101 protein-coding genes, 1 tRNA gene, 1 other RNA gene and 2 riboswitches (1 of these 105 only partly in view) are annotated in these 114,070 nt (G+C 70.7%); of the genes, 55 read left to right on the forward strand and 48 right to left on the reverse strand.

The annotated features are described in order from the left end of the window. Positions 1-52 precede the first annotated feature (52 nt). Entirely contained in the window at positions 53-2,272 is a 2,220-nt protein-coding gene (locus MWU75_RS00275; RefSeq protein ID WP_247087308.1) for a hypothetical protein, read from the forward strand. 62 nt (positions 2,273-2,334) lie between these two features. On the opposite strand, the gene MWU75_RS00280 is transcribed toward MWU75_RS00275, so the two are convergent. Continuing rightward, positions 2,335-3,612, reverse strand: a complete 1,278-nt coding sequence (locus MWU75_RS00280; RefSeq protein ID WP_247087310.1) for a threonine/serine exporter family protein — start codon at positions 3,610-3,612, stop codon at positions 2,335-2,337. A gap of 31 nt (positions 3,613-3,643) precedes the next feature. Between MWU75_RS00280 and MWU75_RS00285 the strand changes: the two genes are divergently transcribed. Then, positions 3,644-5,224 carry an HD domain-containing phosphohydrolase gene (locus MWU75_RS00285; protein WP_247087312.1) on the forward strand — a complete coding sequence of 527 codons (1,581 nt, stop codon included), beginning with the start codon at positions 3,644-3,646 and terminating at the stop codon, positions 5,222-5,224. A gap of 44 nt (positions 5,225-5,268) precedes the next feature. After that, entirely contained in the window at positions 5,269-6,507 is a 1,239-nt protein-coding gene (locus tag MWU75_RS00290; protein WP_247087314.1) for an MFS transporter, read from the forward strand. A gap of 8 nt (positions 6,508-6,515) precedes the next feature. On the opposite strand, the gene MWU75_RS00295 is transcribed toward MWU75_RS00290, so the two are convergent. Then, positions 6,516-7,070 (reverse strand): Uma2 family endonuclease, encoded by a 555-nt coding sequence (locus MWU75_RS00295; RefSeq protein ID WP_247087316.1) that lies wholly within the window; start codon positions 7,068-7,070, stop codon positions 6,516-6,518. A 349-nt stretch (positions 7,071-7,419) separates the two neighbouring features. On the opposite strand from MWU75_RS00295, the gene MWU75_RS00300 reads away from it, so the two are divergent. The 5 genes from MWU75_RS00300 (at position 7,420) to MWU75_RS00320 (ending at position 12,189) form a co-directional block, all read left to right on the forward strand. Further along, positions 7,420-7,707: a hypothetical protein gene (locus MWU75_RS00300; protein ID WP_247087318.1), complete on the forward strand. Its 288-nt coding sequence runs from the start codon at positions 7,420-7,422 to the stop codon at positions 7,705-7,707. A gap of 44 nt (positions 7,708-7,751) precedes the next feature. Further along, entirely contained in the window at positions 7,752-8,249 is a 498-nt protein-coding gene (locus MWU75_RS00305; protein WP_247087321.1) for a SigE family RNA polymerase sigma factor, read from the forward strand. Next, positions 8,246-9,334, forward strand: coding sequence for a hypothetical protein (locus tag MWU75_RS00310; RefSeq protein ID WP_247087323.1), 1,089 nt, complete (start codon positions 8,246-8,248; stop codon positions 9,332-9,334). The genes MWU75_RS00305 and MWU75_RS00310 overlap by 4 nt, the downstream gene beginning before the upstream one ends. A gap of 273 nt (positions 9,335-9,607) precedes the next feature. Next, complete coding sequence (locus MWU75_RS00315) at positions 9,608-10,330, forward strand: TetR/AcrR family transcriptional regulator (RefSeq protein WP_247087325.1); 723 nt, start codon at positions 9,608-9,610, stop codon at positions 10,328-10,330. 83 nt (positions 10,331-10,413) lie between these two features. Beyond that, the gene (locus tag MWU75_RS00320) at positions 10,414-12,189 is read left to right on the forward strand and encodes a GMC family oxidoreductase (RefSeq protein ID WP_247088105.1); all 1,776 of its coding nucleotides are present in this window, start codon (positions 10,414-10,416) and stop codon (positions 12,187-12,189) included. 419 nt (positions 12,190-12,608) lie between these two features. Here the strand turns inward: MWU75_RS00320 and MWU75_RS00325 are convergent, their stop codons facing one another. Further along, positions 12,609-14,153 carry a M20/M25/M40 family metallo-hydrolase gene (locus MWU75_RS00325; protein ID WP_247087327.1) on the reverse strand — a complete coding sequence of 515 codons (1,545 nt, stop codon included), beginning with the start codon at positions 14,151-14,153 and terminating at the stop codon, positions 12,609-12,611. A gap of 467 nt (positions 14,154-14,620) precedes the next feature. Here MWU75_RS00325 and MWU75_RS00330 point away from each other — a divergent pair, with 467 nt between their 5' ends. Continuing rightward, the gene (locus MWU75_RS00330; protein WP_247087329.1) at positions 14,621-15,088 is read left to right on the forward strand and encodes a hypothetical protein; all 468 of its coding nucleotides are present in this window, start codon (positions 14,621-14,623) and stop codon (positions 15,086-15,088) included. Positions 15,089-15,142: 54 nt separating this feature from the next. Here the strand turns inward: MWU75_RS00330 and MWU75_RS00335 are convergent, their stop codons facing one another. The 4 genes from MWU75_RS00335 to MWU75_RS00350 all read right to left on the reverse strand — a co-directional run bounded on the left by MWU75_RS00335 (position 15,143) and on the right by MWU75_RS00350 (position 18,430). After that, complete coding sequence (locus tag MWU75_RS00335) at positions 15,143-15,607, reverse strand: flavodoxin (protein WP_247087331.1); 465 nt, start codon at positions 15,605-15,607, stop codon at positions 15,143-15,145. Positions 15,608-15,611: 4 nt separating this feature from the next. Next, complete coding sequence (locus MWU75_RS00340) at positions 15,612-17,174, reverse strand: aldehyde dehydrogenase family protein (RefSeq protein ID WP_247087333.1); 1,563 nt, start codon at positions 17,172-17,174, stop codon at positions 15,612-15,614. Positions 17,175-17,577: 403 nt separating this feature from the next. Continuing rightward, positions 17,578-18,096, reverse strand: a complete 519-nt coding sequence (locus MWU75_RS00345) for a LytR C-terminal domain-containing protein (protein ID WP_247087334.1) — start codon at positions 18,094-18,096, stop codon at positions 17,578-17,580. Positions 18,097-18,127: 31 nt separating this feature from the next. Next, complete coding sequence (locus tag MWU75_RS00350) at positions 18,128-18,430, reverse strand: type II toxin-antitoxin system VapB family antitoxin (protein WP_247087335.1); 303 nt, start codon at positions 18,428-18,430, stop codon at positions 18,128-18,130. A 49-nt stretch (positions 18,431-18,479) separates the two neighbouring features. Here MWU75_RS00350 and MWU75_RS00355 point away from each other — a divergent pair, with 49 nt between their 5' ends. Beyond that, positions 18,480-20,084: a helicase HerA-like domain-containing protein gene (locus MWU75_RS00355; RefSeq protein WP_247087336.1), complete on the forward strand. Its 1,605-nt coding sequence runs from the start codon at positions 18,480-18,482 to the stop codon at positions 20,082-20,084. 197 nt (positions 20,085-20,281) lie between these two features. Here the strand turns inward: MWU75_RS00355 and MWU75_RS00360 are convergent, their stop codons facing one another. The 4 genes from MWU75_RS00360 to MWU75_RS00375 form a co-directional block, all read right to left on the reverse strand. Next, entirely contained in the window at positions 20,282-21,919 is a 1,638-nt protein-coding gene (locus MWU75_RS00360; protein ID WP_247087337.1) for a von Willebrand factor type A domain-containing protein, read from the reverse strand. Positions 21,920-21,982: 63 nt separating this feature from the next. Continuing rightward, an RNA gene (gene ffs, locus MWU75_RS00365) (signal recognition particle sRNA small type) lies at positions 21,983-22,079 on the reverse strand. A 212-nt stretch (positions 22,080-22,291) separates the two neighbouring features. Next, positions 22,292-22,379 (reverse strand) — tRNA-Ser (locus tag MWU75_RS00370). A gap of 117 nt (positions 22,380-22,496) precedes the next feature. Next, positions 22,497-23,543, reverse strand: a complete 1,047-nt coding sequence (locus MWU75_RS00375) for a zinc-dependent alcohol dehydrogenase family protein (RefSeq protein WP_247087338.1) — start codon at positions 23,541-23,543, stop codon at positions 22,497-22,499. A 149-nt stretch (positions 23,544-23,692) separates the two neighbouring features. Between MWU75_RS00375 and MWU75_RS00380 the strand changes: the two genes are divergently transcribed. Together MWU75_RS00380 and MWU75_RS00385 are read left to right on the forward strand one after the other, a co-directional pair. After that, the gene (locus MWU75_RS00380; protein WP_247087339.1) at positions 23,693-24,931 is read left to right on the forward strand and encodes an arginine deiminase; all 1,239 of its coding nucleotides are present in this window, start codon (positions 23,693-23,695) and stop codon (positions 24,929-24,931) included. Between the two features lie 50 nt (positions 24,932-24,981). Then, complete coding sequence (locus MWU75_RS00385; protein WP_247088106.1) at positions 24,982-25,320, forward strand: sterol carrier family protein; 339 nt, start codon at positions 24,982-24,984, stop codon at positions 25,318-25,320. Positions 25,321-25,717: 397 nt separating this feature from the next. Here the strand turns inward: MWU75_RS00385 and MWU75_RS00390 are convergent, their stop codons facing one another. From MWU75_RS00390 to MWU75_RS00405, 4 genes are all read right to left on the reverse strand, one after another. Beyond that, the gene (locus MWU75_RS00390; RefSeq protein ID WP_247087340.1) at positions 25,718-25,954 is read right to left on the reverse strand and encodes a hypothetical protein; all 237 of its coding nucleotides are present in this window, start codon (positions 25,952-25,954) and stop codon (positions 25,718-25,720) included. 55 nt (positions 25,955-26,009) lie between these two features. Continuing rightward, on the reverse strand, positions 26,010-27,410 hold the full coding sequence (locus MWU75_RS00395) for an adenylate/guanylate cyclase domain-containing protein (protein ID WP_247087341.1): 1,401 nt from the start codon (positions 27,408-27,410) through the stop codon (positions 26,010-26,012). Further along, positions 27,407-29,095 carry an FAD-dependent oxidoreductase gene (locus MWU75_RS00400; RefSeq protein ID WP_247087342.1) on the reverse strand — a complete coding sequence of 563 codons (1,689 nt, stop codon included), beginning with the start codon at positions 29,093-29,095 and terminating at the stop codon, positions 27,407-27,409. The genes MWU75_RS00395 and MWU75_RS00400 overlap by 4 nt, the downstream gene beginning before the upstream one ends. A 121-nt stretch (positions 29,096-29,216) precedes the next feature. Further along, positions 29,217-30,113, reverse strand: coding sequence for an LLM class flavin-dependent oxidoreductase (locus MWU75_RS00405; protein ID WP_247087343.1), 897 nt, complete (start codon positions 30,111-30,113; stop codon positions 29,217-29,219). A 128-nt stretch (positions 30,114-30,241) separates the two neighbouring features. Here MWU75_RS00405 and purF point away from each other — a divergent pair, with 128 nt between their 5' ends. Both purF and purM read left to right on the forward strand, forming a co-directional pair. Continuing rightward, positions 30,242-31,831, forward strand: coding sequence for an amidophosphoribosyltransferase (purF, locus tag MWU75_RS00410; protein WP_247087345.1), 1,590 nt, complete (start codon positions 30,242-30,244; stop codon positions 31,829-31,831). 25 nt (positions 31,832-31,856) lie between these two features. Beyond that, positions 31,857-32,966 (forward strand): phosphoribosylformylglycinamidine cyclo-ligase, encoded by a 1,110-nt coding sequence (purM, locus tag MWU75_RS00415; protein WP_247087347.1) that lies wholly within the window; start codon positions 31,857-31,859, stop codon positions 32,964-32,966. Between the two features lie 255 nt (positions 32,967-33,221). Here the strand turns inward: purM and MWU75_RS00420 are convergent, their stop codons facing one another. From MWU75_RS00420 to MWU75_RS00430, 3 genes are all read right to left on the reverse strand, one after another. After that, positions 33,222-33,749 carry a hypothetical protein gene (locus tag MWU75_RS00420; RefSeq protein ID WP_247087349.1) on the reverse strand — a complete coding sequence of 176 codons (528 nt, stop codon included), beginning with the start codon at positions 33,747-33,749 and terminating at the stop codon, positions 33,222-33,224. A 71-nt stretch (positions 33,750-33,820) separates the two neighbouring features. Next, on the reverse strand, positions 33,821-34,027 hold the full coding sequence (locus MWU75_RS00425) for a DUF3073 domain-containing protein (protein ID WP_247087351.1): 207 nt from the start codon (positions 34,025-34,027) through the stop codon (positions 33,821-33,823). 161 nt (positions 34,028-34,188) lie between these two features. After that, positions 34,189-34,860 (reverse strand): copper resistance CopC family protein, encoded by a 672-nt coding sequence (locus MWU75_RS00430; RefSeq protein ID WP_247087353.1) that lies wholly within the window; start codon positions 34,858-34,860, stop codon positions 34,189-34,191. Between the two features lie 44 nt (positions 34,861-34,904). Here MWU75_RS00430 and MWU75_RS00435 point away from each other — a divergent pair, with 44 nt between their 5' ends. Further along, positions 34,905-35,537, forward strand: coding sequence for a YigZ family protein (locus MWU75_RS00435; protein ID WP_247087355.1), 633 nt, complete (start codon positions 34,905-34,907; stop codon positions 35,535-35,537). A 71-nt stretch (positions 35,538-35,608) separates the two neighbouring features. Here the strand turns inward: MWU75_RS00435 and MWU75_RS00440 are convergent, their stop codons facing one another. Further along, complete coding sequence (locus MWU75_RS00440) at positions 35,609-36,856, reverse strand: ATP-grasp domain-containing protein (RefSeq protein WP_247087357.1); 1,248 nt, start codon at positions 36,854-36,856, stop codon at positions 35,609-35,611. A 151-nt stretch (positions 36,857-37,007) separates the two neighbouring features. On the opposite strand from MWU75_RS00440, the gene MWU75_RS00445 reads away from it, so the two are divergent. The 4 genes from MWU75_RS00445 (at position 37,008) to argG (ending at position 41,872) form a co-directional block, all read left to right on the forward strand. Then, a complete protein-coding gene (locus MWU75_RS00445) occupies positions 37,008-38,552 on the forward strand; it encodes a hypothetical protein (RefSeq protein ID WP_247087359.1) in 1,545 nt (514 codons plus the stop codon). Between the two features lie 36 nt (positions 38,553-38,588). Continuing rightward, positions 38,589-39,107, forward strand: a complete 519-nt coding sequence (locus MWU75_RS00450) for an NfeD family protein (RefSeq protein ID WP_247087361.1) — start codon at positions 38,589-38,591, stop codon at positions 39,105-39,107. 17 nt (positions 39,108-39,124) lie between these two features. Further along, the gene (locus tag MWU75_RS00455) at positions 39,125-40,288 is read left to right on the forward strand and encodes an SPFH domain-containing protein (RefSeq protein ID WP_247087363.1); all 1,164 of its coding nucleotides are present in this window, start codon (positions 39,125-39,127) and stop codon (positions 40,286-40,288) included. A 150-nt stretch (positions 40,289-40,438) separates the two neighbouring features. Further along, positions 40,439-41,872 carry an argininosuccinate synthase gene (gene argG / locus MWU75_RS00460; protein WP_247087365.1) on the forward strand — a complete coding sequence of 478 codons (1,434 nt, stop codon included), beginning with the start codon at positions 40,439-40,441 and terminating at the stop codon, positions 41,870-41,872. Here argG and MWU75_RS00465 read toward each other — a convergent pair. From MWU75_RS00465 to MWU75_RS00480, 4 genes are all read right to left on the reverse strand, one after another. Continuing rightward, the gene (locus MWU75_RS00465; RefSeq protein ID WP_247087367.1) at positions 41,869-42,198 is read right to left on the reverse strand and encodes a type II toxin-antitoxin system PemK/MazF family toxin; all 330 of its coding nucleotides are present in this window, start codon (positions 42,196-42,198) and stop codon (positions 41,869-41,871) included. The two genes, argG and MWU75_RS00465, sit on opposite strands and share 4 nt — an antisense overlap. Then, positions 42,182-42,412: a hypothetical protein gene (locus MWU75_RS00470; protein WP_247087369.1), complete on the reverse strand. Its 231-nt coding sequence runs from the start codon at positions 42,410-42,412 to the stop codon at positions 42,182-42,184. Before MWU75_RS00470 ends, MWU75_RS00465 begins: the two co-directional genes overlap by 17 nt. Before the next feature lie 99 nt (positions 42,413-42,511). Further along, complete coding sequence (locus MWU75_RS00475; RefSeq protein WP_247087371.1) at positions 42,512-43,801, reverse strand: homoserine O-acetyltransferase; 1,290 nt, start codon at positions 43,799-43,801, stop codon at positions 42,512-42,514. A gap of 5 nt (positions 43,802-43,806) precedes the next feature. Next, the gene (locus MWU75_RS00480) at positions 43,807-45,135 is read right to left on the reverse strand and encodes a bifunctional o-acetylhomoserine/o-acetylserine sulfhydrylase (protein ID WP_281496632.1); all 1,329 of its coding nucleotides are present in this window, start codon (positions 45,133-45,135) and stop codon (positions 43,807-43,809) included. A 196-nt stretch (positions 45,136-45,331) separates the two neighbouring features. Beyond that, positions 45,332-45,453: riboswitch (SAM riboswitch) on the reverse strand. Between the two features lie 216 nt (positions 45,454-45,669). Between MWU75_RS00480 and MWU75_RS00485 the strand changes: the two genes are divergently transcribed. Together MWU75_RS00485 and MWU75_RS00490 are read left to right on the forward strand one after the other, a co-directional pair. Then, complete coding sequence (locus tag MWU75_RS00485; RefSeq protein WP_247087375.1) at positions 45,670-46,353, forward strand: ABC transporter ATP-binding protein; 684 nt, start codon at positions 45,670-45,672, stop codon at positions 46,351-46,353. Beyond that, complete coding sequence (locus MWU75_RS00490; protein WP_247087377.1) at positions 46,350-48,494, forward strand: YhgE/Pip domain-containing protein; 2,145 nt, start codon at positions 46,350-46,352, stop codon at positions 48,492-48,494. Before MWU75_RS00485 ends, MWU75_RS00490 begins: the two co-directional genes overlap by 4 nt. Here MWU75_RS00490 and MWU75_RS00495 read toward each other — a convergent pair. Both MWU75_RS00495 and MWU75_RS00500 read right to left on the reverse strand, forming a co-directional pair. Beyond that, the gene (locus MWU75_RS00495; RefSeq protein WP_247087379.1) at positions 48,491-48,898 is read right to left on the reverse strand and encodes a hypothetical protein; all 408 of its coding nucleotides are present in this window, start codon (positions 48,896-48,898) and stop codon (positions 48,491-48,493) included. The two genes, MWU75_RS00490 and MWU75_RS00495, sit on opposite strands and share 4 nt — an antisense overlap. Beyond that, positions 48,898-50,379, reverse strand: a complete 1,482-nt coding sequence (locus MWU75_RS00500; RefSeq protein ID WP_247087381.1) for a PspC domain-containing protein — start codon at positions 50,377-50,379, stop codon at positions 48,898-48,900. The genes MWU75_RS00495 and MWU75_RS00500 overlap by 1 nt, the downstream gene beginning before the upstream one ends. A gap of 115 nt (positions 50,380-50,494) precedes the next feature. On the opposite strand from MWU75_RS00500, the gene MWU75_RS00505 reads away from it, so the two are divergent. Both MWU75_RS00505 and MWU75_RS00510 read left to right on the forward strand, forming a co-directional pair. Further along, entirely contained in the window at positions 50,495-51,742 is a 1,248-nt protein-coding gene (locus MWU75_RS00505) for an ATP-binding protein (protein WP_247087383.1), read from the forward strand. Continuing rightward, positions 51,739-52,434 (forward strand): response regulator transcription factor, encoded by a 696-nt coding sequence (locus MWU75_RS00510; protein WP_247087385.1) that lies wholly within the window; start codon positions 51,739-51,741, stop codon positions 52,432-52,434. Before MWU75_RS00505 ends, MWU75_RS00510 begins: the two co-directional genes overlap by 4 nt. 215 nt (positions 52,435-52,649) lie before the next feature. On the opposite strand, the gene MWU75_RS00515 is transcribed toward MWU75_RS00510, so the two are convergent. Further along, positions 52,650-53,867: a YbfB/YjiJ family MFS transporter gene (locus MWU75_RS00515; RefSeq protein WP_247087387.1), complete on the reverse strand. Its 1,218-nt coding sequence runs from the start codon at positions 53,865-53,867 to the stop codon at positions 52,650-52,652. Positions 53,868-53,939: 72 nt separating this feature from the next. On the opposite strand from MWU75_RS00515, the gene MWU75_RS00520 reads away from it, so the two are divergent. After that, entirely contained in the window at positions 53,940-55,046 is a 1,107-nt protein-coding gene (locus MWU75_RS00520) for a hypothetical protein (protein ID WP_247087389.1), read from the forward strand. A gap of 132 nt (positions 55,047-55,178) precedes the next feature. Here the strand turns inward: MWU75_RS00520 and MWU75_RS00525 are convergent, their stop codons facing one another. From MWU75_RS00525 to lpdA, 4 genes are all read right to left on the reverse strand, one after another. Further along, positions 55,179-57,203: a beta-propeller domain-containing protein gene (locus tag MWU75_RS00525; protein WP_247087391.1), complete on the reverse strand. Its 2,025-nt coding sequence runs from the start codon at positions 57,201-57,203 to the stop codon at positions 55,179-55,181. A 121-nt stretch (positions 57,204-57,324) separates the two neighbouring features. After that, positions 57,325-59,070: an NAD-dependent malic enzyme gene (locus tag MWU75_RS00530; protein WP_247087393.1), complete on the reverse strand. Its 1,746-nt coding sequence runs from the start codon at positions 59,068-59,070 to the stop codon at positions 57,325-57,327. A gap of 106 nt (positions 59,071-59,176) precedes the next feature. Beyond that, the gene (locus MWU75_RS00535; RefSeq protein WP_247087395.1) at positions 59,177-60,592 is read right to left on the reverse strand and encodes a DUF1254 domain-containing protein; all 1,416 of its coding nucleotides are present in this window, start codon (positions 60,590-60,592) and stop codon (positions 59,177-59,179) included. A gap of 88 nt (positions 60,593-60,680) precedes the next feature. Further along, entirely contained in the window at positions 60,681-62,081 is a 1,401-nt protein-coding gene (gene lpdA, locus MWU75_RS00540) for a dihydrolipoyl dehydrogenase (RefSeq protein ID WP_247087397.1), read from the reverse strand. 140 nt (positions 62,082-62,221) lie between these two features. On the opposite strand from lpdA, the gene MWU75_RS00545 reads away from it, so the two are divergent. Both MWU75_RS00545 and MWU75_RS00550 read left to right on the forward strand, forming a co-directional pair. Beyond that, positions 62,222-62,689 carry a Fur family transcriptional regulator gene (locus tag MWU75_RS00545; protein ID WP_247087399.1) on the forward strand — a complete coding sequence of 156 codons (468 nt, stop codon included), beginning with the start codon at positions 62,222-62,224 and terminating at the stop codon, positions 62,687-62,689. Then, positions 62,690-64,180: a catalase gene (locus tag MWU75_RS00550; RefSeq protein WP_247087401.1), complete on the forward strand. Its 1,491-nt coding sequence runs from the start codon at positions 62,690-62,692 to the stop codon at positions 64,178-64,180. Between the two features lie 114 nt (positions 64,181-64,294). Here MWU75_RS00550 and MWU75_RS00555 read toward each other — a convergent pair whose 3' ends face one another. Then, complete coding sequence (locus MWU75_RS00555; RefSeq protein ID WP_247087403.1) at positions 64,295-64,855, reverse strand: hypothetical protein; 561 nt, start codon at positions 64,853-64,855, stop codon at positions 64,295-64,297. Between the two features lie 379 nt (positions 64,856-65,234). Between MWU75_RS00555 and MWU75_RS00560 the strand changes: the two genes are divergently transcribed. The 8 genes from MWU75_RS00560 to nhaA all read left to right on the forward strand — a co-directional run bounded on the left by MWU75_RS00560 (position 65,235) and on the right by nhaA (position 74,973). Further along, entirely contained in the window at positions 65,235-67,049 is a 1,815-nt protein-coding gene (locus tag MWU75_RS00560) for an acetolactate synthase large subunit (protein WP_247087405.1), read from the forward strand. 110 nt (positions 67,050-67,159) lie between these two features. Further along, on the forward strand, positions 67,160-67,480 hold the full coding sequence (ilvN, locus tag MWU75_RS00565) for an acetolactate synthase small subunit (protein ID WP_247087407.1): 321 nt from the start codon (positions 67,160-67,162) through the stop codon (positions 67,478-67,480). 280 nt (positions 67,481-67,760) lie between these two features. Further along, a complete protein-coding gene (gene ilvC / locus MWU75_RS00570) occupies positions 67,761-68,789 on the forward strand; it encodes a ketol-acid reductoisomerase (protein ID WP_247087409.1) in 1,029 nt (342 codons plus the stop codon). Further along, positions 68,786-70,528, forward strand: a complete 1,743-nt coding sequence (ilvD, locus tag MWU75_RS00575; RefSeq protein ID WP_247087411.1) for a dihydroxy-acid dehydratase — start codon at positions 68,786-68,788, stop codon at positions 70,526-70,528. The genes ilvC and ilvD overlap by 4 nt, the downstream gene beginning before the upstream one ends. A gap of 186 nt (positions 70,529-70,714) precedes the next feature. Then, positions 70,715-71,725 (forward strand): TRAP transporter substrate-binding protein, encoded by a 1,011-nt coding sequence (locus MWU75_RS00580; protein ID WP_247087413.1) that lies wholly within the window; start codon positions 70,715-70,717, stop codon positions 71,723-71,725. Between the two features lies 1 nt (position 71,726). Next, positions 71,727-72,233 (forward strand): TRAP transporter small permease, encoded by a 507-nt coding sequence (locus MWU75_RS00585; RefSeq protein WP_247087415.1) that lies wholly within the window; start codon positions 71,727-71,729, stop codon positions 72,231-72,233. Between the two features lie 3 nt (positions 72,234-72,236). Next, positions 72,237-73,550 carry a TRAP transporter large permease gene (locus tag MWU75_RS00590; RefSeq protein WP_247087417.1) on the forward strand — a complete coding sequence of 438 codons (1,314 nt, stop codon included), beginning with the start codon at positions 72,237-72,239 and terminating at the stop codon, positions 73,548-73,550. Between the two features lie 79 nt (positions 73,551-73,629). Beyond that, a complete protein-coding gene (nhaA, locus tag MWU75_RS00595; RefSeq protein ID WP_247087419.1) occupies positions 73,630-74,973 on the forward strand; it encodes a Na+/H+ antiporter NhaA in 1,344 nt (447 codons plus the stop codon). 67 nt (positions 74,974-75,040) lie between these two features. Here the strand turns inward: nhaA and larB are convergent, their stop codons facing one another. Genes larB through gndA form a run of 3 tightly spaced genes read right to left on the reverse strand, consistent with a single transcriptional unit; the run spans position 75,041 to position 78,047 of the window. Next, complete coding sequence (larB, locus tag MWU75_RS00600) at positions 75,041-75,751, reverse strand: nickel pincer cofactor biosynthesis protein LarB (protein ID WP_247087421.1); 711 nt, start codon at positions 75,749-75,751, stop codon at positions 75,041-75,043. Continuing rightward, the gene (larE, locus tag MWU75_RS00605; RefSeq protein WP_348647715.1) at positions 75,744-76,613 is read right to left on the reverse strand and encodes an ATP-dependent sacrificial sulfur transferase LarE; all 870 of its coding nucleotides are present in this window, start codon (positions 76,611-76,613) and stop codon (positions 75,744-75,746) included. Before larE ends, larB begins: the two co-directional genes overlap by 8 nt. Beyond that, complete coding sequence (gene gndA / locus MWU75_RS00610) at positions 76,614-78,047, reverse strand: NADP-dependent phosphogluconate dehydrogenase (RefSeq protein ID WP_247087423.1); 1,434 nt, start codon at positions 78,045-78,047, stop codon at positions 76,614-76,616. It lies immediately after the preceding gene. A 166-nt stretch (positions 78,048-78,213) separates the two neighbouring features. Here gndA and uxaC point away from each other — a divergent pair, with 166 nt between their 5' ends. From uxaC to MWU75_RS00650, 8 genes are all read left to right on the forward strand, one after another. Continuing rightward, positions 78,214-79,638 carry a glucuronate isomerase gene (gene uxaC / locus MWU75_RS00615; RefSeq protein WP_247087425.1) on the forward strand — a complete coding sequence of 475 codons (1,425 nt, stop codon included), beginning with the start codon at positions 78,214-78,216 and terminating at the stop codon, positions 79,636-79,638. Further along, complete coding sequence (locus MWU75_RS00620) at positions 79,635-81,083, forward strand: mannitol dehydrogenase family protein (RefSeq protein WP_247087427.1); 1,449 nt, start codon at positions 79,635-79,637, stop codon at positions 81,081-81,083. The genes uxaC and MWU75_RS00620 overlap by 4 nt, the downstream gene beginning before the upstream one ends. Then, positions 81,080-81,604 carry a gluconokinase gene (locus MWU75_RS00625; protein ID WP_247087429.1) on the forward strand — a complete coding sequence of 175 codons (525 nt, stop codon included), beginning with the start codon at positions 81,080-81,082 and terminating at the stop codon, positions 81,602-81,604. Before MWU75_RS00620 ends, MWU75_RS00625 begins: the two co-directional genes overlap by 4 nt. 9 nt (positions 81,605-81,613) lie before the next feature. After that, positions 81,614-82,909 (forward strand): lactate racemase domain-containing protein, encoded by a 1,296-nt coding sequence (locus MWU75_RS00630; protein ID WP_247087431.1) that lies wholly within the window; start codon positions 81,614-81,616, stop codon positions 82,907-82,909. 70 nt (positions 82,910-82,979) lie between these two features. Further along, positions 82,980-83,205: riboswitch (cobalamin riboswitch) on the forward strand. Between the two features lie 176 nt (positions 83,206-83,381). Continuing rightward, positions 83,382-85,886 (forward strand): ribonucleoside-diphosphate reductase subunit alpha, encoded by a 2,505-nt coding sequence (locus tag MWU75_RS00635; RefSeq protein ID WP_247087433.1) that lies wholly within the window; start codon positions 83,382-83,384, stop codon positions 85,884-85,886. Between the two features lie 67 nt (positions 85,887-85,953). After that, on the forward strand, positions 85,954-86,955 hold the full coding sequence (locus MWU75_RS00640; RefSeq protein ID WP_247088108.1) for a ribonucleotide-diphosphate reductase subunit beta: 1,002 nt from the start codon (positions 85,954-85,956) through the stop codon (positions 86,953-86,955). 80 nt (positions 86,956-87,035) lie between these two features. Continuing rightward, positions 87,036-88,967 (forward strand): chorismate-binding protein, encoded by a 1,932-nt coding sequence (locus MWU75_RS00645; RefSeq protein WP_247087435.1) that lies wholly within the window; start codon positions 87,036-87,038, stop codon positions 88,965-88,967. A gap of 53 nt (positions 88,968-89,020) precedes the next feature. Continuing rightward, entirely contained in the window at positions 89,021-89,878 is an 858-nt protein-coding gene (locus tag MWU75_RS00650) for a CoA transferase (RefSeq protein WP_247087437.1), read from the forward strand. A 7-nt stretch (positions 89,879-89,885) separates the two neighbouring features. Here MWU75_RS00650 and MWU75_RS20135 read toward each other — a convergent pair whose 3' ends face one another. Beyond that, a complete protein-coding gene (locus MWU75_RS20135; protein ID WP_247087438.1) occupies positions 89,886-90,812 on the reverse strand; it encodes a LuxR C-terminal-related transcriptional regulator in 927 nt (308 codons plus the stop codon). A gap of 324 nt (positions 90,813-91,136) precedes the next feature. Between MWU75_RS20135 and MWU75_RS20140 the strand changes: the two genes are divergently transcribed. Further along, positions 91,137-93,263, forward strand: a complete 2,127-nt coding sequence (locus tag MWU75_RS20140; protein WP_247087440.1) for a cell wall-binding repeat-containing protein — start codon at positions 91,137-91,139, stop codon at positions 93,261-93,263. 258 nt (positions 93,264-93,521) lie between these two features. On the opposite strand, the gene MWU75_RS00665 is transcribed toward MWU75_RS20140, so the two are convergent. Continuing rightward, on the reverse strand, positions 93,522-93,863 hold the full coding sequence (locus MWU75_RS00665) for a metalloregulator ArsR/SmtB family transcription factor (protein WP_247087442.1): 342 nt from the start codon (positions 93,861-93,863) through the stop codon (positions 93,522-93,524). Positions 93,864-93,949: 86 nt separating this feature from the next. Between MWU75_RS00665 and arsM the strand changes: the two genes are divergently transcribed. From arsM to MWU75_RS00685, 4 genes are all read left to right on the forward strand, one after another. Next, positions 93,950-94,834 (forward strand): arsenite methyltransferase, encoded by an 885-nt coding sequence (gene arsM, locus MWU75_RS00670; RefSeq protein ID WP_247087444.1) that lies wholly within the window; start codon positions 93,950-93,952, stop codon positions 94,832-94,834. After that, a complete protein-coding gene (locus tag MWU75_RS00675) occupies positions 94,831-95,256 on the forward strand; it encodes an arsenate reductase ArsC (protein ID WP_247087446.1) in 426 nt (141 codons plus the stop codon). Before arsM ends, MWU75_RS00675 begins: the two co-directional genes overlap by 4 nt. A gap of 77 nt (positions 95,257-95,333) precedes the next feature. Next, entirely contained in the window at positions 95,334-96,890 is a 1,557-nt protein-coding gene (locus tag MWU75_RS00680; RefSeq protein WP_247087448.1) for a sodium-dependent transporter, read from the forward strand. Next, a complete protein-coding gene (locus MWU75_RS00685; RefSeq protein ID WP_247087450.1) occupies positions 96,887-97,042 on the forward strand; it encodes a MetS family NSS transporter small subunit in 156 nt (51 codons plus the stop codon). Before MWU75_RS00680 ends, MWU75_RS00685 begins: the two co-directional genes overlap by 4 nt. A 415-nt stretch (positions 97,043-97,457) precedes the next feature. On the opposite strand, the gene MWU75_RS00690 is transcribed toward MWU75_RS00685, so the two are convergent. From MWU75_RS00690 to MWU75_RS00700, 3 genes are read right to left on the reverse strand one after another with little or no spacing between them, the layout of a single operon-like run. Further along, entirely contained in the window at positions 97,458-97,730 is a 273-nt protein-coding gene (locus MWU75_RS00690) for a Uma2 family endonuclease (protein WP_348647726.1), read from the reverse strand. 6 nt (positions 97,731-97,736) lie between these two features. Continuing rightward, positions 97,737-98,006 (reverse strand): hypothetical protein, encoded by a 270-nt coding sequence (locus tag MWU75_RS00695; protein ID WP_247087454.1) that lies wholly within the window; start codon positions 98,004-98,006, stop codon positions 97,737-97,739. Continuing rightward, positions 97,988-98,443, reverse strand: coding sequence for a hypothetical protein (locus MWU75_RS00700; RefSeq protein WP_247087456.1), 456 nt, complete (start codon positions 98,441-98,443; stop codon positions 97,988-97,990). Before MWU75_RS00700 ends, MWU75_RS00695 begins: the two co-directional genes overlap by 19 nt. A 183-nt stretch (positions 98,444-98,626) precedes the next feature. Between MWU75_RS00700 and MWU75_RS00705 the strand changes: the two genes are divergently transcribed. Further along, entirely contained in the window at positions 98,627-98,839 is a 213-nt protein-coding gene (locus MWU75_RS00705; RefSeq protein WP_247087458.1) for a type II toxin-antitoxin system VapB family antitoxin, read from the forward strand. Beyond that, positions 98,836-99,249: a PIN domain nuclease gene (locus MWU75_RS00710; RefSeq protein ID WP_247087460.1), complete on the forward strand. Its 414-nt coding sequence runs from the start codon at positions 98,836-98,838 to the stop codon at positions 99,247-99,249. The genes MWU75_RS00705 and MWU75_RS00710 overlap by 4 nt, the downstream gene beginning before the upstream one ends. 7 nt (positions 99,250-99,256) lie before the next feature. Here MWU75_RS00710 and MWU75_RS00715 read toward each other — a convergent pair whose 3' ends face one another. Beyond that, the gene (locus MWU75_RS00715) at positions 99,257-99,514 is read right to left on the reverse strand and encodes a hypothetical protein (protein ID WP_247087462.1); all 258 of its coding nucleotides are present in this window, start codon (positions 99,512-99,514) and stop codon (positions 99,257-99,259) included. 154 nt (positions 99,515-99,668) lie between these two features. Between MWU75_RS00715 and MWU75_RS00720 the strand changes: the two genes are divergently transcribed. Beyond that, the gene (locus tag MWU75_RS00720; protein WP_247087464.1) at positions 99,669-100,487 is read left to right on the forward strand and encodes an MFS transporter; all 819 of its coding nucleotides are present in this window, start codon (positions 99,669-99,671) and stop codon (positions 100,485-100,487) included. A 31-nt stretch (positions 100,488-100,518) separates the two neighbouring features. Next, positions 100,519-102,009 (forward strand): MFS transporter, encoded by a 1,491-nt coding sequence (locus tag MWU75_RS00725; RefSeq protein ID WP_247087467.1) that lies wholly within the window; start codon positions 100,519-100,521, stop codon positions 102,007-102,009. Here MWU75_RS00725 and MWU75_RS00730 read toward each other — a convergent pair. The 4 genes from MWU75_RS00730 to MWU75_RS00745 form a co-directional block, all read right to left on the reverse strand. Further along, positions 101,975-102,640: an HAD family phosphatase gene (locus MWU75_RS00730; protein WP_247087469.1), complete on the reverse strand. Its 666-nt coding sequence runs from the start codon at positions 102,638-102,640 to the stop codon at positions 101,975-101,977. The genes MWU75_RS00725 and MWU75_RS00730 overlap by 35 nt on opposite strands. A 25-nt stretch (positions 102,641-102,665) precedes the next feature. After that, a complete protein-coding gene (locus tag MWU75_RS00735; RefSeq protein WP_247087471.1) occupies positions 102,666-103,691 on the reverse strand; it encodes a nitronate monooxygenase in 1,026 nt (341 codons plus the stop codon). Positions 103,692-103,743: 52 nt separating this feature from the next. Then, positions 103,744-104,985, reverse strand: coding sequence for a DUF4143 domain-containing protein (locus MWU75_RS00740; RefSeq protein ID WP_247087473.1), 1,242 nt, complete (start codon positions 104,983-104,985; stop codon positions 103,744-103,746). Positions 104,986-105,192: 207 nt separating this feature from the next. Then, positions 105,193-105,756 (reverse strand): Uma2 family endonuclease, encoded by a 564-nt coding sequence (locus MWU75_RS00745; RefSeq protein ID WP_247087475.1) that lies wholly within the window; start codon positions 105,754-105,756, stop codon positions 105,193-105,195. Between the two features lie 94 nt (positions 105,757-105,850). Between MWU75_RS00745 and fdhD the strand changes: the two genes are divergently transcribed. From fdhD to MWU75_RS00760, 3 genes are read left to right on the forward strand one after another with little or no spacing between them, the layout of a single operon-like run. Beyond that, positions 105,851-106,702, forward strand: a complete 852-nt coding sequence (gene fdhD, locus MWU75_RS00750; RefSeq protein ID WP_247087477.1) for a formate dehydrogenase accessory sulfurtransferase FdhD — start codon at positions 105,851-105,853, stop codon at positions 106,700-106,702. Next, on the forward strand, positions 106,695-107,399 hold the full coding sequence (locus MWU75_RS00755; RefSeq protein ID WP_247087479.1) for a Crp/Fnr family transcriptional regulator: 705 nt from the start codon (positions 106,695-106,697) through the stop codon (positions 107,397-107,399). Before fdhD ends, MWU75_RS00755 begins: the two co-directional genes overlap by 8 nt. Positions 107,400-107,449: 50 nt before the next feature. Then, positions 107,450-108,673, forward strand: a complete 1,224-nt coding sequence (locus MWU75_RS00760) for a hypothetical protein (protein WP_247087481.1) — start codon at positions 107,450-107,452, stop codon at positions 108,671-108,673. A gap of 50 nt (positions 108,674-108,723) precedes the next feature. Here MWU75_RS00760 and MWU75_RS00765 read toward each other — a convergent pair whose 3' ends face one another. The 4 genes from MWU75_RS00765 to MWU75_RS00780 form a co-directional block, all read right to left on the reverse strand. After that, on the reverse strand, positions 108,724-110,646 hold the full coding sequence (locus tag MWU75_RS00765) for a cation-translocating P-type ATPase (RefSeq protein ID WP_247087483.1): 1,923 nt from the start codon (positions 110,644-110,646) through the stop codon (positions 108,724-108,726). Between the two features lie 88 nt (positions 110,647-110,734). After that, the gene (locus tag MWU75_RS00770) at positions 110,735-110,980 is read right to left on the reverse strand and encodes a heavy-metal-associated domain-containing protein (protein WP_247087485.1); all 246 of its coding nucleotides are present in this window, start codon (positions 110,978-110,980) and stop codon (positions 110,735-110,737) included. Between the two features lie 148 nt (positions 110,981-111,128). Beyond that, the gene (locus MWU75_RS00775; protein WP_247087487.1) at positions 111,129-111,521 is read right to left on the reverse strand and encodes an SHOCT domain-containing protein; all 393 of its coding nucleotides are present in this window, start codon (positions 111,519-111,521) and stop codon (positions 111,129-111,131) included. A 129-nt stretch (positions 111,522-111,650) separates the two neighbouring features. Further along, positions 111,651-112,760: an ATP-binding protein gene (locus tag MWU75_RS00780; RefSeq protein ID WP_247087489.1), complete on the reverse strand. Its 1,110-nt coding sequence runs from the start codon at positions 112,758-112,760 to the stop codon at positions 111,651-111,653. Between the two features lie 156 nt (positions 112,761-112,916). Between MWU75_RS00780 and MWU75_RS00785 the strand changes: the two genes are divergently transcribed. Further along, on the forward strand, positions 112,917-114,070 hold the 5' portion of the coding sequence (locus MWU75_RS00785; protein ID WP_247087492.1) for an MDR family MFS transporter. 478 nt of this gene lie beyond the right edge of the window; 1,154 of the gene's 1,632 nt are visible here — the first part of the coding sequence; the start codon lies at positions 112,917-112,919; its stop codon lies beyond the right edge, outside the window.

The raw sequence follows: 114,070 nt of genomic DNA on the forward strand, positions 1-114,070 counted from the left end.
CGTGCCGTCGCTGCGTCGGCACCCGGTTTTGTGGGAGCCTGAGCCGCGCACCATGGCCGTCCAGCGGCGGCGACGACGCAACAGAGGGGACGGCGGCACGATGGACAGCGGCTCGGCAGAGGCACGGGGCGGGCGCCGGGTGCGCGGGTGGCTGCAGCGGCGCTGGTTGACCGGTCCCGGCTGGACCGGCGCGACGGTTGCGGTGGCCGTGACCGCGCTGGCCCTGTGGGGCTGGCGCGCGGCCGAGCAGATCCTCCCCGGCGCCGCGGCGGCGTCCTGGCGGATCCTGGTCAACGACCCGCTGCTGGCCTGCGGCGTGACGGTCGTGGTCGCCCTCCTGCTCACCGGTGTCGTTGCGGCGCTGCGCCGACACTGGCCGGTGCCCTTCCTGGCCGTGCTCGTCGGGGCGCTGCTGCTCCTGGTCACGATGGGCGCAGGAGCCTCCCGCACGGCCTGGCTGCTCCTCTGCGTGGTGGCCGTGACCACCGCCGCACTGATCGGCGGCGCCGTCGGCGGGCTCCTGGCCGGTGGCTCGGCACGTCCGGGCCGTGGCCGGGTAGTCGCAGCAGCCGTCAGCGCCGCCACAGTGGCCGTCGTTGCGGCGGGACTCGCCTGGCCCGGCCCCGGTGCCGACGCCCCCGACCTGCTGGCCGTCCGGGGAGGTGAGGCTCCGGCGGACCCCTCGGCACGCGGTCCGCACGAGGTGACGTCCACGTCATACGCCAGCGCTGTTCCCGGTCCGACCGACCACTACGCCTCCGCCGACGTGACCACCTCGCCGGTCGACGCGAGCGGGCTGATCAGCGGCTGGCGCAGCGGCGACACGCGCAGCCAGGTGTGGGGGTTCGACGCGTCAGCCCTGCCGGTGAACGGCGCGGTCTGGGCGCCGGCCGAGGGTGGACCGTTCCCGCTGGTGCTCATCGCGCACGGCAACTCCCCGCACGCGGACAGCGACCTGGGGTTCGCCTACCTGGCCGACGTGCTGGCCAGCCGGGGGTATGTCGTGGCCTCCCTGGACATGGGCTTTCTCAACACCAGCGTGCTGGACCGGGCGGGAGGCATCGTCGGTGCCGACCGGACCCGGGCCTGGCTCGTGCTGCAGCACCTGCGCCAGTGGGCGGCCTGGCAGGAGGGTGGCGGGCCCGTCGCGGCCCAGGTCGACCTCGGCCGCGTTGCCCTGGTCGGCCACTCCCGCGGCGGGGAGGCCGTCGCCGCCGCCACTGCCCTGGACGCACTCGGCTCCGACCCCGAGCTGCCGGGCCATGACCTGACCACCGGCGTCACCATCAGCAGCGTCGTGGCGCTGGCACCCAGTGACGGGCTCGTGCCGGTCGGGGGCGAGCCCGTGGTGCTGCAGGACGTCAACTACCTCACCCTGGCAGGGAGCCACGACGCGGACGTGGGGGCCTTCGCCGGCAGCAACCAGTACGCCCGTACCGCAACCTCGGATGACACGGTGAAGGCGGCGGTCCTGATCCACCGGGCCAACCACAGCCAGTTCAACGCCCGGTGGGGGCGCTACGACGTGGGGCTGGGGCTGAGCAAGCACGTGCTGGACACGGCGGCCCTGCTCGCACCGGAACAGCAGCGGCAGGTCGCCACCGTCCTCGTCTCGGCGTTCCTGGATCACACCCTGCGCGACGACCGGGCCGCGGGCACCCTGTTCGACGGGACGCTGCCCGAGGCAGGCTGGCTGCCCGACACCGGCTACCGGGTGGCGGCCGCCTCGGGGGAACGCGGTGGGGTGATCGGCTTCGACGACGCCGTGGTCGGTGCCGCGGGACTCGACACGTCGCTCGGCACGGTGCCGGTCGAGGGTGCCTCGGCCACGGTCGCCCCGCTGCCGCTGCGGGTCGGCACCTCGGACAACCCGGCTCTTCACCTGTCGCTCGACGGCGGCCCGGCGAGGGTCGGGATCCCGGTGGAGGGCCTCGGCGCGGACGCCCGAGTGGTCGTCGACCTGGCGCAGCTGAGCGCAGGCGGCGCACCGGTCACGGTCCACCTGGAGGTGACCGACGCGGGCGGCGCGGTGGCGACCTGCCCGGTCACCGGACCGGACGGCATACCGGATCAGTTGTCCGGGCAGACCGTCAAGCTGGCGGTGCTGCAGCCCACCGCCACCAGCGAGCCGGCCCTGCAGTCGTATGCCGTGTCGCCGGCCTGCGCGTCCGGTCCCGGGGGCGATCTCGGGCCGCCAGCGTCGGTCGCAATCGTGCTGGAGGCCGAGGCGTCCGCGAGCGTCCTGGTGGACAACCTCGGCGTGGTCCCCTGACGGTCTGTCCGTGGGCAGCCGGTCTATCCGTGGGCAGCCGGTCTGGCCCGTAGGCAGCCGGGCTAGTCGCTGGGCAGACGCCGGCGGGTGCCGGGCAGGCGGCGCAGCAGCGGCAGCAGACCCACGCGGCGGGCGACCGACCGCATCGGCCGGGCCAGGGCGGCGCCGACGACGATGCCGAGGGCGATCGCGGCGACGATGATCACGACGCCGCCGAGCGCGCCGATCGCCGTGTCGGGCGCCACCTCGATGCGGGTCAGCGAGACCAGCCCGAGGGAGCCCGGCACGAGCAGCCAGAAGCTCGGCAGGAACGCGATGACCCGCGGCAACTGGGGGCGCAGGAACTCCACGACGGTGGCGACCAGGCTGGCGGCGGTCGCGCCCAGGAACGCGCCGAGCCACGGCGCGTCGGACAGCGCGTTGCCCGCGGTCAGGGCCAGGAAGGTGGCCAGGATCGTCGCCAGCAGCCAGGGCACCATCGAGATGGACACCGACTCCATCAGCGAGATGGCGATCGTCACGATGACGACACCGACCACCGGAGCCCACCACCCCAGGGGACGGGTCAGGTCGATCTCCTCCGGAGGGACCCGCAGCAGCACGACCGCGGCACCCATGCCGAGGGCGAAGAGCAACAGCTGGGTCGCGCCGTAGCCGAGCCGGGCGGTGCCCGCCATCATCGACCCGGCGGCGAGCTCGGTCAGCCCGGTCACGATGAGCGCACCGGGCAGCAGCACGGCGATGGGGGCGACCAGCGTCCACAGCGGCGAGGAGACCAGCCCCTGCCCGGCCGCGAGGAAGGCGATCATCGCGGCGATGAAGGCGGCGAAGAACGGCATCAGGGTCCGCACGAGCGCGCTCCGCCCGGAGAACACCATGAGCGTGACCGTCCACGGTGCGATCAGGGCCGCAAAGAGCACCGAGGGCCAGCTGGGCGCCAGCACCAGGGCGATGCCGACCGCGGCCAGCAGGCCGCCGCCGAGCAGGCCGCCGTGGGCGTAACGGTGCGGCTGCGCCCGCAGCGTCGACATCTTCGCCAGGGCGTCCTCGACCGTGATGGTGCGGGTGCGCAGGCCGGCCTGGAGCACCGACACCTCGGCCAGCTGGTCCAGCCGCAGACCGCCCTCCACCCGCTCGAGGGTCGCCGGCTCCCCGGACGCGAGGGACAGGGTGATCGCATTGGGTGAGCAGGCGACCTGCGTGCGGGGATGGCCCAGCGCCGCCGCGACCGCCCGCACGTCCTCCTCGGCCTCGTGGACCGGCATGCCCCCGGCGAGCAGACCGCAGCCCAACCAGGCCAGCAGACGTCGGGTGCGGGTCTCGTCGGTCTCTGCGGGCACGGGCCCATTCTTCCTCAGCAGGACCTGCAGTATGCCGGGGGAGACTCTGGTGCGCACCGGCCCGCTGTGCCATCGTGGAGAGGTGTTCCGCCTGCTGGGCCTGCTCGGCGCGCTGTCCCTCGGCACGGACCTGGGATCCGGGTCCCCGCTGGACGAGTCGCTGCGGCGCAGCGTGGTGGCGACGCGCTTCGCGACGGCGCTGGGGTGCCCGGGTGACCAGGTCTCCGACGTGCTCTACGCCTCGCTCCTGCAACACCTGGGGTGCACGGCCTACGCCCACGAGAACGGGCAGCGGTGGGGCGACGACACGGCCTTCGTGCGCCTGGCCTTCGGCACCGACTTCTCGGACAACCGCGACGTCTGGCGGACCTTCGTCACGGGCCTGGCGGAGAGCAGCGGCCGGTCCAGGGTGGGCGTGCTGGCCACCACGCTGACCACCGCGCGCAAGGACGCCACCCTCGGACCGACGGCCACGTGCGAGGTGACCCGGCAGGCCGCCGGGCGTCTGGGGCTGTCCGACACGGTCCAGGTCGCGCTGGTGCACGCGCTGGCGCAGTGGGACGGCCGGGGCTACCCGGACGTGCGTGGCGAGCAGATCCCCCGGGCGACCCGACTCGTGCACGTGGCCTCGGTCGCCGTGCAGACCGACGCGGAGGCGGGACGTGACGCGGTGGTGCCGGAGCTGCGGCGCCGCTCAGGGACCGTGCTCGACCCGGCGCTGGTCCATGTCTTCGTGGAGCGGGCCGGTGACCTGATGGACACTGGGGACGCGGACCCCTTCGACCTGGCCCTCCAGTCGGAGCCTGACCCGGTGCGGTGGGTCGACGTGCCGGGCGTCCGGGAGGTCTCCCGGACGTTCGGCGACCTGGCGGACCTGAAGAGCCCGTGGTTCCAGGGGCACTCGGGTGCGGTCGGGGAGCTGGCAGCCTCGGCCGCGGCCGGGCTCGGCCTCGGGGAGGCGGAGGTCGAGACCGTGCGGGTCGCGGGCTACCTGCACGACCTGGGGCGCATCGGCACACCCAGCAGCATCTGGGACAAGCCCGGCACCCTCACCCGCAGCGAGCTCGAGCAGACCCGGCTGCATCCCCAGCTCAGCGAACGCATCCTCTCGCGGGTCCCCGCGCTGGCCGAGGCGGGTGCCCTCGCAGGGCAGCACCACGAGCGCCTCGACGGCAGCGGCTACTTCCGCGGGCTGGGGGGCGCGCACCTGTCGGTCGCCTCGCGGGTGCTGGCGACGGCGGACGCCTACCGGAGACTGGTGGAGGACCGGGCGCACCGGCCGGGCACGGCCCCGGCACGCGCGGCCGAGCGGTTGCGGGCCGAGGCGAGGGCGGGCGCCCTGGACGGCGACGTCGTGGAGGCGGTCCTGCACGCGGCCGGGCACGGCACCGCGTCGCGAGGAGCCCGGCCGGCGGGCCTCACCGCGCGGCAGGTCGAGGTGCTCCGGCTCGTGGCGGCCGGGCAGTCGAACCGTCAGATCGCCCGGAGCCTCAGCATCTCTCCGCGCACGGCCGAGCACCACGTGCAGGACACCTACCTGAAGATCGGTTGCTCGACCCGGGCCGGCGCGGCCCTGTTCGCGATGGAGCACGGGCTGCTCAAAGATGGGTAACCCTACCCATCCGCCCGGTGGCTGCGACGGACGACGCTTGGTACATGAACACCACGGAGCCCAGCGCCCGCGCCCGTGAGTCCGCCGCGGCGGAAGCCCACCCCCGTGAGTCCGCCGCGACGGAGCGCTTGCTGACCCGTTCGCTGGTGCAGCTGACGGCGGCAGACCTGGCCTACTTCACTGCGGCGGGGGTGGCGATCTACACCCTGCCGATGTTCGTCACCGGACCGGTGGGGTCCGGACGCGCTGGGGCCGGCCTGGCGTTCGGCGCCTTCGCGGTCACCGCCCTCGTGCTGCGGCCGTTCGCCGGGCGCCTCACCGACCGCCACGGCCGACGACCGCTGCTCCTCGGGGGTGCGGCGCTCGCCGCGGCGACCATGCTGCTCACCGGACTGGTCGAGGACCTGGCTCTCGTCATACTCCTGAGGCTGCTGCTCGGAGTGGCCGAGGCGGCCTTCATGGTGGCCTCGTTCGCGGCGGTCGCCGACCTGGCACCGCCGAGCCGGATGGGCCAGGTGCTGAGCTACAACTCCCTCGGGCTCTACCTGGGTCTGGCCGCGGGGCCGCCGCTCGGGGAACTGCTCACCAGGAGCCTCGGCTTCCCCGCTGCCTGGACCGGGGCGGCGGCACTCGCCGGGTTGGCCGTCCTGCTCGTGGCCGGCCTGCCCGAGACGAGGTCCTCGGAGCCAGGGGCCGCATCCGGGGCGGGGCGGACGGGGCCGGCGCACCAGCCGGTCGTGCACCGACCCTCGATCCCGCCGGCGCTCGGCTTCCTGGCCTCGACGATCGCCATGAGCGCGTTCCTGGCGTTCGCTGCGCTGCACGCGGACGCGGTGGGTCTGGCCGGCGCGAGTCTGCCGCTGACCGTCTACGGCGGCGTGGTGGTCCTCGGCCGGATCAGCTTCGCCCGCTTCATGGACGTGCTGCCACCGCACCTGGTGGCGGCGACTGCCCTGGTGACGATGGCGCTCGGACTCGCAGCGGCCGCGCTCTGGCAGTCGGCGGCGGGTCTGCTGGTCGGGGCCGCCGTGCTCGCGCTCGGCGTCGTCTTCAGCACGCCCGCCTTCTTCAGCGCGATCTTCGCGACCGCCGGGCCGGCGGAGCGCGGCGCCGCCGCCGGGACCGCCAGTGCGGCGATCGACCTGGGCCTCGGCGCCGGCCCGATCGCGCTGGGTCTGGTGGCCGAGGGGCTCGGGCTCCCGTGGGTGTTCGGCGCCGGTGCGGCCGCGGCCCTGGTGGGCACGGTCTGGACGGTGTCCGTCGCAGCCCGGGCGGACCGCTGAGGCCGAGCTCAGTCCGCCAGCAGCGCGCTCGGGGTCAGCCGCACCGGGAAGGGCGTGGTCACCGCCACGGGTTGGTCGCCCTGGGCGACCACCACCCGCTCGTAGGTGCCCTCCTGCAGCTCCCACATGGTGACGGAAGGCACCAGGGGGTCCACCGTCCAATAGGACGCACAGCCCGCCTCGCGGAACCGGTCCCGCTTGAGCGTCAGGTCGATCCGGCGGGTGCTCGGCGAGAGCACCTCGACCGCCAGCACCGGGGCAGTCGGCAGGTTGCGGTCGGTGAGGTCGCCGCGGCGGGCGACGAGGATGTCCGGCTGCAGGCTGGTGTCCTCGGAGAGGTCGACGTCGAAGGGGGCCATCAGCACGACGAGCTCATGAGGTTTGTGCTCGTGAAGCAGCCGGGCGAGCCCGAAGGCCGCGGTCTGGTGCCACCGACCGGGTGCCGGCGTCACCAGGATGCTCCCGTCCAGCAACTCATAGCGGATCGCCGACTCGCCCTGCGCGGACCGGAGCTCCTCCAGGTCCTCGCGGGTCATCGGTCCCGCGTGCGGGATGACCGTCATGGTCCCCATTGTGCCCCCTTTCGCTCATGGCCCCCACCGTGCCACGGATCGCGCCCGAGCCTCGCGGGTTGTCCACAGGTGCCGTGGCACCATGCCTGGGTGAGTGAACCGACCGACCCCGTGCCTGCTGACGACCTCCCCGCCGACGTCGCGGGCGGCCCAGGCTGGGTGATGGACGGCGCGAGCCTCCGGCCCCGGATCACCGACCTGACCGCCTTCCGGGAGGGCATGGCGACCGACCCGCTGGTGGACGCGATCGAGGCCCTCTGGTCAGGTGACCCGTCCCGCGCACGCGAGCGACTGCATACTGCCGAGTCGTCGGTGCGGGTGCGCGCCCTGCGCGCCGACTGTGCCCGCGCCCCTGGGCGAGGTCGACGAGGCCCTGCGGCAGTATGCCGACCTGCTGGCCGAGTGCACCGGCTCGCCCTGGGAGCCGGTCCTGCGGCAGCATCACGGCAAGGCGCTGCTGGCCGCCGGACGGGTGGAGGACGCGCTGGCGGAGTTCGAGACCGCCCTCGTGATGCGGGTCGAGGCGGGTGCGCCCGCCGATCTGGTCGCCTCCAGCAGCCAGGCACGCGACCGGGCCCGGCAACTCGTGGCCGCCCGGCACCAACCTCCGGGGCCCTCCCCGCGTTGAGTCACTGAGGCTGAGCCGACGGGGCCAGCCGAGGAGGAGGTCCGGTGGCCGAGCATGAGCGGGAGTTCGAGGCGTGGGCGCTGTCGCGCCAGCGCGACTTCCTGCGCTCGGCGATCCTGCTGACCGGCGACCAGTCGACAGCGGAGGACCTGGTCCAGGACGCTCTCCTCAAGGTTGCCGACCGCTGGTCGCGGCTGCGGCACGAGGCGCCGGACGCCTATGCGCGGCGGATCATCTACAACGCTGCTGTGTCCCGATGGCGGCGACGTCGGCGTGAGACGCCGATGGACGAGCTGCCCGAGACGGGTGTCGCCGGCCGCAGCGAGGCATGGGTGGCCGGGGCCGATGTCCGGGCGGCGCTGCAGGCGCTGACGCCGAGACAGCGTGCGGTCCTGGTGCTGCGTTACTACGACGACCTGTCCGAGCAGCAGATTGCCCAGACCCTGGGGGTCACGCCGGGGACGGTCAAGAGCCAGGCGCACGTGGCGCTGCGCCGGCTCCGGGAGGAGTTCGGCGTCATGGTGGCGGAGGAGGCCCGATGAGTGACCTGCGTGAGTTCCTGGATCGTGGCGTGGCCGGCGCCCCCGAGGTCGACCTTGTCGAGGGAGTGTGGCGGACGGCCCGCCGGCGTCGCCGGAACCGGCGGCTCGTGGCCGGTTCGGCCGTGGTCGCCGTGGCGCTCGGAGGCTTCGCGGTGAGCCAGTGGGACCGTGCGCCGGTCGACCTGGCGCCGGCCGTCGAGACCACGCCGTCGCCGGGGCCGGTGGATGACCTGCTGGTCGCGAACCAGGCCTTCCTGGCCGGGATGCGGGCGAGCGGGCTGCAGGTGGACTACCGCCCGCTGAAGAGCCCCACGCTGGCCATCAGCCCGGCTGCCGCCTACGTCGTCGTCGGGGAGGTGTGGGACGTGCGGGCCCGCGGCGACGACTTCGTCGTCACTGTCGACGTGGCAGAGACCATCCCGGAGGACTTCCTGGCGCGAGATCGGATCGACGTCCTCCTCGACAGCGGGCCACTGCACGAGGTGACGCCGCAGGTGAGCGCGGCCGTCGGTGGTCCCGTGCTGGTGGTGCTGCGCAACCAGGTGCAGCCGGTGGACGAGAGCGCGCCCGTCCGGCCCTATGTGGACGGGTTCTGGATCGACGTCCCCGGCGGGATCGGCAATCCCTATACCGACTACGCCGACATGCGGGCGGACTGGCCGCCGGTCGGCTCAGTGGAGGAGCTCGCGGACGTGCTGTCCGAGGCGGAGGTGGCCGCCCGGCGGGTGCCACCGCCGCTGCCGGTCGAGTGCTCGACCTCCTGGCAGAACCCGCCACCCCTGAACTCGACGGGCCTGAGCGCACTGGCCCTGCAGACCGCGAACGACCTGATCGGGATGGCGGCGACCTGTGACGAGGAGGCCCTGATCGCCCGTGCCCTCGCCGACGGCACCGTCGTCGCCGTCGGGGAGGGCGACGTGGGCCAGCAGCTGGCCACCCCGGACGACAACGACGCCTACCTCCGGCTCGAGGCCACCTTCGGGGTGCCGGCGACGAGGGAGGGCGACCAGCACGTGTTCGAGCTCGAGGGCTGGCGGGTCGTCGTCGCCAGTGACGGCCGCTGGGTCGAGTTCAGCCGCGAGTAGGCGCTAGGTCAGGGGGGTGCCCTAAGGTCCTTCGGGTCGATGCCGTGGGCCCAGGCAAGGAGCGGATCACCTTCACCACGTCGCAGACCTCCCACCGGTCACCGGGACAGGGGTGCTGAACGGTGTGAGACTGCCACGCCTCGGCGGCCACTCCGCACGGCCTGCACTTTTGGTCACGCAGAAGTCGTCGCATGCGACGTCTTCTACGCGACCGAAACTGCTGGTCGCAACCGGCGCTGCGTGCAGTGCTCTCGGATGTGTGATGATCCGGGCATGACCGAGCACACCCCGCCGACCGAGACCCACGAGCCCGGCGTGCGGGAGCGCAACCGTGCCGAGGTGATGGCGCAGATCATGGCCGCGGGCCGTCGCGAGCTGGCCGAGCACGGGGCCGACGGGCTCTCCCTGCGCGCGGTCGCGAGGGAGATCGGCATGGTCTCCTCGGCGGTCTACCGCTACGTCGCCAGCCGTGACGAGCTGCTCACCCTGCTCATCATCGAGAGCTACGACGCCGTCGGGCTGGCGGTCGAGCGGGCGGCGGAGGGGGAGGGCACCGCGGCCGAGCGGTTCGTGGCGATGGCTGCAGCGATCCGCGGCTGGGGCCGTGAGCACCCGCACGAGTTCGCGCTGCTTCACGGCTCGCCGGTCCCCGGCTACCGCGCGCCGGATGACACCATCGCCCCCGGCACACGCGTCCCCGCCGCGATGATGGGGCTGCTGATCGAGGAGTATGCCGCGGGCCGGGTCTCCCCGCCTCTCGCCGGCGAGGACGCGCCGATCAGCGCAGCACTGAGCGCTCAGCTGGACATCGTCCGGGCCTTCTTCGGTACCGAGGTGCCTGACGCGGTCCTGCTCCGGGGGATCGCGGCGTGGACCCAGGTCTACGGCCTGATCAGCTTCGAGCTGTTCGGTCAGTTCAGGAACACCTTCGAGCCTGCGGACGACCTCATGGACCACCAGTTCGCCCTGGCCGCGGCCCGTGTGGGCATCGCGTGAGCGCGACGACGCGCACGAGGGGTTGGCCGCAGGGGCATCCCTGGCGCAGGGCCGCCCGGAGCGCACGGGAGCACTGGGACGTCATCGTCGTCGGCTCCGGGTTCGGCGGGTCCGTGGCGGCCCTGCGGCTCGCGGAGAAGGGCTACCGCGTGCTGGTCCTGGAGGCCGGAGCCTGGTTCGCCGACGCCGACTTCGCGACGACCTCCTTCGAGCTGCGGCGCTACCTGTTCCGTCCCGAGATCGGGTGCTACGGCATCCAGCGCATCGACACGCTCAACAACGCGATGATCCTCTCGGGCGCGGGCGTCGGGGGTGGTTCCCTCGTCTACGCCAACACCCTGTACGAACCGCTCCCGGAGTTCTACACCGACCCGCAGTGGGCGCACCTCACCGACTGGCGGGCCGAGCTCGCGCCCTACTACGACCAGGCCAAGCGGATGCTCGGCGTGGTCACCAACCCGACGCACACCCCGTCCGACGAGGCACTGCGTCAGGTCGCCGAGGAGATGGGCGTGGGGGACACCTTCCACTCCGCGCCGGTCGGCGTGCACTTCGGCACGGGCGCGGGGGAGCCGGTCGCCGATCCCTACTTCGGCGGGGCGGGACCGGAGCGCCGGGGTTGCACGGAGTGCGGCGAGTGCATGACCGGCTGCCGGCACAACGCGAAGAACACGCTGGTCAAGAACTACCTGCACCTGGCGGAGAGGCTCGGGGCACAGGTCCGCCCGCTGAGCACGGTCACCCGGATCCGGCCCGTCGGTGCCGACGGGCAGCACCTACGCAAGGACCTGCAGAACCTCCCCAACGACGTGCAGAACCTCCCCACGGATGCGCGGGAGGCGGGCAAGACCACCCCAAGAATTGGGGAGGGTCGGTACGTCGTGACGGTGAAGGACACTCGGCCCACGCGGCCCGGGCGTTACGAGCTCACGGCGAGCCACGTCATACTCGCGGCCTCTGCACTCGGGACCCAGCGCCTGCTGCACCGGATGCGGGAGACGGGTGACCTGCCGGAGCTCTCGCCGCGGCTGGGGGCCTTGTCGCGGACCAACTCCGAGTCGCTGCTCGGGGCGATCCGCACCGGCGACGGGCCGGACTTCAGCCGGGGCGTGGCGATCACCTCCTCGATCCACCCCGACCCGCAGACGCACATCGAGCCGGTCAGGTACGGCCACGGCTCCAACGCGATGTCGGCCCTGCAGACGGTGCTCACCGACGAGGTCGAGGGGACGCCGCGGTGGCGCACCTGGGCGGCGGAGCTGTGGCGCCAGCGGCGCATCCTGCCCAGGATCTACGACCTGCGGCACTGGTCGGAGCGCACCGTGATCGCGCTGGTCATGCAGTCGCTGGACAACTCGATCACCACCTTCCCGCGCCGCACCCGGTTCACCCGCCGCTGGGTGCTCGGCAGCCGGCAGGGGCACGGCGCCCCGAACCCGACCTGGATCCCGGCGGCCAACGAGGCGGTCCGCAGGATGGCCCGCATCGTCGGCGGCGTCCCCGGCGGCAACATCGGCGAGCAGTTCAACCGGCCGCTGACCGCACACTTCCTCGGGGGCTGCGTCATCGGCGACAGCGCCGGGACGGGGGTCATCGACCCCTACCACCGGGTCTTCAACTATCCCGGCCTGCACGTCGTCGACGGCTCCGCGGTCTCGGCGAACCTCGGCGTCAACCCCTCGCTCACCATCACCGCCCAGGCCGAGCGCGCGATGGCCCTGTGGCCCAACAAGGGCGAGCCCGACCCGCGCCCCGACCTCGGCGAGCAGTATGCCGTCACCCGCCCGGTCCCGCCCCTCACCCCCGCGGTGCCCGGCCCCGCGCCCGGCGCGCTGCGGCTGCCGATCACGCCGGTCTGAGGCGGGTGCGCCGGCCCGGCCCCCGCCGTCCACGCGCTCGTCCCCCCGCCACCTGCCCGGCCCCGCAGCCCACGCGCCCGTCCACCCGCCAACTGCTCGGCCCCGCCGTCCACGCGCTCGTCCACCGCCACCTGCTCGGCCCCACCGTCCATCGTCTTCGAGCGCCTCGCTCATCCTCGGGCCGACTGTAACCAGCTCGAAGCGACACAGGGCGCTCGAAGACGGGGGTCGCTGCCGTCCTCGCGCTCGAAGACGGGGGCTGCCGCCGTCCTCGCGCTCGAAGACGGGGGCAAACACGAGGATCACCGGCACCACGGGGGAGCACCGGCACCACGGGGGCGCGGACAGCACGGCGCCCCAGGACCGGGAGTCGTCCTGGGGCGCCGTGAGTCGGGCCAGAGGTCAGTGACCTGCGGCGGTCATGTTGCGAACGTGCCTTCCGGGCCGGCGGGCGCCGGGATGCGGAAGTTGCCCGGGACCTTCTTGCCCTTGACGCCGTTGACGGACTCCGTGGAGTAGGCGAAGGTCAGCACGGCGAAGGCCACCGAGTCGACGTTGACGTCCAGGGCGTGCATGCTCACGTTGCCCAGGTCGTCGCACGCCTGGTGGTAGCACGGGTCGAACCAGTCGCCCGCCGTGCCGCCCCAGATCGCGGCCTGCTCGTCGGTCTTCACGCCCTCTGCGCCGGTGAACAGACCACCGGAGGGGATGTCGTTGGCGATGAAGGCCTGGTAGTCGCTGCGCCCGCTGAACTGCGAGTCGTCGTAGGGCTCGCCGGCGAGGGTGTAGAACGACTCGAAGGTGCGCTCGATGGCCACCGAGCCCTCCGGGATCGGCACACCGGCCGGGGCCGGGAACGTCGACTCGTTGGCGTCGTAGACACCGAGGTAGTAGTTGGGCGAACCGATCATGTCGAAGTTCAGGTAGAGCGCGATCCGGTCGAGCTCCTCCTGCGACTGGTCGGCGACCCACTCGGTGGAGCCGATCAGGCCGATCTCCTCAGCACCCCAGAACGCGAAGCGCAGGGTGTTCTGGGGCTTGTGGTTGCCCAGCTTCTGGGCGACCTCGAGCAGCCCGGCCGAGCCGGATCCGTTGTCGTTGATGCCCGCGCCCTCCTCGACGCTGTCGAGGTGCGCACCGGCCATGACGACGTTGTTGTCGTTGCGGCCCGGCAGCTCGGCGATGACGTTGAGCGACTCCTTGATCACGTAGTCGACCTGGACGTGCGCCGTGGAGCCGTCCTGGGCCAGGGCCTCGCCGTCGGCATATGTCAGCCCGACGACGGGGATGGTCACCACGGACGGCACGAGCGTCGGGTTGAGCGGCCCGCACCGGTCCGGGGTGTCGCACTGGTTCATGATGAGGACCGCGCTGGCGCCGGCGGCCTCGGCGTTCTCCGCCTTGAGGCCGAAGGCACAGGTCCCGCGCTGCACGAGCGCGATGTCACCGGGGGTGAACCCGTCGAAGTCCGCGGCCTCGCAGCCGCTGGTGCTCGCACGCGGCGGGTCCAGGGCGAGGTCCACGCCGCTGACGGCAGCCGTCACGTCACCCTCGCCGGACCCCTCGGCCACGTAGTGGCTGTAGGTGGCCTGGACCGGCGTCAGCTGTTCGACCACAGAGTTGGTGCCCTCGTAGTCGAAGGGCACGGCCTCGGCGTCCCAGCCGGCGTCCTCCATGACGTCAATGACGTAGTCGACGCTGGCCTGGTATCCGGGCGTGCCCTCGGCACGGCTGCCGTGCTCGTCGGCGATCGCCTGGAAGGCCTCGAGGTGCTCGAAGGCGCCGTCGCCGCTCACGCAGTCCAGCAGCTTGGGGTAGGTGTTGTTGTTGCGGTTGTCGCACGCGACGGGGTTGGGCTTGGTCGGCGGGGCGGCGGTGCTGGGGAGGGCGACGAGGCCGGAGACGGCCAGCCCTCCCGCGGCGATGAGTACGCCGAACCGACGCATCCTGGTGTGCTGGTGCATGAGCGACCTCCATGTCGCGAGGGGACTCGACCCGCAGGGTTTCGCGGGCGGCCGGGGCGGGACAGAACCTAGTCACCGTCCTGCTCGCAGGGAAGAGACTTTGCCAAGTCATAGGCCAGTAATGGGGTGATTGTTGCGATTCGTCCTCGGGCCGGCGCATCAATGGCTGGGTGGCTCGACGTCGGGACTTGACTCAGCCTTTACCAAACATTTACCAGCGCTCTATAGTTCGCGCAGTGAGCGCATGTATCTTCCGGTCCGCTCTCCTGAAGGGAAGTGCTCGTGGGCAGACACCTGGCGACCACGGACGAGGAACGTGCCGACAGTCGAGACGGCCGCGGATGAGCAGGCGGCCGGGCGCTCGGGGGGCTGACGCATGGGGTGGCGTGGCGTGGTTGCACGTCCCCGGGGTCGTTGCCCTCCCCTCCGGGCGACGCGTGCTGGTGGGGCAACGGGAGAAGACGTGGGTGACCCTGGAGCTCCTCGGGGGAGTGCGCATCGTCGTGGAGCTGGGCGAACCCCACGTCGTCACCCTGTCGCTCCACCGGGCCCGCGGTGAGCTCGACGGCCCGCCCGCGACCCGACCCCAGGGCTCCCCGGCGACGGTGGCCATGGACGTCCCCGGTGGTGGCCTGGTGATCAGGGATGTGCCCGCCACGCACCAGCGCTCCCGCGAGGAGGGCCAAGTCGCGGGTGCGGGCCAGTTCAGGGTCACCGTACCGCCCGCCATGGTGGGGGAGTATGTCGATGTGCTGGCCGGTCTCCCGCTCGACACCCGGCCCTGGGCGGTCCCCGTCGCCGGCGTGCGCCTGTGGCGTGGCCGGGTCAACGACGACGGGTGGGCGCTGGTCGAGCTGCTGGGCGACGAAGAACGGCGGTGGGGCGCGGAGATGCCGGTCGTCGCGAGGGTGGACCTCGGCCTTGGCCAGCACTGAGCGCAGTTCAACGATTGCGGTGACGCTCGGCATACTGTGGGGCCGTCGAGGGCATCAGTCCTCGGGCATGACGGTGGCCGCGAGGACGGCGCCGAGCTCCTGGCACCCCTCGATGGCCTCCCGGTCCGGTGCGCCCATCACCTCCAAGGTCGGGGCCACCGCCTCCCAGCCCAGGGCCGAGGTGATGCTCCCGATCGCCCGGACGGCACCCTCGAGTCCCTCGTTGCCGTGGACGTAGGCCGCGAACGGCCGCCCCCTCGTGGCCTCCAGGCACGGGTAGTAGACCTGGTCGAAGAAGTGCTTCATCGCCCCGGAGATGTAGCCGATGTTCGCCGGGGTCCCCAGCAGGTAGGCGTCGGCCTCGAGCACGTCCACCGGGCCGGCGGTCAGGGCCGGCCGGACCACGACGTCGACGCCGGTGATCTCCTCGTCCCGGGCCCCTGTCAGCGCCGCCTCGAGCATGGCCTGCATCCCCGGGGAGGGGGTGTGGTGGACGACGAGCAACCGCCGGGAGGTCATCTGCTCACGCCCTCCACGGCCGCTTGCCGTGCACCAGCGTGAGTGCGGTCCTGAAGATTCCGTCCACGCGTGCCCGGCGCTCGAAGTTGGTCATGCTTACGGGCGGCGTGAAGCGCTGCCTCGCCACGGACTTGGCGTAGCAGAACTCGCGCAGCCCGTCCTCGCCGTGGATCCGGCCGAAGCCGGAGCCGCCCACGCCGCCGAACGGGAGGGCGGGCAGGCCGGCGAAGCCCACCACGTTGTTGACCGAGGTCATGCCGCTGCGCACGCGACGGGCGATCTCGGGGCCGTTGCGACGGGAGTAGACCGCGCCCCCCAGGCCGTAGGGCACCGCGTTGGCGACGGCCACGGCCTCGTCCATGTCGCTGACCCGGTCGACGGTGATCACGGGACCGAAGGTCTCCTCGGACTGGATCCGGGCGCCGGTCGGCGTGTCGACCAGGACGACCGGTTGGATCACCCGGGCCGGGTCGGAGATCGGCGCGTCGTCCGGCACCTGAGGTCCGCGGGGTGCGTCCTGACCGGCCTGCTCGCCCCGCACCACAGCCTGCTCGCCCCCCACCGCGGCCTGCTCGCCCCCCACCACGGCCCGCGCGCCGGCGGCCACGGCCTCGGTCACCTGGTCGCGGATGATGCCGAGCTGCTTCGGCAGCGTGATCGGCCCGAGGTCCGCGTCCTCGTCGGTGCCGGCACGCAGGTGGGACGCCTCCCGGCAGATGGCGGCGACCAGCTCGTCGTACACCGCCTCGTGGGCCAGCACCCGCTCGACGCCGATGCAGGTCTGACCGGCGTTGCTCACCCCGCCCCAGACCGCCGCCAGCGCAGCGGCCGCGACGTCGGCGTCCGCGTCGACGATGAGGGCGTCCTTGCCGCCGCCCTCGATGAGCACGGGCGTCAGGGTCTCCGCGCACGTGGCCATCACCTTCTGGGCGGTGCGCGTCGACCCGGTGAAACCGACCTTGTCGACGCCGGAGCGGCACAGCGCGTCACCGACCTCCGCGCCACCCTGGACCGCCAGGAGGACCGGTCGTCCGACGGCCCGCTCGAAGCTGTCGACCAGCCACTGACCGGTCTGCGGCGTGAGCTCGGAGGGCTTGAACACCACGGCATTGCCGCCCGCCAGGGCGTAGCCGATGGAGCCCATCGGCGTGAAGACCGGGTAGTTCCAGGGGCCGATCACGCCGATCACTCCGAAGGGGAGGTACTCCACCGTCGCGGAGAGGTGCACCGCCAGCAGCGTCGAGCCCACCCGTCGGCGGCCCAGCGTCCTGCTGGCGTGCTTGGCCGCCCACGCCAGGTGCTCGACCGCCAACCCGATCTCCAGCACGGCGTCCCCGTGCGGCTTGCCGGTCTCGCGGCGCACGACCGCGGCCAGCTCGTCGAGGTGCTCCACGATGTCCTCGCGCCACCGGTCCAGCAGGTGCCGCCTCCCGGCGAACCCGATCGAGGACCACCAGGCCTGCGTCTCCCGGGCCAGGGCCACCGCCTCATCGACGTGCACAGCCGGTCTGCCACCGCCGTCGGTGACGGAGGGGTCGGCCGGCCTGACGGCATACTCGGTGCTCATGGGTCCATCCTCCCCGCTGGAGTGACGGTCGCCAATCATGAGAAGACTCTCATCGAAGTCTCACGGGATTCTCACGGCGGGTGCCATAGCGTACTGAATACGCACAATGCGCCCGGTGCCCTGTTGGCAAGCAGTGGTGACGGGTTCTCGGAGGACATGTGCCGGCGACTCGATTGCCTGAGAGTCCCCTGGCACGCTCGGTAGGTCCCGCGAAGCCCCCCCTCCTCGCGGGGCCTACCGCCGTCCGACGTGGGTGGTCGGGCTGGTGACCCGCGCGGTGGTCCCCCCGAGTCAGGTCCTGGCCGTCACTGCGATGGCGACCAGGTCCTGCTCGAGCTCCGCGCGGGTCACCGTGACCGCCCTGCCACACGCGTGCGGACCATCGGCCGGTCCGCGGAAGCCGTCAGCCCGTCGCGCTCGGCGAGTCGCCCGGCGCGGGCTCGAGCTCGACGAAGTCGGTGCCGATGTAGAGGTCGATCTCGTTGATCTCGCGCGTGTCCTCCACGAGCACGGCGCCGGAGATGTAGGTGGCCAGCAACTCGGCCGCCTCCTGGTTCGCCGCACCGAAGCGGATCTCCGCGACCTCCGGGGTCTGGGTGCCCGCGGGGGCGTCGGCCACGGCGTCGATCTGGAACCCGTGCGTGCTCAGGGCCTGCGAGGTCCGCCCGGCGATGCCCGTGACGCCTGAGGCGTTGTAGACGTTGACCGTCACGTCCGAGGGAGCCAGCGACGGTGCGGTGGACGTCGCGGTGACCTGGTCGATGTCGCCGCCCTCGGTGCCGGGCAGCCAGCCCTGGTAGTAGGCGACGGCGTAGCCGGCGACAGCGATCAGCAGCGCGACCAGCGCGGTCAGCACCAGGGCGGCACGGCGCCGACGGCGGCGCGCGGCGGTCGACATACCGGCAGTACGGACGTAACCCACGGGAAGCTCCTTGTGATCCGGTGAGCGAACGCTACCGAGCGGTGGGGGCGGGGACCACGAGGACACGCCCGTGCACGAACGGACGACCTGCGAGCGCGGCCCGCAGGGCCCGGTGCAGACCGTCCTCCAGGTAGAGCTGGCCGTCGTAGTCCACCACGTGACAGAAGATGTCGCCGTAGAACGTGGAGTCCGCCGCGAGCAGGTGCTGCAGGTCCAGCGTCGCCTTCGTCGTGACCAGCTCGTCGAGCCGGATCATGCGTGGCGGCAGGTGCGACCAGTCCTCGAGGTGGTGGGGAGGGTATGGCTGCCCGTCGCCCACTCCCTTGAAGATCATGCTCCCAGTGTAGGGAGTCCGGCGGGCCGGACTCACTAGAGTGCTGCCCGTGACCGAGAACGTGACCGAGACCCAGCTCGACCAGATCCGCGCCGGCTACACCTTCGAGGGGCCGTCCATCACGCTGGGCGCCGCCCTGCACGAGGGAGCGCCCGTGCCCGACGCCACCGTCCGGCTGCCGCTGGCCTCGATGAACCGGCACGGCCTCGTGGCCGGCGCGACCGGCACGGGCAAGACGGTGACCCTGCAGGTGATGGCCGAGCAGCTGTCCGCGGAGGGGGTGCCGGTGTTCCTGGCCGACATCAAGGGTGACCTGACCGGGTTGGCGACCCCCGCGGAGGCCAACCCCAAGGTGACCGAGCGCATGACGGGACTGGCGCAGCCGTGGGAGGGCACGGCATACCCGGTGGAGTTCCTGGCACTCGGCGGCCGTGGCAAGGGCACCCCGATCCGGGCCACCATCAGCTCCTTCGGCCCGATCCTGCTGTCCAAGGTGCTCGGGTTGAACGACACGCAGGAGTCGAGCCTCGGGCTGATCTTCCACTACGCGGACACCAACGGCCTGGCGCTGCTGGACCTGAAGGACCTGCGCTCGGTCGTGCAGCACCTGGTCTCCGACGAGGGCAAGGCCGAGCTGAAGGCCCTCGGCGGACTCTCCACCGCGACGGCCGGGGTGATCCTGCGTGAGCTGATCGCCTTCGAGAGCGCCGGGGCCGACGAGTTCTTCGGTGAGCCGGAGTTCGCCGCGTCCGACCTGATGCGCACCGCCGAGGACGGCCGCGGAGTCATCAGCTGCCTCGAGCTGCCCGGTGTCCAGGACCAGCCGGCGGTCTTCTCGACGTTCCTGATGTGGCTGCTCGCCGAGCTGTTCCAGGACCTGCCCGAGGTGGGCAACCCCGACAAGCCCAAGCTGGTCTTCTTCTTCGACGAGGCGCACCTGCTGTTCAAGGACGCGTCCAAGGCCTTCCTGGAGTCGATCGAGCAGGCCGTGCGGCTGATCCGCTCCAAGGGCGTCGGCGTCTTCTTCGTCACCCAGGTGCCCAAGGACGTGCCGGAGTCGGTGCTGGCCCAGCTCGGCAACCGGGTGCAGCACGCCCTGCGGGCCTTCACCCCCTCCGACGCCAAGGCGCTGAAGGCCGCGGCCAAGACCTTCCCGATCAGCGACTACGACCTGGAGGAGGTGCTGACCCAGCTGGGCACCGGCGAGGCGATCGTGACCGTCCTGTCCGACCGCGGTGCGCCGACGCCCGTGGCGTGGACGCTGCTGCGCGCCCCGCAGGGCACGATCGGTCCCTCGCCCGAGGCGACGGTGGACACGGTGGTCGCCGGGTCGCCGCTGGCCTCGAAGTATGCCGAGGGGCTGGACCGCGAGTCCGCCTACGAGCTCCTCGCGGCCCGGATGGAGGCCGGTGCCAAGGCCGCGGCCGAGGCGGCCGCCGCCGAGGAGGCGGCTGCCGAGGAGGCGGCTGCCGAGGAGGCGGAGAAGCAGGCGGCCGCGGCGGAGAAGGCGGCCCGCAAGCGTGAGGAGGAGGACCCCTCGATCGTCGAGCAGGTCGTCGGCTCCTCCGCGTTCAAGTCGATGCTCCGCTCGGCCGGCACCGTCATCGGCCGGGAGATCTCGCGGAGCATCTTCGGCACCGGCCGTCGTCGCTGACCAATTTTTGGGGAAGTTTTGTAGGCGTCCCGCGGCTTTTTGGGGAGGTTTTGTACGGGCCGCCCGCCCCGGGGGACCGGCCACCGCCCCCACGCGGTGACCGGTCCCGGTCTGTGGTGATGTCGCCGTGCCCTACGAGAGGACTCGGCCGGAGGGACGCTGTCCCCCGGTAAGGCTCACGGTGTGAGCGTGAAGCGTCAGTCCCTCTCCTCGTAGGGGACCGGCGCCCGCAGGTCCTCATCGAGCAGGTCGAGCAGGTCCTCGATGCCGGCCACGTCCGACCCCGCTAGGGTCTCGGCCTCTTCACGCAGGTCCTTGAGCGTGAAGCCGCGCTCGCTGACGATGCTGTTGCCCTTCAGCAGCTCGGCCGAGTCCGCCACGAGCGCGGCCAGTTGCAGCGCGTCCGTAGCCTCCGCCTGCGACCACTCGATCGGTGCGTTGACCTCGGTGGTCTCCCCGCTGTCCGGATCCGCCCACCGGAGCCGGGCCTCGCCGACCACGGTGCCGTCGGTGACCGCGCCGGTCGGGACCAGCTCATAGAGCGCGGACACCTGGTGGCCCGCCCCCAGCTCGCCGGCGTCGACCGTGTCGTCGCGGAACTCATCGTCCTCGAGCGCGCGGTTCTGATAGCCGATCAGGCGGTAGGACTCCACGAACTCGGGGTCGAACTCCACCTGGCTCTTGGCGTCACGAGCCACCACGGTCAACGTCTCGGTGAGGTCCTCGACGAAGAGCTGCTCGGCCTCCTCGAAGGTGTCCAGGTAGGCGTAGAACCCGTCGCCCTGGTTGGCCAGCTGCTCCATGAGCGTGTCGTTGTAGTTGCCCATGCCGTAGCCGACGGTCACCAGGTGGATGCCCTCCTCGCCCGCACCGGCGATCTCCTCGGCCAGGGCGCCGCCGTCGCTGACGCCGACGTTGGCCACGCCGTCGGAGGCGAGCACCACCGCATTGATGCCGTCCTCGACGTGCGCGGTGCGGGCCTGGGAGTATCCCATCCGCAGCCCGGCTTCCATGTTGGTGCTGCCCCCGGGCCTCAGGTCCTCGATCGCGTTGATGATGGTGTCCCGGTCCGCGACACGGGTCGGCTCCAGCAACGGCGTCGCCTCGTCGCCGTAGATGACGATCGCGATCGTGTCGTCCGGGTTGAGGCTGTCGACGAGCAGCGCCAGGGACGACTGCACCAGACCCAGCCGGTTGCGGATGTCCATCGAGCCGGAGGTGTCGACGACGAAGGTGATGTTGGCCTGCGGCCGGTCCTCGTCGGCGATCTCCACCGAGCTCACCCCCACGCGCACCAGCGCCGTGCCCTCCGCGGCACGGGGCGCGGCCCCGGTCTCCACCTGCAGACCGAGCGCGGTGTCCTCAGGTGCCTGGTCGCCATACTCGAAAGCGTTGACCCACTCCTCGACCCGGATCGAGTCCGGCTCCGGTGCCAGGCCCTCGGCGACCATCGCGTGAGCCACCCGGTAGGAGCCGGTGTCGACGTCCAGCGCGAACGTCGACTGCGGGTCCTCCTGCGCCCTCACCCACACCGTCTCGCCGACGTCGGTGAAGGTGTTGTCCTCACCCGGCCCCGGCGGGATCGGCGGCACGGGCACCGGCTCGACCCCGACGCCAGCGTCGGCCGCTGACTCCTTGAGCGTCGTGCTGGGCGCAGGTGCCCCGGCTCCGTCCATGTCGGCCTGCTCGTCGTAGTCCTCGACGTAGCGGCGCGCCTCCTCGTGGTCGGCGCCCTGCGTGCCCTCCGTGGGGTCGTGCGGCTCGGAGTCCCCTGAGCATGCCGTGGCGCCGAGCCCCACCACCAGCAGCATTGCGAGCAACGTCGTGTTCTTCATGCGGGTGCGACGGCCCGCGGCGCGTGGCCGGTTCCCGCCCCCGGGTCACGATCGGGTCACGGACGCAAGGGTCCCCCGCGCACCTGGAAGAGCTCACCTGCCCTTGCTGCATTCCTGCCCTGGGGGAGTTCAGTGAGGTACCACCGCACGGGGGACCGGCTCCCATGCTACGTGGCCCGCCCCCGTCGGACGAAACCGCGCGGGGCCGACGTGAGCCGTGCGACGTATTGTGCGCCGCGCGACGTCAGAGCTCTCCTGGCGCACAAAAGGTCGCACGGCCCGGGCCAGGGAGAGGCCGGGGCGGCGTCGGAGCGCGGCCGGGCCCGGGCGGGGCCACAGAAAACCCCCAGCCCGTGGGGGCTGGGGGCTTCGTGGCGGAGGATGGGGGATTTGAACCCCCGAGGGTTTTATCCCAACACGATTTCCAATCGTGCGCACTAGGCCACTATGCGAATCCTCCGTCGGAGAGGTTACCTGACAGCCTGCTGACCACCGAAATCGCGGGGGAGTGATGCCGTGATCAGGGGAGTATGCCGTGGGTCAGGGGCGGCGGGCCGTGGGTCAGGGCCCTCGGCGCTCAGGGACGCAGCATCACCTTGATGGCGGTGCGCTCGTCCATCGCGCGGTAGGCGTCGGCCACCTGGGTCAGCGGCAGCACCCGGTCGAAGACGCGGCCGGGGTTGATCCGGCCGTCCAGGACCCGCTCGAGCAGGTCGGGCAGGTAGGCGCGCACCGGCGCCATCCCGCCGGCCAGGCCGACGTTGCGGCCGAACATCTGCCGCACCGGGGCCTCCGCGCCGTGGGGCACCCCGACGAACCCGACCGTGCCACCGGGGCGGGTGCTGGCGAATGCCTGCTCCATGGACTCCTTGGTGCCGACGCACTCCAGGACCGCGTCGGCACCGACGCCGTCGGTGAGCTCCATGACCCGCTCCACGCCGTCGGGCCCGCGCTCGGCCACGATGTCGGTCGCGCCGAACTCGGTGGCGATCGCCTGGCGGTCGGCGTGCCGCGACATGGCGATCACCCGGCCGGCACCCAGCTGGCTGGCGGAGAGCACCCCACACAGCCCCACGGCGCCGTCGCCCACGACTGCGACGGTGCCACCCTCGCGCACCCGTGCCGAGACCGCCGCGTGCCAGCCGGTGGCCATGACGTCGGAGAGCGTCAGCAACGAGGGCAGCAGGTCCTCGTCGGGCTGCTCGGGCGTCGCGACGAGGGTCCCGTCGGCCAGCGGCACCCGCACGAACTCGCCCTGGCACCCGTCGACGAGGTTGCCGTCGCGGTCCGGGCCGCCGAATCCTCCGCCGTGGGCGCAGGCCGACTGTATGCCGGCGCGGCAGTGGGCGCAGGTGTTGTCCGACCACAGGAAGGGGGCGATCACGAAGTCACCCGTCCGGATGGTGCTGACCTCGCTGCCCACCTCCTCGACGACGCCGACGTGCTCGTGCCCGATCCGGCGGGGGCGCTTCACCGGCGAGACGCCGCGGTAGGGCCACAGGTCCGACCCGCAGACGCACGAGGCCGTCACCCGCACGACGGCGTCGGTCGGCCTGACGATCGTGGGGTCCGGCACCTGCTCGAGGCGGATGTCTCCGGGGGCGTGCAGCACGGTCGCTTCCATGGCGCCATTCTTGTCTGCCGACCCGACCCGGGATCACCCGGCCTGGTGCGCCCAGCCGGCTCACGGCATACTCCCGCCGTTTGTCACTCCCCCTGGGAGAGGTGCGGGTGCGAGGATGGGGGGCGCACCCGCGACCGAAAGGACCCTTCATGCCACTCCACGTCGACTCGGAGGTGGGCCGGCTCAGGCAGGTGATCGTGCACAGGCCGGGCCTTGAGATGCGTCGGCTGACCCCGGAGAACAAGGAGAGATACCTCTTCGACGAGGTCCTGTGGGTCGAGCGTGCGCAGGAGGAGCACGAGGAGTTCGTGCGGGTGATGGAGGAACGGGACATCACCGTCCACCACTTCCACGAGCTCCTCGAGGAGACCGTCGGCATCCCCGAGGCGCGCAAGCAGATCCTGTCGCAGTCGCTGGACGACCGGCACCTCGGGCCCTTCGCGGCGCACGAGATGCACGAGCTGTTCGACCAGATGGCCGACCACGAGCTGGCCGAGTTCCTCATCGGCGGCATCACCAAGGCCGAGGTGCTCGAGCGGATGGACGCGCCGCGCTCGGTCGTGATTTCGCAGATGGGGCTGCACGAGGCGCTGCTCGCGCCTCTGCCGAACCACCTGTTCACCCGGGACACCTCCGCGTGGCTCTATCGCGGTGTCGCCGTCAACTCGATGCACAAGAAGGCCCGGCGCCGGGAGACCGTGCACTACGAGGCGATCTACCAGTGGCACCCGATGTTCCGCGACGCCGGCATGGACTGGTGGACCGAGGGCGTCGAGGCCGGGCCCGCGACGTCCGAGGGCGGTGACATCCTGGTGCTCGGCAACAAGGTGCTGCTGGTCGGCATCAGCGAGCGGACCACCACCCAGGGCGTCGAGCGGCTCGCCCAGCGCACCCTGGCCTCCGACCAGATCGACACGATCATCGCGCTGGACATGCCCCGGGCGCGGGCGCTGATGCACCTGGACACCGTCATGACGATGCTGGACGAGGAGACCTTCACGCTCTACTCGGAGCTGCCCGACCTCGCCTCGTTCACGATCACCGCGAGCGGGTCCGGTGACTCCCGGCTGCCCAACCTCAACATCCAGGCCAACGACCCGGCCGACATGATGAAGGTGATCGGCGAGGCCATGGGCATCGGCACCCCTCGGGTGGTTGCTGCCGACCAGGACCCGCGGGCGGCGGCGCGCGAGCAGTGGGACGACGGGTGCAACGTGCTGGCGCTCGAGCCGGGTGTCGTCGTGGGCTATCAGCGCAACACGGTCACCAACGACTACCTGCGCGGCCTCGGCTTCGAGGTCCTGGAGATCGCCGGCCAGGAGCTGGGCCGCGGTCGCGGCGGACCGCGCTGTATGTCGTGTCCCATCGAGCGCGACCCGCTGGGCTGAGCGTGGGTCTCGTGGGAGGTCGCTGAGTGCCTCCACGTCGACGCGTGCCGATCGACCGGGGTGAGCTGGCCCTGGCGGAGTGGCGTGCCGACCCCTCTGGTGCGCCGCGCTCGGTCCTGGCGACCGCCGTGCGTTTCACCCTGGAGGAGCTGGCCGAGCGTGCCCCCGGCCGGTCCGTCGAGGTGCGGGTGCCGCCGTTCGGTGCGGTCCAGTGCGTGGAGGGGCCACGGCACACCCGGGGAACCCCGACCAACGTCATCGAGACCGACGGCGTGACGTGGTTGCGGCTCGTGGTGGGCGAGGCCTCCTGGGAGGACGAGGAGCAGGCCGGCCGCGTCCGCGCCAGCGGCCAGCGGGCTGACCTCACGGAGTGGCTCCCCCTCCTCTGACGTCGCCGCCTGCTTGACCGGGCACACCGTGTGGCGCTCTCACCCCTGAACGGGCCTCGCGTGCTGTGGCGCCCTCCCCTGTCATCGGGCGAGCGCTGGTGTGTGGACTCTGTGCCGGTGTGTGGGTTTTGACCCCAATTTGGGGGTCAAAAGTCGCACGCGGGAACAAAGTCCACACGCGCGATGGCGCCGTCCGGGCCTGCATCGCACCTGGTGGTCGTCGCACCTGGTGGTCGTCGCACCTGGCGGTCGTCGCACCTGGCGGCCGGGCGCGGCGAGGTGGGTGCCATTGGGCGACGGGGACCACCGGGCTCCGGGCACCTTCTCCTTGCCCTCCCCCCTGCGGGCGGTCGGGCCGTGTGGCGCCCAAACCCGTGACCCGGCGCGTGGGGTCGCGCTACGACCGTCCGGAGAAGCGCTCGGCCAGCAGGTACACGATGCCGCCGAGGAGGCCTCCGAGCAGCGCACCGGGCAGTCCGATCGCGATGACCTCCTGCGCGGGCGAGGCGTTCGGCGCGTCCGGGCCGGTGACGGCCAGCAGCACGCCGACGACCAGACCCACCAGGGCGCCGGTCACCAGGAACGGCACCAGCCGGGGGCGGCGGTAGACGGGTCGGCGCTGGGGGGTGGTCACCCCTCAAGGATGCCACGGGCGCCGACGGGCGTGCGGAGCCGGTCGGGCGCAGGAGTCACGCGAGATCGGACGTGGGCGCCGACGGATCTGGTTCGAGCGCGAGCACCAGATACGTCTCGACCGGTTCAGCCTTGCCCTTCAGCTGCAACGTCCCGAGCGGGGTCGTCCGCGCCCCGGGGATCGCCTCGAGCGTGGCCGGCCCGATCGCCACACCGCCCGCGGGCGCCTGGCCCTCGATGCGCGAGGCGGTGTTGACGGTGTCGCCGATGACCGTGTGCGTCCGCCCGCCGTGCGTGCCCAGCAGGCCCACCGAGATCGGTCCGGTGTTGACGCCCACCCGGAACCGCGGCCACCCGCTGTGCCGCTCGGCGACCCGGCCCGTCGCCTCCTGCAGTGCCAGGCCCGCCCGCACCGCCCGAAGCGCATGGTCGGGCTGGTCGCCCCGCTTGTTGAAGGTGACCATGAGGGCGTCGCCGATGATCCGGTCCACGTCCCCGCCGTGTCGCAGGGCGGCCGGCACGGCGACCGAGAAGTAGTCGTTCAGCATGGCGGTGACCTCCGCGGGAGCGTGGCCCTCGGAGAACGTGGTGAACCCCTGCAGGTCCGCGAAGAGCACGCTCGCCTCGCGATGACCAGCAGCCGTGTCGTCGAGGTAGAGACCCGCGAAGCGCTCCTCGTGCCAGGAGCGACGTGCGCCGACCACGACGAGCCCGAACGCGACCAGCAGCAGCACGTGCCACTCCCACCACGCGATCCGCCAGGTGGTCGCCAGCGCCATCGCGACCAGTGCCTCTGCGAGCAGGATGTATGCCGTGCAGACGGCCAAGAGCACCCCGTCCCGCCGGGCGCGCCACAGTCGGGCATAGCGCCAGGCCGCCACGACATACAGCAGGACTCCCGGCACCGCCACCAGGACGGGCAGGGACTCGACCTGGGTCGGCAGCCCGTTCAGGGGCGGCAGCCGCAGCAGCGACACGGCACCCCACAGCACCATGGCGGCCACGAGCACCCAGCGCAGACGCCTGGTCAGCGCGACCTCGGCCACGGCCGCCGACCCGGCGAACTCCGTGGTCGAGCGCACGGCGAAGAGGGACCCGACGGCCACCCCGATGGGAGTGGCCACGGCGAAGCCGACGTTCGACTCGTCCAGGAGCACCCCTGGGGTGGCGAGCGCGTGGAGCCCCAGGAAGCCGGACGACGCGAGGAAGGCGAGGGAGACGTGGCTGAGGCGTGCGTCACCGCGTCGGGCAGCGGCGTCCCCGGTGGTGTACGCCAGCACCGCCGAGAGCGTGGCCGTGCCCAGGACCAGCCAGAAGTGAGCCGGATGGTGGGCCCAGTGCAGGTCCAGCCGGGGGACGCCCAGCAGCAGCGCCAACCCGAAAAGGGGCAGCGCGATCGCGACCACTGCGGCAACCAGCGCCGCGGGCCCTCGTCCCCCGACGCGGTGCCTGGTCAACGGCGTCGCACGCTCAGGTGCTGGTGGACCTCGGACACGACCACGGACCCTTCCCCGACGCCGGAGGCGACCCGCTTGACCGACCCGCTGCGGACGTCGCCGACCGCGAAGATCCCCCGCACAGTCGTCTCGTGCGGCCGGAGCGGCGGGTCCTCGGTCTCCCCGGCCTCGCTGCCGGTCAGGACGTATCCCCGCTGGTCACGCCGGACCTCCTCGGGCAGCCAGTCGGTGTGCGGCTCGGCACCGATCATCACGAACAGGCCGTCCATCTCCAGCTGCGTCGTCCGCGAGGTGTCCAGGTCGGTGAGGGTCAGCTGCTCGAGCCGCCCGGTGCCGGTCGCGTCGGTGACCGCGGAGGAGGTGTGGACGGTGATGACCGGTTCGCCGGCGATGGCCTCGATCAAGTATGTCGACATCGTCGCCTCAAGCGTCGGTCCCCGGACGATGAGGTGGACGGCTCGGCAGTAGCGCGCCAGCTGGAGCACGGCCTGCCCGGCGGAGTTGCCGCCTCCGACCACGGCCGCGGACAGTCCGGCTAGGGCGTGCGCTGCCGAGACGCTGGCGCCGTAGTAGACCCCGTTGCCGGTGAAGGCCTCGACGGCGGGGACGCCCAGCCGGCGGTAGGCGACGCCGCAGGCCACCACGACGGCGCCGGCCGTCACGGTGCCCTGGCCGGACACCGACGCGCGGAAGCGCCCGTCCTCCGGCTCGATGCGGTCGACGGTGCGGGTCAGCAGGAAGTGCGCGCCGAAGACCCAGGCCTGCTGGAAGCCGCGCTGGGCCAGCTCGGAGCCGCTGAGGCCGCGCGAGAAGCCGAGGTAGTTGCGGATCAATGAGCTGGTCCCGGCCTGGCCGCCGATGGCCTCGCGCTCGACGACCAGGGTCCGCAGCCCTTCCGAGGCGGCATAGACCGCGGCCGCCAGGCCGGCCGGGCCGGCGCCCACGACCAGCAGGTCGACCTCGCGCGACTCCTCGGACAGGGTGGTCGGGATGCCCCAGGCGTCCAGGATCTCGCTGTCGGTGGGGTCGACGAGGGCCGGTCCGCCGAGCGCCGCCAGCCACACCACGACCTCACCGTGCCGGGGTGGTGTCGCGGCCTCGAGGACCTGATGGCCCTGGGCCGAGTCGCGCTCGCGGAAGGCGTAGGGGATGCGGTTGCGGTGCAGCAGGTTGCTGATCTCGAACGCGCGACCGGAGTGACGGTCGGCCACCACCACGACCTCGCGCTTGGTGCGCGGGTCGGCGCGCGACCAGTCCTGGACGAACTCCGCCACCGTGCGGTGGAACAGCTCGTCGCCGGAGGTCCACGGACGCAGCACGTAGGAGTGCAGGTCGCCGACGGCGGAGCCCTGGAGGATGACCCGGGCGACCTCGGCGTCCGACCAGGACCCCCAGTCGATGAGGAGCGCCCGGCGCGCCTCGGGGTGCAGGGAGCGCGCTGCCGCGACGACCACGTCCCGGCCCTCCGCGGACAGGTCGTCCCCGATGAGGACGAGCGCCACCCGTTCGTCGCGGTGTCGGGCGCCCTCGAGCGTCCGCACCGCGTCGGAGGCAGAGGCCTCTCCGCGCACCCGCAGGGAGGCACCGAAGTGGCGCGCGAGCTCGGTCTCGGTCCGACCCAGACGAGCGGGGTCCGACTCGACCGCGAGCAGGAGGGGACGCGCGCCCCAGCCGTCTGTGGCCATGGTTCAGGGTAGAAGCGCCAGGGCTCCGTGCGCTAGACGTTTTGAACGCGCGCACACCCTGCGCCTGCCCGCAGAACGTCTGGAATGCCCACGGCGACCGCTGCCGACAACCGCCTGAGCGTCAGGCACGGCCGAGCGACGCCACGTAGTCCTCCAGCACTGCGAGGTCGGCGCGGTACGGGTCTGCGGACCGTGGCCAGTGCACGATGACATCGGTGAAGCCGAGCTCCTCGGCCCGGCCCACCTGGTCGGTCAGGAACTCCACGCTGCTCAGGACCGCTGGGCCACCGGCGTCGAGGGTGAGGTAGCGGTCCAGCGCCGGGCGACTCGCGCTGCCTGCCTCGGCCGCCCACGCCTCGTGGGCAGCGTGCTCCGCGTCGCTGAACCGCTGCGCAGCGTCGGCCACCCCGCGCCACCACTCGTCGACGGCGTCCCGCTCGGCCCAGTCGCCACTGGCCGGTCCGGTGGTGACCCAGCCCTCGGCATACTGCACAGCCAGGGCCATCGCCCGCGGACCGTCCGCCGCGACGAGCAGGGGAGTGGCGGACGGGGTGCGGTTCCGGACGTCGACCGTGCGATAGAAGGTGCCCTCGTGGGTGACGTGGTCCTCGCGCAGGGCGCGGTCCAGCAGGGGCACGAACTCGCGGAACCGCCGCGAGCGCTCCCCGCGGGTGAGCTCGTCGCCCAGCAGGCGCGCGTCCAGGTCGCCGCCGGCCCCGACCCCGAGCAGGATCCGGCCGCCGCTGATGTCGTCGAGCGTGACGACGTCGCGGGCCAGCGTCACCGGGTGCCGGAAGTTGGGTGAGCTCACCAGGGTGCCGAGCCGGATGCGCTCGGTGACCATGGCCGCCGCCGTGAGCGTCGCGACCGTCGAGTGCCACGGCGAGTCCGGCAGTCCGGCCCACACCAGGTGGTCGTAGGTCCAGGCGTGGTCGAAGCCCAGCTCCTCGGCGCGACGCCAGAGGTGTTGGGCCTCGGCCCAGGGATACTCGGGCAGGATGCAGACGCCGTGACGCATGGGTCAAGGGTAGGCACGTGCGCGACGCTCGACACGCTCGGCGGGGCTGGGGGGCGACGCTCGACGCGCTCGGTGGGGCTGCGGGGCGCAACACAGTGGGCCCGGTCGGCGTGTGGGACGATAGGGCAGTGGCACGCGCAGACGGACGGCTCTCCCACGATCTGATGCCTGACGAGAAGGGCCCGCAGGACGCCTGCGGTGTCTTCGGTGTCTGGGCGCCCGGGGAGGAGGTCGCCAAGCTCACCTACTACGGCCTCTACGCGCTGCAGCACCGCGGGCAGGAGGCGGCGGGCATCGCGACCAGCGACGGGCACTCGCTGCTGGTCTACAAGGACGTCGGGCTCGTCTCCCAGGTCTTCGACGAGTCCAGCCTGGCCTCCCTGCGCGGGCACCTCGCGGTCGGCCACTGCCGCTACTCCACCACCGGGCGCAACTCCTGGGAGAACGCCCAGCCCACGCTCGGCGGTACCGAGGACCAGACGGTCGCCCTCGCGCACAACGGCAACCTGATCAACACGGCCGAGCTGCGCGACCGGCTCGCAGAGGCCTACGGCGGCGAGCTGCGCAACGCGCCGGGCGAGGTCCGCCGCGGCAGCACCACCGACACCGCCCTGGTCACCGGTCTGCTCACGGCCGACCCGGACCGCTCCCTCGAGGCCTCCGCGATGGAGGTGCTGCCCACCCTGCGCGGCGCGTTCTCCCTGGTCTTCTGCGACGAGCAGACGCTGTATGCCGCGCGCGACCCGCAGGGGGTCCGTCCCCTGGTCCTGGGTCGCCTCGAGCGGGGGTGGGTGGTCTCCTCCGAGACCGCCGGCCTGGACATCGTGGGCGCCTCCTTCGTGCGCGAGGTCGAGCCCGGCGAGCTGATCGCCATCGACCAGAACGGCCTGCGCACGCAGCAGTTCGCCCAGACCGACCGCAAGGGCTGCGTCTTCGAGTACGTCTACCTCGCCCGGCCGGACACCTCCCTCAACGGGCGGGGCGTCTACGAGTCGCGCGTCGAGATGGGGCGCACGCTGGCGCGAGAGCACCCGGTCGAGGCCGACATGGTGATGCCGACGCCGGAGTCCGGCACCCCCGCCGCGATCGGTTACGCCGAGGCCTCGGGCATCCCCTACGGCGCCGGTCTGGTGAAGAACGCCTACGTCGGCCGCACCTTCATCGCGCCCAGCCAGACGATCCGCCAGCTCGGCATCCGGCTCAAGCTCAACCCGCTGCGCGACGTGATCCGCGGCAAGCGGCTCGTCGTGGTCGACGACTCGATCGTGCGCGGCAACACCCAGCGGGCGCTGGTGCGGATGCTGCGCGAGGCCGGCGCCGCCGAGGTCCACGTGCGGATCTCCTCCCCGCCCGTGCGGTGGCCGTGCTTCTACGGCATCGACTTCGCCACCCGGGCCGAGCTGATCGCCACCGGGCTGGGCGTGGAGGAGATCTGCCAGTCCATCGGCGCCGACAGCCTGGGCTATATCAGCCACGACGGTATGGTGGCCGCCACCCAGCAGCCGCGCGAGCAGCTCTGCACCGCCTGCTTCTCGGGCGTCTACCCGATCGAGCTGCCCGCGGCGGAAAAGCTCGGCAAGGACGTCCTCGAGCTCGAGTTCCCCTCACGCGAGCCGGACGGCCCGCCGGCCGAACGGCATACTCCCCTCCGGGCGCGAGCCGACAGCGTCAGCCTGACCGCCCACGGGGGCGCGGCCGAGGCCGTCCGCCGCCCCTGACCCACGCCCACCCGAGGAGACCTGAGTGACCCAGCCGAGCGAGCCGATCACCTATGCCGGGGCCGGTGTGGACGTCGAGGCCGGCGACCGTGCCGTGGAGCTGATGAAGGCCTCCGTCGCCCGCGCCCAGCGCCCCGAGGTCATCGGCGGTCTCGGCGGGTTCGCCGGCATGTTCGACGCCAGCGCGCTGCGGGGGATGCAGCGGCCGGTCCTGGCCACCAGCACCGACGGCGTCGGCACCAAGGTCGCGATCGCGCAGGCCATGGACGTGCACGACACGATCGGCATCGACCTGGTCGGGATGGTCGTCGACGACATCGTGGTGTGCGGGGCCGAGCCGCTGTTCATGACCGACTACATCGCGTGCGGCAAGGTCGTCCCGGAGCGCATCGCGGCCGTGGTCAGCGGGATCGCCCGTGGGTGCGAGCTGGCCGGCGTGGCCCTGGTCGGCGGCGAGACCGCGGAGCACCCGGGGCTGCTCGGCGAGGGGGAGTATGACGTCGCCGGCGCGGCCACCGGCGTCGTCGAGTATGACGACGTGCTGGGTCCGCAACGGGTGCGCGAGGGCGACGCGGTGATCGCGCTGGCCTCCTCGGGGTTGCACTCCAACGGGTACTCCCTGGTGCGCCGGGTCGTCGCCGCCGCCGGGTGGGGGTGGGACCGGCGCGTCGACGAGCTCGGCCGCACGCTCGGTGAGGAGGCGCTGGAGCCGACCCGGGTCTATGCCCGGATGCTGCTGGACCTGATCCGCACGCCCGACCTTGACGTCCACGCGCTGTCGCACGTCACCGGCGGGGGGCTGGCGGCCAACCTCGCGCGCGTGCTGCCGACCGGTGCGCTGGCCACGGTCGACCGTGCGACGTGGACCCCGCCCGCGGTCTTCGGCCTCGTGCAGCAGCTGGGGTCGGTGCCGCAGCAGGACCTGGAGCGCACGCTCAACATGGGGGTGGGCTTCGTCGTCGTGCTGCCCGGCGACCAGGCGGACCTGGCCGTGCGGCGCAGCGTCGAGCTGGGCGTGCCCGCGTGGGTGCTCGGTGAGGTGCAGGCGGACACCGGCGCCACCGGCGGCGACGTCGTGCGCGGCGCCAAGGGTGTCGACGGCGGCGCGGTGCGCGTCACCGGCTCCCACGCCTGAGCGCCGACCGTCACGCGACCGACCTCACCCCGCCCCCAGCGGCGCCGACCTCACCCCACCGCAGCGGCGCCGGCCTTCACCCGACCCCCAGCGGCGCGGGCCTTCACCCCCTCAGCGCAACTTCGAGCGCCTAGACGTTCCTCGGGCCGACTGCAGTCGTACCGAGGATGACGAAGGCGCTCGAAGACGTGGGTGGGACCGCCGTGGGTGGGACGGACGTGGCTGGGGCTGCGGGTCCTGCGGGGTCTTCGTGCGTCAGCGGGGGGCGACGACGAGGTAGAGCTCGAGGGTGTCGATGTCGCCCAGGTTGCGGGCGAAGACGGTGCGGTCCACGTCACCGGCCCGCATCTCGCGCAGGACGGTGGGCGGGGTCGTCGAGGCGTCGGCGATGAAGACCCTCCCCGCGGACTCCTCGAGATAGACGTCGAGTCCCAGCGTGGTGAAGGCGGAGGGCATATTCCCGAACTGCCAGGTCGTCCCATCGGTCTCGACATCCTCGGCGGGCCTGCCCCCGTCGAGCAACCGGATCTCGATGCCCGGGATCTCGGACTCCTCGCAGCCGGCGGCGTCCATGTCCGACCACGTGGCACCCTCGGCCAGTGGGGCCTCGCACGCAACCGTCGTGACGGTGAAGTCGTCGTACTGCCAGTAGTCGTTGAACCGCGCGACCGAGAAGAGGATCAGCACGGCGGGGATCAGGAGTAGCCACAGCCAGCCCATGCGCACGCCGCGCTTCTTCTTCCCGTCGGGGTCGACCCAGGTCGCTTCGTGCCAGGCAGGCATGGGTGCCTTTCCCAAGACGGCGCCGCCGTATCCCGGGGGCTTCCCGGGCACGGCGGCGGTGGTGCTATCGGTCAGTTCTCGGAGGAGGCCCAGCGCTCGTAGGCGTCGTCCTCGTCGAACTCCTCGTCCGCGGACTCGACGGCAGCGTCCTCGGGTGCGGCGGGGTCACCGCTGGCTCCCAACTCGCGCGCGAGTGCGTTGAGGTCAGTCTCCGGAGAGTAGTACTTCAGTCTCCGGGCGACCTTCGTCTGCTTTGCTTTGGCCCGGCCGCGCCCCATGGCGAGACCCCCTTGTGCGTTGTGCGGATCGGCATCGCCTGCGTGAGGGCACCTTGGTGCCACCACCCCGCGGAGCCGGTCCGGGGAATGTTATCTGTCGTGCGTCTAACGGTACATGACTCCGCGCGCTCTAGCCTCATCGATATCGCGGGTCGTCGGCCTCAGTTGCGTCGGAAGGCAAGGAACCCGCAGGCCACCAGGCCCACGGCCGCCACGCCGGCGACGAGCCAGCCCCAGAAGGGCATGCCCTGGGAGGTGCTCCCCGGGTCAGTGGCCGCGGCGGTGTCCGCGGTCGTCTCGGCCACGTCGGTCGTCGCGCCGCCCGTCGTGGGGTCCTCCGTGGGAGATGCGTCCGTCGTGGGTGCCTCGGTCGTGGATGCCTCGGTGGTGGGTGCCGCCGTGGGCTCGGGGGTGCCCGTCGCGGTCTCGTTGGCGGACCCGGCCTCGATCGTGAAGGTGATGATGCCTGAGATCGGGTGGCCGTCGGAGGAGGTCACCCGCCAGGCGGCCTCGTAGTCGCCGTCCGCGAGCTCCTCGGCCAGCGCCTGGGTCACCGCGGTGCCGTCAACGGTGGGGGTGCCCTGCACCACGTCGCGGCCCTCGGGACCGGTCACCACGAACTGCACGCCCAGGTCGGAGATCTCTCCGGAGAAGGTCAGCCGCAGCTCGGTCGGGACCTCCTGGAGCACCTCCCCCTCGGAGGGCGAGCTGTCGGTGAGGGTGTCGTGGGCGCTGGCGGGCAGCGCGAGGAGCGTCAGGCAGAAGGCCAGCAGGATCGTGCCGAGTGCTGCACGGCCCCCTGGACGTCGCCCCCGGTCAAGGAGGGTAAACACGCCTCTCAGACTACGCTGCGTCCCTCCCACGTATCCTGCGGCCCATGGCCAGCACCGGATACCGCACGATCCGCGGGGCGGTCACCGCCTCGATCGAGGAGCGGCGCTCGGTCTTCACCTGCCGGCTCGAGCGCGTGGACACCGAGGACGCCGCCCGGGCCGTGGTCGAGAAGGCTCGCACCACGCACTGGGACGCCCGCCACCACTGCTCGGCGTGGGTGCTCGGCCCCGACGGCACGCTGACCCGCTCCAACGACGACGGCGAACCCTCGGGGACCGCGGGCACGCCGATGCTGGAGGCACTGACCCACAGCGGGTTCAGCGACGTCGCGGCCGTCGTCACCCGCTGGTTCGGCGGGACCCTGCTGGGCACCGGCGGCCTGGTCCGCGCCTACGGCGACGCGGTGCGGGCCGCGCTCGCGCAGGCCGTCCCGCTGGAGCGCGAGCTGCGCCGCCTGGCGACCCTGGAGGTCGGGCACGCCGACGCCGGGCGCCTCGAACACGACCTGCGGGCCCACGATGTCGTGGTGAGGGACGTGACCTACTCGGCGCACGTCATACTGCACCTGGCTGCCCCGGTGGGGGACGAGGGGGAGGTGACGTCCCTGGTCGCCCGGCTCACCGGCGGCACCGCCGAGTTGGTGCCCGGCGAGACCGAGTGGGTCGACCTGGCCTGAGGCACAGCGTGGTTGGGACAGCCAGCGTGCCTCGCGGCGGAGGCGGTTGCTCGTCGCAGCCGCTCGACGGTTCAGAAGCCGGAGTCGGTCGGCTTGGGGTAGTAGGTCGCGTACTTCTTGACGAAGTTGGCCTTCGCAGCGACGACGTAGGCCTTGCGCCACAGCGAGTCGGGGTAGACCAGCGGGTGGTGCACACCCTTGGCCGAGATGCGCTTGTGCAGGGCCCTCGCCTCCCCGCTGAGGTAGCGGCGCAGCAGCGGCTGGGGCAGCACCGAGTAGAGGATCTCGTTGCGGACGACGACCTGGTCGTGCGGCTGCTTCTCGATGAGGTCGGTGGTGATGAACTCGGCCACGTTGGCCCCGGCGGCGGTCACGTAGTAGTTGTTGCGACCGATGCGGGGGTTCATCTCGAAGAACTTCATGACGCCGTCACGCGGGTCGAGCTTGACGTCGAAGTTGGCGAAGCCGTGATAGCCGACGTGCTTGAGGAAGCGCTCGGCCTGGTCCATCAGCTCGGGGAACGGCGTGGTCACCATCGCGGCCGGGTTGCCGATCGCCAGCGGCTGGTGCTCCTGCAGCAGCACCTGGGCGGTGGCCAGCAGCGTCACCTCGCCGGAGGAGTCCATGTAGGCGGTGATGGAGCGCATCGCCGTGTCGTCGCCGGGGATCAGCTCCTGCACGACGAACCGGTCGCGGAAGCCCGCACCGCGCACGAGCCCGAAGATCTCGCGGAGCCGCTCGGGGGTGTCGACCTTGTAGATCTTCTGCTTGCCCTCGAACTTCAGCCCCTCGTAGGCCGCGCCCACGGCCGGCTTGGCCACGACCGGGAAGTCCAGGTCCACCTCGTCCGGGGTCCAGTCGGCCTCGTCCGCGCGGGAGAAGTCCTGCAGCAGGGTGCGCGGCGTCGGGATGTCCAGCTCCTCGCAGACGCGCGCGAACTCCACCTTGTCGGCGACCATGTCGAGCACGGAGCCGTCGACGGCGGGCACGACATACCACTGCCGCAGCCACTCGGCCTGGTCGGAGAGCATCCGGCTGAACGTGTCGGCGTTGGACAGCAGCAGCGTGGTGCGCCCGGCGGCCTTGCGCTTGCGGCCCTCGCGCTCCAGGGCGGCGAGGGTCTCGGGGCGGCCGGAGTCCTCGCCGATGTCGATCGTGTCGATGATCCGGGAGTTCTTGATCGGTCCGGCGATCACCCGGGAGATGACCGTGCTGACGATGCCGTAGCGCTCGTGGAAGGCCCGTGCGAGACCGTAGATGCCGATGTCGGTGCCGAGCAGGACGACGTCGAAGTCCGGGTCGGGGTTCACGGTGGCCATGCTGCTCCTCTGGGTCGTGCCCACCGTGCGCAGGGGCGTGCCACGGCAGAACTGGTGCGGGGCGAAGCCTAGTCGTTCCCGGGGACCTTGCCGCGCAGGCCGCCGCCCCGTCGGGGATGGGGATGTCGGCGGCCGGGCCTACCATTCATCCATGCCTCGGGGAGTGGTGCGCCGACCGCGCTGCAGTATGCCGTCAGGCCGGCTCTCCCTGCCGGCGGCGGCACTCCTCGCTGCCCTGGTCAGCGGGTGCGCGGCCAGCGCGCCCGTGACCGTCACCCCGGCCCGGCCCCTGGAGTCCACGCAGGCAGCGCCCACCCCGCGCGACGGGGCGGTGCCCGGTCCGGGAGGCGAGGCCGCGGGCGGTCGGGGCGGCGAGGAGACCCGGGAGGGCCGAGGCGAGAAGGCCGCGGTCACCACCGATGAGCTCATCGCGCTCGGGGCGGAGCTCACCGCGGCGCTCGAGAGCGGCGACGTCGAGCAGTGGCTCGCCCTGACCACCCTGACCGGCGAGGACGCGCAGCAGCAGCGCGACTGGTTCGCGGGCGTCCACGCGGTCCCGATGGACGTGCGGGAGATGCACCCGACCTGGCTGCTGGAGCGGGACGTCGACGGGCCGGTGCACGGGCCGCTCGTGGAGTTCTCCTTCCGCCACCAGGTGACTGGCGTCGACGCGCAGCCGGCCGTCGAGCTCTACGAGTTCACCCTCGAGCGGGTGGGGACCGACGGTCCCTACCGGATCGTCGGGGTGAGCGGCTCGGAGGACCTCGACTCGGCCTATCCGCAGCTGTGGGACCTCGGCCCGATCGAGGTGGTGGAGACCGAGCACACGGTGCTCATCGCCGAGCCGGACAGCGGGATCGGTGAGCTCAGCGCGGCTCTCGACGCTGGGGCCGCCGCGGTCCTCGAGGCGTTCCCGGTCGAGGGCGTCGACCGGATGTCGGTGACGGTCGTCGACGAGGAGCTCGTCGCGACGGTCTACCAGGAGTCGGACCCGGGCACCTACGCCGGTTTCGTGGTCCCCGTGCCCGCCTCCCCGGTGGTGGAGACGGGCTCCGGGCTGCCCGACGTGGTCACCGGCGACTCGATCGGGGCACGGCTGGTGGTCGACCAGGAGTATGCCGAGGACGAGTGGGGGGCCTATGACGAGCCTGCGGGCGGGTCGCCCGTCATGCGGCACGAGGGGCTCCACCTGGCAATGACCCTGCGCTATCCCGACGACATCCCGCCGCGCTGGGCGGTGGAGGGCTTCGCCAGCTGGTTCGAGGTGACCGGCGACCCCGAGGTGCTCGCGAGCCACGAGGACTGGTACCGCGTGCTCACCACCGAGGACGACCTGCCCGACTCGTTGCCGCCGAGCGGCTACGAGGAGTTCTTCGGCGATCTCCACGGCGAGCCCGATGAGGAGTCCGGGGACGAGGAGTCGATCTGGGACGAGCCGCTCGAGGACCCGTGGTGGGACTCCGATCCCGACGTGGTCGAGCTGGCCTACCTCGAGTCGGCGAACGTCTTCCTCTATGTCGACGCGACCTTCGGCCCGGAGGTCACGGCGGCCCTCGGCGACGCTCTGCACACCCACGACCTCTGGCTCGACGACGACGAGGACCTGGACGCGCTCGTCCACGACCACCTCGGCGTCGACCTGGACGAGCTCGAGGGCGGCTACGTCGACTGGGTTCACGACACCTATGGCCGGTGAGCAGGGGTCGGATGCTCCCGACGGCTAGAGTGGCTGGTGAGGGAGGTGAGCACGATGGAGTGGCTCACGGAGACGCAGTGGTTGTGGTGGATCGCGGCCGCCCTGGTCCTGGGTCTGATCGAGATCGCCTCGCTCGATCTCGTCTTCTCGATGCTGTCCCTCGCGGCCCTGGCCGCCGCCGGTGCCGCGGGGCTCGGCCAGGACATCACCGTCCAGGTGCTGACGTTCGTCGCGATGTCCGCCCTCCTGCTCGCCGTCCTGCGCCCGCTGGCGCTGCGCAAGCTCAAACCGGCCGGCGAGGGCGAGCGCACCAACGCCGACGCGCTCGTCGGCCGGACCGCCGTCGTGCTCCAGGAGGTCACCGACCGCACCGGGCTGGTCAAGCTGACCGGCGAGGAGTGGACCGCCCGGACCGCCCCCGGCTCGGCGCTGCCCGTCGACGACACAGTGCAGGTGCTGCGCATCGACGGCGCCACGGCGGTGGTCGCACCGCTGCCCGACGCGGGTCCGGACGGACCCGATGTCGGGACCACACGGCATACTGACAACCCGTAACCTCCGGAGGTCGCGCCATGCCCGAACCATCGACAGTCGCACTCTGGGTCGTTCTTGCCCTCCTGGTCGTCTTCACGGGGGTGGCGATCAGCCGGGCCATCCGGATCGTGCCACAGGCCACCGCCGTGATCGTGCAGCGGCTGGGTCGCTACCACCGGACGCTCGACGCCGGGCTGCACTTCCTGATCCCGTTCATCGACAAGGTGCGCGCCACCGTCGACCTGCGCGAGCAGGTGGTGTCGTTCCCGCCGCAGCCGGTGATCACCAGCGACAACCTGGTGGTCAGCATCGACACCGTCATCTACTTCCAGCCGACCGATCCCAAGGCGGCGGTCTATGAGATCGCCAACTACATCCAGGGCATCGAGCAGCTGACCGTCACCACGCTTCGCAACGTCATCGGCTCCCTCGACCTCGAGCAGACGCTGACCAGCCGCGACCAGATCAACGGTCAGTTGCGTGGGGTGCTGGACGACGCGACGGGTCGCTGGGGCATCCGGGTGAACCGGGTCGAGCTGAAGGCGATCGACCCGCCGGCGAGCGTGCAGGACTCGATGGAGAAGCAGATGCGCGCCGAGCGTGACCGCCGCGCCGCGATCCTCAACGCCGAGGGTGTCAAGCAGTCCCAGATCCTCACCGCCGAGGGTGAGAAGCAGGCCCAGATCCTGCGGGCCGAGGGCACCGCGCAGGCCGCGATCCTGGAGGCGCAGGGTGAGGCCAAGGCGATCCTGCGGGTCTTCGACGCCATCCACACCGGCAACCCGGACTCCAAGCTGCTGGCCTACCAGTACCTCCAGATGCTCCCGCAGATCGCGCAGGGCGAGTCCAACAAGATGTGGATCGTGCCGACCGAGCTCACGCAGGCGCTGCAGGGGATCGGTGCCGCGCTCGGGCCGCACGGGCCCTCCGGCACGGGCTCGCTCGACGGTCCGCCCGTGGGCACGGCCGGTGGCTTCGACCACGCTGACGAGGTGGAGGTCGACGAGCCGTCGCTGGAGGACCCCGCCAAGGCGCTGGCCCGGGCGCGGCGGGAGGCCGCCGGTGCGGCCAAGGAGGCCGAGGAGTCCACGCGCGCGGCTCGCCGCCGTGGGCTCGGGGCGTCGCAACCCGGGCCCGGCCCCACTGAGCCCGGCCCGGCGCCCGCGGCCGAGCCGGAGATGCCGGACGAGCCGACCGAGTAGGCCTCGCGCGGGGTCTTGAGCTGGCCAGAAGACGCCTGCAGACGACCGAACGTGGCGATCCTGCACGGAACATGTCCTCGAGCCGGCGTGTGATAGGCGCACGGCATACTCGATTGCATAGTTATGCGGGTCAGCGTATATACTCACACCGTGAGCAAAGTGATGACCAGTCTTCCTGCCGGAGAGCGCGTCGGCATCGCCTTCTCCGGGGGTCTTGACACCTCCGTGGCCGTCGCGTGGATGCGTGACAAGGGCGCGGTGCCGTGCACCTACACCGCGGACATCGGCCAGTACGACGAGCCCGACATCGCCTCGGTGCCCGGCCGTGCGCTGGAGTACGGCGCCGAGCTGGCCCGTCATGTCGACTGCAAGCTCCCCCTCGTCGAGGAGGGTCTGGCAGCCCTGGCGTGCGGCGCCTTCCACATCCGTTCCGGGGGCCGCCCCTACTTCAACACCACGCCGATCGGGCGCGCGGTCACCGGCACGATGCTGGTCCAGGCGATGCGCGAGGACGACGTCAACATCTGGGGCGACGGGTCCACCTTCAAGGGCAACGACATCGAGCGGTTCTACCGCTACGGCTTGCTGTCCAACCCGGACCTGCGGATCTACAAGCCGTGGCTGGACGCGGAGTTCGTGGAGGAGCTGGGGGGTCGGACCGAGATGAGCCAGTGGCTCACCGAGCGCGACCTGCCCTACCGCGACTCGCAGGAGAAGGCCTACTCCACCGACGCCAACATCTGGGGCGCGACGCACGAGGCCAAGACGCTGGAGCACCTGGACGTCTCGCTGGAGACGGTCGAGCCGATCATGGGCGTCAGGTTCTGGGACCCCTCGGTCGAGATCGGGACCGAGGACGTGACGATCGGGTTCGAGCGCGGGCGTCCGGTCACGATCAACGGGGTGCGCTATGACGACCCGGTGGCCCTGGTGCACGAGGTCAACGCGATCGGTGGGCGCCACGGCCTGGGCATGTCCGACCAGATCGAGAACCGGATCATCGAGGCCAAGTCGCGCGGCATCTACGAGGCGCCGGGGATGGCGCTGCTCTTCCTGACCTACGAGCGGCTGGTCAACGCGATCCACAACGAGGACACGATCGAGCACTACCACGCGGAGGGGCGCCGGCTCGGGCGGCTGCTCTACGAGGGTCGGTGGCTCGAGCCACAGGCACTCATGGCGCGGGAGGCCATCCAGCGCTGGATCGCCTCGCTCGTCACGGGCGAGGTGACCGTGCGGCTCCGGCGCGGCGAGGACTACACGATCCTCAACACAGTCGGCCCGGCGTTCTCCTACCACCCCGAAAAGCTGTCGATGGAGCGCACGGACAACGCCGTCTTCGGCCCGAAGGACCGGATCGGCCAGCTGACGATGCGCAACCTGGACATAGCTGACTCCCGTAGCAAGCTCGAGCTGTATGCCGCCCAGCCACTGGACGAGGGGCAGGTCCTGGTCGAGAACGGCATCCTGCTCGGCGCGATCGAGGCCGGCGGCGGGGACCGGATCGCCTCACGCGACGGGGTGCAGACCAACGGTTCCGAGGCGGCGCTGGACAGCGCGGCGATGGAGTTCGGCACCGACTAGCGCCGCAGGTCGAGGGCGAGTACCAGCTCCAAGGCATCGTCGACGGACTCACGGTCGTCCCGGTCCAGGTGGTCCCTCAGGCGGCCCAACCTCGTGAGGTCAACGGTCCGGAGTTGCTCCACCAGGACGCAGGTGCTTTCACCGGCGATCTGAACAAGCGGGCGGAAGAGTCGCGGTGGTGCCGAGCGTGAGGTGGGTGCCAGGAGCACCGTCGACAGGCGGAGGTCGTCGGACTGCACGACCACGCCGAGTCGTGGGCCGCGCTGCTCGTGCCCGCCTGATCGACGCGGGCCAGGGACCTCGATGACGTCACCACGGATCAACATCGGCCCACTCCTGCATCGCTGCCTTGATCGCGGCACGATCTGCGGGGTCGGCCATTGCGAGCCGGGCGTCGTCCAGCATCGCGCGGCGGCGGCGGACGGCGATCGCGTCCAGCAACGCCTGCCGCACTGCGTCTGAGGTGCTGGTCCCGTCCGCCGTCAACTGCTGCAAGGCACGCTCGGCCTCTCCTGAGATACGCACGTTCACGATGGCCATGCTGTCAGGATAGCGGCCTGTCACACAGATGTCATACGTATGCCTGTGGACAACGTTGCACGGTGGAGAACTCGGTGTCCCCGGGACTGCGGAGCTTGGTCACCAGAGGCCGGTGCCGTTGAGCACCGGGGGCATGCCAGGGGCGCTCAGCGGGACGGCCGGTCGCACCTCAGCGCGGTATGGCCGGGTGGCCAGGGGTGAACTGGTGCCAACTGCTGCTGCGCCGACGGTGGCGGGGTGCCCGTTGATGCGGTGCCCGCTGGGCTGGTGGCTGTTGGCGCGGTGGCGCTGGGCGGGGCGGCCGTGCAGCGCGTCGTCGATCGCGGCGAAGATCTGGTCGGTCTCGATCAGGAAGCCGTCGTGTCCGAACGGCGAGGACACGGTCACCAGACCGCGGCACGCGGGGGAGCCAGCGATTCGCTCGCCCTCGGCGGGGGTGAACAGCCGGTCGCTGTCCACCACCACGACCGTGAGGTCCGCGGTGATCCGCCGCAGAGCAGCCTCGACGCCGCCACGGTCCCGGCCGATGTCGTGGGTGTTCATCGACTCGGTGAGGGTGACGTAGCTGTTCGCGTCGAACCTGCGGGCCAGTTTCTGCCCGTGGTGCTCCAGGTAGGACTGCACCGCGAACCGGCCACCGGCCAGCGGGTCCTCACCAGGCTGCGGCTCGGCCCCGAAGCGGTCGCCCAACTCTCCGGCGGTCCGGTAGGTCGCATGCGCGATCTGTCGCGCGAGCTCCAGGCCCGTGCGTGGACCAGGGCCGGGGTAGTAGTCACCCCGGTGGTACGCCGGGTCCTGCCGGATCGCGAAGAGCTGCGGCGTGGCCCAGCCGATCTGGTCGGCAGAGGCCACGGCCGAGGTGGCGATCGGCAGGCACCGCCGGACCCGCCCGGGGAGGGTCACTGCCCACTCCAGGGCGCGCATCCCGCCCATCGACCCGCCCACGACGGCGGCGAAGGTGTGGATCCCTAGCCGGTCGGCCAGCAGGGCCTCGGCGCGGACCTGGTCCCGAACGGTCACCTGGGGGAAGAGTGAACCCCAGGGGCGACCATCCGGGCCGGGTGAGGAGGGCCCGGTCGTGCCGCGACAGCCGCCGAGCACGTTGGGTGCCACGACGAAGTAGCGGTCGGTGTCCAGGACCCTCCCCGGGCCGATCAGCCCGGGCCACCACCCGGGCGTCGGACTGTCCGGTCCGGCAGGACCCTCCACGTGGGAGTCCCCGGTGAGCGCGTGGAGCACCAGCACGGCGTTGTCCCTGGCCTCGTTGAGCCGTCCCCACGTCTCGTAGGCCATTCGCACGCCGGGCAGGTTCTCCCCGGACTCCAGGAGCAGGTCACCGACGGGGAGCGTGTGCCGTCGGCTGCCGGACCGGACAGTGTCTGCGGTCATCGCGCTCAGAGACCCTTGGCGGCCCGGAAGCCCGTCTCCAGGTCGGCGATGATGTCGTCGATGTGCTCGAGCCCGACGGCCAGGCGCACCAGACCGGGCGTGACGCCCGCCGCGGCCAGGGCGTGCTCGTTGAGCTGCCGGTGCGTCGTCGACGCCGGGTGGATCACCAGCGAGCGCACGTCACCGATGTTGGCGACGTTGGAGTGCAGCTCCAGCGCGGAGACGAACGCCTTGCCCGCCTCCAGACCGCCGGCGATCTCGAAGGCGAGGACGGCGCCGGCGCCACCGGGCAGATACTGCTGGGCCAGCTCGTATGACGGGTGGCCGGGCAGGCCGGCGTAGCTCACCGAGACGACCTGCTCCTGGTCCAGCAGCCAGTTGGCCACCTGCTTGGCGTTCGCGACGTGGCGCTCCACCCGCAGCGACAGGGTCTCGATGCCCTGGGCGATGAGGAAGGCGTTGAACGGCGAGATCGCCGGGCCGAGGTCGCGCAGCAGGGTGACTCGGGCGCGCAGGATGTAGGACAGGTTGACGCCGCCGAAGATCTCGTTGCCGACGCCGAGGTCCTTGGCGAAGGTCAGGCCGTGGTAGCCCTCGTCCGGCTCGTTGAACAGCGGGAACTTCTCCGGGTGCTGCGCATAGTCGAAGTTGCCGCTGTCCACGAGGACGCCACCGATCGCGGTGCCGTGGCCGCCGAGGTACTTGGTGGCGGAGTGCACCACGATGTCGGCCCCGTGCTCGATCGGTCGGGTCAGGTAGGGAGTGGCGATGGTGTTGTCGATGATCAGCGGCACGCCGACCTCGTGCGCCACGTCGGCCACCGCGCGGATGTCCAGGACGAGCGCGCTGGGGTTGGCGATGCTCTCGCCGAAGAAGGCGCGGGTCCGCTCGTTGGCGGCAGCACGCCACGACTCCGGGTCGGTCGGGTCCTCGACGAAGGTGACGTCGATGCCGAGCCGCGGCAGGGTCTGGGCGAACAGGTTCTGGGTGCCGCCGTAGAGGCTGGGCGAGGCGACCAGGTGGTCACCGGCCTGGGCGACGTTGAGGATCGAGAAGGTGGAGGCCGACTGCCCGCTGGCCAGCAGCAGGGCACCGACGCCGCCCTCGAGGTCGGCGATGCGGTTCTCGACGACCTCGGTGGTCGGGTTGCCGATGCGGGTGTAGATCGGACCGAGGTCCTCGAGGTTGAACCGGGCCGCGGCGACGTCGGCGTCGTCGAAGACGAAGGAGGTGGTCTGGTAGATCGGCAGGGCGCGGGCGCCGGTGGCGGCGTCCGGGGTCTGACCGGCGTGAATCTGACGGGTGGCGAAGGACCAGGACATGGTGTGCTCCAAGGGTGTGTGGGTGCGCGGCAGCGCGCGATGACAGGGGTGTTCTGGGGCGGCGCAGGCGTGGTGGCGCCGGCTGAGTCACGCAGACCGGGGTCCGATGGCGGTCGCGCCGGTCTCGGGTGGCGTCCTCAGCGACTAGGCATTCGACAACAGGTCACAGCAGCGCTCCTTCGTGCGTCACTGGGCCCACCGGTCGACGGGCCCGCGCTTGCGGATCACGGCTCCTGTGCCGTGGTCCGCCGGGTCATCACCCGGGGCACCCCACCGCGAGTGGAGGGTTGCCGCCCAGCGAGCCGGGGCTTGACGCTGGGACTCTTGACCTGAGGTAGTTGTATCAGACACTGATCACCGTGGTCAATTCGGTCACACGCGCCAGTGAACGGGGTGGAATCGCATGAACTGCGTTAGAGAGACTCTTTGCCGAGGATTATGCAGTATGACGTGTGCTGGGTGGGATCCTGCCCACCCGACGCCGGGGTGGGACCGCCGTTTCTCCGGGGTCTGCCAGGCCCCAGCGCGCCGCTATAAGGTCTCCCGATGATGAACGCTGCGCAGCCGCCCGACCCACCCCGGACCGTCGTGCTCGCCGAGGGACTGGCCCTGACGACGGAACGCGACGCGGTCTTTGGTCCGATCGACCTGTCGATCGATGCCGGCGAGATCACCCTGCTGGTGGGCCCAGCCGGGTCAGGGCGCTCCACGCTGCTGCTCGCCCTGACCGGTCGCATGAAGGGCCTCACCGGGGTGCTGGTCGTGGACCACCGTCACCTGGATCGCTCCCGCAGCGTCCGGGACATCACCTCGGTCGCCCGGATCTCTGGTCTCATCGGGTTGGAGGAGCAGCTGACCGTGGGGGAGTGCATCGTGGAGCGCTGCCTCATGGACGGGGTCCCCACCGGGCAGGGCAGTGACCGGATGGCGCTGCTGGCCGGTCGACTGCGACTGCTGCTCGACCACGCCACCCTGGTCACCGACCTGACGCCCCTCGACCAGACCCTGCTGGCCGTGGCGCTGGCCTGCCTGCGCCGGACCGAGCTCGTGGTGCTCGACGACCTTGACGCCGGGCTCCGGCGTGACGAGCAGCGGGAGGTCCTGCGCCGCCTGGAGCGCCTGACCGAGGACGGCCTCAGCGTCGTCGCCTCGTGTCTGGAGGACCCGAGCGGCGGCCGTTACCCGGTGATCGAACTGCCCGCGGCGCCCCACGGAGAGGACCTGACATGAGTTTCCCGGCCACCCGCCTGGCCCGCTACGAGCTGCGGCGTTTCCGCGGCACCCTGCCCCGGCTCGCGCTGGGCTTCGTGCTGATCATCCCGTTGCTCTACGGCGCGATCTACCTCACGGCCAACTGGGACCCCTACGGCAAGCTGGACCGGCTGCCCGTGGCTGTGGTCAACGAGGACGAGCCCACCACGGTCAGCGGACGGACGGTCACCGCGGGTGACGACTTCGTGGAGTCCCTGCAGGACAAGCCCACCTTCGCCTGGCGGGTGACCGATGCCGAGGACGCCGCGGCGGGGCTGCGTGACGGGCGCTACTACATGACCGTCACCGTGCCGTCGGACTTCTCGACCAACCTGGTGAGCGGGGCCGGCGAGGACCCGCGCCGCGCGCAGATCCAGTTGCGGACCGACGACGCCAACGGCTTCGTCATCGGGTCGATCACCGCCAAGGCCCGCGAGAGCATCGAGCTCGCGGTCGACGAGTCGGCCATCGAGTCCTACTTCGAGGCGGTCTTCGCCAACCTCGACACCATCCGGGACGGCATGACGCAGGCCAGCGACGGCAGCACCGAGCTGGCGGACGGTCTGGACCAGGCACACGACGGCGCGACCCAGCTGGCCGACGGTGCCGACCGCGCGGACCAGGCGGGCGCGGAGGCCGCGGACGGCGCAGCCCAGGTGGCCGCGGGGACCAGCACGGCCCACGCGGGTGCCCAGTCGCTGGACGCCGGCCTGGTGCAGCTGCGGGACGGGTCGGCCGAGCTCGCCGACGGTGCCGGGCAGGTCGCCGACGGCACGAGCCAGCTCAACGCGACGGTCCTGCCTCCGCTGGAGCAGCTCCAGGAGGACCTGCCGGCGCTGCAGGCCGACGCCGAGCAGATCTCCGGCGACGCCGTGACCATCACCACCCAGGTCAGCGAACTGACCGGAGCGCTCGATGAGGATGTCGCGGCGCTCCAGGCCGGGATGACCGACCTGGAGGAGCGCTATCCCGAGCTCGCTGACGACCCGACGTGGCAGCAGATGACCGGCGTGGTCGGCCAGGTCGGCGACCACACCGCCGACATCGACGAGACGGCCCAGCGGGTGGCGGACGCCGCGACCCGGATCGACGAACGCATCCGGGAGACCGACCTCACGGCCACGCTGCAGACGGCCCACGACAATCTCGTCGCACTGGACGACGGCGCCCAGCAGGTCGCGGCGGGCGCCGACACCCTGCACGAGGGCCTCGTCGAGGCCCAGGCGGGCAGCGCGGAGCTGTCCTCCGGCCTCGCCGAGCTGGAGACCGGGTCCGTGGCGCTGGCCGACGGCCTCACCGAGCTGTCCGGGGGGCTGGCCACCCTGCATACTGGCGTCGCCGACCTGGCCGACGGTCTCACCCAGCTCCAGGAGGGTGCCCACCAGCTGCGCGACGGACTGGTCGACGGGGTGGAGCGCCTTCCGGTCTACAGCCAGGCGGAGCAGCAGGAGGCCGCCTCGGTGCTGTCCTCCCCCGCCGACGTGCAGATGACGGTGGACAACCCGGCGACCTACTACGGGCGGGGCGTGGCCCCGATGTTCTTCTCGATCGCGCTCTGGGTGTTCGGGATCTCGGTGTTCATGGTGGTGCGACCCATCTCCGCGCGCGTGCTGTCCGGCCGGGCCAACGCCGTGCGGCTGGCGCTGACGGCGTGGTTCCCGATCGCGTGGATCGCGGTCGTCGGAGGACTGCTGATGGTCTTCACGGTGTGGCTCACCCTCGGGCTCGCGCCGGTCCACCCGGTCCTGCTCGTGCTGCTGACGGTGCTCGGCGCCCTGTGCTTCTCGGCGATCGCCCACATGTTGCGCACCGCGCTGGGTGCCGTCGCGACGGCGCTGACCCTGGTGCTGCTCATCCTGCAGCTGCCCGCATCGGGCGGCACCTACCCGTCCGCGATCCTGCCCGGGTTCTTCTCCGCGATCGCGCCGTTCCTGCCGATGACCTACCTCATCGACGCCTACCGCATCGTCATCTCGGGCGGACCCCTGTCACGACTGGCTCTGGACGTGATCGTCCTCGCGGTGATCACCGGGATCACCATGCTGCTCTGCACCGTCGTGGTGCGCCGCCGACAACGGTTCACCGTGCGGGACCTGCACCCGGTGCTGGTCACCCCCTAGGACCCGGGCTCCTCGTCCTCGTCGCCGCGCCGCACGAGCGCGGCCAGACCGACGAGCACCAGCACCAGGCCGACGCCAACCAGCATCAACGGTCCGGAGCGGGTCCAGTCCAGCGTCACGTCCGCCCACTCCACCCACAGTGCGCCGCCGGCGACCAGGACACAGATCAGGCCCAGGGCGACGGTGCCCCACGAGGGGCCCTTCGGACGGGACAGGCGCGGGGCGGGCTCGGCCGGCCCGGTGCCGTCGTCGGTGCTCTGCTCGTAGGCCCCGGGCCCGAAGCCCTCGGCGGACTGGTCCTGCCAGTCGTCGTGCGTGGCGCTCATCGCGACGTCCTCTCCTGTGGTCTGCTCGGTCCCCCCGAGGGGGCCGGTCGTCATCCTGCTGTCGTCGTTCCCGGTCATCACCCGCGCTCCTCCACGAGGACCTGCCCGAAGCCGACGTTGGCCTCGACCTCCACGTCGACGGGGCCGTCGCCGACCACGATCACCTCGTCGACCCCGATCCCGCCGACGTCCTGGCCGTTCTTGTTGACGGCGCCCATGCCGGCGCCCGCCTCGATGCGGACGGTCAGGTCGTCGGGGACCACGACCGTGAGGTTGCCGAAGGAGACGCTGGCCACAATCGGGTCCGGGAAGTCGCCCGGGTCGACGCCGCGCAGGTCGAGGGTGCCGGTCCCGGCACCGAGCCGGAACGGCCCGTCGTCGCCGATGCTGGCGTCCGGCCGCCAGGTGACGTCACCCATCCGCCCGGAGGGGACGAAGTTGTGGCCGACCGGCACCGCGACCATCGTCAGGATCAGCGCGCACACCGCCAGGAAGCCGGGGAACCCCGAGGTCCGGCCGAGAAGGCCCAGGAGCAGGATCACTAGACCGAGGGCGGCCAGCGCACCGGTCAGGCCGATGACGACGGGGTCGACCGGCCAGTCGTACTCCGTGGCCGCCCAGGCCAGCCCACCGCCCGCGGCGAGCGCCAGGCCGGTGCCCAGCAGTGTGCCCGCGACACCCGCCGAGCGTCGCGAGGGACGCCGCGGGGCCTTGGGCGGCTTGGGTGGGCGGGGCGTCGCGGGGGTCGGTCCGCCGCCCTGGTGGTCGCCGGACTGCCCGAGGGACTGCCCGACGGACGGCTCGGTCGGGGACCAGGCCGTCGCCCCGCTGGAGCCGGCGATCGGCGCGGTGCTCCCGAGCGCGTCCTCGGGCCGGTCCTGGGTCGTCGAGACCGAGGCCGTGTCCTGGCCGGCGTAGGGCGGGGCAGGATGCTGCGAGCTCCACGCCTGCGAGCTCCACGCCTGCGTGGTCCCCGACGGCGACCCCCACGGCTGCGCCGAACCAGACTGCGCCGGATCAGGCTGCACGGGACCAGACTGTGCCGGACCGGCTTGCGAGGCTCCGGACTGCGCGGCCCGGTTGCTGTAGAACCCGGGCTGCTCACGTCGGGACCACTCGGTCCACAGCCACCAGCCACCCAGGGCCAGCAGCGTGAGGGAGATCACCGTCCAGAGCCCACCGAACCACCAGTCGTTGCCCCACCAGCCGAACGTCCCGAAGACGCTGAGCACCGTGAAGACCAGCAGGATCACCGAGCCGACCTCGCCATTGCGCAGGGCCTGCTCGATGTGGGTGGTCTCGTCGCGGTCCGGGATCAGCAGCCAGCCGGCCAGGTAGAGCAGGACCCCCGCCCCCAGCCCCAGGCTCAGCACCACGAACAGGGCGCGGACGACGATCGGGTCGATGCCCAGCCGCTCGGCCAGCCCGGAGCACACGCCGCCGAACCAGCTGTCCCCCGAGCGCCGCATGTCGATCCTGCGCAACCCCACGAAGAAGTTGTCGGCGCTGCGCGGGCCCGGCTGCCCGCCATACTGTCCGCCGGGTGGTGTCTGTGTCATGACTCCAGGGTCCCGCCCACGCGGGGGTGCGCGCTATGAGGGTCGACCCTGACCGGACCCTGATCGCACCCCGAGAACCGCGGATCCGAGGGCGGTGGTGCGAGAGTATGAGGTGGTGACCAGTCCGCACGCCGCCCCGGGACCGCAGGGTGTCGCTCCCCGTCGGGAGCGTCCGCCGCTGCGGCGGGCGAGCGAGGGCCGGGTCGTCGCGGGAGTATGCCGTGGGCTGGCCGACCACCTCGGCCTCCACCCGCTCGCGCTGCGGGCCGCGATCGTCGTGCTCACCCTGGTGGGCGGCACGGGTGCCCTGATCTACGCCTTCCTGTGGGCCACGGTGGAGCCGGACGAGGGCGAGGCCCAGATCCGGGCGGCCCGGACCCGCTGGGCCGACCCGGGGGTGCTCCTCGTGGTCGGTGGTGGGCTCGCGGTCCTGCTCGGCGTGGCCGCCCTGGTCCAGTCCTGGGGGCTCGACCTGCGGCTGGACATCACGCTGCCGGTGCTGCTGCTCACCGTCGGAGCGGTCTTCGTCTGGTCGCAGCTGGACGCGCCGCGGCGGGACCGGCTGCTGGCCCACCAGGGCATCGACCGGCGGCAGGCGCTGGGGCGCCTCGTCCTCGGGCTCGGGCTGGCGGTCGCCGGCCTCGTCGCGCTCGGGGTGCAGGGGGGCAACCTGGCTCAGCTGCGCGACGTGGGCGGGGCCGTCCTGCTGACCCTGGCCGGCGTGAGCCTGCTGGCCGCGCCGTACGTCGCGCGCCTGTGGCGGGACCTGCGCGAGGAGCAGGCCGGCCGCATCCGGGAGACCGAGCGGGCCGACATCGCCGCCCACCTTCACGACTCCGTCCTGCAGACGCTCGCGCTGATCCAGCGCAGGGCCGACGACCCGGTGCAGGTGGCGCGGCTGGCGCGTGCGCAGGAGCGGGAGCTGCGCAGCTGGCTCTACACCGGCCCGACCGGGCACGCGGCGACCCTGGCCGGTGCCGTCGCGGCCGTCGGGCACGAGGTCGAGGACCTGCACGGGGTGCCGATCGAGCTGGTCGTCACCGGCGACCGGCCGCTGGACGCCGACGGTCAGGCCCTGGTCAACGCGCTGCGCGAGGCTCTGGTCAACGCGGTGCGGCACGGGGAGCCGCCGGTGTCGGCCTACGTCGAGGTGGGCCGGGTCTCGGTGGAGGCCTTCGTCCGCGACCACGGCGCCGGCTTCGACCCCGATGACGTCCCGGCCGACCGGCTCGGCGTGCGCGAGTCGATCCTGGGCCGGATGCAACGCCACGGAGGGACGGCGCGCGTGCGCCGCCTCGAGAGCGGCACCGAGGTCAGCCTCGAGCTGCCGGTGCCCGTCGAACACCAAGGAGCAGAGTCATGACCGAACCTAGCGGCAGTATGCCGATCCGCCTGGTCCTCGTCGACGACCACCGGATGTTCCGGTCCGGGGTGCGGGCCGAGCTGGACGAGATCTCCGGCAACCGGCTGGAGATCGTGGGGGAGGCCGGCACCGTCGACCGGGCCGTCGAGGTGATCCGGGAGCAGCAGCCCGACGTGGTGCTCCTGGACGTGCACCTGCCCGGCGGGAACGGCCGTGGTGGGTCCGACGTGATCGCCGGGTCCGCCGGGGTGAGCACCCGGGCCGGGGGACCGGTGCGGTTCCTCGCGCTGTCGGTCTCCGACGCGGCCGAGGACGTGATCGCGGTGATCCGGGCCGGGGCCCGCGGCTATGTCACCAAGACGATCAGCGGCCCCGAGCTGGGCGGTGCGATCGTGCGGGTGGCCGACGGTGACGCGGTCTTCAGCCCCCGCCTGGCGGGCTTCGTGCTCGACGCGTTCGGCGCCGCGGCGGGCGAGATCGCCGAGGTCGACGAGGAGCTGGACCGGCTCAGCTCCCGCGAGCGCGAGGTGATGCGACTGATCGCCCGCGGCTATCAGTACAAGGAGGTGGCCAAGGAGCTGTTCATCTCGGTCAAGACCGTCGAGACGCACGTCTCCTCGGTGCTGCGCAAGCTGCAGCTCTCCTCCCGCCACGAGCTCACCGCCTGGGCCTCCGCCCGCCGCCTGCTCTGACCCGGATCCACGACCGGGACGCGCTGCGGTTGCGCGGGGCAGAAAAGGTCGTGCGGTCCTGGTCGCATGCGCCATGTTCTGCGCGACCACTTCTGCTCGTCGTTCTGGGGTGGCGCAGTCAGGTGCTTGGTGGGGGTGGGCTCTCGCAACGCGGCGTGCTCGGTGGGGGGAAATCGCGCAACACGGTGCGCTCGGTCCCGAGGGGAGGGGTGCCGTCAGGCCGGGCGCCGCTGCAGCAGCGCCGTGCCCGCGCCGACGACGAGGATCGCGCCGGAGAGCAGCAGGCCGGTGCCGAGGTCGGCGGTGACGTCCGAGACCCATCCGGTCAGCGTGGGACCGACGGTCTGGCCCAGGCCGAAGGCGACGGTCGCGAAGGCGATGCCGGCGGTCCACCACGGCTGCGGCAGGCTCTCGCGGACCGCGATGCTGACCGCCGTGACCACCGCCAGGAAGCTCCCGCCCACGACGGCACCCGACAGGTAGGCCGCCACGGCACCGTCGAGCACCACGGGCAGAATCGTGCCGACCGCCAGGGCCGTCATGACGACGGCCATCCCGCGCGCGCCACCGAGGCGTCCGAGCAGCGGACCCCACGCCAGGCCGGACACGGCGGCGGCGAGACCGACCACCGCCCAGAAGCCGGCGATCAGGGGACCGCTCATGCCCTGTTCGGTGAGGTACTGGCTGATGAAGGTCAGATACGCGATGTAGCCCAGGCCGAAGCAGGTGTAGGCGGCCACCGCCCACCCGATGCGGCGCCGGTCCCAGCGACTCGCGTGGTCCCCCGGCGGTGCGGGATCGGACACCCGCCGTGCGGCGAGGACCGCGGCCACGGTGGCGACGACCCCCACGGCTGCGAGCGTGAGCCACCCCTGCCGCCAGCCCGCGCCGTCGGTGACGTCCAGGACCCACGGCACCAACAGCCCGGCGGCGACGATCCCGGCACCGGCACCCCCGAAGTAGACGCCGAGCAGCACGGCGGCCCGACCGGGCGTGCCCCGGTGGCTGGCCTCGGCGACCAGCGCCGCGCCGAGGACGAAGGCCAGGGCCCCCGAGAGTCCGGCGACGAAGCGGATGGTGAGGAGCACGGCATACGTGCTGGTCACGGCGGTGAGCGCCAGGGCGACGGTGGTGACCGCGGTGCCCGCGACGAAGGCCCGTCGGGTGCCCCACGTCCTGGCGAGCGTGGTCGCGATCACCGCGCCGATCAGATAGCCGGCGGCGTTCGCGGTGTTGAGGGCGCCGGCCGCGGAGTAGGACCAGCCCAGGTCCTCGCTCATCGCCGGGAGCAGGAGGGCGTAGGCGAACCGGGCCAGGCCGAGCGCCACCAGCGGACCTGCGGCGAGCCCCACGGCGAGCAGCAGGCGACCGTTGCCGTCGTCGGTGACCAGGGGGAGGCGTGGCGTCGTGCCGTGCCCGCCCTCACCCGTCATGGGTGCAGTCCACCACACCGCACCCGGGCGGGTCGGCGGCCCCAGGGGCGGAGCGGTGCGAGGATCGTGGCTATGTCCCGCAGCGTGCTCGCTCTCGCCACCACCGCTGTGCTGCTTGCCGCCGCCGGGTGCTCGGTCGAGTCGGACAGCGAGGAGCCGACGGCGACGCACACGGGTGAGGCGTCCGCCGAGGCGCCGACCACCGAGGCAGGTCAGACCACCCCCGAGGACCGGGCGAGCACCGCCTCGCCGGAGGGCACCGCGGGAGCCGGCCTGTCGGCATACGGGATGGCCCTGCTGGCCACGCCGGTGGAGGCGACTCACCTGACCGTCACCGACTTCGACGCGGTCCGGGGGCGGCTCGGGGTGCCCGACCTGACCTCGGCGGACCTGATGACCGACCGGCTTGAGTTCTGGCGCGCGGCGGAGGGCTCGAGCGTGCTGCTCAGCGACGGGCTGCTGCGGCTGGAGAACAGTCGCTACGACCTGACCTACGGCTTCACGCAGGACGACGTCGACGCCGAGGTGCACTGGACCGGCCCGGACGGCGGCGGCTTCCTGCTGGCCCTGCGCCCCGGCCTGGACCTCGACCTCGTGCAGGCGGCGATCGACGACGACGCGCCCGGTCTGGCGGACGCGATCCTCGACCCGGCAACGGCCACGGTCGGCCAGGGCGTGGGCACCGACGCGGTGTGGGCGACCAGCAGCCACAGTGCCGCCGCCAGGGTCGGGGAGGTGCCGGCCGAGAGCCTGATCGTGCGCAACGGGTGCGTGCCCTTTGCGGACGCGCTGGGGGTGGACGCCACTGTCGAGGACCAGGAGGAGGTGCTGGACGCGCACGACGTGGAGTCGCTCCTCGACGTCGAGGCGGTGGCCATCGCGTTCACCGGCCACCAGGCCACGATCCGGCTGGCCTACCCGCACGGCACGGACCCGGCCGCGATCGAGGCCGACCTGGCGGCACGCCTGTCACTCGCGCAGGACTGGCCGATCACCGAGAGCATCGGCTTCCTGGACGGGTTTGCGGACGGGACGGTCGGCGGCGTCGACGTCGAGATCGGCGAGCTGGAGTTCACGGTGACGAACCCGACCGCCGCCGCGCTCCTGGCGCTCGCCGACCTGGTCCCGCTGGGCGTGTGCACCGACGTGGAGCCGCTGGCGGAGCCGACCGGGCTGTGAGGCGCCCGAGCCGGTGAGCGCCGGCCGCGTGCGCGTCAGTCGGTGCGCGCAACACGCCATCGGTGTGAGCACCATGACCTCACATCGACGGCGAGTCGCTCGCACCGATCCGCCCGATCGGGCCGGACCGGCTCAGGGCAGGTCCAGCACCCACTCGCCCTGCATCGTGTCGAGGTCGAACCGACCCATGCCCTGCCACTCGAGGGTCCACAGGTCGTCGCCGATCACGAGCGTGCGCACCGGGCCCTCGCCCCAGTAATCACCCTTCGGACTCACCTCGACCGTGCCCTGCTCGGTCAGCCGGTCCTCGCCGACGCCCAGCACGACCACGCCGGCAAACGGCTTCTCGTCATCGGAGTACCACCTGGACATCGGCACGAACGCCTGGCCCGTGGCCGGCCAGTAGGTGAACGCCCGGTGGTCCCACTCGACCGTCGTGTAGCTGTCCTTCCAGTTCAGCACCTCGGTCTGCCGGGGCGCGGTGAGGTCGCTGATGTCGAAGAGCGAGACCTGCATGCCGTTGGTCTGCCCGGTCTCGGGGTCCGCGTCCTGGCCGACACCGATCAGCGTGTCTTCCCCGACCGGGTGCAAGTATGCCGAGTAGCCGGGGATCTTCAACTCACCTGTCACCTGGGGTGCGGTGGGGTCGCTGGTGTCCATCAGGTAGAGCGGGTCCGTCTGCCGGAAGGTCACGACGGCGGCCAGGTCCGGGCTCAGGTAACGGACGGCGCGGACCTGCTCGGTGAGGCCCAGGCCGTCGACCCGGCCGGTCTCGACCAGCTGGTCACCGTCCTCGCGCATCATGATCAGCGAGGACTCCGACTCCTCCGAGATCCCTGGCGGGTCGGTGGTCGTGGCGACGCGGAGGACACCGGCCTCCTCGTCCAGGGCCCACTGGCTCAGCAGGTAGCCGTCGACGGAGCCGGAGGCCTGGTAGGTCGTGCCGTCCGGGTCGCTGATGTCGAAGGAGTGCAGGTCGGTGCGCATCTCGGCATCCCCGCTCCACAGCGCGTCGTTGCCCGACCAGCGCCAGGAGTCCCACCGGCTGGTGGCCACGACCAGGCGGTCGGTCGAGGCATAGACGGTGCTCCCGCTGGCGACCAGCCCGGTGGCGGAGGTGGGCTCGGGTGACTCGGAGCCGACGTCGAAGGTCAGGACGGCCATCGTCGACAGACCCGCCGGGTCACGCGGGCGGGAGATGTCGTCGCAGTCCAGCAGTCGCTCGGTGGAGAGGGTGTCACCGTCGGCGTCGAGCTGCTGGACGTGCGGCACCCAGTCGTCGATGGTGGAGTCCAGAATGAGCTGCCGGTTGCGCTCCTCGGCCTCGTCCTCGGCGGCCATGGTGTTCTTGGTCGGATACGTTTGCTGCAGGCCGGGCGGGTCGGTCTGCATGACGAGCCGGACCGTCTCCCCGATCATCCGGGCCGACACGTAGGAGCCCTCGACCCGGACCGACCCGAGCGTCCGGGGAGCCGCGGGGTTACTCAGGTCCACCGTGGTCACCAGCGTGCGGGAGGCACCGAACGCGGGGTAGGTGTTGTCGGAGCTGTCCGTCACGGCGTGGTAGTTCTCCTCGTAGGACAGGACCACCAGGGTGCTGCCGTTGAGGAGCAGTTCGTGGGGATACACGCTGTCGGTGCGCCCCGGCATACTGATCGTGCTGACGACCCGCTCGGAGGCGACGTCGACGACCCGCACCTTGCCGTTGATGGTGGTCACGATGATGCGGCCGTCCGTCTTGACCATGTCGGCCTCGTCGACACCCGCCTCCTGGACGTTGGTCGTGGAGTGCGCGGGCGCCTCGCCGCCGCTCCCGCTGCTGGCGACCCCCGCGCTGTCCGCAGCCGCCTCCTCACCGTCGCCGGCCATGGCGTAGCCGTAGCCACCGCCCAGTCCCCACGGCCCCACGAGCTCCAGGGCGTTGGCCCGGTAGTAGGTGAGCAGGTCGTCGCAGCCCGCGAACCGCTCGATGAGCGAGGCGGGAAGGGCCGCGACGGCGGCCCTGGCGGCATCGACGTCCAGCTCGTCGCCGGCGCCGGAGGGCGGTGTCCCCTGGGAGCCGGAGCGCGGCGGGTCCGTGCCGGGCGGCTGCGCGCACGCGGCGAGCCCGGCGATCAGCGAGATGGTGAGTAGTGCGGGGAGGGTTGAACGACGCATGGTGCGCCTCCGGGAGGAGTAGGGCTGACGACGCTGTCGGCAGATGTGACGCAGCCCACGCGCCCTCGGTTCCGGCTCTGGCGACTTCCGTCAGGCTGGTCGCTGCGGCGACCGCGGCGGACTACGGGTCGGTGGTGCGCGCCGAGGGCTCGACGATCTCGGTGACCACCTCGACCTGTGGGTAGACGGGCTGCCACATCAGGTCCTGGATGTCCTGGATCGGGGTCGCGAGCGTGATCGTGGCCAGCCCCTCCTGCTCCGCAGCCTCCACGACCCGCACCGCGACGGCCGCAGACACGGCCCGCAGCTGCCGCATCGAGGGCAGGATCGGGGCGCCGAGCCGCTTGGCCGAGGTCATCTCGGCGACCGCCCGCGAGGCAGCGGCGATCATCCGGTCCGACACCTTCGTCGCCCGGCAGGCCACCACGCCGAGCCCGATGCCGGGGAAGACCAGGGCATTGTTCGCCTGCGCGATCTCATAGGTCGTCCCGCCGTGCTCGACGGAGCCGAAGGGCGAGCCGGTGGCGATCAGCGCCTTGCCGTCGGTCCACGCGAGCAGGTCCGCCGGTACCGCCTCGGCCTTCGGGGTCGGGTTGGACAGCGGCATGATGATCGGCCGCTCGCAGCCCGTGGCCATGTCGCGCACGATCTCCTCGGTGAACGACCCCGCCTGGGCCGAGGTGCCGATGAGGATGGTCGGTCTCACGTTGCGGACGACATCGGCCAGGTCGTAGCGACCGGTCTCGGCAGTGACCCAGGAGGCGAGCTCCTCCGAGGGCCGGGCATACCGCTCCTGGAACGGACGCATCGGCCCGGCCGTGTGCAGCAGGCCGCGACTGCCCAGACCCCAGAACAACCGGGCCGCCTCATCCTCCGGCAGCCCCTCCTGCACCATCACGTCGCGCATCAGGTCGGCGATGCCGATGCCGGCCGTGCCCGCGCCGTGGATGACGACGCGCTGGTCGCTCAGCTGCTCGCCCTTGGCCCGCACCGCCGCGATCGCCGCGGCGGCCACCACCGCGGCCGTGCCCTGGATGTCGTCGTTGAAGGAGACCTGCTCGTCGCGATAGGTGTCCAGGATCCGGTGGGCGTTGTTGGCGCCGAAGTCCTCCCAGTGCAGCAGTGCCCTGGGGAAGTGCCGTTTGACCGCCGCGACGAAGGTCGCGATGAACTCCTCGTAGCGCTCGCCGCGGACCCGGGCGTGACGGGCGCCCAGATAGGCGGGGTCGTTGAGCAGCGCCGGGTTGTCCGTACCGACGTCGAGCACGATCGGGACGCCGCGCAGGGGGTGGATCCCCGCCGCCGTGGTGTAGACCGCGAGCTTGCCGACGGCGATCCGGATGCCGCCGACCCCCTGGTCGCCGATGCCGAGGATCCCCTCGGAGTCGGTTACGACGAGCAGGTCGACGTCGTCCGGCCCCTGTCCGTGCGCCGCCAGCGCCTCGTCGATGTCCTGGGGGTTGTCGATCGCGAGGTAGATGCCGCGTGCCCGGTCGAAGGTCGAGCTGAACTCCTCGATGGCCTCCCCGACCGTCGGGGTGTAGATGATCGGCAGCATCTCGTCCAGGTGCTCGGCCACCAGCCGGTAGTAGAGGATCTCGTTGAGGTCCTGCAACTGGTTGAGATAGACGTACTTGCTCAACGCGTCGGGCTTGTTCGCGAACTGCCGGTAGACGCGCTTGAGCTGCTCGTTCATCGAGTTGACCGCGGGCGGGAGCAGCCCCTGCAACCCGAGGGCGCGACGCTGCTCGAGGGTGTAGGCCGGGCCGAAGTTCAGCATCGGGCGGGCCAGCACCTGGCGCCCACGCACGGCGATCTGGACGGTCTCGACGCCGTCGACGGTGCGGAACTGATACTGGCGCGCCATGACGGGACAGTAGTCCATGGTCAGACGGTGCCCACGCCCTCCCCCGACGAGCGACGGACCGGCAGTATGCCGTCACGCGCCTGTCGTTAGCCCTCCTGGCGGACGATCAGCTCACCTTCACCAGGTCGTCGGGTCGCCAGGTCTGGTCGTAGAAGGCGTGCTCGGTGCCGTAGACGCGCAGAGCGACGAGGAAGTGGCGCTCGGGCACGGTTTTGATGAAGGCGGCGTCGACCACGCCCTCCGGCTGCGCCGGCCCGAACCAGAGGTCGAGGGAGCCATCCTGGTTGGCAGGGATGTCGTAGTAGCCGTTCGTGGACGGGAGGAGCTGGTCGGTCTCGGGCATGGTGCCGTCGGTGATGTTGTAGACGGTCGCTGCCCAGAACAGGCTGGCGGGGATGTCCGGGGGTAGGTGCAGCCGATAGGTGTGGCTCCCGTGAAGATACTCGCCGTCGGCGTCGTGGTAGGTGAAGGGGTACTTCGAGCCGGCGCCGGTCGAGTGGATGTTCATGGCCGGGGCGGATGAGTATGCGTACTGGAAGAACCGGGCACGGGTGTTGATGTCCAGGTAGCTCTCCTGCATCCACTCGGCCGTGCCGCCGGCCCAGGCCACCTGCCACCGGCGGTCGGCGTAGTAGAGGTTCCGCTCGTCGTCGCGTCCGAGCTGGGCGAGCGCCAGGATCATCCTCGGGGCGTCCGTGACGGCGCGTTCGAGCTGGGTGCGTTGCCAGTCGCTCGGCCTGAACGGCTCACCCTTGATGATGCCGATCGACGCGAGCACCCCGCGCAGCTCGGGGTCGATCGCGGACACGGGCTCGTAGTCGACGAACTCCTGGAGTTTCGTCCAGTACTCGAAGTCGGTCGGGTACATCATGTTCAGGCGCTGCCCGCTGGCGTTCGGGAACTGCATCGCCGGGACGTCCTTCTCCGGCGTCCACAACGGGAACACCCGCGTCTGTTCAGCGACGGCGACGCCGGCTGCCGGGTCCGGGACGCCGTCACCCTTGCCCATGATCGTGCGGAAGAAGAGGAAGACGTTGTACGTCGAGGAGGTGAAGGTGAAGTAGCCGCCCGGTACGTGCCCGTCGTAGCCGGGGGGCAGCAGCAGGTAGAGACCGCCGCGGGCCCGGTCGGGTCCGATGGCGCCGACGTCGGTCAGCGTGCGCTGGAAGAAGTCGGTGAACATGCCGATCACGTTCGGCGGCGCATTCACGACCAGCGGCCCAGTCTCCTTCAGGTCGAGGTAGCTCATCGAGTAGATGACGTCTGCATTCGGTGTCGGCACCCACGTACGGCTGTCCATCCGGTCCTTCCAGATCGGGAGCACGTGGTAGCCCCGGCCGAAGGCCTTCTCGGACCCGTCGCGCATGCCGATGACGTTGAGCGCCGGCTGCATGGTCATGTAGGCGTGCACGGCGCGCTGGTAGAACAGCGTGGCCCGCAGCGACTCCGCTTCCTCCCTGGGGAGCCAGTTGCCGTCGTTGATCTGTCGCACCAGCGGCGAGGTCTGCGGTTCGTCCACCATGCCGACAATCTAACGACCGACCGAGCCGGTGGACCTCACCTGCGACGGGTGAGGTTTGGTCGCTACACGCGCTCGGTCGAGTGGGGAGTCAGAGGTTGATCATGTGGCCCGCGACGCCGTGCAGGGCCTCCTTGACCGCCTCGCCCAGCGTCGGGTGCGCGAAGATCACGCGGGAGAGCTCGTCGGCGGTGAGGTCCCAGGTCTGTGCGGCGTTGAGCACGGGCAGCAGCTCGGTGGCGTCCGGGCCGATGATGTGGGCGCCGATGATCTCGTTGTGCTCGGCGTCGGCCACGATCTTGGCGAAGCCGACCGCGTCGCCCAGGCCCATCGCCTTGCCGTTGGCGGTGAAGGGGAACTTGGCGACCTTCACGTCGTAGCCCTTCTCCTTGGCCTGCTCCTCGGAGTAGCCCATGGACGCGATCTGCGGGTGGCAGTAGGTCGCGCGCGGGATGAAGTCGAAGTCGATCTCCTGCGTCTCGGCGTCCGCGATGGTCTCGGCGGCGACGATGCCCATCGCCTCGGCGGTGTGCGCCAGCATCAGCTTGCCGGTGACGTCACCGATCGCGTAGACCCCGTCGACGTTGGTGCGGCCGCGGCCGTCCACGGCGATGGCCCCGCGCTCGGTGGTCTCCACGCCGATCGCCTCCAGGCCGTAGCCCTCCAGCCGCGGCGCGAAGCCGATCGCGGACAGCAGCCGGTCGGCCTCCAGCACCTGGGAGTCGCCACCCGCGGCGGGGGAGACGGTCACCCTGACCCCGCTGCCGGTGTCCTCGACGGACTCGACCTTGGTGCCGAGCATGACCTTGACGCCGAGCTTCTTGTAGTGCTTGAGCAGCTCCTTGGACACCTCGGCGTCCTCGGTCGGCACCATCCGGTCCAGGAACTCCACGATCGTCACGTCCACCCCGAAGTTGGCCATGACGTAGGCGAACTCCACGCCGATCGCGCCGGAGCCGGCGATGATGATCGACCCGGGGAGGTCCTCGTCGAGGATCTGCTCCTCGTAGGTGACCACGTTGTCGCTGACCTGCACGCCCGGGATCATCCGGGTGGTCGCGCCCGTGGCCAGGATCAGGCTGTCGAAGGTCAGCTCCTGGGTGCCGCCGTCGTTGAGCTCGACACTCATCGACGTGGCCGAGGTCAGCGTGCCCCACCCGTCGACCTCGGTGATCTTGTTCTTCTTCATCAGGAAGTGGACGCCCTTGACGATGCCCGCTGACACCTGGCGGCTGCGCTGGTGGGCCGGGCCGTAGGACATCGTCGCATCGCCCTCGATGCCGTACTTGTCCTTCTCGTGATTGAGCGTGTGCGCCAGCTCGGCGTTCTTGAGCAGCGCCTTGGAGGGGATGCAGCCGACGTTGAGGCAGACACCGCCCCAGTACCGCTTCTCCACGACGGCGACCTTCTTGCCCAGCTGGGACGCGCGGATCGCCGCGACATACCCTCCAGGACCCGCACCGAGGACAACGACGTCAAAGTGATCGGCCATGCGGACAGTATGCCGTGAGCCGGGTGACCCGGCAGCCGCGGCCCGGGTGCAGGCCCCCAGCCAGAACGCGACCTCTTTTGGACACTGTCCAGAAGATTGCTAAACTGGACATAATCCAAAAGAGGCGGAGGTGAGCCAGGGTGAGTCACGACATACTCGATCCTGCGCAGGAGCTGCGGCGGGTGGGGCTGCGCGTCACCCGGCCCCGGTTGGCCGTCCTGGGGGTCCTCGCGGGCGCGCCGCACAGCAGTGCCGACACCGTGCACGTTCGGGTGCAGGAGCACGTGGGGCCGGTGTCCCGGCAGGCCGTCTACGACGTGCTGCACGTGCTGACCGACGCCGGCCTCGTGCGGCGGATGCTGGTCGGCAACGCCTCGCGCTACGAGCTGGACACCCACGACAACCACCACCACCTGCTGTGCCGCGGCTGCGGCGCCCTCACCGACGTGCCCTGTGCCGTCGGGGCCGCGCCCTGCCTGCTGCCCAGCCACGATCACGGGTTCGAGGTGGAGGTCGCCGACGTCCTCTACTCCGGGCTCTGTCCGACCTGCCGCGCTGCGGGGGACCGCGGGGCGGACGCGACCACACCAACAACCCACGGAGGATGAATGTCTGAGTTTTCAGCCGGCACCCACGAGAACGGCGCGCCGCGCCCGTCCGACGCGCACTCGCTGAGCGTCGGGAGCAACGGTCCGCTGCTGCTGCACGATGTGGCGCTGGTCGAGAAGCTCGCCCGGTTCGACCGCGAGCGCATCCCGGAGCGCAGTCCCCACGCCAAGGGGTCCGGTGCCTTCGGCGAGTTCGAGGTGACCGAGGACGTCAGCAGGTTCACCAAGGCCGCGTTCCTGCAGCAGGGTGCCAAGACCCCGATGATGGCGCGCTTCTCCACCGTCGCGGGGGAGCTCGGGTCCCCGGACACCTGGCGTGACGTGCGTGGTTTCGCGCTGAAGTTCTACACCGAGCAGGGCAACTTCGACATGGTCGGCAACAACACGCCGGTCTTCTTCGTCCGCGACCCGATGAAGTTCCCCGACTTCATCCACTCCCAGAAGCGCACGCCGGACTCGGGGCTGCGCAGCGGCAACATGCAGTGGGACTTCTGGACCCTGGTGCCGGAGTCGGCCCACCAGGTCTCCTACGTGATGGGCCCCCGCGGTCTGCCGCGCAGCTGGCGCGAGATGAACGGCTACTCCTCGCACACCTACATGTGGGTCAACGAGGCCGGCGAGAAGTTCTGGGTTGTCTACCACTGGCTGTCCGAGCAGGGCGTGCACAACATGACCAACGAGGAGGCCGCCGAGCTCGCGGGCAGCGACAGCGACTACCACCGTCGCGACCTCTTCGAGGCCATCGAGCGGGGCGACTTCCCGAGCTGGCGCCTCGAGGTCCAGGTCATGCCCTACGACGAGGCCAAGGACTACCGCTTTAACCCCTTCGACCTGACCAAGACCTGGTCCAAGAAGGACTACCCGCGGATCCCGGTCGGCCGGTTCACCCTCTACGAGAACCCGACCAACCACTTCGCGGAGATCGAGCAGGCCGCCTTCAGCCCGTCCAACACGGTGCCCGGCACCGGCGTCTCGCCGGACAAGATGCTGCTGGCCCGGGTCTTCTCCTACCCGGACGCGCAGCGCAACCGGCTGGGCACCAACTTCAACCAGCTGCCGGTGAACGCGCCGAAGAGCAAGACCAACTCCTATGACAAGGAGGGCGCGATGCAGTTCCACCACAGCGGCGCCGCGCCGGTCTACTCCCCCAACTCCTACGGTCGTCCCTACGCCAACGAGCAGGGCACCTCGGAGACCGGCTGGGAGGCCGACGGCGAGATGGTGCGCGCGGCCTACACGCTGCACGCCGAGGACGACGACTTCGGCCAGGCCCACACCCTGGTGCGCGAGGTCTACACCGAGGAGGAGCGCCAGGAGCTCGTCAAGACGGTCGTGGGCTCGCTCGCGGACGTCGAGGAGCCGGTGCTGAGCCGGGTCTTCTGGTACTGGACCCAGATCGACCAGGAGGTCGGCGCCAACATCGAGGCCGCCTACCGCGCAGGGGCTGGGGAGACGGTGCCCGGCAACGCCTCGGTCGACATCCACGCGTGATGCGCTGAGCGTCACCGCCCGACAGGGCGGCCTGTGGAGGGGTCGGTATGCCGACACCTCCGCAGGCCCTTCGTCATCACCTGCTCGCGGGTCCGGTCGGGGTCCGCTGGTGGCTCAGCCGGCCTGGGCCAGCAGCTCCCGGATGCTGACCAGCTCGGCGGCGTCGACGAAGGCGCGCAGGGTCTGGTCGTCGAACGTCGCCGGATGGCCGACGAGCACCACCAGCGTGGCGGCGTGCACCTGTCCCTCCGCGTGCAGGATCGTGCTGGGCCCGTTCGCCACCGCGGAGAGGCTCGACCCGGACACCTCGCACCGGTCCCCGAGTGCTGGCTCGACACGGGTGAGCACCTCGCAGGGGTCCTGGCCGGTCCCCACCCGGAGGTTGAGCAGGCGGAACTGGCTCACCGGCTCGCCGTCGGCATACCGGTAGGTCGTGACCAGTCCCCGGTTGTTCTCCAGGGCCGAGACCTCGTCGATCTCGAAGGTGAGGGGCGGCAGACCCACCGCGAGCAGACCGGTCTTGGTCAGCTCGGCCAGCCGGTTCTCCTGCTGCTGGCGCTGCCACAGGAAGACGCCGAGCGCCACGCACACCAGCACGAAGAGCGCGATGATCGTCGCGATGACGAGGCGTCCCCGGCGCTGGACGCGCTGCAGGTCCTGGTCCGTCCCGGTCATCTCTTTCCCCCGGTCATCGCGCTCCTCCGAGGTCCCGTGCACGGTGCTTCCCGAGACCAACCTGCCCCCAGTATGTCGTGAGGTCGCAGATCTCACCCCGCGCCTCGGCATACTGCCGCAACGAACGGGCCGGGACCCACCCGCAGGCCAGCCTCATGAGCCCTAGTTGCACCACGCGCCGGCGATGTGACCCGGCTCACAGCGAAAGCCTCTTGACAGGAAGGGGGGCGGAGGGGGCATGGTTAGCCCCATGCATCTCAGCATCGTACTTATTACCTCAGGGCGCGTCACGCGGTAGCCATACCGAGACGCGTCCTACCTCCGTTGCCCATCGGGCCGGAGGTTTTTTTATACCCCGAAACGATCCGAGAGAGTTGATATGACCGCCCAGCCCGCCAGCGCAGCGCCCACCCAGTCGGCGCAGCCGAGCACGACGACCGGTGCCGAGGCACTCGTGGACGCCCTGCTGCGCGTAGGGGCTGAGCACATCTTCGGCCTCCCGGGCGGCGCGGTCCTGCCGCTCTACGACACGCTCTACCAGCGACCCGAGCTGCGGCACATCCTGGTGCGTCACGAGCAGGGTGCCGGGCACGCCGCCCAGGGTTATGCGGCGGCCACGGGCAAGGTCGGGGTGTGCCTGGCCACCAGCGGACCGGGTGCGACGAACCTGGTCACGCCGCTGGCCGACGCCAACATGGACTCCGTCCCGATGGTCGCGATCACCGGCAACGTGCCCAGCAGCGCGATCGGCTCGGACGCCTTCCAGGAGGCCGACATCCGCTCGATCACCATGCCGGTGACCAAGCACAGCTTCCTGGTGACCGACCCGGACCAGATCGGCCCGACCGTCGCCAGCGCGTTCCGGCTGGCCTCGAGCGGTCGCCCGGGGCCGGTCCTGGTCGACGTCAGCAAGGACGCGCTGATGGCGCAGACCAAGCGGATCACCGACGGTGACCTGGCGATGCCGGGCTACCGCCCCGTCACCGAGCCGGGGCAGGCCGAGGTCAGCGACGCCGTCAGCCTGATGCTGTCCTCCCGCCGCCCGGTGCTCTACGTCGGTGGTGGCACCATCCGCGCCGGCGCGCACCGCGAGCTGATGGCGCTGGCCGAGCTGACCGGGCTGCCGGTGGTCACCACGCTGATGGCGCGCGGCGCCTTCCCCGACAGCCACCCGCAGCACCTGGGTATGCCGGGGATGCACGGCACGGTCGCTGCGGTCGGCGCGCTGCAGAAGTCCGACCTGATCATCGCCCTGGGCGCCCGGTTCGACGACCGGGTCACCGGCGTGCGCGAGTCGTTCGCCCCGCACGCCGCAGTCATCCACGCGGACATCGACCCCGCCGAGATCGGCAAGGTCCGCGATGTCGAGGTCGCCCTCGTCGGTGACTGCCGGCCCACCATCGCGGCCCTGGCCGCGGAGTTCCGCGCCCGGGTCGAGGGTGGCGACGTCCCCGACTATGCCGAGTGGGTCGCTTTCTGCCAGGGCGTCAAGGGCCGCTACCCGTTGTCGTATGACGAGGCGCCCGGTGGGCAGGTCGCCCCCCAGCAGGTGATCCAGCGGCTGGGCGCCCTGGCCGGGCCGGACGCGGTGTTCACCTCGGGCGTCGGGCAGCACCAGATGTGGGCGGCGCACTACCTCGGCTTCGAGCAGCCCCGCACCTGGATCAACTCCGGTGGCCTCGGCACCATGGGGTATGCGGTGCCGGCCGCGATGGGCGCCAAGGTCGGCCGGCCGGACGCGACCGTGTGGGCGGTCGACGGCGACGGGTGCTTCCAGATGACCAACCAGGAGCTGGCGACCTGCTCGGTGGAGGGCATCCCGATCAAGGTGGCGATCATCAACAACGGTGCGCTGGGCATGGTCCGCCAGTGGCAGACCCTCTTCTACAACGAGCGCTACAGCCACACAGGCCTGCGCGGCACCCCCGGCCACCCCGGCAGCCGCACCCCGGTCCAGGTCCCCGACTTCGTGATGCTGGCCCGGAGCTACGGGTGCGAGGCCCTGCGCTGCGAGGACCCGGCGGACATCGACCGCACGATCGAGGCCGCGATGGCCATCGACGACGTCCCCGTGGTCGTGGACTTCCGCGTCCACCAGGACGCGATGGTCTGGCCGATGGTCGCCTCCGGCACCAGCAACGACGACATCAAGTACGCCCGCGATCTCGCGCCGCAGTTCGAGGAGGACGACTGATGCCTTCCTGCTACGGCCGGCACCGCCTCCTGATTATTCGAGTCCGGGTAGGGGCCGGGCATACCAGCTGACATGCACCACACACCACATCAACCACTTTGGAGCACATCATGAGCCGTCACGCACTGTCCGTCCTGGTCGAGAACAATCCGGGCGTCCTGGCCCGGGTCTCGGTCCTGTTCGCCCGCCGCAGCTTCAACATCGACCACTTGGTGGTCGGCCCGACCGAGGACCCGAAGGTCTCCCGGATGACCATCGTCCTCAACGTCGGTGACGAGCAGCTGCACAAGGTCACCAACCAGCTGGACAAGCTGATCGAGGTCATCCACATCGAGGAGCTGTCCGACCCCTCGGCGATCCGCGACCAGCTGTGGGCGATCAACGACAACGGCCCCCGCCCGGTCGGCGCGATGGCTGCGGCCTGGGGCTGATCCCCCCCCAAAAAATATAGGGGTTTCGTCGGTCGATCCCGGAAAAATAGGGAGGTTTTGCAGGTCCTGCCTCCGCGGTTTCCGGGATCTCCGACGCGCCAGGTCCACCGCCCGAGCTGGGCAGTGCACCCGCCGACCCACAGAAACCCGTTCCACATCATCCCGCACAGGGTGGAACCGCAGCGAAACTACGACGAAAGGTGGGGTCGAGGCGCAAAACCACTACGAAAATGCGGGATCGACCAACAAATCCACTACGAAAATTGGAGAAGAACTTCAGATGGCCAAGATGTACTACGACGACGACGCCGAGCTCGGTCTGATCCAGGACCGGGCGGTCGCGGTCATCGGTTACGGCAGCCAGGGGCACGCGCACGCGCTGTCGCTGCGGGACTCCGGGGTGGACGTGCGCGTCGGTCTCCCCGAGACCTCGCGATCGCGTGCCAAGGCGGAGGCCGAGGGGCTGCGCGTGGTGACCCCGGAGCAGGCGGCCCAGGAGGCCGACCTGATCATGATCCTCACGCCGGACCACACGCAGCGCCAGCTCTATACCCAGGCGATCGAGCCGCACCTGGAGGAGGGCGACGCGCTCTTCTTCAGCCACGGCTTCAACATCCGCTTCGACTACATCAAGCCCCCGGCCGGGGTGGACGTGTGCATGGTCGCCCCGAAGGGCCCGGGTCACCTGGTGCGCCGGGAGTATGTCGACGGGCGGGGTGTGCCGGTGCTGGTCGCCGTGGAGCAGGACGCCAGCGGGCGCGCCTGGGACCTGGCGCTGTCCTACGCCGCGGCCATCGGTGGCCTGCGCGCCGGCGGCATCAAGACCACCTTCACCGAGGAGACCGAGACGGACCTGTTCGGTGAGCAGGCCGTCCTGTGCGGGGGCGTGAGCCAGCTGATCATGAAGGGCTTCGAGACCCTCACCGAGGCCGGCTACCAGCCGGAGGTCGCCTACTTCGAGTGCCTGCACGAGCTCAAGCTCATCGTGGACCTCATGTATGAGGGCGGCATCGCCAAGCAGCGCTGGTCGGTGTCCGACACGGCGGAGTATGGCGACTACGTCTCCGGGCCGCGGGTCATCGACGACCAGGTCAAGGCCAACATGCAGGCGGTGCTCGAGGACGTGCGCAGCGGAGCCTTCGCCGCCCGCTTCATCGCCGACCAGGACGCCGGTGCCCCGGAGTTCACCACGCTCCGCGCGGCTGGTGAGACCCACCCGATCGAGGGAGTGGGCCGCGAGCTGCGCGAGATGATGTCGTGGGTGAAGTCCCACGACACCGACTACGTCGAGGGGACCGCGGCGCGGTGACCCAGGTGGACAGCACGACCGGGTCGGTCGCCAGCTCGGGGGAGCCGGCCGATCCCAAGCCGCGTTCACGCGACGTCACCGACGGTCTGGAGCGTGCCGCTGCCCGCGGCATGCTCCGGGCCGTCGGCCTCGGCGATGAGGACTTCGCCAAACCCCAGGTCGGCGTCGCGTCGTCCTGGAACGAGATCACCCCGTGCAACCTGTCGCTGGAGCGGCTGGCCCAGGCCGCCAAGGACGGGGTCCACGAGGCCGGTGGCTACCCGCTGGAGTTCGGCACCATCTCGGTGTCGGACGGCATCTCGATGGGCCACGAGGGCATGCACTACTCGCTGGTCTCCCGCGAGGTGATCGCCGACTCCGTGGAGACGGTCATGTCGGCCGAGCGGCTCGACGGATCGGTGCTCCTGGCCGGGTGTGACAAGTCGCTGCCGGCGATGCTGATGGCCGCCGCCCGCCTCGACCTGGCCGCCGTCTTCGTCTATGCCGGGACGATCCTGCCCGGTCAGGCCAAGCTCTCCGACGGCTCGACCCGCGAGGTCACCATCATCGACGCCTTCGAGGCGGTCGGTGCCTGCGCCCGGGGTCTGATGTCCCGTGAGGACGTGGACGCTATCGAGCGGGCGATCTGCCCGGGCGAGGGCGCCTGCGGGGGCTTCTACACCGCCAACACCATGGCTGCGGTGGCCGAGGCGATCGGCATGGCGCTGCCGGGATCGGCGGCCCCGCCCGCGACCGACCGGCGCCGCGACGGCATCGCGCGGGCCTCCGGTCGCGCGGTCGTCGAGATGCTCCGTCAGGGGATCACGGCCCGGCAGATCCTGACCAGGGAGGCGTTCGAGAACGCCATCGCCGTCGTCATGGCCTTCGGTGGCTCGACCAACGCCGTGCTGCACCTGCTCGCGATCGCGCACGAGGCCGAGGTCGAGCTGTCCCTGGACGACTTCCGTCGGATCGGGGCCAGGGTGCCGCACCTGGCCGACGTCAAGCCGTTCGGCCAGCACGTGATGGTCGACGTCGACCGGGTCGGCGGGATCCCCGTGGTCATGCGGGCGCTGCTCGACGCCGGGCTGCTGCACGGTGACTGCCTCACCGTGACGGGCAGGACGGTCGCCGAGAACCTGGCCGACGTGCCGCCGCCGGACCTCGACGGCACCGTGCTGCGGTCGCTGGACAACCCGATCCACCAGACCGGCGGGCTCACCATCCTGCAGGGGTCGCTGGCCCCCGAGGGCGCGGTCGTGAAGTCGGCCGGGTTCGACTCCGACGTCTTCCGCGGCACCGCCCGGGTCTTCGACGGGGAGCGCGCCGCGATGGACGCACTGGAGGACGGCACGATCGCCGCCGGGGACGTCGTCGTCATCCGCTACGAGGGGCCGCAGGGTGGCCCGGGGATGCGCGAGATGCTCGCGATCACCGGTGCCATCAAGGGTGCTGGCCTGGGCAAGGACGTCCTGCTGGTGACCGACGGCCGGTTCTCCGGCGGGACGACGGGGTTGTGCGTCGGGCATATCGCTCCGGAGGCGACCACCGGCGGCCCGATCGCCCTGGTCGAGGACGGCGATCCCATCGTCCTGGACGTCTCACGCGGGACGCTGGAGCTGGAGGTGGGTGACGACATACTGATCCAGCGGCGGGCCCTGTGGTCGCCCCCGGATCCGCCCGAGCGCTCGCGGCGCGGGGTGCTGGCCAAGTATGTCCGGCTGGTCGGGTCGGCCTCCCAGGGAGCGGTGACCTACTGACCGACTCGTCGAGACTCCGGTCTACCCGGTCGACGTGACTTCGGTTTATCCGGTGAACAGCGGTCGCTCGGTGGCGCCGCGCCCACCCGGCCACGTGCCAGGAAGGTCTTTACCTGGAAGGGATAGGCGCGGCGCGCGACAGGGCCTATGGTGACCGGAACAAGTTCCTCGGGAAGGGGCCTGCCCATGAGGCGTCAGATCGTGGCACTCGGCACGGTGATGGCGGTGGGGCTGGGCCTCTCCGCGTGCGGGGGAGGTGGCGCGGGCAGCGACGTGATCATCCTCCGGGTGGCGCTCAACCAGACCGAGACCCACCCGTCGTACGTCGCGCTGGCCAACTACAGCGACCGGCTCGAGGAGCAGACGGACGGGCGGATGCGCCTGGACATCTTCCCCAACGAGACGCTCGGAGCGCAGGCCGAGGTGCTGCAGCTGCTCAGTGACAACATCATCGACCTGGGCATCATCTCCGGCTCCCAGATGGAGAACCTGAGCGCGGACTTCCTGGTGCTCAACATGCCGGGCGTCTTCGACTCAGTCGAGCACCAGATGCCTGTCGTGCACGACCCGGAGATCGTCGGCGAGCTCTACACCTCGCTGGAGGACAGCAACGACATCACGGTCATGGGTGGCTTCACGCAGGGCTCTCGGAATATCTACGTCAAGACACCGATCGAGACGCTCGCAGACCTGGACGGCGTCAAGATCCGGGTCCAGGAGAGCGAGCTCAACCTGGCGATGATTCGGGCGCTCGGCGGGTCGCCGACGCCGATGGCCTTCGGCGAGGTCTACACCGCCCTGCAGTCCGGTGTGCTGGACGGCGCCGAGAACAACGAGGTCTCCTACTTCACCCAGAAGCACTTCGAGGTGGCTCAGTACTACACGAACTCCAACCACCTGGTGGGGCTGGACTACATGGTGGCCAGCACCGAGATGCTCGAGGGTCTGGACCCGGCCGACCGGCAGCTGCTGGAGGACGAGTGGATCAACACCTACGAGGACCACACCCAGCTGTGGGACGCGGCGACCCAGGAGGCGATCGAGGGGGCGCAGGCCGGCGGTGCACAGTGGATCGAGATCGACCAGGCGGAGGTCCAGGAGGCGCTTGCCCCCCTCGCTGACCAGTTCCTGACTACGTCAACGCAACGGGAGCTCTACGACAAGATCCGCGCTGCAGCGCCGGAGGAGGAGGGCTGACATGGAACCCGTCAAGCGAGGGCTGGACAAGGTCCTGCAGTGGGCCTCGGTCATCCTCTTCGCCCTGCTCGTCGTCGTGGTGGTCTGGCAGGTCTTCACCCGGCAGGTGCTCGACAGCCCGAGCGCCTGGACCGAGGAGATGGCCCGCTACACCTTCGTCTGGGTGGGCCTGTTCGCCACGGCGCTGGTCTTCTCCGAGCGGGGCCACATCGCGGTGGACTTCGTGGTGAAGAAGCTCTCCCCGTCCCGGCAGAAGGCGGTGGCGGTCTTCGTGCAGCTGGCGATCATCTTCTTCGCCGTGGTGGTGCTCGTCTATGGCGGCATCCGCGCTGCCAGCGGTGCCTGGAACCAGTCGCTCAGCGCCCTGCCGACCCAGGTCGGCGTGATGTATCTCGCGATGCCGATCTGCGGCGCGATGATCACGTTCTATGCGATCTATCACCTCCAAGCGGTCCTGCGGGGCGCCGAGGAAGCCATCGAGCACGACGAAGACCCCCAGGTGGTGTGACCCGTGGACCCCATACTCCTCGCCGCGATCGTCCTGGTCGCCTCGATCGCGATCGGCATCGTCTTCTCGGTGCCGATCGCGGTGAGCATCGGACTCGGCTCGTTCTTCGCCGCGGTCGTCCTGCTCGACTTCGAGAAGGCGGCGCTGGTCTCGGCCCAACGGCTGTTCACCGGCATCAACTCCTTTACCCTGTTGGCCATCCCGTTCTTCGTGCTGGCCGGGGTGCTGATGAACACCGGCGGCATCGCCGGGCGGCTGATCGACTTTGCGAAGGTCCTGGTCGGCAAGCTGCCGGCAAGCCTCCCCACGACCAACGTCGTCGCCAACGGGATGTTCGGTGCCGTCAGCGGTGCGGCCGTGGCTGCCGCGGCGGCGATCGGCACGGTGATGACGCCCCGCATGAAGGAGGAGGGCTACGACAAGTCCTGGTCAGCCGCGGTGAACGTCGCCTCGGCTCCGGCTGGCATGCTGATCCCGCCGAGCAACACCTTCATCGTCTACTCCCTGGTCAGCGGCGCCTCCGTCGGTGCCCTGTTCATGGCCGGCATCATTCCGGGCCTGATCTGGGCGGTGGCGTGCATCATCGTCGTGATGCTCACCTACCGAAAGTTCGGCAACCCGCAGCCGGGTCAGTGGGTCACCCTCAAGGAGGGTCTGTGGGTCTTCTGGCGGGCGGTGCCGTCCCTGCTGATGATCATCATCGTGATCGGCGGCATCGTCGCCGGCATCTTCACCGCCACCGAGTCCTCGGCCATCGCGGTCGTCTACTGCCTGGTGCTCGGCTTCGTCTACCGGACGATCAAGGTGTCCGACCTACCCAAGGCACTGCTGGACGCCGCCCGGACCACGGCGATCATCATGCTGCTGGTCGGTGTCTCGACGGCACTGTCCTTCGTGATGTCGTTCTCACACATCCCCGACGCAGTCTCCGACCTGCTGCTCGGCATCTCGGACAGCCCGGCGGTCATCCTGGCGGTCATGATGGTCATCCTGCTGCTGGTCGGCACCTTCATGGACCCCACGCCGGCGATCCTGATCTTCACGCCGATCTTCCTCCCCGTGGTCGTCGGCTTCGGGATGGACCCCGTCCACTTCGGGACGGTCATCGTCTACGCCCTCTGCGTCGGCGTGATCACACCCCCGGTCGGCAACGTGCTCTTCGTCGGTGCCCGCGTCGCGGGGATGGGCATCGAACCCGTGGTGGGCAAGCTGATCTGGTTCCTGCTCGCCCTGGCCCTCGGGCTCCTTCTCGTGGCCTACATCGCGCCCTTCTCGATGTGGATCCCCGAGCAGATGGGGCTGCTCTCGCCCGAGTAGGAGGCCCGGCGGCTACAGTGGGAGCTGGTGTGCCGGGAAGTCTGGTCGGCGTCATGTCGCCGAGCCACGAAGGACACCGATGTCTGAGGACCAGAGCCCACCACAGAGGCCCACCACGCTGGGGCGGGGAAGCTACTCCGAGGTCGTCCGGATCAGCGACGTGCTCCGCAAGGAGACCGTCGGTGGCATGCTCCTGGTCACGGCCGCCGTCGTGGCGATCGTCTGGGCCAACTCGCCGTGGGCCGACAGCTACTTCTCCCTCCGGGACACCGAGGTCGGCTACGAGCCCTGGCACCTGCGCCTGACCCTCGGCGCGTGGGCGGCCGACGGACTGCTGGCGATCTTCTTCTTCCTGGTCGGCCTCGAGCTCAAGCGCGAGATCATGATCGGCGACCTGCGCCGGTGGGACCGGGCCATCGTGCCGGTCGCGGCGGCCTTCGGTGGCGTGGCGGTGCCCGCCCTGATCTACACCGCGATCAACTGGGGGAACGGCGAGGCCCTGCGCGGCTGGGCGATCCCGACCGCGACGGACATCGCCTTCGCCGTCGCCGTGCTGGCGATCATCGGCTCACACCTGCCTCCTGCGCTCCGGATCTTCCTGCTGACCCTGGCCGTCGTCGACGACCTCATCGCGATCCTCATCATCGCGCTCGTCTACTCCTCCGGGATCGTCGTCCCGATGCTGCTGTGGTCGTTGGTCCCGCTCGTGGCCTACGCGCTGCTCGCGCGCCAGCAACGGTCACTGTTCCGCCGGCACCAGTCCTGGGCCTGGGTCCTGCTCCTGCCCGTCGGGATGGTGTTCTGGGCGCTGGTCCACGCCTCGGGCATCCACGCGACTATCGCCGGCGTCATCCTCGGGTTCACCGTGCCGGCGCGACTGCGGGCGGACAAGGGTGAGCCGGAGGGCGAGCACGTGCACGGGCTGGCCGAGATCTTCGAGCACCGGCTCCGGCCGATATCGGCCGGCTTTGCGGTGCCGGTGTTCGCGTTCTTCTCCGCAGGGGTCGCGATCGGTGGTCTGGACGGGCTGGGCTCGGCACTCGGCTCAACCGTGACGACCGGCATCATCGCCGGCCTGGTCCTGGGCAAGATCATCGGGATCACCGGCACGACCTACCTCGTCACGAAGCTGAGCCGCTCCAGCCTGGACCCGTCCGTGCGCTGGATCGACGTCATCGGGGTCTCCGCCCTCGCCGGCATCGGCTTCACGGTCTCGCTCCTGGTCGCCGAGCTGAGCTTCGGGGTCGGCACCATGATCGGGGCGCATGCCAAGGTCGGCATCTTCCTCGCCTCGGCGCTGGCCGCAGTCGTCGGCTCGATCATCCTGACGGCGCGGAACCGGCACTACCGACGGGTGGAGGCGGCCGACAGCCTCGATCTCGACGACGACGGGATCCCTGACGTCTACGAGCGGAACGGCTGAGACCGAGGACCCGATGGCTCTGGAGGGCTGACGAGTCAATGAGGTCTCGGCCCCGTGGCTCGGGTTGTCAGCCCGTGGCAGCGATCTGCGCAGCCAGGTGCCCGGCGCCGTAGCCGTTGTCGATGTTGACGACGGCCACGCCTGGCGCGCACGCGTTGAGCATCGAGAGCAGCGGGGCCAGCCCGTCCAGGGCTGCGCCGTAGCCCACCGAGGTGGGCACGCCCACGACCGGCGCCGAGGCCAGACCCGCCACGACGCTGGCCAGGGCGCCGTCCATGCCGGCCACCACGACGATGGCCGAGGCCGCTGCGATCTGGTCGACACGGGCCAGGACCCGGTGCAGTCCCGCGACCCCCACGTCGACCACGAGCTCGGCCGGCCGGCCGAGGTGCCGGGCCGTCAGCCACGCCTCCCGCGCGACCGGGATGTCCGCGGTCCCGGCACACAGGACCAGCACCGTCCCGCCGCTCGGCTCGGGCACGGGGCCCGGCCAGGCGACCATCCGCGCGACCGGGTCGTGGGCGGCCCCGGGGAGCTCACGGCATACTGCCTGCGCCTGGTCGGTGGACGCGCGGGTGAAGAGGATCGTCCCCAGCGGCTCGTGCCCGTTCGAATGCTGGTGCGCACCCACCTCCCGGGCGATGGCGACCAGGTGCTCCATCGTCTTGCCCTCGCAGAGCACCGCCTCTGGATAGCCGCGGCGGGCTGCTCGGCCGAAGTCGAACTCGGCGATGCCCTCGAGGCTGGCGGTCGGCGGTGTGCGGGTCGGGTCAGTCACGGGCGACCAGGGGCAGGGTGAAGGCGCCGGACTGGATGCCGACCAGGTCGAGCGCCACGAAGCGGAATCCGGCGGCCCGCACGCCGTCGACCAGCGCGGAGCGCACCTCCGGGTCGGCGGCGCGGGCCAGCTCGTGGTCGGTCAGCTCCAGCCGCGCGACGTCGCCGTGGTGGCGCACCCGGCAGTCGGAGAAGCCCAGCGCGCGCACGGCGGCCTCGGCACGGTCGACCTGCGACAGCTTCTCCGGCGTGACCTCCGTGAAGTGCGGGATCCGCGAGGCCAGGCACGGCGCCGCGGGCTTGTCCGCGTTGGGCAGGCCGAGCGCCCCGGCCACCGCCCGCACGTCGGCCTTGGTCAGCCTCGCCTCGGCCAGCGGCCGCAGCACCCGGTGCTCGGTGGCCGCCCGTGCACCCGGTCGGTCCGGCCGGATCGCGTCGTCGGCGTTCTCGCCGTAGCTGATCGCGCTCAACCCGTACGCCACCGCCACGTCGTCGCCGATGCGGGTGAACAGCTCGTCCTTGCAGTGGAAGCACCGGTCCGGCCCGTTGGCACGGTAGGCGGCCGAGGACCCCTCGTCCGTGGGCACCTCGACGACGCCCACGCCGATGCCGCGGGCGATGTCGTGCGCCGCCGCACGCTCGGCGGTGGCCAGGCTGGGAGAGATGCCGAGTATGGCGACAGTCCGGTCCGCGCCGAGGTGCCGGACGGCGACGGCCAGCAGGGTGGTGGAGTCGACGCCGCCGGAGTAGGCAACCCCCAGCCGGCCCTCGGTCGGCAGGTGCGCGGCGACCCGCCCGATCAGCGCCTCGACCTCTGGGGAGACCTCCTGGCCCACGTCCGGGACGGGCTGTGTGCCAACCACTCAGAGCTCCAGCTCGCTGCGGTCGCCGGACCACAGCGTGTGGAACGTCCCGGGCCTGTCGATGCGCTGGTAGGTGTGCGCCCCGAAGAAGTCCCGCAGCCCCTGCACCAAGGATGCGGGCAGCCGCTCGGAGCGCACCGTGTCGTAGTAGGCGAGGGCGGCGCTGAACCCGGGCACGGGCACGCCGGCCGTGGTGGCCACGGCCACCACGTGCCGCCACGCGTCCTGGGAGCTGGCCAGCTCGGCCGCCACGCTCGGGGCGGCCAGGAGCGTGGCCAGGTTCGCCCCGGCATACTCCTGCCGGATCCGCTCCAGCAGCTTGGCCCGGATGATGCACCCGCCGCGCCAGATGCGGGCCACCTCGGAGATGTTGACGTCCCAGCCGTAGGTCTGGCTCGCGGTGCGGATCTGGTCCAGGCCCTGGGCGTAGGCGACGACCTTCGCCGACCAGAGCGCCCGGCGGACAGCGTCCACGAGCGCCGGCCGGTCCTCGACCGTGATCGCGCGGTCCGGCCCGGCCAGGCCGCGCGAGGCCTCGCGCAACGCCGTGTGGCCGGAGGTGGAGCGGGCGAAGACGGACTCGGCGATGGTGTTGACCGGCACCCCCAGCTCGAGGGCGATCTGCACGGTCCAGCGACCGGTGCCCTTCTGCTCGGCCCGGTCCATGATCACCTCGACTAGCGGCGTGCCGTCGACCTCCTGGTCGAGCACCTCGGAGGTGATCTCGATGAGGTAGGAGTCCAGGTCGCCGGTGTTCCACTCCCGGAAAACGTCTGAGACCTCCCGGGCAGCCATCCCGGCCGCCGTGAGGATGTCGTAGGCCTCTGCGATGAACTGCATGTCGGCATACTCGATGCCGTTGTGGACCATCTTGACGAAGTGCCCGGCGCCGTCGGTGCCCATGTAGGCGCAGCACGGCTCACCGTCCACCTTCGCGGAGATGTCCTCCAGGAGGGGGCCGAGCGCGGCGTAGGACTCCGGGCTGCCGCCGGGCATGATGCTCGGGCCCTTGAGCGCACCCTCCTCGCCGCCGGAGATGCCGGCGCCGACGAAGTGCAGGCCGACCTCGCGCAGCGCAGCCTCCCGCCGGCGGGTGTCCTCGTAGTGCGCGTTGCCGCCGTCCACCACGATGTCGCCCTCCTCGAGCAGCGGGATGAGCTGCCCGATCACGGCGTCGGTGCCGGCCCCGGCCTGGACCATGATGATCACCTTGCGCGGTCGCTCCAGCGCGGCGACGAACTCCTCCAGCGTCGGTGCGGCGACAAAGGTGCCCTCGGCACCGTAGTCGGTGCTGAACACCTCGGTCTTCTCCACGGTGCGGTTGAAGACGGCGACGGTGTGGCCCCGCGAGGCGAAGTTGCGCGCCAGGTTGGAACCCATCACCGCCAGGCCGATCACGCCTACCTGGGCTAGAGGGCTGACTGGTGCGGTCATCGGGCGCCTCCCGGAGCAGGTGATCTGAAGTCTCTAGGCCCACTCTGGCCTGAGTGGGGCAGAAGGACAAGTGGCCCGCCGCGCCGAGCCCCCGGGAAGGGTGACGACAGGCCACCGGGTGCCCGTCACCCTAGACGTCCCGGGGGGAATCGGCTTAGGTGGGTTCATGTCGACCAACGTCCTGCACCACGACCGGCTTCTGCCCGCTGACCCGGCGACGCGGCGCATCGCGCGGGAGATCTACGCCGCGGCCAAGGACCTGCCGATCATCAGCCCGCACGGCCACGTGCCACCGGAGTGGCTGGCTGAGAACACCCCCTTCCGGGACCCGACATCCCTGCTGCTCACGCCGGACCACTACATCTTCCGGATGCTGCACGCCGCAGGGGTGCCCCTGGTCGAGCTGGGCGTGGGCGGTGCGGAGCTGGACGAGGCGGGCGCCCGCCGCGCCTGGGCGCACCTGTGCCGGCACTGGGACCTGTTCCTGGGCACCCCTGTGCGCTACTGGCTGGAGGACGAGCTGGTCGGCATCTTCGGGGTGACCGAGACCCTGTCGGAGGAGAGCGCGGACGCCAGTTACGACCGGATCGCCGAGGTCATCGCGGGGGCGGACTTCCTCCCCCGCGCGCTCATGGACCGCTTCGGCATCTCGGTGCTGGCGACCACCGACGACCCGTGCGATGACCTGTCGCACCACGCCCGCCTCGCCGCGGACGACTCCTTCCACCACCGGGTCCTGCCGACCTTCCGGCCGGACAAGTACCTGGAACCGGGCCGGTCCGACTTCCCCGAGCTGGTCGCCCGCCTCGCCGAGGTCTCCGGCGAGGACACCGGGGAGTATGCCGGGTACCTCCGGGCCCTGGAGGCGCGCCGCCGCTACTTTGTCGAGCACGGCGCGGTCTCCAGCGACCACAGCCACGCCGACGTCGTGACCCTGACCCTGGACGACGCCGAGGCCAGCCGGATCTACGCGGCCGCGCTCGCGGGCACCGCCACCGAGGACGAGGCCACCGCACTGCGCCGACACCTGCTGGTCGAGATGGCCCGGATGGCGACCGAGGACGGCCTGGTGATGACGCTGCACCCGGGGTCCTACCGCAACCACCACACGCCCACGCTGCAGGCCCACGGCCCGGACACCGGCCACGACATCCCGATCCAGATGGAGTTCACCCGCGGCCTGCAGCACCTGCTCAGCCGCTTCGGCACCGCGCAGGGTTTCCAGCTGATCCTGTTCACCCTCGACGAGACGGTGTTCAGCCGGGAGATCGCACCGCTGGCCGGGTTCTACCCGAGCGTTTACGCCGGGGCACCCTGGTGGTTCCTCGATGCGCCCGAGGCGATCGGCCGCTACCGCTCGGCGGTGACTGACACGATCGGCTTCTACCGGACCTCCGGGTTCATCGACGACACGCGCGCGTTCTGCTCGATCCCGGCGCGGCACGACATGTCGCGCCGCCTGGACGCGGCCTTCCTGGCCCGCCTGGTTGCCGACCACCGGGTGCGGGAGGATGACGCACACCGCATCGCCCGGGACCTGGTCACCACCATCCCCACCCGCGCCTTCAAGCTCGCCGGAGCGGCATCATGAACGATCCCTCGCACACCTCACCGGAGGCCCCGGGCGGGGGGTCCGCCCCGCCGCCGGAGTCGGTGCAGCTGCGCCGGAGCGAGCATGGGCGCCCGGCTGCCCCCGTGCGGATGGTCCACCTCGGCATCGGCAACTTCTTCCGGGCGCACCAGGCGTGGTTCACCGAGCACTCGGCGGACGCCGCCGACTGGGGGTATGCCGCCTTCACCGGTCGCACGCCCGACGTGGCCGAGGACCTGGCCACGCAGGAGGACCTCTACACCCTCCTCGTGCGGGAGCCGGACGGAGACCGCCCGGAGGTGATCAGCTCCCTGAGCGCGACCCACGCCGGTGCGGACGTGGCTGCGCTGCGTGGCTACTTCGCCTCTCCCGAGCTGGCGCTGGTGACCAGCACGGTGACCGAGGCGGGCTATCGCCGCGCCACCGGTGGTGGGCTCGACCTGACGGACACCGCCGTTGCCGCCGACGTCGAGGCGCTGCGCACCGACGCCAGCACCGACGACGTGTCCACGACGCCGGGTCGCCTGGTGGCGGGGCTGCTCGCGCGCCGGGCCGCCGGTGCCGGGCCGATCGCCCTCGTGCCCTGCGACAACGTGCCACACAACGGCGCCATGGTGGGGCGGGTCGTGCGCGACCTGGCCGCCGAGGTCGATGCCACGCTCCTGGACTGGATCGAGGAGAACGTCGCCGTCGTCACGACGATGGTCGACCGCATCACCCCGCGGGCCACCGAGGAGGACCGCGCGACCGTGGCGGAGCTGCTCGGGGTCGAGGACCGGCAGGTCGTGGTGACCGAGCCGTTCTCCGAGTGGGTGCTGTCCGGCGAGTTCCCGCGAGGGCGCCCGGAGTGGCCCGGCGCGCAGTTCGTCGACGACGTGAGCAAGCACGAGCAGCGCAAGCTGTGGCTGCTCAACGGCTCGCACTCGCTCATGGCCTACGGCGCCTCGATCCTGGGGCATGAGACGGTGTCGTCCGCGATCACCGACGACACGGTGCGGGGCTGGGTCGAGGAGTGGTGGGACGTCGCGGCGGCCAACCTGGACGTGGAGGGTGTCGAGGACTACCGCGCGGCACTGGTCGAGCGCTTCTCCAACCCACGGATCAAGCACCTGCTGGCCCAGATCGCCGCCGATGGCTCCCAGAAGGTGCCGATCCGGTTCGGTCCGGCCCTGGCCGCCGAGGCGGCCCGGGGATCTGCCACCGGGGCCGCGGTGCCGGTGGGCGCGACCCGGCCGGTGGCGGCCTGGATCGCGCACCTGCACGGGCACGGCGCGCCCGTGACCGATGCCCAGCAGGACACGGTCCGCCACCTGGCCTCGGCCGACCCGGCCGAGGCCGTGCGGACCGTGCTCGGCTGGATGGGCATCGAGGAGCCCGGTGGTGGCCTGGTCGACCAGGTGCTGACGCAGGTGGGCGAGTTCGAGGCTCACCAGGAGGTCTCGTGACACAGCACGCGGTGGTCATGGGGGTGTCGGGGTCCGGCAAGAGCACGATCGCGGTGCTGATCGCCGAGCGGATCGGCTGGGTCTTCGCCGACGCCGACGGCTTCCACCCGACGGCGAACATCGAGAAGATGCGGGCCGGCATCCCCCTCACCGACGCCGACCGACGACCCTGGTTGCTGGCCCTGGCGGACTGGATGGCCGATCAGGAGGAGCAGGGCAACTCCACGGTGCTCGCCTGCTCTGCGCTGCGTCGCAGCTATCGCGACCTGCTCTCCGGGCGGACCGAGGTGGGCTTCATCCACCTGCACGGTCCGGCGGAGCGGGTCGAGGCCCGGATGAGGGCACGCGACCACTTCATGCCACCCAGCCTGCTGACCTCCCAGTTCGCCACCCTCGAGGAGCTGCAGGAGGACGAGATCGGCGTCGTGCTGGACCTGGAGCGCACGCCGGAGGAGCTGGTCGACGCCGCCGTGGACTGGCTGCAACGGGGACCCCTGGAGTCCTGCGGCCCGCAGGGCTAGGTTGGCGACATGACCTGGTTCAGCCACGAGGCCAAGCCCATCGACCGCGCGACGATCGAGGAGCTGATCGAGCGGACCCTCACCGAGGCCAAGGACCGGCTCGGCATCACGACATACTCCCGTGTCCTGCTCCTCCCACCGGACATCACCCGCGCACACGCGGGGGTCGGCTGGATGACCGAGCACTTCTACCACCTGCTCACCGCGCAGGGTGCCGACGTCCACCTCATCCCCACGCTCGGCCAGCACGTGCCGCACACCCCCGAGGACAACCGGTGGATGTTCGGGTCCGTGCCGGAGGAGAAGATCCACGTGCACGACTGGAAGGACGGGGTGACCAACGTCGGCACGGTGCCCGCCGAGTTCGTCAGGGAGCAGACCGGTGGTGCGGTCGACTGGGAGATGCCGATCGACCTCAACACCATGACGGTGACGCAGGACTGGGACCTGATCATCAACATCGGGCACGTGGTGCCCCACGAGGTGCTCGGCTTCGCCAACCACAACAAGAACTACTTCATCGGGCTGGGCGGCAAACGCCTGCTCGGCTCCTCCCACATGGCCTCGGCGGTCTACGGCATCGAGAACAACCTGGGCAACCTCATCACGCCGGTGCGGCACTGCTTCAACTATGCCGAGGAGCACTTCCTCGGCGATCTCAAGGACGTCTACTTCCAGGTGGTCATGGACTACGACGATCAGGGTCACCTGGTGCACACGGGGGTCTATGTCGGGGACGACCTGGACACCTACCTGGACGCCGCGCGGGCGTCCAAGGAGCAGAACATCACCGCCTTCGACGAGCCGATCGACAAGATCGTCGCGGTCATGCAGGCCGATGAGTTCCGGGCCACCTGGGTGGCCAACAAGGCCGTCTACCGCACCCGCATGGCCATCGCCGACGGCGGCGAGCTGGTGGTCATCGCGCCCGGTGTGGAGCGGTTCGGCGAGCAGCCCGAGGTGGACGACCTGATCCGCAAGTACGGCTACCTCAGCCAGGCTGAGGTCCTCGACCTCTACCAGACAGAGGCCGACATGCAGGACATCCCGCACGGCACCGCCCACCTGGTGCACGGCTCGTCCGAGGGCCGCTTCACGATCACCTATGCGCCTGGCGGGCTGTCGCGGGAGGACATCGAGTCCGTCGGCTACACCTACCTGGCGCTGGACGAGGCCGTGGAGCGCTACCACCCCGACGTCATGAAGGACGGCTGGAACCAGCTGCCCGACGGTGAGCGCGTCTTCTACATCTCCACCCCGTCGGCCGGCCTGTGGGCGACCAAGGAGAAGCTCGGCGACCGCTGACGGACCTGTCGCCGCACCCGGTCGCGGAAACACTAGATGTTGGGGGTTACATCGGTGTAGTTTCGTGTATATAGTGATCGGAGCAGCTGGTTCGGCCGCTCTCGTCCGCGAGAGGCCGTCGCAAGAGGGAACCCGGTGTGAGTCCGGGACTGCCCCGCAGCGGTAAACGGGAACGACCTTCGCCATGACGCACTGGACCAACCCAGGTCCGGGAAGCGGCGAACACTAGGAAGCCCGGGACGCGTGTCCTGGACCGCCCGTGAGTCCGAAGACCTGCCAGTGCACTGCCGTCCAGACGACGGCGGTGGTCCGCGACCGCGTGGGACGGTGGCAGGACCGGCCCGACCTCCCCAACCGGGGTGGGCGTACCGATCCTCCCCAAGAATGCGGGGAGAGCGTACAAAATCTCCCCAAGAATGGGTCTCCCGCGACCGTGGACTTGCTCCGCTTCGAGTTCACGAGGGGTGAACCGATGAGCATCACGGTCATCAAGCGCGACGGCACGCGCACGCCATACGACGGGTACGAGGTCGCCCGGTCCATCGAGGCCGCCGCCCGCGGTCTGGACGACGCGATCACCACCACCACCCAGCTGCAGTCCGAGCTGGAGATCACGCTCTTCGATGGCATCACCAGCGAGGAGCTGGACCAGGCCGTCATCCAGGTGGCGCTACAGAACGTCAAGGACGACCCGTCCTACGACAGGATCGCCTCCCGGCTGCTGGTCAAGTCGCTCTACAAACAGGTCTTCGGCGAGACCCACGACCTGTTCGGGGACAACGACCCCGGCACGATCGCCACGCTGCACCGCAACCACTTCCCGAGCGTCATCGAGACGGGGGTCCGCTCTGGTCAGCTGGACACCCGACTGACCGAGTTGTTCGACCTGGAGCAGCTCGCTGCTGCCCTGGATCCCGCGCGGGACGACCTGCTCCGGTTTATCGGTGTGCAGACGATGCGGGTGCGCTACCTGCTGGACAGCGCCGACGGGGCGCCACTGGAGGTGCCACAGTTCTTCTGGATGCGGGTCGCGATGGGGCTGGCGCTGAACGAGCAGGACCCCACGGGTGCGGCGATCGCGTTCTACGACAAGATGTCGCGCCTGGAGTACCTTGCGGCCGGCTCCACGCTGGTCAACGCGGGCACGTCCTACGCCCAGCTGTCCAACTGCTTCGTGATGCAGATGGAGGACGACATCGAGCACATCGCCAAGAGCGTGCGCGATGTGATGTGGCTGACCAAGGGTACTGGTGGCATCGGGATGTCGGTCTCCAAGCTCCGCTGCGAGGGCAGCCCGATCCGCTCCAACAACACCACCTCCACCGGCCCGATCCCGTTCATGCACACCATCGACTCGACGCTGCGGGCTGTCAGTCGTGGCGGCAAGAAGTTCGGCGCCCTCTGCTTCTACATGGAGAACTGGCACCTGGACTTCCCGCAGTTCCTGGACCTGCGAGCCAACTCCGGTGATCCCTACCGCCGGACCCGCACCGCCAACACGGCGGTCTGGATCTCCGACGAGTTCATGAAGCGCGTGGAGCGCGACGACGACTGGTTCCTCTTCGACCCGTTGGAGACCCCCGACCTGGTCGAGCTCACCGGGGCAGCCTTCTCCCGGCGGTATGCCGAGTATGTTGCTCGGGCGCTTGACGGCAGGATCAGGCACCGGCGGTTGCGCGCCCGGGAGCAGTTCAAGGCGATCCTGATCTCCCTGCAGGCGAGCTCCCATCCGTGGCTGACCTGGAAGGACACCATCAACACCCGGGCGCTGAACCACAACACCGGCACCATCCACCTGTCCAACCTGTGCACCGAGATCTGCCTGCCGCAGGACCGCGACAACACTGCCGTCTGCAACCTGGCCTCGATCAACCTCTCCCGGCACGTCACCGGGCGCCATGCGCAGGCTCGGGTCGACTGGGACCGGCTCGCCGAGTCCACCCGCCTGGCCGTGCGCCAGCTGGACAACCTGATCGACATCACGATCAGCTCGGTGCCGGAGTCCGAGCGGTCCAACGAGCTGAACCGCGCCCTCGGCCTGGGGGTGATGGGCTTCACCGACATCGTCGAGCGCTTCGGCTGGTCCTATGAGTCCGAGCAGGCCTACGACCTGATGGACCAGGTCATGGAGTTTGTCAGCTGGCACGCCATCGACGCCTCGGCCGACCTGGCCCGCGAGCGCGGTGCCTACCCGAACTTCGAGGGCAGTCGCTGGAGCCAGGGCCTGGTGCCGATCGACTCCCTGGACCTGCTCGAGGCCGACCGCGGCACCCCGGTCGAGGTGGACCGCACGACCCGGCTGGACTGGGACACCCTGCGGGCCAAGGTGGCCGGCGGCATCCGCAACTCCACCCTGATGGCCATCGCGCCGACCGCCTCGATCGGACTGGTGGCGGGCACCACGCCGGGCCTGGACCCGCAGTTCAGCCAGATCTTCAGCCGCTCGACCAGCAGCGGCAAGTTCCTGGAGGTCAACCGCAACCTGGTCCAGGACCTGCAGGACGCCGGCCTGTGGGAGCAGGTCCGCGAGGAGCTGCTCCGCCACCAGGGCGACCTGTCCAAGGTCGAGGGCGTGCCCGCCGAGCTGCAGGAGGTTTACCGCACCTCCTTCCAGCTCTCGCCCTATGCCTTCCTGAAGGTCGCGGCGCGCGCACAGAAGTGGATCGACCAGGCCATCAGCCGCAACATCTACCTGGCCAGCCGCGACGTCGGCGAGATGATGGACCTGTATGCCGCGGCCTGGCGGATGGGAGTGAAGACCACCTACTACCTGCACATGATGCCGCGCCACCAGGCCGAGCAGTCCACCGTGCGGGTCAACAAGGCCGAGACGTCCCCCGGTGCCGGCGGCGGACCGCGGCGCGGCTTCGGTGCACGGCGCGCCGCAGCGTCTGCGGCACCTGCGCTCACCGTGGTCGACGGGCAGGAGTGCCCGATCGACCCCCAGGAGCGACTGCAGTGCGACTCCTGCCAGTGACCGGCACGCTCACCGCACCCGCCCACAGCACCTGCCCCACGGCATACCGGAAGGACCTGACATGACCATGGACACCACCCCCACGACCGGCGCCCGCATCCTGGGCACCGGCATCCAGGAGGGCCTGCTCCTCAAGCCCGTTCACTACCCCTGGGCCATGGAGCTCTACGAGCAGGCCGTGGCCAACACCTGGTTCCCCAACGAGGTGCAGCTCGGCGAGGACCTGGGCGACTTCCAGAAGATGACGCAGGAGGAGCGGCACGCGCTGACCTTCCTGATGAGCTACTTCAACCCCAACGAGCTGCTGGTCAACAAGGCCCTCGCCTTCGGGGTCTACCCCTATGTCAACGCCGCCGAGTGCCACCTCTACCTGGCCAAGCAGATGTGGGAGGAGGCCAATCACTGCATGGCCTTCGAGTACGTCCTGGAGACCTTCCCGGTCGACCGCGAGCAGGCCTACGAGTCCCACGTGACGGTCCCGTCGATGGCCGCCAAGGAGGAGTTCGAGGTCCGCTACATCACGCGGATGACCGAGCGGGCCCTCGACATCAGCACCATCGAGGGCAAGCAGGACTTCGTGCGCAACCTGGTGGCCTACAACGTCATCCTGGAGGGCATCTGGTTCTACTCCGGCTTCATGGTGGCGCTGAGCTTCCGGCAGCGGAACCTGCTGCGCAACTTCGGCTCGCTGATCGACTGGATCGTGCGCGACGAGAGCCTGCACCTGAAGTTCGGCATCAACCTCATCCTCACCGTGCTCGAGGAGAACCCCGAGATCGCCACCGACGAGTTCGCCGAGGAGATCCAGCAGATGATCCTCGACGGGGTGGCGATGGAGGAGGCCTACAACCGGGACCTGCTGCCGAACGGGATCCTCGGGCTCAACGCCGACTACATCAACCAGTACGTGAAGTACCTCGCCGACCGCCGGCTGGAGGAGCTCGGCTTCGAGCCGCACTACCGGGTGGCCAACCCGGCCAAGTGGATGGCGACGGCCAATGACACCCTCGAGCTGGTCAACTTCTTCGAGTCCACCAACACCTCCTACGAGGTCAATGCCCGGGCATGATGCGATCCGACATTCGGTTCGAGGTGTCCGGCCCCAGACCGGTCTCACGCTGGAGCCGGTGCTGATGACAGGATCAGCCCATGTCTTCCGCGCACCCGTTGCTCGACCGCGTCCTCGCCGACCCCGCCGGGTTGCCCTGGGCGCTGTTGTGGCGCGAGGAGGGACCCGACATCGAGCTGCTCGTCGGCGACGTCCGGGACGTGGGGCTGCTCGCCGACATCCCCCCGGCGACACCCGACCGGCCGGTCCTGGCGATGGTCCCGTTCCGGCAGATCACCGAGCGCGGTTTCGACGCCCACGACGACGGTGCCCCCTTGCGCCTCCTGGTCGCCACCGAGACCGAGCGGATCCCCGCGGAGGTCGCGATCGGCATACTGCCGGCTGAGCCGGTGGAGGTGACCGGCGAGCACTTCAGCGTCTCCGACGAGGAGTATGCCGGGATCGTCACCCGGGTGATCGAGGACGAGATCGGCAACGGCGAGGGCGCCAACTTCGTGATCCGCCGGGACGTGGTGGCGCACACCGACGTCCCGGCGGCGGTCGCGGCGCTGACCTGGTTCCGCACGCTGCTGGTCGACGAGCGCGGGACGTACTGGACCTTTGCCGTGCACACGCCGGGCCACACCCTGGTCGGGGCGACCCCGGAGCGTCACGTGAGCGTGCGCGACGGTCGCGTGCGGATGAACCCGATCTCCGGCACCTTCCGGCACCCTGCCGACGGGACGACGCTGGAGGAGTCCTTCCGCCGGTTCATCGCCGACACCAAGGAGACCGAGGAGCTCTTCATGGTGGTCGACGAGGAGATGAAGATGATGGCCCAGATCTGCACCGACGGCGGGCGGATCACCGGGCCCTACCTGAAGCAGATGGCGCACCTGACGCACACGGAGTACCTCCTGGACGGGCGCGCCGAGGCAGACCCCCGGGACGTGCTGCGCGCGACCATGTTCGCTCCCACCGTGACCGGGTCCCCGATGGAGAACGCCTGCACGGTCATCCGGCGCCACGAGCCCGGGGGGCGCCGCTACTACTCGGGTGTGCTGGCGCTCCTGGAGCGGGAGGGTGACGGCCGCAGTATGCCGAGGCGCCCGGGCGTCGTCGACCCCGAGGTCGCCGCTGGTCCGGAGTCGTTGGACGCCCCCATCCTGATCCGGGCCGCCCACCTGGCCGACGACGGCACCGTCACCGTGAGTGCAGGCGCGACCCTGGTGCGCCACTCCGACCCGGTCTCGGAGGTGGCCGAGACGACGGCGAAGGCCAGCGGTATGCTCGCGGCCCTCGGCCTGCGGCCGAGGCGGGAGGTGCGAGAGACCCCGGTGCTCGCCGAGCTGCCCGGCGTGGCTGAGGTGCTGGAGGCCCGCAACGAGTCGCTGGCCGCGTTCTGGCTGTCGCCGCAGGAGCCCCGCCCCGACCCGGAGCTGGTGGGCCACGAGGTGCTCGTGGTCGATGCCGAGGACATGTGGACGCAGATGCTGGCACACCAGCTGCGGCACCTGGGGCTGAGTGCCCGGGTGGTGCGGTGGGACCGGGTCGCACCTGCCGACCTCACCACGCCAGACCTGGTGCTCTTCGGACCGGGACCCGGCGACCCCGCCGACCCTGACGACCCACGCATGGAGCGGCTGCGTGAGCTGATCGGCGCGCGGATGGCGGACGGTCGCCCGCTGCTGGCGGTGTGCCTCAGCCACCAGGTCCTCGCGCGCATGGCGGGGCTGGAGATCGCCAAGCTGCCTGCGCCCAACCAGGGCGTGCAGATCGAGGTCGACCTGTGGGGGACGCCGGCGCGGATCGGTTTCTACAACACCTTCGTGGCGCACCCGGGCCGAGCGGCGCTCGACCGGGCGGGAGAGCCGGTCGTGCTCGAGGTCGCGACCGACCGGCGGCACGGAGTGGTCGCCCTCCGCGGTCCCGGGGTCGCCACGATCCAGGGCCACGCCGAGTCGGTGCTGTCCCGTGACGGGCTGGTCAGTCTGCACGCGATGATCCGCCATGCACTGGGGCTCGACCGGTGACCGCGCCACAGGAGCAACCGGCGGTGAGCACATCGGCCGAAGGGCGTCAGTCAGTGGGTGAAGCGCAGGAGTTCCAGCCGGCAGCCGGTCGACTGGCGGGGGTGCACGTCGTCAGCCTCGCCGGCACCCTGCCGGGCCCGGTGGCCGCCAGGCGGTTGACCGCCGAGGGTGCCCAGGTGGTCAGGGTCGAGGGGCCGGGTGGCGACATCCTGCGGCTCGTGGCCCCGGCGCTCGTCGACGACCTGGTGCACGACCAGCAGGTGGTGCGGCTGGATCTGAAGGACCCCGTCGACCGTGCGTCCCTCGACGAGCTGCTGGACGGCGCGGACCTGCTGCTGACCTCCTCCCGCCCGGCGGCTCTGGCCCGGCTCGGCCTGACGCCCGAGGGAGTCGCGCAGCGCTGGCCCCGGCTGGGGTGGGTGGCGATCGTGGGGGCCACGGGGGACCGGGCCGACGAGGCGGGGCACGACCTGACCTATCAGGCGGAGGCCGGACTGCTGGGGTCGGGCACCGAGCTGCCGCGGGTGCTGCTGGCCGACCTCTCCTGCGCCGAGCGCGTGGTCACCGAGGCGGTGCTGGCCCTTCGGCAGGCCGAGCTGCACGGTGTCGGCGGCCACTTCGAGGTCGGGCTGGTCGAGGCCGCCCGTGCGCTGGGCGAGCCGCTGCGGCACGGGCTGACTGCGCCCGGAGGCATTCTCGGTGGCGGCAACCCGGTCTACGCCGTCTACCCGGCGCGGACCGGCCGGGTCGCCGTGGCTGCACTCGAGCACCACTTCCAGGTCCGGCTGCTGGAGCAGCTCGGGGTCGAGGGGACCCACGAGGCGCTCGCCGCGGTCTTCCTCGAGCGGGATGCTCAGGAATGGGAGGACTGGGCGGTCACGCACGACCTCCCCGTCGTGGCTGTGCGCTGACTCGTCGTCAGAACCAGCCGCGTCGGGCCGCCGTGATGCCGGCCTGGAGCCGGTTGGTGCAGCCCATCCGCTCCAGCAGCGCGGTGACCTTGCGGCTCACGGTGCGAGGACTCACGCCGAGCTGTCGGGCGATCGCGCCATCCTTGATGCCAGTCGCCAGCAGGCGCAGCAGCTCCCGCTCGTCTGCGGTGAGCGCCTCAGCCTGGCCGCCTGGCGCCAGGGCGGGGACCGAGACGTCCCACAGGGCACGGAACAACTCGTCGAGGGCGTCGGTCAGGACGCTGGAGTGGACCCGGATGGCCGAGCGCACCTGCGCGCCACCCAGCGGGATGATCGCCTCCGCCCCGTCGACGAGGAGCATCTTGAACGGCAGCTGGTCGCGCACCTTGAACTCCTCGCCGAGCGCGGCCATCGCCTCCAGGTTGTCCATGTGGCTGGGCCGTGACAGGACCGTGGACTCGTAGAGCACCTGGGTCTGGATGCCCCGGGTGAGGGTGGACGCCTCGGAGGCCTCCACCTCGTTCGAACTGCCGAAGGGGGGCTTCTCAAAGACCTTGATGCTGCGCGTGGCGGTGCCGATGAGCTGGTTGAGCTCCCGGACCGTGGCATCCCGGTCGGGGATCCGCTCGACGAGGGCGGTGTGGTCGGACTCGCCGCTGCCCTGGCGGTAGTGTTTGGCCAGCTCCGGCAGCGCGCGGAGCATCGTGCTCAGGGCATCACGCTGGTCACTGACCAGCGACAGCAGCGCGGTCGTGGGTGGACGGATGGCCACCGAGCCGTCGTCCACCTCGACCAGGTGCAGCCCCTGCAGCTCGGTCAACGCCGCAGCGAACTCGGCCGCATCCAGACCGGTGAGCTCGCGCGCCACCTCAGGAGGTGTCGGCGTCGAGAGGTGCACCAGCACGGCATACACCTCATGGGCAGACTGGTCCACGACGTCACCGTAGCTGTCTAGTTGACGCCAATGCCACCAACTGGCCAGCTCTGGGCTGGTGCCGGGGAGCCTGCGCGCTCTACCGTGCCGAGGAGTCCCCCGATCTGAGGGGCATCCCCATGACTGGAAGGCAAGACCTTGTTTGCTCGCAACGGTGCGCGCGGAGGCGCAGCATTACTCGCCGGAGCGTTGGTGCTCACGCCCATCGCGGCCAGCGCCTGGCCCGGCAACCCTGATGAAGCGGTCGTGGTGTCGGCTACGGATCAATCCGAGGCTACGACGCACGTGTCCCCAACGGCCGATGGTGGCAACTGGATCGCCTGGGTGGCTCACAGCGGTACAGGCGAGAGCAGAGTCTTCCTGCAGCGCCAGGGCCCGGATGGGGAGGTGCAGTTCGAGGCGCCCATCGAGGTGGACATGCGCGCTGAGGCCTCCAGTCAGAACTTCGACCTGAAGACCACGCCGGACGGGGACGCGCTCCTGGCCTTCCGGCGCGTCGCCGAACTGAACGGCCAGGCAGAGGTCGGGGTCGCGCGTTACCGCTTCGACGGCACTGAGGTGTGGTCGACCCGGACCATCTCGCAGGCCTCCGGGTTCGTCGGTGCCCCCAGGGTGGCGCCGGGGCCTGACGGCGGTGCCGTGGTCACCTGGATGGAGGAGTCCGAGGTGTTCACCCAGCGTTTGGACGGCTTCGGTCAGCCCGTCTGGCCAGAGCCGATGCCGCTGGCGGCCCCCGAGCCGGTCTATGCCACCGACATCATCTCCGACGACGACGGCTACACCGTGGTCTACACCCAGCTGATCCGCCTCGCCCACGGCTACACGCAGCGCTACACCTGGGACGGCGAGCCGCAGTGGGGTGAGTCCGAGCTGGTTGAGCTGTACAAGCCGGACTTCGGCGTGGTCTCCACGGGGTTCCGGCCCAAGCTGACACCGGACGGTGAGGGCGGTGCCGGCTACGTCTGGCAGGCCACCATCGGCACCCAGTTCAACGTGCTCGCCCAGCACATCACGGCCGATGGCGAGAAGCAGTTCGCGGAGGACGGGCTCAGCCCGGTGGCCGCGGTGCAGACCGACCAGGGTGATCCGGTGGGCTACTTTGACCAAGAGGCCGGCGACCTGGTGGTGGGGTGGACCGAGCGGGTGAATGGCGCCGTCCCCGACTACCGGGTCCACGGCCAACGGATCGCTCCCGACGGGTCACTGCTGTGGGGCGACCAGGGTGTGGTGCTCCGTCCTGAGTCCGACGAGCAGCCCGCAATGGCTGGGGTGCTGCCGGTGTCGACAGGCACCATGTTCGCCTGGACGAGCACCATCTACGGCAGCGTGCGCGACCATATGGACGGAGCGATCGTCGACCCCAGCGGTGAGCTGACCGGGTTCGCCGTGGCCACCGACGACTCGGTGTCCCGGACCTATCTGACGTCGACCGTCACCAATGACGGTGACGCAGTGATCGCCTGGGCTGAGGACGAGTTGGACGGCCAGACTGACATCATGGCCAACCACGTCAACCCCGACGGCACCCTGACCGACTACATCACCGAGACACACCCGTGGGTCAACAGGGTCACCGGTGTCGACCGTTACGGCACTGCGGCGCAGCTGGCCTCGGAGTACTTCCAGCCCGGCGGCACCGTCTATGTTGCGTCCGGTTCCGTCTTCCCTGACGCGCTGGCGGCCGGGGCCCTGGCGGGTCAGCAGCAGGCCCCGGTGCTGCTCACCGCCGCCGAGCGCCTCCCGCTGGACACCCGCGAGGCGCTGGAGGCGCTGGCGCCCAGCGAGATCGTGCTCCTGGGTGGGTCGGTGGCAGTGTCCGACGAGGTCGCGGCCGAGCTGGCCGCCTACGGCGAGGTCACCCGCATCGCCGGTCCGGACCGCTGGGGCACCTCTGCGCTGATCGCTGAGGAGTTCGGCACCGCCGAGACGGTGTTTGTCGCCGTCGGCACGGAGTATGCCGATGCGCTGGCCGCTGTGCCCGCTGCAGGCACCGCGGATGCGCCGGTGATCCTGACCCATGGCGACCACCTCTCGCAGGCGGCGGCCGGAGCTATCGAGCGCCTCGGCGCCACCCAGTTTGTCGTGGTCGGCGGCGAGGGCGCGGTCAGCTCCGCGGTCGAGACGGAACTCGAGCAGCTCGGCACGGTCACCCGGGTGTCTGGCCTGGACCGCTACGCCACCGCGGAGCAACTGGCCCGGACCTACTTCGAGGGGCCGGTCGCCAACGCACTGGTCACCTCCGGGCAGAACTACCCGGACGCACTGGCTGCCGGCCCGGTCGGTGTCATCGGACAGCGCCCGGTGCTGCTGACCCGCGCCGACGGAGTGCCCGTTGTCGTGCGTGACGTCGTGCGCGACCTGCAGATCCGCAGCCTGACCATCAGCGGCGGCGAAAATGCGGTGTCCACAGGTGTCGAGCAGTCCCTGGCCGACATCGTGCTGACGCCATAATCCGAGCAGACCCCAGCTATCAGGCGTGACCTGGCCCGGCCAGGTCACGCCTGATGGTCATGCCAGAGGCGAGCCGTGGGCAGCGCAGCACGTCGTCGGGGCGCACCTGGGGGACGTGACACTGGTGCGTCGTGTGCCCCGGAGTTCGAGCTGGTGCGTCGTGTGCCCCGGAGTTCGAGCTGGTGCGTCGTGTGCCCCGGAGTAGACACTGGCGCGTCGCGCACACCCATGTCACGTCCCCCCGGTGCGGGCCCTGATCTAGTGAACGGCCAGGAGTGCGGAGAGGGTGCCGAGGGCTTCGGGCTGGATCCAGTAGTAGACGTAGGTGCCTCGGCGTTCGCTGTCCACGAGACCCGCGTCCCGCAGCGTCTTGAGGTGGTGCGAGATGGTGCCCGAGGAGAGGTCGAAGGCCGGGGTGATCTCACACACGCAGAGCTCTGGCTGCGCGGCGATCATCGCCGCCATCCGCAGCCGGACCGGGTCACCGAGCGCCTTGAACATCCGGGCGAGCCGCTCGGCGTCCTCGGCCGTGACCGGCGAGGTGGCCAGACCGCAACAGGTCGCGCCGGCGGCGCGGGCAGAGGGGACGACAGCCGTCATGACGTCTATCTTGACAGATATCGAATCAATGCGCCACAGTAGGTCCTACCAACTTGATTCGATGTTTGTCGAGATAAGGATGTCAGATGAGCGATCTGAGGCACAGCGACGACCAGGTGCGACAGGTGGTCCGGGAAAGGTATGCCACCGCGGCACGCTGGTCCCAGACGGCTGGAGGCTCGGGATGCTGCGGAGGGTCGTCCTGCTGCGGCATCGACGGCGGTGCGAGGGGGCACGACCCGGTGACCACCGGCAACTACGACGCCGCAGACACCCCGTTCACCGAGGCGCTGGCTGCCTCGCTGGGGTGCGGCAACCCGACCGCTCTGGCCGACCTGCGACCGGGTGAGGACGTGCTCGATCTTGGGTCCGGCGGCGGACTGGACGTGCTGCTCTCGGCACGTCGCGTCGGGCCGGCAGGCACGGCATACGGGCTGGATATGACCCCGGAGATGCTTGACCTGGCAGAGCGCAACCGGGCAGAGGCTGGTGTGGAGAACGCCCGGTTCCTGCGCGGCACGATCGAGGACCTCCCGCTGCCCGATGAGTCGGTCGACGTGGTCATCTCCAACTGCGTGATCAACCTCAGCCCGGACAAGGATGCCGTGATCCGGGAGTCTTTTCGGGTGCTCCGGCCCGGTGGCCGGTTCGCGGTGTCCGACATCGTGCTGCTGCGCGACATCCCGGAGGCGCTCCAGGAGGTCACGGCGTTGTGGACCGGGTGCATCTCCGGCTCCCTGCGTGACGACGACTTCGTCGCCAAGCTCGGGGCGGCCGGGTTCGAGGACGCCGCGGTCGAGGTGACCCGACAGTACGCACGGGCCGACCTGGAAGGTCTCGCCGAGGAGTTGACCGACGAGCAGCTCCCGCAGGGGATGACCCGGGCTGACGCCGTGGACGCCTTGGAGGGCGCGTTCGCCAGCGCGTTTGTCCGGGCGAGGAAGCCAGCGGGAGCGGGCGTGCGAGCATGAGCGACGCCAGCGCCAGCCCCTCCGTGCTGTTCGTCTGTGTCCACAACGCCGGCCGCTCACAGATGGCTGCCGCGCTGACCAAGCACCTGTCAGGCGGACGGGTTGAGGTGCGGTCCGCCGGGTCAGCCCCCGCCGACACCATCAACCCCGCCGTCACCCAGGTCATGCTTGAGGAGGGGATCGACCTCACCGGCGAACGACCCAAGATCCTCACCACCGATGCCGTCCAGACCTCGGACGTCGTCATCACCATGGGCTGCGGGGACGCCTGCCCGATCTTCCCCGGCAAGCGCTATGAGGACTGGCCCCTGGACGACCCCGCCGGCCGGGGACCGGATGCCGTCCGACCCATCCGTGACGAGATCCGGACCCGGGTCGAGCGTCTCCTCGCCGATCTGGGCATCACCCCGACCGACTCCTGAGGCTGTGCGTGCTGGTGGGACACATGTGACTACTGAGTATCTAGACGCCGCAACGGAATGGGTGGACACTGGCCCGTATGGCTAAGGCAACCAAGCGTGAGAACTGGTCTGGACAGACCGGGTTCCTGCTGGCCGCGATCGGTTCGGCGGTCGGTCTGGGCAACATCTGGCGGTTCCCCGGAGTGGCCTACGAGAACGGTGGTGGCGCCTTCCTGATCCCCTACCTCGTGGCACTGCTCACCGCGGGCATCCCGATCCTCTTCCTGGACTACGCGCTGGGCCACCGATACCAGGGGTCGGCGCCGACGGTGTTCCGCCGGTTGTTCAAGGGCGGCGAGACACTCGGCTGGTTCCAGGTCGCGATCTCGTTCGTGATCATGTGCTACTACGGTGTGATCCTGGCCTGGGCGGCGAGTTTCACGATTTTCTCGGTGAACGAGGCCTGGGGCGATGACCCGACCGCCTTCTTCCTCGGCGACTACCTGCAGCTGGCGGACGAGCCGGGCCTGAGCCTCGACGTCGTCGGTGGCCTGCTCCTGCCGCTCTTGATCGTGTGGCTCGCCGTGCTCTTCGTGATGGTGCTCGGTGTGCAGAACGGCGTGGAGAAGGCCAACAAGTTCTTCCTGCCGCTGCTGGTGGTCCTCTTCGCGATCCTGGTCGTCCGGGCGCTCTTCCTGGACGGAGCCATGGACGGGCTGAACGCCCTGTTCACCCCCGACTTCGGGCAGTTGACCAACACAGACGTCTGGCTGGCGGCCTACAGCCAGATCTTCTTCTCGTTGTCGATCGCCTTCGGCATCATGATCACCTACTCCAGCTACCTCAAGCGCAAGTCCGACCTCACCTCAACCGGTTTGGTCGCCGGCTTCGCCAACTCCTCGTTCGAGATCCTGGCCGGCATCGGCGTCTTCGCGACGCTGGGCTTCATGGCGGTCTCCAGCGGCGTGGGCGTTAACGAGCTGGAGGGCATCACCGGCCCGATCCTGAGTTTCGTGACCTTCCCACAGATCATCTCGATGATGCCAGGCGGCCCGATCTTCGGAGTGCTGTTCTTCGGGTCCCTCGTGCTGGCCGGCTTTACCTCCATGGTCTCAATCGCCCAGGTCGTGGTCGCTGCAGTTCAGGAGAAGTTCCCGATCGGGCGGGCCGCAGCCTCCGCGCTGGTCGTGGCCGTGTGCGGCACCATCTCGATCCTTTTGTTCGCCACGACGACCGGGCTCTACACCCTCGACACCGTCGACAAGTACATCAACGAGATCGGCATCATCACCTCGGCCATCCTGATGACCCTGATCGTCGCGTGGGGTGTGCGCAAGCTGCCCGCGCTGCGGGCTCACCTGAACCGGGTCTCCGCCTTCCAGGTGGGTGTGTGGTGGCACTGGCTCATCGCCGTCGTGGTGCCTGTGATGCTTCTCATCATGCTGGGCTCCACCGGCTACTCGTTGCTGATCGACGGTTACGAGGGCTACCCGACGTGGTACCTCAACCTGATGGGCTGGGGCGCGGTCGGCTTCGCGATCCTGTTCGCCATCGTGTTCACCGTGATGCCTGGGCGCCAGGACCGTGCGGCCGAGGACGAGGCGTTCGACCCGGACGATCTCACCGACGAGGATGAACTGGAGGAGGTCCGATGACCGGCACCGCTATCGCCTTCCTGCTGCTGGCGATCATCGTGCTCTGGGGCGGGCTGGCCCTGGCGGTGATGTACTACGTGCGCTCCGGGGCGGCCGGCGGCCAGCCGCGCCGGGACCGGGAAGGCCACGTCACCTGGCCGCGCGACACCTGAGCGCGGGCACAACTCACGGCAGGGCCGGAGCCTTCAGCGGACTGAGGGCAGACTTCAGGCCGGTGAAGCCGTCGACGTTGTGCGTCACCAACGGCAGACATCGAGGATGTCTGGGTGCGCTGGCGTCGGCGCACCTGCTGCGCGCGTGATGACTCAGTATGGCGAGGCGCAGGCAGGTGCATGCGTGGCGGTCCACGGGGGGCGGCGGATCGGCCTCGCCGTGAGTCAGGCACGCGTGAGCTCTCCTGGCGTGATCTGCAGAGGCCAGGGACGGTCGAGCTCGGCCGTCGACATCTCGACTGCGGGGCTCACCAGCTCATAGTCGTCAGAGCCGAGCGCCCAGGCGCGCAGGGATGGCTCAGCCGGGTCGATCACCCAGTAGTTCGGGCACCCAGCCTCCTCCTAGCGCGCTCGTTTAAGGGCTCAGGTCGATGTGGCGGGTGCTGCGGGAGAGCACCTCGACGGCAAGCACCGGAGGCCCTTCGATGCGCGCCCGTCCGATGCTGATTGCCTCGGCAACGAGGATGTCCGGTTGGACGACGGTGTCCACGGCCAGTCGGATGTCGAGTGGAGCCACGAACACCTCGTGGTCGGCTGGCGCACTGTCGCTCAGCAGCCGCCAGAGTCGGGTGACGATCCGCTGGTGCACGGGCACGGACGAGGGTGTCACGATCAGCGCGCCGTCGATGAGCTCTTAGCGGTGACCGTCCTCCACATCACGGATCGCCTGGAAGTCCTCGAGGGTCAGTGATCGGCTCGCCGGCAGTGTGGGCATGAGTGCCGTGGTGCCCTCCCTGTCCCATGATTTCCCGTATGCCGAGTAGCCGGCAGGTGCCTCGGTCGCTGTCCACAGGGGTGGGGCGATGAGCGGCGGGCCATCCCAGTTGGGGACGTGCATGACGTCCAGGACGTCCGCTGTCTGCCTCCGGTCGTGCCCGCCCACGATCAGTCTCGCCTCGACCACGGGCCGCAGTCACTGGTCTCGAAGAAGCGGTCACTCTCCTTGATCGTGGCGATCGTCTGCCCGGCGCCGAAGTGGTTGGTGATGATGGAGTCGAACCCGTCACTGCCACTGAGCCGTGCCCAGTAGCAGCCGTCACCGGCGTCCGCGACGTAGGTACCAGGCTGGATGTCGACCCCCACCTCGTAGATCCCGTCGCCAGAGAAGGCGATCTCGGGCTCGGGTGGACCGACCGTGACCGTCTCGGTCACGGCCTCGGCCTCGACCGTCACCGTCTCGGCCTCGAGGGTTTCGGTCACGGTGTGGGTCTCGGTGGCCGGCGTGGCGGTGACGGTCATGGTGGCCTGGGCGGGAGTGGGTGCCGCCGCGGTCGTTGTGACGGTGACGGTCTCGGTGGCCACAGACGTGGTCGGCGGCGCGCCGTCACCGGAGCCAACCATGCCCAGGCCGATGCAGCCGATGGCGGTCAGACCATAGCCAACGATGTGCTTCCAGATGGAGGCGATGCGCCGAGGTTGGCCGTGGGGTCGGAGGGCTCTGAGCGAGGTCCCCTGCGTGATCCGTGACCGTGGTCACCCCGGCACAGGGAGCTGGACCGACGTTACGACGTGTAGAGTACGTGTATGGCACGGACGCGCACCAACATTGAGATCGAGAACGACTACGTCGAGAGGATCATGGAGCGCTTCGGGGTGCGGACGAAGACCGAGGCGGTCGATCTGGCGCTCCGTCATCTGGCGGGTGACCCCATGTCCCGTGAGGAAGCTCTGGCGATGCGCGGCGCCCATGCGATCGAGGCACTGCCCGCCGACCGCCCGGCCCCGGGCGTCGCGTGATCCTGGTCGACAGTTCGGCCTGGGTGGAGTTCGACCGGGCGACGGGCAGTGCCGTCGATCGCACGTTGACGGACCTCATCACCTCAGACGGGCCTATCGCAGTGACCGAACCGATCGTCATGGAGGTCTGTGCCGGGGCTCGCACCGAGTCCCGAGAGAAGGACCTGAGGCGCCTGCTCGCCCGCTTCCACCTTGAGCGCTTCGACGCGGCAGCGGACTTCAACGCTGCCGTGACGATCTATCGCGCCTGCCGTAGGGTCGGCGTCACACCTCGTGGTCTCATCGACAGCCTCATTGCTGCTGTCGCCCTCCGCGGCGGTCATCAGCTCCTTGCTCGGGATCGTGATCTGACGAACGTCGCACGGGTGATGGACCTGCCTCTTCACCCTGCCGTGCCGGCACAGCGGTGATCCGTCGTCAGCTGCTCAGCCAGGCTCCGAGCGCCCCTGAGCGCAACGAGCGCGCGGAGTCCGCGTCCGCGTCCTGCATCCCGCCAAGAACTACCGACTGCAGACCGGGCTCGATGGGGCCCGCCGCAGGTTCCACCTCGAGCGTGATGTCGGCCAGGGTCAGCGTCGCGCCCGCAGGGGTGAGGCAGACGTTCGTGGCGCCGAGTGCGCGGTACACACGAAGAGTGGCGTCAATGTCGGGGCTGCCGACGACCACTGTTGACACCTTCTCCACCCCAGGGAGTGGTTGGTGAACTGCAGATAGAGGATCGGCAGGTCGAAGCGGTTGACCGTTGGCAGCGGGCAGTTACACCACCGGCTCGCCGTGGCCTCGCTCGCGGGGGGGTTGATGGCTCGACCGTGGCACCCTCGTGGGTGCGGTGGGCATCTCCCTCATCCTGATCACCGCGGGCGGAGCGGTGACCGGCCTCGCCACCTCCCTGCCTCTGCTGGTGCTCGGCCTGTGCACCAGCGGGGTCGGCAGCAGCACCATCCAGATGTCCGTCGGCCGGATCCTGGCGCAGCGGGTCACCAGCGACCACGGAGTCTCCTTCGGGTGGTTCCAGAGCGCCAAACCGGGCGCGGTGGCGCTGGCCGGCGGGTTCGGTCTGCTCGCCGCCCTCGGCATGGACCGGCGGTGGAGCTTTCTGCTCGTCGTGTGCTGCACCGCCGCACTCGGGCTGGTGCTGGCACTCTGGTGCGCCCGTGCGGAAACGCCGCCAGGGTCGGGGACACGGCCGCCCTCCCACCGCGGCGGGGTGTTCCTTCTCGCAGTGCTCATGCTCGTCGGATTCGCCCGGCCCAACATCTCCACGACGTTCATCCCCGACACGGTGCTCGCTGGTGGCGGGAGGGCGAGCTGGGGAAGTGTTCTCCTGGTGATGGGTGGGACGGTGGCGGCCGCTAGTCGGGTGTATGCCGGGCGCCTCACCGACCGGACGGGCTGGGACGAGGCCGTCCTGGTCGGCCCCGGGTTCATCGTCGCCGGGTTGGGCAGTGCGCTGATCTCCACGTTGAGCCACAGTGGGCTCTTGGTCGGCTGCCTCCTCGTGTTTACCTTCGGCGGGTCCGCGGCGCCACCCCTGTTCGGTGTCGCCGCCGTCCGGTGGGGCTACGACACGGCCTGGTTGGCCTGGGGATGCCTCCTCGTCGTGGCTGGTGGCCTGTGCGAGTGGCTGGGTCGCCGACAATACCGATGAGGAATGTCGGTGCCGGGAGTCAGACTGAAGCATGAGCACTCTCCCACCCGTGGGCCGGACCTTCGCCCACCTGCTGGCGAACACCGCGGTCGCCGGGCTGACGACGAGCTTCCTTTGGTTCGCGCTGACCTTCTGGGCCTACCTGGAGACCAGATCCGTCCTGGCGACGGGCGTCATCGGTGGTGCCTACATGCTGTTCGTCTCCGTGAGCAGCATCATGTTCGGCTCCGTGGTTGACCACCACCGCAAGATCGTCGTGATGCGGGTCTCGACCGTGACGACGCTCGCGCTGTTCATCGTCGCCGGCCTGTTCTACACCCAGGTGCCCGGCGCGGACCTCACCGACCTCAGCCAGCCGTGGTTCTGGATCTTCGCGGTGCTCATCCTGGTCGGCTCGATCGTGGAGCACATGCGCAACATCGCGCTGTCCACCTGCGTGACCATCCTGGTGCCCGAGGACCAGCGCGACCGGGCCAACGGCCTCGTCGGCACCGCACAGGGCATCACCTTCCTGGCCACCAGCGTGCTGTCGGGCCTGTCCATCGGCTTCCTCGGCATGGGCTGGACCCTCGTGCTGGCAACCGTGCTGGTGGGCGCCGGCCTCGTGCACCTGCTCCTCGTGCGGATGCCGCAGGAGCCTGTGCCCACTGCTGCCGGCAGCGACGACCACGGCCGGGTCGACCTGCGCGGCTCGATCGCGGTGATCGCCGCGTCCGCCGGGCTCTTCGCCCTCATCTTCTTCTCGACGTTCAACAACTTCGTGGGCGGCGTCTACATGGCCCTGATGGATCCCTACGGCCTGGAGATGTTCCAGGTCGAGGTATGGGGTCTGGTGCTGGGCGCCTGCTCTGTCGGGTTCATCGTCGGTGGCGGGCTCGTCGCCAAGTTCGGCCTCGGCCCCCGACCGGTGCGGACCATGCTGCTCGGGGTGGTCGCCATGGGCGCACTCGGCTCGCTCTTCACCATTCGGGAGCTGGCCTGGCTCTATGTCGTCGGGATCTTCCTCTACATGTGCCTCATCCCGCTGATAGAGGCCGCCGAGCAGACCATCATCCAGCGGGTCGTCCCCCTCGAGCGGCAAGGCCGGGTCTTTGGCTTCGCGATGGCGGTGGAGACCGCCGCGGCTCCGCTCACCGCCTTCCTCATCGCCCCCATCGCCTCGGAGTGGATCATCCCCTTCGCCGCGTCCGAGCCGGGACAGCTGGCCATCGAGCCGCTCGTCGGGTCGGGCACACCGGTGTCACGTGGCATCGCGCTGGTCTTCCTCGGAGCGGGGCTGATCATGGTCGTGGTGGCAGTCCTGGCGCTCTTCTCGCCCGCCTACCGTGCGCTGTCCGCGACCTACGCCAAGGCCGTTCCTCCACCCGCAGCGACCGGCGGGGCCGCATCGATCAGCGCCGGGATGGTCTCAACAAGCCCCGGGGAGGTCGTCGGCTCGGCCTCGGCAGCGGCCGCGCTGACGTTGCCAGGCCAGGACGAGCGCGGAGTCACCGAGCCAGACCCGCCACCGCCGCGACCGTGACCTCATCGAGGCTCTCGACCGTCAGGACGGCGAGGGCCAGGGCGTCCGGTGTCGGCGGGAAGGCCTCCTGGGGCACGGCGATCACCCGCAGCCCGGCCGCTGAGGCTGACCGCAGCCCGTTGCTGGAGTCCTCGATGGCGACCGCGGTCGTCGGGTCCACGCCGAGCAGCTCGCAGGCACGCACGTAGCCATCTGGCGCCGGCTTGCCGGCGGCGACCTCCTCGGTGGACACCGAGACGGTGATCAGGTCGGCGACACCCAGCGTCGCCAGCGAGGTGTCGATGAGGCGGCGGGCGGAGGAGGAAGCGACCCCGAGCGGCCACCGCGCGGCCAGCCGCTGGACCGCCTCGACTGCCCCGGGCAGGGTCGGCAGGTGCTGCTGGAGCCGGGCGGCCATCGCGGTGAGGGTGCGCTCGGCTGCGTCGCCGCGGATGCCTACCGCGGAGGTGAGGTAGTGCGCCCACTCGGGTGTCGACATGCCCATCATCGCCTCGGTCGCCCCGTCGGGCCAGGGTACGCCGTCCTCGTCGGCCAGCCCGCGCCGCACCTCGTCCCAGATGGTCTCGGTGTCGGTCAGCACGCCGTCCAGGTCGAAGACGACGGCGGCGATCGGGTGGGTGTCGCTCTTCATGCCACCATCGTGCCCGACCTGACCCCTAGGAGTCCGCCAAGGCCCGCACGACATCGGCGGCCGGCACCTCCCGGCAGGCGCGCCAGCCGACACCTGCCCAGATGTGTATGCCGTGCACGTCGCCTGAGCGCGCGGCCGCCGCCCGCACCGGTTTGGTGAGCTGGTCGATGACGGGGAAGGCGGGCGGGGCGATGGCGTCGAAGCTGTCGACGAAGCCGTTGCGGCCCGCCCCCGCGGGGCGCCCGCTGAAGGCGCGGGTCACGACGCGCTCGGTGAGGCCTGGGTCGCGCAGGGCCGCGCGGTAGGTGGGTGAGGCTCCGGACTCCGGCGTGAGCAGCAGTGCTGTGCCGACCTGGACCGCGGTGGCGCCGGCGTCGCGGGCACGCCGGACGTCGCCCGCCGTCGTGATCCCGCCCGCGGCGACCAACGGCAGGTCGGTGCCGGGCGCCACACCGGCCAGCAGCCCGAGGTGGTCGATCGGCTCCGGCGCGGCCTGCGGGTCGTGCGTGCCCCGGTGCGCTCCGGCCTCGCGGCCCTGCAGGATCAGCACGTCCGCGCCGGCGGCCTCCGCGGCCAGGGCCTCGGCGGCGGACGTGGCCGTGACGTGCACCTCGCAGCCGACGGACTTCCAGCGGGCGACCACCTCGGGCTCGGGGACGCCGAACGTGCAGGAGACCACCGGCGGGGCCCACGCCTCGACGAGGGCCACCTTGTCGGCCCAGTGATCCGTGTCGCCCCACACCGGCTCACCGGGAGCCACCCCGAGTGGTTCGGCGACGGCGAGGAGCGCCTCGCGATAGGCCGTGACGGCCGGCTCGAGGCCGGCACGGTCGAGCCGGTGCGGGACGAAGAGGTTGACACCGAAGGGGAGGCGGGTGCGGTCCTCGGTGTCGGCGATGTCCGCGGCCAGCTGCTCGGGGGTGCGGTAGCCGGCGGCCAACATGCCCAAGCCCCCGGCCTCGCTCACCGCCGCCACGAGCGACGGGGTGCTGACCCCGCCCGCCATCGGGGCGCCCACGACCGGGCACTCCAGGTCGCGCAGCCGACTCACCGCGGGACCTCTGAGTTCGTGGCCATTCCCGGAGCCTAATGGGTGTGCAGTCCTAGCCGGACGCGACCTGGCGAGACTCATTGGTGGGGCCGGCGACGAGGGCGATGGGCACCGCCCACACGCGGTCTGCCAGCGGATAGGTGTCACCTCCGGTGTGCACGACATACCCCTGGGTGAACCGGTCGCCCAACGCATCGCGGAGCCACACCAGGTGGCGCGCATCTGTGGATGTCGGCCGTGAGCCTCGCTTCACCTCGAGCCCGAGAACGCGGTTGCCCACCTCGACGACGACGTCGACCTCTCTCCCGCCTCCGCTCGTCCGCACGTGCGTCAGCACCCCGCCGACGAGGTCGACCTGCGGCCGGAGCTGTTGCAGCACGAAGCTTTCCAGGTAGTGACCCGCCATCGTGGGGGATGCGTGGAGGTCCTCCAGCGCGAGGTCGGCGAGGCTCAGGGCCAGCGCCGTGTCGGCGAAGTGGCGCTTGGGATAGCTGGTCAGCCGCTTCAGCCGGTTGCTCTCGAAGGCCGCGCTCGGCGCCGCCAGGTGAGTTCGTTGCAGGATGTCGTCGTACGCCTTCCAGGTGACCTTGTTGATGTCCGACGCCTCCCAGATGCGCTGCTCCGGCACCGCCTGGGACTCCAGGGTCGCGAGGACCCGCATCGTGCGCAGCAGCCGCGAGGAGTCGCGCCCCTCCTCACCCGCGCGCTGGGAGACCAGGCCGGCGTAGGCATCTAGAAACAGCCTGGCGTCCGGCATGGCTCTGGTCGCCGGAAAGCCGGAGCTCAGCAGCCAGCGGAGATCGAAGCGCGCGGGTATCCCCGCCGTCACGACAGGCGTGTCGCCGTCCAGCGCGGACCGGAGGAAGGGAGCGGTCGAGCCTCCGCCGTCGAGTTCGGCGAGGGTCATGGGCCGCATCACCAGGCGGACCGCACGCGCCGTCAGCGGATAGGTGGGGCCGTAGGTCGCCGGCTCGACGCTGCCGGTCAGGATGAAGCGGCCGGGTTGCGGGTCGTCGTCGACGAGCCCCTTCAGGGCCCACAGCAGGTCGGTGCCGGCCAGCTGCCACTCGTCGATCAACACGGGCGGCTCAAGCGCCGCGAGGTAGGTCTCTGGACTCGCGGTGAGCTGGTCGCGGTCGCGCGGCAGCATGACCCTGGAGTTCGCCAGGCGTCGGGCCGAGGTGGTCTTTCCGGCTCCCCGCGGCCCGTCGAGTAGCACGATGGGGGCCGTTGTCAGGGCGGCTGCGAGCGCTCCATCAAGGAGTCGCGGGAGGTAGTCGGTCGACCCATCCATGCATAAAAGGTTACCGACTGTCTGCATTTGCGGCTAGTCGGTATCGGGTTTTGCACACGCCAGTGCGCCCAGCCACGCAGGTTGGGCTGCTCGGCATACTTCGGGGAGAGCGATCTGCGCATCATGAGTATCCGCAGACCGGATAATCACTGGTAATCGGGGGTGCAGGAGGGTCCGGGCGGGCCAGATCAGGGCCGCTGGCGGTCGCTATCCAGAGGAGCTGGGAGCGCGCGTCAGGGCACTGGGCACGACCCGCAACGCCCAGGGTGAGCTGAGCTCGGCGGCCTCGTCGCCGGTCACGTGGGCCACCAGTTCGTAGCCCTGGTCGGTGAGGTGCCAGGCACGCAGTGACTCCTCGTGCGGGTCGATCACCCAGTAGTCCGGGCACTCGGCGGCCTCGTAGCGGGAGAGCTTCAGGCCCAGGTCGATGTGCCGGGTGCTCGGGGACAGGATCTCGACGGCCAGCAGGGGCGTGCCCTCGACGCGGCGGTCGCTGACTGAGCTGTCGGCCGCCACGAGGACATCTGGCTGCACCATCGTGTCCGGTCCCAGCCGGATGTCCAGCGGCGCCACAAAGACCTCGTGCCCCGGCGGGGCTGGACCGGCCAACAGAGCCCACAGCTTCGTGACCACCCGTTGGTGCACCGGCACCGGTGACGGCGTCACGATGAGCACCCCGTCGATGAGCTCGTATCGGTGCCCGTCGTCGACATCACGGATCACCTCGAAGTCCTCGAGGGTCAACGGCCGGCTCTGGGGCAGTGCCACCATGGCTGCCATTCTGCCTCCTTCGGTCCATCGCTGCACTCTGCCTGACGGGCCAGGCACCCACCGCGAGTTATCCACAGCCGGTTACAGTGCGCCTATGGTGCGCGTGACCAAGCCCTGGCGGGTGACCCGCCTGCGAGGTGACGGGTCCACCCGGGTGCGTGCCGACATACTGGCCGGGGAGGAGCCTCTGGAGGTCCGGCTGGGCGGGCGCCCGTTCAACGTCACGATGCGGACTCCCGGCCACGACTTCGAGCTGGTCGCGGGGTTCCTGGTCAGCGAGGGGGTCGTGGTCGACCGGGAGCAGATCCGCTCGATGGACTACCGCGCGGGGATCGCGGCCGGCGGCGAGCGGGACTACAACGTCGTCGACGTGAGGTTGGCCGAGGATGTGCCACTGCCGGACACCTACATCGAGCGGCACGTCTACACCTCCAGCAGCTGCGGCGTCTGCGGCACCGCGTCCATCGAGACGGTGCGCAAGACCTCGCAGTATGCCGTCAGCCAGGACCCCCTGACCGTCCCCCTGGGTGTGCTGCTGGGTCTGCCGGATGCGTTGCGGGCCGAGCAGTCGGTCTTCGAGCGGACCGGCGGGGTGCACGCGGCGGGGCTCTTCGTGGACGGTGAGCTGGTCTGCCTCCGGGAGGACGTGGGCCGGCACAACGCGGTCGACAAGGTCGTCGGGTGGGCGCTGCTGGAGGGGCGGGTGCCGCTGACCGGCACGGTGCTGCAGGTGTCCGGGCGGGCCTCCTTCGAGCTCGTGCAGAAGGCCGCGATGGCAGGCATCCCCGTGCTGTCGGCCGTGTCGGCGCCGTCCGCGCTCGCCGTGGAGCTGGGGGAGGAGCTCGGGCTGACGGTGATCGGCTTCAACCGCGGTGAGATGCTGAACGTCTACACCCGGCACGACCGGGTGAGCGGTGCGGGCGAGGAGCGCGAGACCGGTGCTTGAGATCGCCGACGTGACCGAGGGCTCCGACGACCTGTGCGTCGCCCGGGTCCCGCTCTTCCAGGCGCTGCGCCGCGAGGAGCAGGAGGCGGTGGCCGGGCTGGCCCGGCCGGTGCGGGTCGCCCGGGGCGACCGGATCTACTCCGCCGGCGAGGACGTCTCCCAGCTGATGGTCGTGCACACCGGCCTGCTGAAGATCAGCCGCATCTCCGCGGACGGACAGGAGCAGATCATCCGGGTGCTCGAGCCGGGGGAGTTCGTGGGGGAGTCCGCCTTCCTCAACGGCGGGCGGCCCGACCACTTCGCGACGGCGCTGGAGGCGGGCAGTATGTGCGTGTTCCGGCACCAGGACGTCGGTGCCCTGATCGCGCGGCACCCGAGCATCGGACTGCGCATGCTGCAGGGGGTGAGCCGGCGGCTGGAGCAGACCGAGGAGCGGCTGGCGGCCGCGACGTCGGTGGAGGTCGGGGGACGGCTTGCGCGCTACCTGCTCGACCTGCCGGCCCAGCACGGCACGACGGGCGCGATGTCGGTCCGGTTGCCGCTGGCCAAGAAGGACATCGCCTCCCTGCTGGACACCACCCCGGAGTCGCTCAGCCGGCAGCTGCGGCGGTTGCAGGACGCCGGGGTCATCGACCAGCGCGGGTTGCGCGAGGTGCGCCTGCTCGACCTCGACCGGCTGCTGGCCCTGGCCGACTGACGGCTCCGGTCCGGTCCGCCCGCTCGGTCCGGGGATGACAGGATCGGCGGGTGCGATGGACTGCGGTGGCCCCCGTGACCTGGCCGAGCGACCAGGCACTCGACGTGTGGTGGCCCGGCGCCGTGGCCGAGACGTTGGCGATCGATGAGGCGGGCGGTGGGGCCGCAGGGATCTTCGAGGTGGACGGACAGCACGTGCGGCTCGTGTCCGGGGAACACCTGCAGCCCGGCGCGGTCTATCGCTGGGTGCCGCCCGAGGGAGCCATCGGCTCGGCCGCGTGGGGGATCGGGGGCCGACCCGCCCGGCGTGACGTCTACCTGGAGTATCAGGAGGTGGACCGCCCCCGTCGCAGGGTCGAGGTCAGGGTCGACGGCCTCGACGCCTGCGGATCGGTCAGCGCCACCAGCACGCTGGAGCACCTCGCGGCCGAGGCGTCGTTCGTCCCGCACCGGGACCAGCTGCTGGACGTCGAGGTCAGGCTCGACTGGCTGGCCGTGCGGCTGCGGGCGCGTGTGACCCCGGCCGAGAGCGGCGAGCAGCTCCGGGTGTCGCTGCGGGTGGTGGGGCGCGGCATCTGGAGGCCGGTGATCGCGCCGCTGCTCGTGCCCGTCGGGCCCTATCTGCGCCACCTGCTCACCGAGGAGACGGAGCAGGTCGCCGACCGGCTGACCCACCTGGAGGAGGACCCGCGCGGTGACGGTGCCCCCGAGCGCGAGCTGGCACGGATCCGTGCTGGGGCCGAGCTGATCCGGGGGCGCCTGCACGAGGTGGTGCGCGCCGTGGACGCGCGGCCGTGGTGGTCCGGTCGTCGGGCCCGGCACCTGCGCGAGGCGTTCGCCGCGCTCCCGGCCGTCGGCACCGGCTGGCCGCCCGTGACGCCGGCGATCACCTACGGCGAGAGCGGGCGGTGGTGGGACGAGGAGCAGTGGATCTTCGACCGCTTCCTCGAGGCCGAGCCGTGGCGTCGCAAGCGGCACGAGGAGGTCGACACGCAGGTCGACAACTGGCTGCGCTCGCAGGAGGCGATGGTCAAGCACATCGCCGAGCAGCAGGCCCAGCTGACGGCGACGCCGGACCCGGCCGATCAGGTGGACCTCAGCACAGCGGCCGAGCTCAACGACTGGCTGGACCTGTCGTGGCTGGCCACGCCGTGGTCCACCGTCCGACACCTGATGAGCAAGGGCTCAGAGACCGACGACGACCTGCCTGTCCTGGAGACCGACGAGGACGCGCGGCGCTACGTCACCACGATGTTCAAGGAGATGCGCGGGTGATGTCCGCAGCCCGACGCTGAAGACGTCGGCGGCCGAGGCGTGCCTGCCGGTCAGACAGCTCGCGCGGGCTCGGCCCGCACCGGGCGGCTGTGCCCGGTGCGCGACTCGTGGAGCTGGGCCGCCACCGGCTCGCGGTGCCGCACCAGGCGGACGGCGTTGAGGATGACGACCAGCACGCTGATCTCGTGCACGAGCATGCCCGAGGCCATGAAGACCACACCGAGGAGCACACCCGCGACCAGCGCGGCGACGGTGCCCAGGGCGATCGCGGTGTTCTGCGTCATGTTGCGGACCGTGGCCCGCGCGACCGAGCGCGCCTGCAGCAGCTGGTCGAACCGGTTGCCTACCAGGATCACGTCGGCGGTCTGCACCGAGACATCCGTGCCGGCGCCCATCGCCAGCCCGAGGTCGGCGGTCGCGATCGCCGGGGCGTCGTTGATGCCGTCGCCGACCATGGCGACGGTCCGGCCCTGCTCCTTCAGCTCGGTGACCAGGCGCACCTTGTCCTGGGGCAGCAACCCGGCGTGCACCTCGTCGATGCCGACCACGTCGGCGACCGCGCGGGCGGTGTGCTCGTTGTCGCCGGTGAGCATCACGAACCGGTCGATGCCGTGGCGCCGCAGCTGGTCGATGGCCGGCGCGGCCTCCGGGCGGACCCGGTCGGCGATCGCGATGAGCCCGACGAGCTGACCGTCGACCCCGACGTGGACCACCGTGTGCCCGGCCTGCTCCAGCGCCACCGCGCGCAGCCGCACGGCGTCGCTGACCGGGGTGGTGAGCAGGTCGGACGTGCCGACCGCGACCCGGCTCGGCACGCCGTCGCTGGTCACGGTGCCGACGATGCCCCGGCCCACGACCACCTCGACGTCGTCGGGGGAGCCGGCGACCGGCATACTGCCGTCCCTGGCGTGCTCCACGATGGTGCGGCCGAGGGGGTGCTCGGAGGCCTGCTCCACCGCCGCGGCGAGGGTGAGCACCGCCTCGGGGGAGTATGCCGGGTGCTCGCTGATCACGTCCGTCACCTCTGGCCTGCCGACGGTGAGCGTCCCGGTCTTGTCGAGCACCAGGGTGTCGACCCTGGCGAGCCGCTCGATCGCGTCGCCGCCCTTGATGAGGGCGCCGTGGCGGGCCGCGTTGCCGAGGCCTGCGACGAGCGAGACGGGGGTGGAGATGACGAGCGCGCCCGGGCAGGCGATGACCAGGAAGGTCAGCGCGAGACGGAGGTCGCGCGAGATGAGGAAGGTGAGGACGGCGCCGACCACGATGGCCGGGGTGTAGATTGCGGCGAACCTGTCGAGGAAGCGCTGGACGCTGGCCTTGGAGTCCTGGGCGTCCTCCACCAGCTCGATGATCTGGGCGAAGGTGGTGTCCTCGCCGACCCGGTCGGCGGTCAGCTCGAGATAGCCGGTGTCCAGCACCGTGCCGGACCACAGCTGGTCGGCGACGCCCTTGCTGACCGGGACGGGCTCACCGGTGATGGTGGCCTCGTCGACCAGGGCCGTGCCGTGCGTGACGGTGCCGTCGACCGGGACCCGGCCGCCGGACCGGACGATCACGCGCTCGCCGACCTCGACGTCGTCGACGGGGACCGTGACGGTGGCGCCGTCGCGGACCACCTCCGCCTCCTGCGGGGCGAGGTCGACCAGCTCGCGCAGGGACCGGCGGGTGCGGTCCATCGTGCGGGCCTCGAGGTAGGAGCCGAAGACGAACAGGAACGAGACGACGGCGGACTCGACGAACTCTCCGATGATGAGCGCGCCGGTCACCGCGATCGTCACGAGCAGGTCGATGCTGAAGGTCCGCACGCGCAGCGCGCGCCACGCGGCGACCGCGATCGGGGCGCCGGCCAGGACCGAGGCGACGACCAGCGAGACGTCCCGCATGGCGCCCTGGCCGCTCAGGTGCAGGGCCAGGGCGAGCAGGAGCAGGGCACCGGAGACGGCCGCGGTGCGGGCCTTGAGGGACAGGGACATGGGGTTGCCTCCAGTGCGTGGGTGGATGTCGGCGTGGGTGATGGGTGGGTGTCGGTGAGGGGGTCGGCGGCGTGCGCGGAGTCGCCGGTCAGCCCGCGACGCGGGCGCGCAGCACCGGGTAGCCCAGGCCGGTGATCGTCTCCCGGATCTCCTCGGTGGTGATCTCGGCGGGGTCGAAGCCGACGTCGACGCGCGCGCTGTTGAACTTCACCTTCACCCACTCCACGCCGGGCAGGCGCCCGACGGCCGACTGGATCTTCTTGATGCAGGACGGGCAGGTGAACGGCTCGGTGGTGAACCGGGCGGTGAGGGTCGTGGTGGTGGCGACGGACATGGTGCTCACTCCTTGGGGTGCTTTCGTGGACACCCTCAGAGTCGCCCCTTCCGGCACGGATCTCCTTGACGTGGGTCAAGCCGTGACACAACGCAGCGCGGGTGCGCGGCGTTGTCGCCACGCACCCGCGCTGGGTGTGTCTACCGGGTCAGGCCGACTGCAGGGCCTTCCCCTTGAGGGTGTTGAACTCGTCCGGGGTGATGGTCCCGGCGTCGAGCAGCTCCTTGGCCTCGGCGATCTGCTGGGCCGGGCTGGCCGTGGCGACCGACCGGATGTAGTCGTCGGTGGCGGCCTTGCTCTCCCCGATCGCGGCGGCGCTGCGCTCGGCCATGCCGCCGCCGCGGACAATGAGGTAGACCAGCGCGGTGAGCACCGGCAGGAAGATCAGCAGCACCATCCAGACGGCCTTCATCCAGCCGGAGAGCTCGCTGTCCCGGAAGAGATCAGTGATGATCGCGAAGAGGGCGACCAGGGCGGCGATGAAGATGAACGCCCAGAAGAAGACCAGGACGAGGTCCCAGAACGAATCCAGAAAGTCCATGGGGAGACTCCAATCTCGGGGTGAGCCCGCCGACAGCGCCGGTGTGCCCTGCTAGTCAAGCGCTCGGGGTCCCCCTTGGCAATCCCCCTGTTCGGGTGAGAGATCCGGGCGAGCCCGGGCACGGCATACTCAACCGAGCGGCACCCGCACGTCCGACCCGCCCTCCTGGGTGATCCGGGCCCCCATCTGCACCAGCATGGGGTGCGTGACAAACCCGCCGGCGAACAGCGCCTGTCCCTGTCGGAAGGACGCCGAGCGTCTCAGCGCGTCCTCGGGGACGAAGCCGAAGACGTCGGCGAGCTCGGCCAGGTCGCGCGGTGCGTTCATCCGCATCAGCCCCAGGTTGTCGCACTGGGAGAGCACGTTGGGGTGGATCTTGGTGGGGCGCTGGGTCGACAGGAACAGCCAGAGCCCGAACTTGCGCCCCTCGGCCGCGATCTGGATGACCTGGTCGGTGAGCAGCTGCTCGACCGGCGTGACTGGGGTCGGTGGGCAGATGTTGTGGGCCTCGTCGATGACGATGAGCACAGGACGGCGCGACTCCCGGGTCGCCCACAGGTGCTCTAGCACGCTGAGCGCCGCGACCTTCAGCTCCGCGGGGTGGGCGAACCCGCCCAGGTCGAGCACCGTGGCGCGGGGGCGCTCGTCGACGACGTCGGTGGCGGCCTGCGCCCCTCGGGCCCACAGACCCCACTCGAGGACCTGCAGGTTCTCGATCCGGGTCGCGAGCCGTGCCTGACCCGGGTTCCCGGAGGCCCGCAGCGAGGCCACGAAGTCCGCGTCCCTGAAGTGCTCAGGATCGGAGTCGACATGGAGCAGCACGTTGTACTCCTCCGCGTCGGCGATCGGGTCGAGCCGGAGCACGGCGGCCTTGGCGACGGTCGACAGGTCCTTGAACCGGGCGTGCAGGCGTGGGCCGTCCGGCCGGCTGGTGTGCAGCACGCGCAGGTCCTTCCCGCCGAGGGCGGTACCGGCGTCCGGGTCGGCGGCCGGGTGCGGCTCACTGATGCGACTGAAGTCCGCATTCGGGTCGAGGACCAGCAGCGGCAGCTCGGTGCGCAGCAGCAGCTGTTCGAGGACCACCCCGAGGGCGTAGGTCTTGCCCGAGCCGCTCTGACCGCACCAGAAGGTGTGCCGGTTGAACCGGCTGGCATCGAGCTCGGCCGGGTCCTGGCTCGCCACGAGCTCCGGACCCTCCTGGGACAGATCGAGGCGGGTGCCGATCGGGAGGTTCACCATGGCCGAACACTACCGGCGACCGGCCGTCGGCGGCGGGAGCAGTGTCGTCGGCGAACTCGATACTTAAGTAGGGTGGGTGGCCGGAACACCGGGGGGCGTCACGGCGTTGTGCTCCCGGTTAATCACGTTTGCTCTACCTAATCCACGAGGGATCCCATGGCTTTGTCGACCCCAGAAACAGCACCGGACACGGTGGCTCCCGACCGCGCACCGATCGTGCTCACCCAGCGCACCGTGTGGCTGATCTTCGGCGCCCTGATGGCGAGCATGTTCCTCTCCTCGCTCGACCAGTCGATCGTCGGCACCGCGATGCCCACGATCGTCGGTGAGCTCAACGGCGTGGCCCACCAGGGCTGGATCATCACCATCTATATCCTCGCGGTCGCCATCGTCATGCCGCTCTACGGCAAGGCGGGCGACGTCTTCGGCCGCCGCTGGCCGTTCCTCATCGCCATCACGTTGTTCACCGTCGCCTCAGCGGGCGCCGGGTTCGCCGGGACGTTCACCGAGCTGGTGCTCTGGCGCGGCGTCCAGGGCCTGGGTGGCGGTGGCCTGATGATCCTGTCGCAGGCGATCATCGCCGACATCGTCCCGGCCCGGGAGCGCGGCAAGTACATGGGACCGATGGGCGCCCTGTTCGGCATCGCCGCGGTCGCCGGCCCGCTGCTCGGCGGCTGGTTCACCGACAACCACGACTGGCGCTGGGCGTTCTGGATCAACATCCCGATCGGCATCGCCGCGATCGCCATCGCCTGGTTCGCGCTGCGCCTGCCCAGCCACCGGGCCAGCAAGCGCTTGGACATCGCGGGCGCGACGCTGCTCGTGATCGCCGCGTCCTCGGTCGTGCTGATCACCAGCTGGGAGAGCCTGTCCGGCGGAGCCGGCTACGACTGGTCGGACTGGCGCCTGCTCGGGCTGGCCGGTCTCATCGTGGCCTCCATCGCCGTGTTCATCCCGGTGGAGCAGCGCGCCGCCGACCCGGTGCTGCCGCTGCACCTGTTCAAGAACCCGACGTTCACCCTCACCACCACGATCGGCCTGGTCATCGGCATGGGCATGTTCGCCGCCCTGGGCTTCCTGCCGACCTTCCTGCAGATGTCCAACGGCGTCGGCGTCACCGCCTCCGGGCTGCTGCTCATCCCGATGATGGTCGGCGTCATGGGCACGGCCATCTGGTCCGGTTTCGCCATCACCAAGACCGGGCGCTACCGTCGCTACCCGATCGCTGGCATGGCGACCGCCACCCTCGGTCTGGTCTGGTTGACCCAGCTGGACGCGAACACGCCGTTGTGGCTGTTCGGCATCATGAT

Origin of the sequence: Ornithinimicrobium sp. F0845, assembly GCF_023015765.1 — a bacterium.
Lineage (GTDB): Bacteria > Actinomycetota > Actinomycetes > Actinomycetales > Dermatophilaceae > Ornithinicoccus.

Excerpts from the sequence above, each read along its gene's own strand:
- fdhD (WP_247087477.1), top strand. The coding sequence starts at position 105,851 with ATGGTGCGCGTGACCAAGCCCTGGCGGGTGACCCGCCTGCGAGGTGAC.
- MWU75_RS00700 (WP_247087456.1), bottom strand. The coding sequence starts at position 98,443 with ATGGTTGGCTCCGGTGACGGCGCGCCGCCGACCACGTCTGTGGCCACC.
- ilvN (WP_247087407.1), top strand. The coding sequence starts at position 67,160 with ATGAGCCGTCACGCACTGTCCGTCCTGGTCGAGAACAATCCGGGCGTC.
- MWU75_RS00635 (WP_247087433.1), top strand. The coding sequence starts at position 83,382 with ATGAGCATCACGGTCATCAAGCGCGACGGCACGCGCACGCCATACGAC.
- MWU75_RS00725 (WP_247087467.1), top strand. The coding sequence starts at position 100,519 with ATGAGCACTCTCCCACCCGTGGGCCGGACCTTCGCCCACCTGCTGGCG.
- MWU75_RS00285 (WP_247087312.1), top strand. The coding sequence starts at position 3,644 with ATGCCGGGGGAGACTCTGGTGCGCACCGGCCCGCTGTGCCATCGTGGA.
- ilvC (WP_247087409.1), top strand. The coding sequence starts at position 67,761 with ATGGCCAAGATGTACTACGACGACGACGCCGAGCTCGGTCTGATCCAG.
- MWU75_RS00465 (WP_247087367.1), bottom strand. The coding sequence starts at position 42,198 with ATGTTGATCCGTGGTGACGTCATCGAGGTCCCTGGCCCGCGTCGATCA.
- MWU75_RS00315 (WP_247087325.1), top strand. The coding sequence starts at position 9,608 with ATGACCGAGCACACCCCGCCGACCGAGACCCACGAGCCCGGCGTGCGG.
- MWU75_RS00420 (WP_247087349.1), bottom strand. The coding sequence starts at position 33,749 with ATGCCTGCCTGGCACGAAGCGACCTGGGTCGACCCCGACGGGAAGAAG.
- MWU75_RS00665 (WP_247087442.1), bottom strand. The coding sequence starts at position 93,863 with ATGACGGCTGTCGTCCCCTCTGCCCGCGCCGCCGGCGCGACCTGTTGC.
- MWU75_RS00475 (WP_247087371.1), bottom strand. The coding sequence starts at position 43,801 with ATGACCGCAGACACTGTCCGGTCCGGCAGCCGACGGCACACGCTCCCC.
- MWU75_RS00470 (WP_247087369.1), bottom strand. The coding sequence starts at position 42,412 with ATGGCCATCGTGAACGTGCGTATCTCAGGAGAGGCCGAGCGTGCCTTG.
- MWU75_RS00295 (WP_247087316.1), bottom strand. The coding sequence starts at position 7,070 with ATGACGGTCATCCCGCACGCGGGACCGATGACCCGCGAGGACCTGGAG.
- MWU75_RS00555 (WP_247087403.1), bottom strand. The coding sequence starts at position 64,855 with ATGACCGGGACGGACCAGGACCTGCAGCGCGTCCAGCGCCGGGGACGC.
- MWU75_RS00705 (WP_247087458.1), top strand. The coding sequence starts at position 98,627 with ATGGCACGGACGCGCACCAACATTGAGATCGAGAACGACTACGTCGAG.
- MWU75_RS00520 (WP_247087389.1), top strand. The coding sequence starts at position 53,940 with ATGTCCCGCAGCGTGCTCGCTCTCGCCACCACCGCTGTGCTGCTTGCC.
- MWU75_RS00680 (WP_247087448.1), top strand. The coding sequence starts at position 95,334 with ATGGCTAAGGCAACCAAGCGTGAGAACTGGTCTGGACAGACCGGGTTC.
- MWU75_RS00780 (WP_247087489.1), bottom strand. The coding sequence starts at position 112,760 with ATGGTGAACCTCCCGATCGGCACCCGCCTCGATCTGTCCCAGGAGGGT.
- MWU75_RS00550 (WP_247087401.1), top strand. The coding sequence starts at position 62,690 with ATGTCTGAGTTTTCAGCCGGCACCCACGAGAACGGCGCGCCGCGCCCG.
- MWU75_RS00645 (WP_247087435.1), top strand. The coding sequence starts at position 87,036 with ATGTCTTCCGCGCACCCGTTGCTCGACCGCGTCCTCGCCGACCCCGCC.
- MWU75_RS00400 (WP_247087342.1), bottom strand. The coding sequence starts at position 29,095 with ATGGCCACAGACGGCTGGGGCGCGCGTCCCCTCCTGCTCGCGGTCGAG.
- MWU75_RS00530 (WP_247087393.1), bottom strand. The coding sequence starts at position 59,070 with ATGGCGCGCCAGTATCAGTTCCGCACCGTCGACGGCGTCGAGACCGTC.
- MWU75_RS00350 (WP_247087335.1), bottom strand. The coding sequence starts at position 18,430 with ATGATCTTCAAGGGAGTGGGCGACGGGCAGCCATACCCTCCCCACCAC.
- MWU75_RS00435 (WP_247087355.1), top strand. The coding sequence starts at position 34,905 with ATGGCCAGCACCGGATACCGCACGATCCGCGGGGCGGTCACCGCCTCG.
- MWU75_RS00455 (WP_247087363.1), top strand. The coding sequence starts at position 39,125 with ATGCCCGAACCATCGACAGTCGCACTCTGGGTCGTTCTTGCCCTCCTG.
- MWU75_RS00425 (WP_247087351.1), bottom strand. The coding sequence starts at position 34,027 with ATGGGGCGCGGCCGGGCCAAAGCAAAGCAGACGAAGGTCGCCCGGAGA.
- MWU75_RS00510 (WP_247087385.1), top strand. The coding sequence starts at position 51,739 with ATGACCGAACCTAGCGGCAGTATGCCGATCCGCCTGGTCCTCGTCGAC.
- MWU75_RS00485 (WP_247087375.1), top strand. The coding sequence starts at position 45,670 with ATGATGAACGCTGCGCAGCCGCCCGACCCACCCCGGACCGTCGTGCTC.
- gndA (WP_247087423.1), bottom strand. The coding sequence starts at position 78,047 with ATGACCGCACCAGTCAGCCCTCTAGCCCAGGTAGGCGTGATCGGCCTG.
- MWU75_RS00440 (WP_247087357.1), bottom strand. The coding sequence starts at position 36,856 with ATGGCCACCGTGAACCCCGACCCGGACTTCGACGTCGTCCTGCTCGGC.
- MWU75_RS00730 (WP_247087469.1), bottom strand. The coding sequence starts at position 102,640 with ATGAAGAGCGACACCCACCCGATCGCCGCCGTCGTCTTCGACCTGGAC.
- MWU75_RS00275 (WP_247087308.1), top strand. The coding sequence starts at position 53 with ATGGCCGTCCAGCGGCGGCGACGACGCAACAGAGGGGACGGCGGCACG.
- MWU75_RS00740 (WP_247087473.1), bottom strand. The coding sequence starts at position 104,985 with ATGGATGGGTCGACCGACTACCTCCCGCGACTCCTTGATGGAGCGCTC.
- arsM (WP_247087444.1), top strand. The coding sequence starts at position 93,950 with ATGAGCGATCTGAGGCACAGCGACGACCAGGTGCGACAGGTGGTCCGG.
- MWU75_RS00525 (WP_247087391.1), bottom strand. The coding sequence starts at position 57,203 with ATGCGTCGTTCAACCCTCCCCGCACTACTCACCATCTCGCTGATCGCC.
- MWU75_RS00360 (WP_247087337.1), bottom strand. The coding sequence starts at position 21,919 with ATGAAGAACACGACGTTGCTCGCAATGCTGCTGGTGGTGGGGCTCGGC.
- MWU75_RS00775 (WP_247087487.1), bottom strand. The coding sequence starts at position 111,521 with ATGGACTTTCTGGATTCGTTCTGGGACCTCGTCCTGGTCTTCTTCTGG.
- MWU75_RS00495 (WP_247087379.1), bottom strand. The coding sequence starts at position 48,898 with ATGACCGGGAACGACGACAGCAGGATGACGACCGGCCCCCTCGGGGGG.
- MWU75_RS00675 (WP_247087446.1), top strand. The coding sequence starts at position 94,831 with ATGAGCGACGCCAGCGCCAGCCCCTCCGTGCTGTTCGTCTGTGTCCAC.
- MWU75_RS00310 (WP_247087323.1), top strand. The coding sequence starts at position 8,246 with ATGAGTGACCTGCGTGAGTTCCTGGATCGTGGCGTGGCCGGCGCCCCC.
- MWU75_RS00580 (WP_247087413.1), top strand. The coding sequence starts at position 70,715 with ATGAGGCGTCAGATCGTGGCACTCGGCACGGTGATGGCGGTGGGGCTG.
- MWU75_RS00375 (WP_247087338.1), bottom strand. The coding sequence starts at position 23,543 with ATGGAAGCGACCGTGCTGCACGCCCCCGGAGACATCCGCCTCGAGCAG.
- MWU75_RS00745 (WP_247087475.1), bottom strand. The coding sequence starts at position 105,756 with ATGGTGGCACTGCCCCAGAGCCGGCCGTTGACCCTCGAGGACTTCGAG.
- MWU75_RS00515 (WP_247087387.1), bottom strand. The coding sequence starts at position 53,867 with ATGACGGGTGAGGGCGGGCACGGCACGACGCCACGCCTCCCCCTGGTC.
- MWU75_RS00325 (WP_247087327.1), bottom strand. The coding sequence starts at position 14,153 with ATGCACCAGCACACCAGGATGCGTCGGTTCGGCGTACTCATCGCCGCG.
- MWU75_RS00405 (WP_247087343.1), bottom strand. The coding sequence starts at position 30,113 with ATGCGTCACGGCGTCTGCATCCTGCCCGAGTATCCCTGGGCCGAGGCC.
- MWU75_RS00640 (WP_247088108.1), top strand. The coding sequence starts at position 85,954 with ATGGACACCACCCCCACGACCGGCGCCCGCATCCTGGGCACCGGCATC.
- uxaC (WP_247087425.1), top strand. The coding sequence starts at position 78,214 with ATGTCGACCAACGTCCTGCACCACGACCGGCTTCTGCCCGCTGACCCG.
- lpdA (WP_247087397.1), bottom strand. The coding sequence starts at position 62,081 with ATGGCCGATCACTTTGACGTCGTTGTCCTCGGTGCGGGTCCTGGAGGG.
- MWU75_RS00290 (WP_247087314.1), top strand. The coding sequence starts at position 5,269 with ATGAACACCACGGAGCCCAGCGCCCGCGCCCGTGAGTCCGCCGCGGCG.
- MWU75_RS00685 (WP_247087450.1), top strand. The coding sequence starts at position 96,887 with ATGACCGGCACCGCTATCGCCTTCCTGCTGCTGGCGATCATCGTGCTC.
- MWU75_RS00770 (WP_247087485.1), bottom strand. The coding sequence starts at position 110,980 with ATGTCCGTCGCCACCACCACGACCCTCACCGCCCGGTTCACCACCGAG.
- MWU75_RS00630 (WP_247087431.1), top strand. The coding sequence starts at position 81,614 with ATGACCTGGTTCAGCCACGAGGCCAAGCCCATCGACCGCGCGACGATC.
- MWU75_RS00560 (WP_247087405.1), top strand. The coding sequence starts at position 65,235 with ATGACCGCCCAGCCCGCCAGCGCAGCGCCCACCCAGTCGGCGCAGCCG.
- MWU75_RS00335 (WP_247087331.1), bottom strand. The coding sequence starts at position 15,607 with ATGACCTCCCGGCGGTTGCTCGTCGTCCACCACACCCCCTCCCCGGGG.
- MWU75_RS00500 (WP_247087381.1), bottom strand. The coding sequence starts at position 50,379 with ATGACACAGACACCACCCGGCGGACAGTATGGCGGGCAGCCGGGCCCG.
- MWU75_RS00585 (WP_247087415.1), top strand. The coding sequence starts at position 71,727 with ATGGAACCCGTCAAGCGAGGGCTGGACAAGGTCCTGCAGTGGGCCTCG.
- MWU75_RS00380 (WP_247087339.1), top strand. The coding sequence starts at position 23,693 with ATGCCACTCCACGTCGACTCGGAGGTGGGCCGGCTCAGGCAGGTGATC.
- MWU75_RS00490 (WP_247087377.1), top strand. The coding sequence starts at position 46,350 with ATGAGTTTCCCGGCCACCCGCCTGGCCCGCTACGAGCTGCGGCGTTTC.
- MWU75_RS00765 (WP_247087483.1), bottom strand. The coding sequence starts at position 110,646 with ATGTCCCTGTCCCTCAAGGCCCGCACCGCGGCCGTCTCCGGTGCCCTG.
- MWU75_RS00620 (WP_247087427.1), top strand. The coding sequence starts at position 79,635 with ATGAACGATCCCTCGCACACCTCACCGGAGGCCCCGGGCGGGGGGTCC.
- MWU75_RS00535 (WP_247087395.1), bottom strand. The coding sequence starts at position 60,592 with ATGGTGGACGAACCGCAGACCTCGCCGCTGGTGCGACAGATCAACGAC.
- MWU75_RS00340 (WP_247087333.1), bottom strand. The coding sequence starts at position 17,174 with ATGAGCACCGAGTATGCCGTCAGGCCGGCCGACCCCTCCGTCACCGAC.
- nhaA (WP_247087419.1), top strand. The coding sequence starts at position 73,630 with ATGTCTGAGGACCAGAGCCCACCACAGAGGCCCACCACGCTGGGGCGG.
- MWU75_RS00445 (WP_247087359.1), top strand. The coding sequence starts at position 37,008 with ATGCCTCGGGGAGTGGTGCGCCGACCGCGCTGCAGTATGCCGTCAGGC.